Annotated in this window: 103 protein-coding genes and 1 pseudogene (2 of these 104 running past the window's edge); 50 read left to right on the top strand and 54 right to left on the bottom strand. The window is 71.2% G+C overall.

The window, feature by feature from the left end:
* From ABTU82_RS09645 to ABTU82_RS09620, 6 genes are all read right to left on the bottom strand, one after another.
* Window positions 1–2,289, bottom strand: the 5' portion of a protein-coding gene (locus ABTU82_RS09645; protein WP_407173125.1) for an efflux RND transporter permease subunit. The gene continues 948 nt to the left of window position 1, outside the view; only the first 2,289 of its 3,237 coding nucleotides appear in the window; the start codon lies at window positions 2,287–2,289; its stop codon lies off the left edge, out of view.
* Window positions 2,290–2,380: 91 nt separating this feature from the next.
* Window positions 2,381–2,749: a fluoride efflux transporter FluC gene (locus ABTU82_RS09640; RefSeq protein WP_407173123.1), complete on the bottom strand. Its 369-nt coding sequence runs from the start codon at window positions 2,747–2,749 to the stop codon at window positions 2,381–2,383.
* Entirely contained in the window at window positions 2,746–3,111 is a 366-nt protein-coding gene (locus ABTU82_RS09635; RefSeq protein ID WP_116647128.1) for a fluoride efflux transporter FluC, read from the bottom strand. The genes ABTU82_RS09640 and ABTU82_RS09635 overlap by 4 nt, the downstream gene beginning before the upstream one ends.
* Window positions 3,112–3,136: 25 nt before the next feature.
* On the bottom strand, window positions 3,137–4,099 hold the full coding sequence (locus ABTU82_RS09630) for a DNA topoisomerase IB (RefSeq protein ID WP_407173122.1): 963 nt from the start codon (window positions 4,097–4,099) through the stop codon (window positions 3,137–3,139).
* 4 nt (window positions 4,100–4,103) lie between these two features.
* Window positions 4,104–4,370, bottom strand: coding sequence for a DUF7218 family protein (locus ABTU82_RS09625; protein WP_116647126.1), 267 nt, complete (start codon window positions 4,368–4,370; stop codon window positions 4,104–4,106).
* Window positions 4,371–4,460: 90 nt separating this feature from the next.
* Window positions 4,461–5,129: an FMN-dependent NADH-azoreductase gene (locus tag ABTU82_RS09620; RefSeq protein WP_346427028.1), complete on the bottom strand. Its 669-nt coding sequence runs from the start codon at window positions 5,127–5,129 to the stop codon at window positions 4,461–4,463.
* A 67-nt stretch (window positions 5,130–5,196) separates the two neighbouring features.
* On the opposite strand from ABTU82_RS09620, the gene ABTU82_RS09615 reads away from it, so the two are divergent.
* The 3 genes from ABTU82_RS09615 (at window position 5,197) to ABTU82_RS09605 (ending at window position 7,139) form a co-directional block, all read left to right on the top strand.
* Complete coding sequence (locus ABTU82_RS09615) at window positions 5,197–5,535, top strand: winged helix-turn-helix transcriptional regulator (RefSeq protein ID WP_116647124.1); 339 nt, start codon at window positions 5,197–5,199, stop codon at window positions 5,533–5,535.
* A gap of 123 nt (window positions 5,536–5,658) precedes the next feature.
* Window positions 5,659–6,534 (top strand): DUF4097 family beta strand repeat-containing protein, encoded by an 876-nt coding sequence (locus ABTU82_RS09610; RefSeq protein WP_116647123.1) that lies wholly within the window; start codon window positions 5,659–5,661, stop codon window positions 6,532–6,534.
* Window positions 6,531–7,139, top strand: a complete 609-nt coding sequence (locus ABTU82_RS09605; protein ID WP_116647122.1) for a PadR family transcriptional regulator — start codon at window positions 6,531–6,533, stop codon at window positions 7,137–7,139. Before ABTU82_RS09610 ends, ABTU82_RS09605 begins: the two co-directional genes overlap by 4 nt.
* 3 nt (window positions 7,140–7,142) lie before the next feature.
* Here ABTU82_RS09605 and ABTU82_RS09600 read toward each other — a convergent pair whose 3' ends face one another.
* Window positions 7,143–7,691, bottom strand: coding sequence for a universal stress protein (locus ABTU82_RS09600; RefSeq protein WP_116647121.1), 549 nt, complete (start codon window positions 7,689–7,691; stop codon window positions 7,143–7,145).
* Window positions 7,692–7,832: 141 nt separating this feature from the next.
* On the opposite strand from ABTU82_RS09600, the gene ABTU82_RS09595 reads away from it, so the two are divergent.
* Window positions 7,833–8,051 (top strand): DUF3073 domain-containing protein, encoded by a 219-nt coding sequence (locus ABTU82_RS09595; protein WP_116647120.1) that lies wholly within the window; start codon window positions 7,833–7,835, stop codon window positions 8,049–8,051.
* Between the two features lie 25 nt (window positions 8,052–8,076).
* Here ABTU82_RS09595 and ABTU82_RS09590 read toward each other — a convergent pair whose 3' ends face one another.
* From ABTU82_RS09590 to ABTU82_RS09575, 4 genes are all read right to left on the bottom strand, one after another.
* Window positions 8,077–9,294: an MFS transporter gene (locus ABTU82_RS09590; RefSeq protein WP_407173120.1), complete on the bottom strand. Its 1,218-nt coding sequence runs from the start codon at window positions 9,292–9,294 to the stop codon at window positions 8,077–8,079.
* Window positions 9,295–9,307: 13 nt separating this feature from the next.
* Window positions 9,308–10,816, bottom strand: coding sequence for an amidophosphoribosyltransferase (purF, locus tag ABTU82_RS09585; RefSeq protein ID WP_116647119.1), 1,509 nt, complete (start codon window positions 10,814–10,816; stop codon window positions 9,308–9,310).
* Window positions 10,817–10,822: 6 nt separating this feature from the next.
* Complete coding sequence (gene purM / locus ABTU82_RS09580) at window positions 10,823–11,953, bottom strand: phosphoribosylformylglycinamidine cyclo-ligase (RefSeq protein ID WP_407173118.1); 1,131 nt, start codon at window positions 11,951–11,953, stop codon at window positions 10,823–10,825.
* A gap of 136 nt (window positions 11,954–12,089) precedes the next feature.
* The gene (locus ABTU82_RS09575) at window positions 12,090–12,935 is read right to left on the bottom strand and encodes an endonuclease domain-containing protein (protein WP_407173117.1); all 846 of its coding nucleotides are present in this window, start codon (window positions 12,933–12,935) and stop codon (window positions 12,090–12,092) included.
* A gap of 204 nt (window positions 12,936–13,139) precedes the next feature.
* Between ABTU82_RS09575 and ABTU82_RS09570 the strand changes: the two genes are divergently transcribed.
* Window positions 13,140–13,754 carry a zinc-binding alcohol dehydrogenase gene (locus ABTU82_RS09570; protein ID WP_407173115.1) on the top strand — a complete coding sequence of 205 codons (615 nt, stop codon included), beginning with the start codon at window positions 13,140–13,142 and terminating at the stop codon, window positions 13,752–13,754.
* Here ABTU82_RS09570 and ABTU82_RS09565 read toward each other — a convergent pair whose 3' ends face one another.
* From ABTU82_RS09565 to ABTU82_RS09540, 6 genes are all read right to left on the bottom strand, one after another.
* On the bottom strand, window positions 13,755–14,099 hold the full coding sequence (locus tag ABTU82_RS09565; protein WP_116647115.1) for a potassium transporter Trk: 345 nt from the start codon (window positions 14,097–14,099) through the stop codon (window positions 13,755–13,757).
* Window positions 14,100–14,151: 52 nt separating this feature from the next.
* A complete protein-coding gene (locus tag ABTU82_RS09560; RefSeq protein WP_407173113.1) occupies window positions 14,152–15,390 on the bottom strand; it encodes a hypothetical protein in 1,239 nt (412 codons plus the stop codon).
* Complete coding sequence (locus tag ABTU82_RS09555; protein ID WP_407173112.1) at window positions 15,387–16,550, bottom strand: hypothetical protein; 1,164 nt, start codon at window positions 16,548–16,550, stop codon at window positions 15,387–15,389. Before ABTU82_RS09555 ends, ABTU82_RS09560 begins: the two co-directional genes overlap by 4 nt.
* Entirely contained in the window at window positions 16,547–17,353 is an 807-nt protein-coding gene (locus ABTU82_RS09550; protein ID WP_407173111.1) for a heme ABC transporter ATP-binding protein, read from the bottom strand. Before ABTU82_RS09550 ends, ABTU82_RS09555 begins: the two co-directional genes overlap by 4 nt.
* Entirely contained in the window at window positions 17,353–18,390 is a 1,038-nt protein-coding gene (locus ABTU82_RS09545) for a FecCD family ABC transporter permease (RefSeq protein ID WP_407173318.1), read from the bottom strand. Before ABTU82_RS09545 ends, ABTU82_RS09550 begins: the two co-directional genes overlap by 1 nt.
* Before the next feature lie 92 nt (window positions 18,391–18,482).
* Window positions 18,483–19,583, bottom strand: coding sequence for a heme/hemin ABC transporter substrate-binding protein (locus tag ABTU82_RS09540; RefSeq protein ID WP_407173109.1), 1,101 nt, complete (start codon window positions 19,581–19,583; stop codon window positions 18,483–18,485).
* 181 nt (window positions 19,584–19,764) lie between these two features.
* On the opposite strand from ABTU82_RS09540, the gene ABTU82_RS09535 reads away from it, so the two are divergent.
* Complete coding sequence (locus ABTU82_RS09535) at window positions 19,765–21,582, top strand: hypothetical protein (protein WP_407173107.1); 1,818 nt, start codon at window positions 19,765–19,767, stop codon at window positions 21,580–21,582.
* A gap of 73 nt (window positions 21,583–21,655) precedes the next feature.
* Window positions 21,656–22,669: a WxL protein peptidoglycan domain-containing protein gene (locus ABTU82_RS09530; protein WP_407173105.1), complete on the top strand. Its 1,014-nt coding sequence runs from the start codon at window positions 21,656–21,658 to the stop codon at window positions 22,667–22,669.
* Here the strand turns inward: ABTU82_RS09530 and ABTU82_RS09525 are convergent.
* A complete protein-coding gene (locus ABTU82_RS09525) occupies window positions 22,643–23,011 on the bottom strand; it encodes a sterol carrier family protein (protein ID WP_116647109.1) in 369 nt (122 codons plus the stop codon). The genes ABTU82_RS09530 and ABTU82_RS09525 overlap by 27 nt on opposite strands.
* A gap of 125 nt (window positions 23,012–23,136) precedes the next feature.
* On the opposite strand from ABTU82_RS09525, the gene purD reads away from it, so the two are divergent.
* Window positions 23,137–24,408, top strand: coding sequence for a phosphoribosylamine--glycine ligase (gene purD / locus ABTU82_RS09520; RefSeq protein WP_407173104.1), 1,272 nt, complete (start codon window positions 23,137–23,139; stop codon window positions 24,406–24,408).
* Window positions 24,409–24,428: 20 nt separating this feature from the next.
* Here purD and ABTU82_RS09515 read toward each other — a convergent pair whose 3' ends face one another.
* Complete coding sequence (locus ABTU82_RS09515; protein WP_407173102.1) at window positions 24,429–25,934, bottom strand: SulP family inorganic anion transporter; 1,506 nt, start codon at window positions 25,932–25,934, stop codon at window positions 24,429–24,431.
* Window positions 25,935–26,067: 133 nt separating this feature from the next.
* Here ABTU82_RS09515 and ABTU82_RS09510 point away from each other — a divergent pair, with 133 nt between their 5' ends.
* Window positions 26,068–26,436, top strand: a complete 369-nt coding sequence (locus ABTU82_RS09510) for a MerR family transcriptional regulator (protein ID WP_116647106.1) — start codon at window positions 26,068–26,070, stop codon at window positions 26,434–26,436.
* 66 nt (window positions 26,437–26,502) lie between these two features.
* On the opposite strand, the gene ABTU82_RS09505 is transcribed toward ABTU82_RS09510, so the two are convergent.
* Together ABTU82_RS09505 and ABTU82_RS09500 are read right to left on the bottom strand one after the other, a co-directional pair.
* Window positions 26,503–28,017, bottom strand: coding sequence for a DHA2 family efflux MFS transporter permease subunit (locus ABTU82_RS09505; RefSeq protein WP_407173100.1), 1,515 nt, complete (start codon window positions 28,015–28,017; stop codon window positions 26,503–26,505).
* Window positions 28,014–28,637, bottom strand: a complete 624-nt coding sequence (locus ABTU82_RS09500) for a PadR family transcriptional regulator (RefSeq protein WP_407173098.1) — start codon at window positions 28,635–28,637, stop codon at window positions 28,014–28,016. The genes ABTU82_RS09505 and ABTU82_RS09500 overlap by 4 nt, the downstream gene beginning before the upstream one ends.
* 116 nt (window positions 28,638–28,753) lie before the next feature.
* On the opposite strand from ABTU82_RS09500, the gene ABTU82_RS09495 reads away from it, so the two are divergent.
* Window positions 28,754–29,677, top strand: a complete 924-nt coding sequence (locus ABTU82_RS09495; RefSeq protein ID WP_407173097.1) for a phosphoribosylaminoimidazolesuccinocarboxamide synthase — start codon at window positions 28,754–28,756, stop codon at window positions 29,675–29,677.
* Here ABTU82_RS09495 and ABTU82_RS09490 read toward each other — a convergent pair.
* Window positions 29,664–30,128 carry a hypothetical protein gene (locus ABTU82_RS09490; RefSeq protein ID WP_407173095.1) on the bottom strand — a complete coding sequence of 155 codons (465 nt, stop codon included), beginning with the start codon at window positions 30,126–30,128 and terminating at the stop codon, window positions 29,664–29,666. The genes ABTU82_RS09495 and ABTU82_RS09490 overlap by 14 nt on opposite strands.
* A gap of 169 nt (window positions 30,129–30,297) precedes the next feature.
* On the opposite strand from ABTU82_RS09490, the gene ABTU82_RS09485 reads away from it, so the two are divergent.
* The gene (locus ABTU82_RS09485; protein ID WP_407173094.1) at window positions 30,298–31,617 is read left to right on the top strand and encodes a uracil-xanthine permease family protein; all 1,320 of its coding nucleotides are present in this window, start codon (window positions 30,298–30,300) and stop codon (window positions 31,615–31,617) included.
* Here the strand turns inward: ABTU82_RS09485 and ABTU82_RS09480 are convergent.
* Window positions 31,614–31,994 (bottom strand): winged helix-turn-helix transcriptional regulator, encoded by a 381-nt coding sequence (locus ABTU82_RS09480; protein ID WP_116647100.1) that lies wholly within the window; start codon window positions 31,992–31,994, stop codon window positions 31,614–31,616. The genes ABTU82_RS09485 and ABTU82_RS09480 overlap by 4 nt on opposite strands.
* Window positions 31,995–32,087: 93 nt before the next feature.
* On the opposite strand from ABTU82_RS09480, the gene ABTU82_RS09475 reads away from it, so the two are divergent.
* Both ABTU82_RS09475 and ABTU82_RS09470 read left to right on the top strand, forming a co-directional pair.
* Complete coding sequence (locus ABTU82_RS09475; protein WP_407173092.1) at window positions 32,088–32,942, top strand: SDR family oxidoreductase; 855 nt, start codon at window positions 32,088–32,090, stop codon at window positions 32,940–32,942.
* 70 nt (window positions 32,943–33,012) lie between these two features.
* Complete coding sequence (locus ABTU82_RS09470; RefSeq protein WP_407173090.1) at window positions 33,013–34,323, top strand: GNAT family N-acetyltransferase; 1,311 nt, start codon at window positions 33,013–33,015, stop codon at window positions 34,321–34,323.
* A gap of 10 nt (window positions 34,324–34,333) precedes the next feature.
* Here ABTU82_RS09470 and ABTU82_RS09465 read toward each other — a convergent pair whose 3' ends face one another.
* From ABTU82_RS09465 to ABTU82_RS09445, 5 genes are all read right to left on the bottom strand, one after another.
* A complete protein-coding gene (locus tag ABTU82_RS09465; protein WP_407173089.1) occupies window positions 34,334–35,335 on the bottom strand; it encodes a LacI family DNA-binding transcriptional regulator in 1,002 nt (333 codons plus the stop codon).
* Window positions 35,336–35,363: 28 nt separating this feature from the next.
* Window positions 35,364–36,845 carry a GH1 family beta-glucosidase gene (locus tag ABTU82_RS09460; RefSeq protein WP_407173087.1) on the bottom strand — a complete coding sequence of 494 codons (1,482 nt, stop codon included), beginning with the start codon at window positions 36,843–36,845 and terminating at the stop codon, window positions 35,364–35,366.
* A gap of 41 nt (window positions 36,846–36,886) precedes the next feature.
* On the bottom strand, window positions 36,887–37,816 hold the full coding sequence (locus ABTU82_RS09455; RefSeq protein WP_165817942.1) for a carbohydrate ABC transporter permease: 930 nt from the start codon (window positions 37,814–37,816) through the stop codon (window positions 36,887–36,889).
* Window positions 37,813–38,862, bottom strand: coding sequence for a carbohydrate ABC transporter permease (locus ABTU82_RS09450; RefSeq protein ID WP_407173085.1), 1,050 nt, complete (start codon window positions 38,860–38,862; stop codon window positions 37,813–37,815). The genes ABTU82_RS09455 and ABTU82_RS09450 overlap by 4 nt, the downstream gene beginning before the upstream one ends.
* Before the next feature lie 73 nt (window positions 38,863–38,935).
* Window positions 38,936–40,240, bottom strand: a complete 1,305-nt coding sequence (locus ABTU82_RS09445) for an ABC transporter substrate-binding protein (RefSeq protein WP_116647095.1) — start codon at window positions 40,238–40,240, stop codon at window positions 38,936–38,938.
* A 200-nt stretch (window positions 40,241–40,440) separates the two neighbouring features.
* Between ABTU82_RS09445 and ABTU82_RS09440 the strand changes: the two genes are divergently transcribed.
* Genes ABTU82_RS09440 through ABTU82_RS09425 form a run of 4 tightly spaced genes read left to right on the top strand, consistent with a single transcriptional unit; the run spans window position 40,441 to window position 42,841 of the window.
* Window positions 40,441–40,689, top strand: a complete 249-nt coding sequence (locus ABTU82_RS09440) for a phosphoribosylformylglycinamidine synthase subunit PurS (RefSeq protein ID WP_121151288.1) — start codon at window positions 40,441–40,443, stop codon at window positions 40,687–40,689.
* Entirely contained in the window at window positions 40,686–41,393 is a 708-nt protein-coding gene (purQ, locus tag ABTU82_RS09435; protein ID WP_121151286.1) for a phosphoribosylformylglycinamidine synthase subunit PurQ, read from the top strand. The genes ABTU82_RS09440 and purQ overlap by 4 nt, the downstream gene beginning before the upstream one ends.
* A gap of 14 nt (window positions 41,394–41,407) precedes the next feature.
* Window positions 41,408–41,902: a cupin domain-containing protein gene (locus ABTU82_RS09430; protein WP_240606843.1), complete on the top strand. Its 495-nt coding sequence runs from the start codon at window positions 41,408–41,410 to the stop codon at window positions 41,900–41,902.
* A gap of 9 nt (window positions 41,903–41,911) precedes the next feature.
* Window positions 41,912–42,841 carry a 2-hydroxyacid dehydrogenase gene (locus tag ABTU82_RS09425; protein WP_407173084.1) on the top strand — a complete coding sequence of 310 codons (930 nt, stop codon included), beginning with the start codon at window positions 41,912–41,914 and terminating at the stop codon, window positions 42,839–42,841.
* Window positions 42,842–42,957: 116 nt separating this feature from the next.
* On the opposite strand, the gene ABTU82_RS09420 is transcribed toward ABTU82_RS09425, so the two are convergent.
* On the bottom strand, window positions 42,958–43,515 hold the full coding sequence (locus ABTU82_RS09420; protein ID WP_407173083.1) for a nucleotidyltransferase family protein: 558 nt from the start codon (window positions 43,513–43,515) through the stop codon (window positions 42,958–42,960).
* Window positions 43,516–43,581: 66 nt separating this feature from the next.
* Here ABTU82_RS09420 and ABTU82_RS09415 point away from each other — a divergent pair, with 66 nt between their 5' ends.
* The 5 genes from ABTU82_RS09415 to ABTU82_RS09395 all read left to right on the top strand — a co-directional run bounded on the left by ABTU82_RS09415 (window position 43,582) and on the right by ABTU82_RS09395 (window position 48,351).
* Entirely contained in the window at window positions 43,582–44,646 is a 1,065-nt protein-coding gene (locus tag ABTU82_RS09415) for an XdhC family protein (protein ID WP_407173081.1), read from the top strand.
* The gene (locus tag ABTU82_RS09410) at window positions 44,643–45,107 is read left to right on the top strand and encodes a nucleoside deaminase (RefSeq protein WP_116647090.1); all 465 of its coding nucleotides are present in this window, start codon (window positions 44,643–44,645) and stop codon (window positions 45,105–45,107) included. Before ABTU82_RS09415 ends, ABTU82_RS09410 begins: the two co-directional genes overlap by 4 nt.
* A 153-nt stretch (window positions 45,108–45,260) precedes the next feature.
* Window positions 45,261–46,025 carry a nucleoside phosphorylase gene (locus ABTU82_RS09405; protein ID WP_116647089.1) on the top strand — a complete coding sequence of 255 codons (765 nt, stop codon included), beginning with the start codon at window positions 45,261–45,263 and terminating at the stop codon, window positions 46,023–46,025.
* A complete protein-coding gene (locus ABTU82_RS09400; protein ID WP_407173079.1) occupies window positions 46,025–47,407 on the top strand; it encodes an 8-oxoguanine deaminase in 1,383 nt (460 codons plus the stop codon). The genes ABTU82_RS09405 and ABTU82_RS09400 overlap by 1 nt, the downstream gene beginning before the upstream one ends.
* A 2-nt stretch (window positions 47,408–47,409) precedes the next feature.
* Complete coding sequence (locus ABTU82_RS09395) at window positions 47,410–48,351, top strand: nucleoside hydrolase (RefSeq protein WP_407173077.1); 942 nt, start codon at window positions 47,410–47,412, stop codon at window positions 48,349–48,351.
* A gap of 6 nt (window positions 48,352–48,357) precedes the next feature.
* Here the strand turns inward: ABTU82_RS09395 and ABTU82_RS09390 are convergent, their stop codons facing one another.
* The gene (locus ABTU82_RS09390) at window positions 48,358–49,776 is read right to left on the bottom strand and encodes an HNH endonuclease signature motif containing protein (RefSeq protein WP_407173076.1); all 1,419 of its coding nucleotides are present in this window, start codon (window positions 49,774–49,776) and stop codon (window positions 48,358–48,360) included.
* A gap of 390 nt (window positions 49,777–50,166) precedes the next feature.
* Between ABTU82_RS09390 and ABTU82_RS09385 the strand changes: the two genes are divergently transcribed.
* From ABTU82_RS09385 to ABTU82_RS09340, 10 genes are all read left to right on the top strand, one after another.
* Window positions 50,167–50,988 (top strand): FAD binding domain-containing protein, encoded by an 822-nt coding sequence (locus ABTU82_RS09385; protein ID WP_116647085.1) that lies wholly within the window; start codon window positions 50,167–50,169, stop codon window positions 50,986–50,988.
* Window positions 50,985–53,831: a molybdopterin-dependent oxidoreductase gene (locus tag ABTU82_RS09380; RefSeq protein WP_407173073.1), complete on the top strand. Its 2,847-nt coding sequence runs from the start codon at window positions 50,985–50,987 to the stop codon at window positions 53,829–53,831. The genes ABTU82_RS09385 and ABTU82_RS09380 overlap by 4 nt, the downstream gene beginning before the upstream one ends.
* Window positions 53,828–54,439 carry a helix-turn-helix domain-containing protein gene (locus ABTU82_RS09375; RefSeq protein ID WP_133241707.1) on the top strand — a complete coding sequence of 204 codons (612 nt, stop codon included), beginning with the start codon at window positions 53,828–53,830 and terminating at the stop codon, window positions 54,437–54,439. Before ABTU82_RS09380 ends, ABTU82_RS09375 begins: the two co-directional genes overlap by 4 nt.
* Before the next feature lie 171 nt (window positions 54,440–54,610).
* Complete coding sequence (locus ABTU82_RS09370) at window positions 54,611–55,681, top strand: ABC transporter substrate-binding protein (protein WP_407173071.1); 1,071 nt, start codon at window positions 54,611–54,613, stop codon at window positions 55,679–55,681.
* Between the two features lie 70 nt (window positions 55,682–55,751).
* The gene (locus ABTU82_RS09365; RefSeq protein ID WP_407173070.1) at window positions 55,752–57,131 is read left to right on the top strand and encodes an amidohydrolase family protein; all 1,380 of its coding nucleotides are present in this window, start codon (window positions 55,752–55,754) and stop codon (window positions 57,129–57,131) included.
* A gap of 54 nt (window positions 57,132–57,185) precedes the next feature.
* Window positions 57,186–58,730 carry an aldehyde dehydrogenase family protein gene (locus ABTU82_RS09360; protein WP_407173068.1) on the top strand — a complete coding sequence of 515 codons (1,545 nt, stop codon included), beginning with the start codon at window positions 57,186–57,188 and terminating at the stop codon, window positions 58,728–58,730.
* Window positions 58,727–60,247 carry an NtaA/DmoA family FMN-dependent monooxygenase gene (locus ABTU82_RS09355; protein WP_407173067.1) on the top strand — a complete coding sequence of 507 codons (1,521 nt, stop codon included), beginning with the start codon at window positions 58,727–58,729 and terminating at the stop codon, window positions 60,245–60,247. The genes ABTU82_RS09360 and ABTU82_RS09355 overlap by 4 nt, the downstream gene beginning before the upstream one ends.
* On the top strand, window positions 60,244–60,744 hold the full coding sequence (locus ABTU82_RS09350; protein ID WP_116647080.1) for a thiamine pyrophosphate-binding protein: 501 nt from the start codon (window positions 60,244–60,246) through the stop codon (window positions 60,742–60,744). Before ABTU82_RS09355 ends, ABTU82_RS09350 begins: the two co-directional genes overlap by 4 nt.
* Window positions 60,741–61,355: a thiamine pyrophosphate-dependent enzyme gene (locus tag ABTU82_RS09345; RefSeq protein ID WP_407173066.1), complete on the top strand. Its 615-nt coding sequence runs from the start codon at window positions 60,741–60,743 to the stop codon at window positions 61,353–61,355. Before ABTU82_RS09350 ends, ABTU82_RS09345 begins: the two co-directional genes overlap by 4 nt.
* Window positions 61,355–62,914 (top strand): GMC family oxidoreductase, encoded by a 1,560-nt coding sequence (locus tag ABTU82_RS09340; RefSeq protein ID WP_407173065.1) that lies wholly within the window; start codon window positions 61,355–61,357, stop codon window positions 62,912–62,914. Before ABTU82_RS09345 ends, ABTU82_RS09340 begins: the two co-directional genes overlap by 1 nt.
* Before the next feature lie 122 nt (window positions 62,915–63,036).
* Here ABTU82_RS09340 and add (ABTU82_RS09335) read toward each other — a convergent pair whose 3' ends face one another.
* The 12 genes from add (ABTU82_RS09335) to allB all read right to left on the bottom strand — a co-directional run bounded on the left by add (ABTU82_RS09335) (window position 63,037) and on the right by allB (window position 76,262).
* Window positions 63,037–64,089, bottom strand: coding sequence for an adenosine deaminase (gene add / locus ABTU82_RS09335; protein ID WP_116647077.1), 1,053 nt, complete (start codon window positions 64,087–64,089; stop codon window positions 63,037–63,039).
* The gene (locus ABTU82_RS09330; protein ID WP_407173063.1) at window positions 64,074–64,679 is read right to left on the bottom strand and encodes a helix-turn-helix domain-containing protein; all 606 of its coding nucleotides are present in this window, start codon (window positions 64,677–64,679) and stop codon (window positions 64,074–64,076) included. Before ABTU82_RS09330 ends, add (ABTU82_RS09335) begins: the two co-directional genes overlap by 16 nt.
* Before the next feature lie 7 nt (window positions 64,680–64,686).
* On the bottom strand, window positions 64,687–65,718 hold the full coding sequence (add, locus tag ABTU82_RS09325) for an adenosine deaminase (RefSeq protein ID WP_116647075.1): 1,032 nt from the start codon (window positions 65,716–65,718) through the stop codon (window positions 64,687–64,689).
* Window positions 65,719–65,768: 50 nt separating this feature from the next.
* The gene (locus ABTU82_RS09320) at window positions 65,769–66,650 is read right to left on the bottom strand and encodes an ABC transporter permease (protein ID WP_407173062.1); all 882 of its coding nucleotides are present in this window, start codon (window positions 66,648–66,650) and stop codon (window positions 65,769–65,771) included.
* On the bottom strand, window positions 66,647–67,522 hold the full coding sequence (locus tag ABTU82_RS09315) for an ABC transporter permease (protein ID WP_116647073.1): 876 nt from the start codon (window positions 67,520–67,522) through the stop codon (window positions 66,647–66,649). The genes ABTU82_RS09320 and ABTU82_RS09315 overlap by 4 nt, the downstream gene beginning before the upstream one ends.
* The gene (locus tag ABTU82_RS09310; RefSeq protein ID WP_183042495.1) at window positions 67,512–68,336 is read right to left on the bottom strand and encodes an ABC transporter ATP-binding protein; all 825 of its coding nucleotides are present in this window, start codon (window positions 68,334–68,336) and stop codon (window positions 67,512–67,514) included. The genes ABTU82_RS09315 and ABTU82_RS09310 overlap by 11 nt, the downstream gene beginning before the upstream one ends.
* A 21-nt stretch (window positions 68,337–68,357) precedes the next feature.
* Window positions 68,358–69,437: an ABC transporter substrate-binding protein gene (locus ABTU82_RS09305; RefSeq protein WP_116647072.1), complete on the bottom strand. Its 1,080-nt coding sequence runs from the start codon at window positions 69,435–69,437 to the stop codon at window positions 68,358–68,360.
* Window positions 69,438–69,600: 163 nt separating this feature from the next.
* Complete coding sequence (locus tag ABTU82_RS09300; RefSeq protein ID WP_407173060.1) at window positions 69,601–70,905, bottom strand: allantoate amidohydrolase; 1,305 nt, start codon at window positions 70,903–70,905, stop codon at window positions 69,601–69,603.
* 3 nt (window positions 70,906–70,908) lie between these two features.
* A complete protein-coding gene (locus ABTU82_RS09295; RefSeq protein ID WP_116647071.1) occupies window positions 70,909–72,135 on the bottom strand; it encodes a pyridoxal-phosphate-dependent aminotransferase family protein in 1,227 nt (408 codons plus the stop codon).
* Complete coding sequence (locus ABTU82_RS09290; RefSeq protein WP_407173058.1) at window positions 72,132–73,802, bottom strand: AtzH-like domain-containing protein; 1,671 nt, start codon at window positions 73,800–73,802, stop codon at window positions 72,132–72,134. Before ABTU82_RS09290 ends, ABTU82_RS09295 begins: the two co-directional genes overlap by 4 nt.
* Complete coding sequence (locus tag ABTU82_RS09285; RefSeq protein ID WP_407173057.1) at window positions 73,799–74,902, bottom strand: acetamidase/formamidase family protein; 1,104 nt, start codon at window positions 74,900–74,902, stop codon at window positions 73,799–73,801. Before ABTU82_RS09285 ends, ABTU82_RS09290 begins: the two co-directional genes overlap by 4 nt.
* A 10-nt stretch (window positions 74,903–74,912) precedes the next feature.
* Window positions 74,913–76,262, bottom strand: a complete 1,350-nt coding sequence (allB, locus tag ABTU82_RS09280) for an allantoinase AllB (protein ID WP_407173056.1) — start codon at window positions 76,260–76,262, stop codon at window positions 74,913–74,915.
* 93 nt (window positions 76,263–76,355) lie between these two features.
* Here allB and uraD point away from each other — a divergent pair, with 93 nt between their 5' ends.
* From uraD to pucL, 3 genes are read left to right on the top strand one after another with little or no spacing between them, the layout of a single operon-like run.
* Complete coding sequence (gene uraD / locus ABTU82_RS09275) at window positions 76,356–76,877, top strand: 2-oxo-4-hydroxy-4-carboxy-5-ureidoimidazoline decarboxylase (protein WP_116647068.1); 522 nt, start codon at window positions 76,356–76,358, stop codon at window positions 76,875–76,877.
* Window positions 76,874–77,224 (top strand): hydroxyisourate hydrolase, encoded by a 351-nt coding sequence (gene uraH / locus ABTU82_RS09270; RefSeq protein ID WP_407173054.1) that lies wholly within the window; start codon window positions 76,874–76,876, stop codon window positions 77,222–77,224. The genes uraD and uraH overlap by 4 nt, the downstream gene beginning before the upstream one ends.
* A gap of 2 nt (window positions 77,225–77,226) precedes the next feature.
* Window positions 77,227–78,144 carry a factor-independent urate hydroxylase gene (pucL, locus tag ABTU82_RS09265; protein ID WP_116647066.1) on the top strand — a complete coding sequence of 306 codons (918 nt, stop codon included), beginning with the start codon at window positions 77,227–77,229 and terminating at the stop codon, window positions 78,142–78,144.
* 91 nt (window positions 78,145–78,235) lie between these two features.
* Here the strand turns inward: pucL and ABTU82_RS09260 are convergent, their stop codons facing one another.
* The gene (locus ABTU82_RS09260; RefSeq protein WP_407173052.1) at window positions 78,236–78,763 is read right to left on the bottom strand and encodes an adenine phosphoribosyltransferase; all 528 of its coding nucleotides are present in this window, start codon (window positions 78,761–78,763) and stop codon (window positions 78,236–78,238) included.
* A gap of 150 nt (window positions 78,764–78,913) precedes the next feature.
* Here ABTU82_RS09260 and ABTU82_RS09255 point away from each other — a divergent pair, with 150 nt between their 5' ends.
* Both ABTU82_RS09255 and ABTU82_RS09250 read left to right on the top strand, forming a co-directional pair.
* On the top strand, window positions 78,914–80,590 hold the full coding sequence (locus tag ABTU82_RS09255; protein WP_407173051.1) for a glycoside hydrolase family 13 protein: 1,677 nt from the start codon (window positions 78,914–78,916) through the stop codon (window positions 80,588–80,590).
* 151 nt (window positions 80,591–80,741) lie between these two features.
* Window positions 80,742–81,956 carry an amidohydrolase gene (locus ABTU82_RS09250; protein WP_407173049.1) on the top strand — a complete coding sequence of 405 codons (1,215 nt, stop codon included), beginning with the start codon at window positions 80,742–80,744 and terminating at the stop codon, window positions 81,954–81,956.
* Between the two features lie 99 nt (window positions 81,957–82,055).
* Here ABTU82_RS09250 and map read toward each other — a convergent pair whose 3' ends face one another.
* Window positions 82,056–82,829 carry a type I methionyl aminopeptidase gene (gene map / locus ABTU82_RS09245; protein WP_116647062.1) on the bottom strand — a complete coding sequence of 258 codons (774 nt, stop codon included), beginning with the start codon at window positions 82,827–82,829 and terminating at the stop codon, window positions 82,056–82,058.
* A gap of 44 nt (window positions 82,830–82,873) precedes the next feature.
* Here map and ABTU82_RS09240 point away from each other — a divergent pair, with 44 nt between their 5' ends.
* The gene (locus ABTU82_RS09240; protein WP_407173046.1) at window positions 82,874–83,164 is read left to right on the top strand and encodes a helix-turn-helix domain-containing protein; all 291 of its coding nucleotides are present in this window, start codon (window positions 82,874–82,876) and stop codon (window positions 83,162–83,164) included.
* A gap of 81 nt (window positions 83,165–83,245) precedes the next feature.
* On the opposite strand, the gene ABTU82_RS09235 is transcribed toward ABTU82_RS09240, so the two are convergent.
* Window positions 83,246–84,310 carry a VanZ family protein gene (locus tag ABTU82_RS09235; protein WP_407173045.1) on the bottom strand — a complete coding sequence of 355 codons (1,065 nt, stop codon included), beginning with the start codon at window positions 84,308–84,310 and terminating at the stop codon, window positions 83,246–83,248.
* A 125-nt stretch (window positions 84,311–84,435) separates the two neighbouring features.
* The gene (locus tag ABTU82_RS09230) at window positions 84,436–85,698 is read right to left on the bottom strand and encodes a wax ester/triacylglycerol synthase domain-containing protein (RefSeq protein WP_407173043.1); all 1,263 of its coding nucleotides are present in this window, start codon (window positions 85,696–85,698) and stop codon (window positions 84,436–84,438) included.
* Between the two features lie 147 nt (window positions 85,699–85,845).
* Here ABTU82_RS09230 and ABTU82_RS09225 point away from each other — a divergent pair, with 147 nt between their 5' ends.
* Complete coding sequence (locus tag ABTU82_RS09225; RefSeq protein WP_407173316.1) at window positions 85,846–87,900, top strand: APC family permease; 2,055 nt, start codon at window positions 85,846–85,848, stop codon at window positions 87,898–87,900.
* Between the two features lie 40 nt (window positions 87,901–87,940).
* On the opposite strand, the pseudogene ABTU82_RS09220 reads toward ABTU82_RS09225, so the two are convergent.
* A pseudogene (locus ABTU82_RS09220) lies at window positions 87,941–88,699 on the bottom strand (Pr6Pr family membrane protein); the annotation flags it as partial.
* A 250-nt stretch (window positions 88,700–88,949) separates the two neighbouring features.
* Here ABTU82_RS09220 and kdpF point away from each other — a divergent pair.
* The 11 genes from kdpF to sufU all read left to right on the top strand — a co-directional run bounded on the left by kdpF (window position 88,950) and on the right by sufU (window position 103,426).
* Window positions 88,950–89,039: a K(+)-transporting ATPase subunit F gene (gene kdpF, locus ABTU82_RS09215; RefSeq protein WP_116647057.1), complete on the top strand. Its 90-nt coding sequence runs from the start codon at window positions 88,950–88,952 to the stop codon at window positions 89,037–89,039.
* A gap of 1 nt (window position 89,040) precedes the next feature.
* On the top strand, window positions 89,041–90,723 hold the full coding sequence (gene kdpA / locus ABTU82_RS09210) for a potassium-transporting ATPase subunit KdpA (RefSeq protein ID WP_407173041.1): 1,683 nt from the start codon (window positions 89,041–89,043) through the stop codon (window positions 90,721–90,723).
* Between the two features lies 1 nt (window position 90,724).
* Window positions 90,725–92,941: a potassium-transporting ATPase subunit KdpB gene (gene kdpB / locus ABTU82_RS09205; RefSeq protein ID WP_407173039.1), complete on the top strand. Its 2,217-nt coding sequence runs from the start codon at window positions 90,725–90,727 to the stop codon at window positions 92,939–92,941.
* An 11-nt stretch (window positions 92,942–92,952) separates the two neighbouring features.
* Window positions 92,953–93,549, top strand: a complete 597-nt coding sequence (gene kdpC / locus ABTU82_RS09200; protein WP_407173037.1) for a potassium-transporting ATPase subunit KdpC — start codon at window positions 92,953–92,955, stop codon at window positions 93,547–93,549.
* A gap of 125 nt (window positions 93,550–93,674) precedes the next feature.
* On the top strand, window positions 93,675–96,176 hold the full coding sequence (locus ABTU82_RS09195; protein ID WP_407173036.1) for a DUF4118 domain-containing protein: 2,502 nt from the start codon (window positions 93,675–93,677) through the stop codon (window positions 96,174–96,176).
* Window positions 96,173–96,865, top strand: a complete 693-nt coding sequence (locus ABTU82_RS09190) for a response regulator (RefSeq protein WP_116647052.1) — start codon at window positions 96,173–96,175, stop codon at window positions 96,863–96,865. The genes ABTU82_RS09195 and ABTU82_RS09190 overlap by 4 nt, the downstream gene beginning before the upstream one ends.
* A gap of 66 nt (window positions 96,866–96,931) precedes the next feature.
* Window positions 96,932–97,864 (top strand): ABC transporter ATP-binding protein, encoded by a 933-nt coding sequence (locus ABTU82_RS09185; protein ID WP_407173035.1) that lies wholly within the window; start codon window positions 96,932–96,934, stop codon window positions 97,862–97,864.
* Entirely contained in the window at window positions 97,861–98,994 is a 1,134-nt protein-coding gene (locus tag ABTU82_RS09180; RefSeq protein WP_116647050.1) for an ABC transporter permease, read from the top strand. Before ABTU82_RS09185 ends, ABTU82_RS09180 begins: the two co-directional genes overlap by 4 nt.
* A 189-nt stretch (window positions 98,995–99,183) precedes the next feature.
* On the top strand, window positions 99,184–101,553 hold the full coding sequence (locus ABTU82_RS09175) for a M1 family aminopeptidase (protein ID WP_407173033.1): 2,370 nt from the start codon (window positions 99,184–99,186) through the stop codon (window positions 101,551–101,553).
* Window positions 101,554–101,693: 140 nt separating this feature from the next.
* A complete protein-coding gene (locus ABTU82_RS09170) occupies window positions 101,694–102,992 on the top strand; it encodes a SufS family cysteine desulfurase (RefSeq protein WP_407173032.1) in 1,299 nt (432 codons plus the stop codon).
* Window positions 102,989–103,426 (top strand): Fe-S cluster assembly sulfur transfer protein SufU, encoded by a 438-nt coding sequence (gene sufU, locus ABTU82_RS09165; protein WP_116647048.1) that lies wholly within the window; start codon window positions 102,989–102,991, stop codon window positions 103,424–103,426. The genes ABTU82_RS09170 and sufU overlap by 4 nt, the downstream gene beginning before the upstream one ends.
* A 75-nt stretch (window positions 103,427–103,501) precedes the next feature.
* Here sufU and ABTU82_RS09160 read toward each other — a convergent pair whose 3' ends face one another.
* From ABTU82_RS09160 to ABTU82_RS09130, 7 genes are all read right to left on the bottom strand, one after another.
* A complete protein-coding gene (locus ABTU82_RS09160) occupies window positions 103,502–103,972 on the bottom strand; it encodes a TIR domain-containing protein (RefSeq protein WP_407173030.1) in 471 nt (156 codons plus the stop codon).
* Window position 103,973: 1 nt separating this feature from the next.
* Window positions 103,974–104,522, bottom strand: a complete 549-nt coding sequence (locus ABTU82_RS09155) for a hypothetical protein (protein WP_407173028.1) — start codon at window positions 104,520–104,522, stop codon at window positions 103,974–103,976.
* Between the two features lie 90 nt (window positions 104,523–104,612).
* Complete coding sequence (locus tag ABTU82_RS09150) at window positions 104,613–110,774, bottom strand: ThuA domain-containing protein (RefSeq protein WP_407173027.1); 6,162 nt, start codon at window positions 110,772–110,774, stop codon at window positions 104,613–104,615.
* Window positions 110,775–111,078: 304 nt separating this feature from the next.
* The gene (locus ABTU82_RS09145) at window positions 111,079–112,308 is read right to left on the bottom strand and encodes an ROK family transcriptional regulator (RefSeq protein WP_165817939.1); all 1,230 of its coding nucleotides are present in this window, start codon (window positions 112,306–112,308) and stop codon (window positions 111,079–111,081) included.
* Window positions 112,309–112,375: 67 nt separating this feature from the next.
* Window positions 112,376–113,356, bottom strand: coding sequence for an SRPBCC family protein (locus ABTU82_RS09140; RefSeq protein ID WP_407173026.1), 981 nt, complete (start codon window positions 113,354–113,356; stop codon window positions 112,376–112,378).
* A 10-nt stretch (window positions 113,357–113,366) separates the two neighbouring features.
* Window positions 113,367–113,738 carry an ArsR/SmtB family transcription factor gene (locus ABTU82_RS09135; protein WP_116647043.1) on the bottom strand — a complete coding sequence of 124 codons (372 nt, stop codon included), beginning with the start codon at window positions 113,736–113,738 and terminating at the stop codon, window positions 113,367–113,369.
* Window positions 113,739–113,796: 58 nt separating this feature from the next.
* A protein-coding gene (locus ABTU82_RS09130) for a LysR family transcriptional regulator (protein WP_407173025.1) crosses the window boundary here: on the bottom strand, window positions 113,797–113,817 show its 3' portion. It continues 873 nt past the right edge of the window; the window shows 21 of its 894 coding nt (coding positions 874–894); its start codon lies beyond the right edge, outside the window; it ends in the stop codon at window positions 113,797–113,799.

Below are 113,817 nucleotides of genomic sequence, written 5' to 3'. Positions count from 1 at the left end.
CTGGGCGGCCGCGATGTAGACCGTCAACGAGGTCTCGTCGATCTCGACCGTGCCCGCCGAGCGGGGCTGCATCGTGTTCGAGACGAGGCCGCCGACCGCGACTTCCGACAACCCCCGCTGCGCGGCGGCATCGCGATCCACCGACACTGCGATGTAGGGCAGCGAATCCGACAGGTTGCTCGTGACCTGACCGATGTCGTCGCGCGCGTCGAGCGCGGTCACCACGGCGTCGGTGGCCTCCTGCAGCGTCGACCCGTCGGGCGCGGTCACGTCGATCTCGATGTCACTGGAGCCGAACCCGCCACCGGATGCGGCGACGGACACCGTGCCGACGTCGTCGAGATCGGCGATCGCGTTCTGCACGTCGCGGCGCACGGCCTCCTGGTCGGCATCGGTGTCCGTCGTCACCGAGTAGGTGATGCCTGCTCCCCCGCCGCTGAACGCATCGCGCAGAGCCGAACCCGTCGAGCCGATCGAGACCTGCACGGTGCGGATGCCGGCGACGCCCTCGAGGGCCGTCTCCACGCGCTGCGCGGCCGCGTCCTCTGCCTCCAGGCTCGCCGCCGGGGCGACCTCCTGGGTGATGGTGAGGGTGTTCTGGCCCGAGTCGCCGAGGAAGTTGATCTTCATCAGCGGAGCGAGGAATCCGGTGCCGACCAAGACGACCGCGGCGAGCACGAGCGTGACCGCCTTGTGGGCGAGCGTCCAGCGCAGCACCGGGAGGTAGCGCTTCTGGAGCCCGCTGGGCGGCGCGGCGGGGTCTTCGGGATCGATCGAGCGGCCGTCGGCGTCGGTCACCGGTTTGCCGGGCCGGAGGAACCAGTAGGCCAGCACCGGCACGATCGTCAGCGCCACGAAGAGCGAGGCGGCCATCGCGATGGAGACGGTGAGGGCGAACGGTCGGAACAGCTCACCCGTGAGGTCGCCGACGAAGGCGATCGGGAGGAAGACGGCGACGGTCGTGAGCGTCGACGCGGTGATCGCGCCGGCGACCTCGCGGACGCCCAGGAGGACGGCCTGGGTCTTGTCGGCACCCCGCACGTAGTGGCGTTTGATGTTCTCGATCACGACGATGGAGTCGTCGACCACGCGCCCGATGGCGATGGTGAGCGCGCCCAGCGTGAGGATGTTGAGGGAGTAGCCGAAGGCCTGGATGCCGATGAAGGTGATGAGCACGCTCGTCGGGATCGAGATCGCCGTGACGAGGGTCGAGCGCACCGACAGCAGGAACACGAGGATCACCAGGACGGCGAACACGAGCCCCAGCAATCCCTCGAGGGCGAGCGACTCGATCGACTGCTCGATGAACGGAGCCTGATCGAAGACGACCGTGAAGGTCGCGCCCTCGAACGACGACTCGAGCCCGGGGAGCGCCGCGAGCACGCCCCGGGAGACGTCGACCGTGTTCGCCGAGGGGAGCTTCGTCACCGCGATCGTCAGCGCCGGCTCACCGTCGACGCGAGAGATGGAGGTCACCGGGTCGGCCTGCAGCTCGACGGTGGCGACGTCGGCGATGGTCGTCGTCCCGGCGGCGACCTGAGCTGCGTCGGTGGGGACGAGCGGGAGGGCGGAGAGGTCGTCGACCGAGGTGATCTTCGCGCCGGTCTGCACCGTCAGGGTCTGCTCGCCCTCGGTGATCTCGCCACCGGGGAAGAGCACGCCGTTCTGATCGAGAGCGTCGGTGATGGCCTGCTGCGAGAACCCGCGTTCGGCGAGCGCTGTCTGGTCGGGGGTGATCGTGATGCGCTGACCGACGCCGCCGACGACCTGCGCGGCGTTGACCCCGTCGACGTCTTGGAGGTCGGGCACGATCGTCGACTGGAGCGTCGCCTGTGCGGTGTCGGCGTCGGCGTAGCCGGTCACGGCGATCTGGATGACCGGGAAGTCGTCGATGCTCACCGACACGACGTTCGGCTCGACATCGGCGGGGAGCTGCGCCGTGATGCGGTTGATCGCCTGGGTGATCTTCTGCTCGGCGGTGGCGAGGTCGGTGCCGTACGTGAACGACGCCTGCACGATCGAGGCGTTGGTCGTGCTGGTGGCGGTCGTCGACTCGAGGCCGGGGACCCCCTGGATGGCCGTCTCGATGGGCGTCGAGACGTCGTTGCTGACGACCTCGGGCGAGGCGCCGGGATAGGTCGTCACGACCGAGAGGACGGGCAGCTCGATCGAGGGGATGAGCTCCTGCTTCAGGCTCGTCAGCGCCAGGCCTCCGAACACCGCGACGACGATGGTGACCAGGGCGATGAGCGCCCGGTTCTTCAGGCTGAGGACGGCGAGGTTCGACACGGGGGTCCTTCGCGGATCGCGGGTGCTTCGGGACGATACAGAGATGTATCGGATTCAGTATTCCACGCGGGCATCGGGTCCGGCCGGGGGATCAGCCGAGAATCGCACCGACCGCCGACCCCGCGAAGGCGGCGGCGGTGGACCCGACGAACGTGCCGACCGCGTAGAGGGTCGCTGCGGTCGGACGGCGTTCGTCCGCGAGCACGACGGTGGTCACGGCGACCGAGCTGAAGGTCGTGTACCCCCCGAGCAGTCCGGCGCCGAGGACCCACACGCCCGTCGCGCCGACGACACCGGCCGACACGAGGCCCAGCGCGAACGACCCGGTGAGGTTGATGAGCAGGATCCCCCACGGGACCCGGGTGCCCAGCATCCGTGTCACCGCCAGGTCGAGCAGGTAGCGCGCAGCTGCGCCGATCCCCCCGGCGACGGCCGCGGCGACGAACACCAGCGGACTCACGATCGGCCCCGGTATCCCACGCGCAGGCCCGCCCACGCGGCGACCGCGCCGAAGACGACCGATCCGATCCCCCAGGCGAGGAGCGAGGGATCGGATGCTTCCAGAGCCAGCGCGCTGTAGGTGGTGAACCCGCCCAGCACGCCCGTGCCGAGGAACATCTGCGCGGCTCGCGCGCGGGGGCCGGCGGGGAGGCGGGCGAGCGACCCGATGACGAATCCGAGGGCGAAGGCCCCGACCACGTTGATCACGGGGACGAGGGCCACCCCCAGCGCATCGCCGAGAGCGAGGGTGAGCGCGAGCCGAACGGACGTGCCGAGCGCACCGCCGAGGGCGACCAGCCCCAGGTGCGACCACGAGAACACGGCCCCACCCTACGGGTACTCCGGTTCAGCCGAGGATGAGCGCGCGGATCGCGTTGTCGCGCGAGCCCTCGAGGTTCAACAGTGTGCCCGTGCGGTAGCGCTCGAAGACGCGAGGGTCGATGTAGCTGCTCTTCGCGACGGCCGGGGTGTTGCCGAGCCCCTCAGCGGTCGCCCGGATCGCGAGGAGCTCCGCCCGCTTGCGCTCGCCCGCGGTATCGACGGTGCCGATGCGGGCCAGGGCCTCCGCGGCGAGCACCGTGCCGCGGAGCGTGCGGAAGTCCTTGGCCGAGAACGACCCGCCGGTCAGCACCCGCACGTAGGCGTTCACGTCGCCGGGGCGCAGAGCCACACGCCGTCTCCCCCTCCGGAAGCTCAGGAGGGGTGCACGCGGCCGCCCGGCGGCCAGCTCGCCCAGGGCCGCGGCGAGGTCGTCGTCGTCGAGCTCGAGATAGGCCCGCTTGCCGCTCTTGGCTGGGAACGACAGCTCGACGTGCGATCCCTCGACGGTGGCATCGCGGCGTTGCAGGGTCGTGAGGCCCCGGCTGCCGTTGGTGGTGAAGTAGCGCGCCGAGCCCACGCGCGGCGCCACCTGGTCGAGGAGCCGGAACGACACCGCCAGCACGCGCTCACGATCGAGCTCGGGGCGCCGCAGCGACTGCGTGACGCGCCCTCGCGCGCGCGGCAGCGTGTCGGCGAGCGCGAGGGCACGGGCGAACTTGCCCTTGTCTCGGCGCTTCGACCAGTCGGCGTGGTACAGGTACTGGCGCCGACCCGCCTCGTCGGTGCCGACGGCTTGGATGTGCGCGAGCGGCTCGTGCGAGATCCACACCTCGCGCCACGCCGGCGGGATCACCAGCGTGCGCGCACGTTCGGCGTCGTGCGCGGCGACGGTGCCGCCGGCGTGATCGACGTAGCGGAATCCGCTGCCCGACCGCACCCGGCGGAAACCGGGATCCTCGTACGGGCGCACCCGCAGGAGTCGCGCCACGGGGTCAGTGCTCGCGGAGCATCGCGATCAGCTCCGCCTTCTTCTTGCCCGAGTATCCGCTCAGACCGAGCTCCTTGGCCCGGGCCTTCAGCTCGGGAACCGTGCGGTCTTCGTAGTCCTCGGCCTGGCCGCCGCGCGATCCCACGCGCGAGCGCCCCTGCGCCGCGGCGGCGTTGGAGATGCGAGCGGCCTTCTCCTTCGACGCGCCGTCCTTGCGCAGCTCCTCGTACATGTCTGGATCTTTGAGACTCGATCCGCGCTCACCGGGCATGGCGGCTCCTTCCGTCACCGAACTGAGCCCGAGAGTAGAGCGAGCAGCGTGCTCGGCGCCGCGGGGTTGACACCGCGGCGCCGAGCACGTTCACGCGGCGGCGCGGGAGAGCGCGTCGGCGAGGAACCGGCCGTGCTCGAGTGCCTGAGCGTGCGATTCCCGCGCGATCTCGGCGGCGGCATCGGCGAACTGGTCGAGCGCGGGGTTCACGCCGACGAGGGTGAACTCCCGCTGCACGACGCGGACGTCCATTCCCCAGACGTCGGCGAGGATGCGCCGCATCCATCCTGTCGCGTGGTCCCATCCCTCGCGCGGGGTGCCGTCGCGGTAGTTGCCGCCCTGAACGGTGGCGAGGACGGCCGGGCGGTCGCGCAGGGTCGTTGCACCGGGCTGCATCCGCTCGTCGGTGACGACGAGATCGACCCACGACTTGAAGTGCTGCGAGACCCCGAAGTTGTACAGGGGTACGGCGAAGAGGAACGCGTCGGCCTCGACCAGCTCGTCGACGAACGTCGCGGCGAGCGCGACCGCGTCGCGCTGCGCCGTTGTGCGCTGCTCGGGCGCCGTGACGCCGGCCGAGACGGCCGCAGCCCAGGCGTGCGCGGGAACGGGATCGACACCCACGTGACGACGAACGATCGTGGCATCGGGGTGCGACGCCGACCACTCGGCCTCGACCACGTCTCCCAGCTCACGGCTGAGCGACCCCTCCTGACGGATGCTCGCATCCAACCGGAACAGAACCATGGCACTCTCCACTTCTCGAATCCTTGTCACTCGTTAATTACTAGTGACCACGCAAAAGATAGCACAGTAGACTGACTCCATGGATGCGGCGAGCCCTCACGACGCGCGGAGTTGCGACGCCGCGCTCACCCACGCGTTCGTCGTGCTGGGGAAGCGCTGGAACGGCATGATCCTCGCCGTCCTGGGCGGCGGCGAAGCATCCTTCTCCGATCTGCGGAGAGCCCTCGACGGCATCAGCGACTCGATGCTCTCGGAGCGCCTGAGCGAACTCGCCGCGAACAGCCTGGTCACGCGGACGGTCGCGGCCGGCCCGCCGGTGAGCGTCCGGTACGACCTCACCGACAGCGGGCGCGCCCTCGTTCCCGCGCTCGACCAGATCCGCGACTGGGCGAGCATCCACCTCACCCGCCCGGCCTGACGCGCCGCCCGTCGCACGCGAGCCACCGCGCGCGACTCATCGACAATGACTCTGGTAAGACGCGATATATCGTGTTACCTTCTTCGCAACGCGATATATCGCGACTATGTGAAGGAGTCGACCATGACTGTGGAGAAGTGGATCATCCACCCGGGCGAGACGCGCGTCATCGACATCGAGACGGTGCGCTCGCTGAAGGCCGGCCTCGTCGGTGGCCAGATCGACGTCGTCGCCCATGACGAACCGGGCGTGCGCATCGAGGTGCACGGCGTGACGGTGAAAGACCTGCGCATCGAGATGTCGGGCGACGCGCTCGAGATCGACCACCCGCAGCTGCGCTGGGACAACTTCCTCGAAGTGTTCCGCAACTTCGGGGCCGGCGGCCCCAAGGCGGAGATCAGCGTGGCCGTACCCCGCGACATCGCCTTCACCCTCGGCGTCGTGAGCGCGAGCGCCCTCGTGGCGGGCCTCACGACCTCGGCGCGGCTCAACACCGTCTCGGGCGACATCATCGTCGACGGACTCGACGGCGACCTCACCCTCAACGCCGTCTCCGGCGACGTGCAGGTGCGGGAGCTCCGCGGTGCACTCACCGCCAACAGCGTCTCGGGCGATGTCGCCGCCACCGGCGAGATCACCCGGACCTCCGTCGACACGGTCTCGGGATCGGTGCTCGTGGACCCGAGCGGCCCCGTCCACGCCATCAACGTCAACACCGTCAGCGGCAACGCCACCGTGCGCCTCGACGAGGGGCTCGCCGCGAACTACGTCGTGCGCACCGTGAGCGGACGCGTGCAGATCGACGGCGTCGTGCGTTCGGGCTCCGGGCCCACCAACTACACCGGCTCGTCCGGTGAGCTCGCGGGCAACTTCGTCGACATCCGCACCAACGCCGTCTCGGGCGATCTGACGGTGCTGCGCCGCCCGGCGCTCGCCTCGACCGAGTCGCCCGCCGTGACGCCCGCGGCACACGAGCACGACTCGGAGGAAGAGCGATGAGCCCGGTGTTCTCGCACGGCGATCTGCGCCTCTATCTGCTGAGTCTGCTCGACGAGTCGCCGCGACACGGCTACGACCTCATGCAGGCGCTGTCCGACCGCACCGGCGGCACCTACACACCCTCGGCCGGCACGATCTACCCCCGCCTGGCCAAGCTCGAGGAGGAGGGACTCGTGACGAAGACCGTCGACGGGCGCAAGACCGTCTACGAGATCACCGACGCCGGTCGCACCGAGGTGGCCGCTCGCGCCGGCGACCTCCGCGGCATCCAGGATGACCTCGCAGACAGCGTGAGGCTCATCGCCCAGGAGGTGCGCGGCAGCGTCCGTGACGCGATGCGAAGCCTCCGCGCCGATCTCGCCGCCGCCTCCCGCGAGGAGCGCGCCGAGCCCGCGCCGCCCTCGGCCGACGACGATCCCCGCATCCGCAGCCGTGAGCAGCTGCACCGGGCCGACGCCCTCGTCAGCGAGTTCCGAGCGCGGGTCCGCAGCGACCTGCGCACCCGCGTCGCTCGGGGCGGAACGCTCACCGCCTCGACGGTGGACGCCCTGGAAGCGGCACTCGACGACGCATCCCGCGCCCTCACCCGGGCCATGCAGGGCTGAGTATCACAGTCCCCAGTCGATCTCCTGGTCGTCGGGCACCGGTTCACCCAGCGGGACCACCAGCACCGGCCGGTGCTGCCGGTGGGTGAGCCGGGCGGCGACCGATCCCGTGAAGAACTCGCGGATCGACTCGCCGAGGCCCCGACGGCGGGTGCCGACCACCAGCAGAGGAGAGTCGATCCGATCGCCGAGTCGCGCCAGCGCCGTCGCCGGATCTCCGACGAGCTGGTGCACCGACCACGCGACGTCGGTGTCGACCAGAGCGCGGCGGGCGGCTCCCTCGACCTCTTCGAGTTGGGCCCGGGCGGCGTCGGCGGCCAGCTCGACCTGCGAGGAGTGGACGTAGCCGTCGGGATCTTCGAACGTGACGAACCGGCTGACATCGACGTGCACGACCGCGAGGGGCGCCGACGACAGCCTCGCGAATCGCGCGGCCTCGACCACGACCCGGGGACTCACGCCCGGCGCGACACCGGCGATCACCGCGCCGCGCGGCACGTCGGGCGAGCCGGAGACCGGCCCGTCGGGCAGCAGGGATGCTTCGTCGCTCATCGCTCGCGTCCTCTCGCCCCCCCGGCGCGGGAAGCGCAGGAGGCCACCGTGATATCCTGAATGCTACTCTTACCGGCTTCAATCCGGATCCGCGAATACCGGGCTGGACAAGCCCGCGTCAGTCAAATGAGGGGGTCTCGCATGGGGCGTGGCCGTCAAAAGGCGAAGCACACCAAGATCGCCCGGGAACTCAAGTCGTTCAGCCCGTCGGTGAACTACTCGGCACTCGAGCGCGAGCTCGGGCACCCCGACGCCGACGAGAACGCTTACGAAGACAAGTGGGCGGACGAGTTCGACGACGACGAAGAAGGCGAAGAGGAAGACACTCCTCAGTCGTCCACCCCGCACGTGAGCCGCTGAGGCTTCTCGACACGGCGTCGACTCCTCACCAGGGACCGTGTCGTCGTTCCCACTCGTCTTCCACCGTGCCGGAGCGCACGACGAAGAACGCGGCGGGCGCGGCCATCGCGATCACGACGCCGAGGATCACCAGCGCGGCCGTCCAGCCGCCGGTGACCTCATGCGTGACCCCGATCGCCAAAGGTACGAGGGCCGCGAAAGCATAGCCGACGCTCTGGACGAACCCGCTCGTCGCCACGGCGGTGTCGTGCGCGCGCGTGCGGAGCCCCAGCAGCACCAGCATCATCGGGAACAACAGCGGCGGTAGTCCCAGGAGCACGACCCACAGCGCCGTCGCTGCGGCCGGCGCGAAGAGCAGTCCGGCGATCGCGACGAGACCACCGCCGACCGCCACCGCGTAGAGGCTGCGGATCACGCGGTAGCGGGCGACGAGCAGGGGCACGAGAAGCGTGCAGGGCAGCCCGACCAGGGCGAACAGCGCGAGCAACGCTCCCGCTGCCTCGGACGATGAGCCCGCGACGTCGACGAGGATCGCCGGCAGCCACGCGAAGGCCGCGTAGACGATCGAGGCGTTCACCGCGAAGGTGCCGGCGAGGGCCCAGGCGAGCGGCAGACGCACGAGCCGACGCACCACGTCGACGCGCGGCCCCGCCATCGCGTCACGGGACGAGCGCCGGGCGCGCAGCGCGATCACGAACCAGGGGATGAGGGAAGCGGCCCCGACCGCCGCCCACACCGCGAACGACAGCCGCCAGCCGAGCGAGTCGGCCAGGGGTACGGCGAACAACGGCGGCACGAAAGTGGCCACGGTCATCGCGGTCGTGTACACCGCGGTCATCGCACCGACGCTGCGGGGGAAGTACTTCTTCACGATGCCGGGGAGCAGCACGTTGCCGACGCCGACGGCGGCGAACAGCACGGCGGTGACGGCGAACAGCGACCAGGCGTCGAAGGCGAGGGCGCGGGCGGCGAGCCCCGCGGCCCCGACGGCGACGGCCGCCAGTGCGAGTCGCTCGAGGCCGACCCGCCGCTCGATGGCGGGTGTCAGCATCCCCATCACGGCGAAAGCCGCCGGAGGCGCCATGCCGATGAGCCCGACGAGCGCGGCCGGCAGGGCGAAATCGCGATCGATGCGATCGATGACGGGCGACAGCGACGCCACGGCGATGCGGAGGGTCGCGGCCATCAGCACGACGCCGACGACGACGAGCACACGGCCGACCGGCCGGGAGGGACCGCTCACGACCGCGACCGGGTCACGAGGATTGCGAACCCTCGACCCAGGTGAGGTACTCGGCCGAGACCGTGCCGGTGATGTAGCGACCGTCGAAGCAGCTCATATCGAGGTCGGTGACGTCGGAGCCCTCGAGGATCGCGGCCTTGAGGTCGTCGACCTCCTGGTAGACGAGGTAATCGCAGCCGAGCTCTTCGGCGATCTCGGGGATCGTGCGGTTGTGGGCGACGAGCTCCTCGCGTGAGGGCATGTTGATGCCGTACACGTGGGGGTAGCGCACGGGCGGCGCCGCCGACGCGAACGTGACCGTCTTCGCACCGGCGTCGCGGGCCATCTGGATGATCTCGCGGCTCGTGGTGCCGCGCACGATCGAGTCGTCGATGAGCAGCACGTTCTTGCCCTTGAACTCGCTCGACATGGCGTTGAGCTTCTGTCGCACGCTCTTCTTGCGCACCGCCTGCCCGGGCATGATGAAGGTGCGCCCGACGTAGCGGTTCTTGTAGAAGCCCTCGCGGTACTCGATGCCGAGCTTGCGCGCCACCTGCATGGCCGCCGGACGCGACGAGTCGGGAATGGGCATGACCACGTCGATGGCCTCGATCGGTGTGTACTTCGCGATCGTGTCGGCCAGGCGGTCGCCCATGCGCAACCGCGACTCGTACACGGCGATGCCGTTCATCACCGAGTCGGGCCGGGCGAGGTAGACGTACTCGAACGAGCACGGCACGAGCTGGGGGTCGGGTGCGCACTGCCGCGTGTGCAGCGTGCCGTCGAGGGTGATGAAGACCGCCTCACCGGGCAGCAGGTCGCGGACGACCTCGAAGCCCGCGTTCTCGAGCACGAGCGACTCGGATGCGACGACCCACTCGTACGCGCCGGAGTGCCCGACCGGCTCCACGCCGATCGATTCGCCGACGGGCGCCGACGGGTCGGCCGCGCGGGTGCCGAGGATCAGCGGGCGGATGCCGAACGGGTCGCGGAAGGCGAGCAGGCCGTATCCGGCGATCAACGCGATCGCGGCGTACGAGCCCTCGACGCGCTGGTGCACGCGGGTCACCGCGGCGAAGACCTGCGCGGGGTCGAGGTCGGGGCCGCCGATCTCGGACTGCAGCTCGGAGCCGAGGATGTTCACGAGCAGCTCGGTGTCGGAGCTCGTGTTGAGGTGGCGGCGGTCGCGGTGGAACAGCTCGTCAGTGAGCTCGCGGGTGTTCGTGAGGTTGCCGTTGTGCACGAGGACGATGCCGTAGGGCGCGTTCACGTAGAACGGCTGCGCCTCTTCTTCGTTCGACGCGGTGCCCTTCGTGGCGTAGCGCACGTGCCCGAGGCCGATGCCGCCGAGCAGCGTGCGCATGTCACGGGTGCGGAAGCCCTCGCGCACCATGCCGCGCGCCTTGGAGATGTGGAAGATGCCGTTCGACTCGGCCGTGGCGATACCCGTCGAATCCTGCCCGCGGTGCTGCAGGAGGAGGAGGGCGTCGTAGATTTCCTGGTTGACCGGGCCTTGGCCCACCATTCCGACGATTCCGCACATGTGGTGTTAGTTCGCTCCGGTTTCGGATGAGCCGTCGGCGTAGGCGCCCACGAGCCGCACTGCTCCCCCGTCGACGCCCTTGGCGCCCTGTTCGAAGTCGCCGTCGGGGAGGGCGCTGTCGTGGATCGTGCCGACCGGCCACGTCTGGATGCCGAGGGCCGTCAGATGGGCGGCGGCAGCATCCGCCTTCTCGGCCGAGACGACCGCGAGGAAGCCGATGCCGAGGTTCCACGTGCCCTCGGTCTCGGTGAGGGAGAGAGCCCCCAGGTCAGCCAGCACGCGGAAGACCGGCGGCGGCGACCACGACGAGCGATCGACGTCGACCCAGGTGCCGCGCGGCAGCACGCGCGCGAGATTCGCGGCGATGCCCCCACCGGTGACGTGGGTCAGCGCGTGCACGCCGTCGCCGAGGGCGTCGACGAGTCCGAGGAGAGGGGTCGTGTAGAGGCGGGTCGGCTCGAGGAGCGCCTCACCCCACGTCACGCCGAAGTCGGCGGCGACGTCGCCGTACTGGATGCCGCGGCCCGAGACGATGTGACGCACGAGCGAATAGCCGTTCGAGTGCAGGCCGCTGGAGGCGAGGGCCAGCACCACGTCGCCCGGGCGCACGCGCTCGGCGCCGAGGATCCGATCGGCCTCGACCACGCCCGTGGCCGCGCCGGCGACGTCGTAGTCGTGGGGACCGAGCAGGCCCGGGTGCTCCGCCGTCTCGCCGCCGACGAGCGCGGTGCCGGTCTCGGCGCAGCCGCGTGCGATACCCGCGACGATGTCGGCGATGCGCTCGGGGAAGATCTTGCCGCACGCGATGTAGTCGGTCATGAAGAGCGGCTTGGCTCCCACCACGACGATGTCGTCGACGACCATGCCGACCAGGTCGAGGCCGATCGTGTCGTGCTTGTCGATGGCCTGCGCGATCGCGACCTTCGTGCCGACGCCGTCGGTGCTGGACGCCAGCAGCGGCCGACTGTAGCCGAGCAGTGCCGAGGCGTCGAACAGGCCGGCGAAACCGCCGACGCCGCCGAGCACCTCGGGGCCGTGCGTGCGGCGGACGGCGGCCTTCATGAGCTCGACCGCGCGGTCACCCGCAGCCGTGTCCACGCCGGCGTCGGAGTAGGGATTGCGGGGAGCTTCAGCCACGGTGACAGCCTACCGGCGCGCTGCGGCGCGGTCTGCGCCGTGACCGCCGCCGTCGAACGGAGGAGTTCTCACGAGGGGAGGATGCTGCAGGCCCCAGGGGTCCTCCCCTCGTGAGATCTCCTCCCGTGGTTGCACGTCAGGCGGCGAGGTGGAGTCCTTGAGCGACGGCGCGAGAGAGGAGATCCTGCACCGACAGCCAGTCGTCGACGACCTGCCGGTACCCGACGCGGATCACGTGATACCCGCGCAGTGCCAACTCGGCGTCGTGCCGCACGTCGCGTTCGCGCTGGGCACCAACGTGATGGCCGCCGTCGATCTGCAGCACCAGGCGGTCACCGATGAGGAAGTCGACGGGGCGCCCGGCGATCCACGCCTGCGCGATGATGCGCAACCGCATCCACCTCAGCCTCGGCAGCACGAACGACTCGAGCCCCGAATCGGAGAACGGCTGGGCCACAGCCAGGATCTCGCGCGCCCGCGCCCCGAAGGGAAGACGCTGCAGCTCGAGAGCGTCGACCCGCTGCGTGCGGAGCGCCGATTCCCATACCGCGAGCGCCGTCTCGAACGGCTGGCAGGCCGCGACGAGGGCGAGCACGTTCTGGATCGGATCGCCGAGCACGTCGGCGGCTCGCGGGAGAAGGGGCCGGGCCCGGTGCACGTGCACCCCGGCGGGCACATCGACGCGGCCCGCATTCGGCGGGGCGGCGACGTGCCACTCGGATGCATCGAGCACCCAGAGCCCGAGCCGCTGGGCCTGGGTGATGCACGAGAGCACCACCCCGGCCCGAGCCGCTTCGAGGAGGGCGGGGTCGGCGTCGGGCAGGGCGATCCACGACCGCCGGACCCGGATGGCGAGCCCGCGTTCGATCGCCGCAGTGATGGTGCGGTGCGGATGACCCTCCCGGACCAGACGGATGCTGCGGACGAGACCGCCTCCCGCCCGCAGAGCCGTCACGAGTCGTGCCAGATCGCGTTCACGCATCCCCCGACCCTGACCGACGAGAGGATCCCTCCGCTCGACGCGCCGGAGGGATGGGGACGAACCGCAGCGCGCAGCGGCTGGGGAGGAGCGGGCGGTGTCACGAACGGAGGAGTTCTCACCGGGGGCTGACCCGGAGCGTCCGCAGCATCCTCCGCTCGTGAGATCTCCTCCGCCGGGGGCGGGGCGCGCACCTACAATGGCGGCATGGCGGGCACCGGCGGTCCGGAGTGGACGATCCGCGAGGACGCGGGGGTCGCGGTGCTGCTCGCGCTCTACCTCCGGCAGGCCATCGGGGTGCGCTCCCCCGACGAGCTGCCCCACCTGCGCGGCGTGCCCGCCCGCACCGGCCCCGAGCGCGACGACGAGACCCAGTCCCGGTTGGAGCGCCAGTGGCGAGAGTACTGGGCGATGACGGTGGAGCCGCAGGCCCACCCCTCGCCCGTTCCGCTCGAGCTCGTCGACGACTTCGAGACCATGATCGCGCTGCCCGCCCAGGGAACGGCCGATCTGCGGGCCGCGATCGTGCCGCACGCGAGGGCCTCTCTCGCCTACGCGCGGGCCGAGAACGCACGGTATTCGTCCGACTCGGGCGGCAGGCCCGGGGTGTCGTATCGCGCCTACGCCAGCGCGATCGCCGAGCACGAGCGTCGCGTCGGCCGGCGCGCGCACTCGTTCGAGCTCAACGTGCAAGTACTTCCGCTGACCCAGCGCGGGGTGTGGTGGATCGGTTCGCTCACGGTCGCCGTGACCGACGGACTGCGCGGCGACGTGGTCGCGTTCGACGCGGCCATCCACCCGATCATCGCCGAGCTCGCCTGATCAGTCGGGCAGCTGCACCCGCTCGTGGTCGACGACCACCTCGCGCGTTCGTCGCCCGACCGTGCGGTCGAAGATCAGCGCGACGACACCGCCGATCGCGATCCCTGCGGGCACGCAGATGAGGGCGATGAAGCCGAACACCTGCATGGGCGCGTACTCGATTCCCGTGTACTGACTGGTCTCGGCGGGGCGGGAGAACGCCAGCGTCAGGATCATCGCCATGACGATGCCGAGCGCGGCGCCCGCAACGAGGAAGACGCTGTACTTCGGGGCCCGGCGCACGGTGACCGTCTCGACCTCGTCGGTGACGGAGGGAGGCGGTGCGTACTCGGGCTGGGCGGCCATACCCCTATTGTCGCACCGCGCGCCCCGCGTGGCGCCGCCGGTGTCTCGACGCCTAGGAGATCGTCCTGCGCTGCCAGGGCAGCAGCTGCATGAGACCGAGCACGGCGATGATCGACAGCCCCAATGCCGCGGCCGTGCCGAGCAGCGGCACCACGACCGGCGACATCGCGGTCGCCGTGTCGGGCACGAGCCCGCGGGGCGACGGCACGGTCGTCAGCGCGGCCGTCGCGACGATCGGCAGTGACGGGACGGACGGCACCTCGGGGGGCGACGCGATCGCCGGGGCCCTGCGCACCGGGTTGGAAGGCGTGGCGCCGGCAGCCTGCGCGCCGCCACCGACGCCCGCCGCGGGGGCGGTGACCGGGGCGGATGCGTCGTAGCTGACGGTGAGCGCGGTCGCGGGCTTGGCGGGGTCGCGCACCCCGCCGGAGGTCAGCCAGTATGCGCGCTGGCCCGTGCGGCTCTGGTAGTCGACGAAGCTCTGCGGGAACGATCCCCAGTACACCTGGTTCTGCGCGGTGCGGGGCGCCTGGCCCTCCGTGACGGTGACGCCCAGGTACTCCGGAACCACCGAGAACCCGGCGCCTGCCGAGGAGTCGACGCCGCGCACCTCGGCGAGCACGATCGACTGGTCGGGGAGCTTCTCCCACTTCGTCGTGTCGTCCATCGACGTGCCCCACCCGCTGGCCGTGCCCACGAGGCGACCCGCGCCGGAGGCGTCGATCGTGAGCACCGGGTCGGTGACCGACCAGTAGGTCATGCCCCCGTAGAAGACGACCGTGAACGAGCCGCTCCAGCGCAGATCCATGCCGCCGTCGGCGCGGACGGAGCCGGTTCCGCCGTCGATCACCACGGCGTTCCCCGAGGCGCGGGTCACGCTCGACGTGGTCACCGCACGACCCTCCGGGTCGAGGCACCGGGTGTCGAACGACGCCGGCACCCACTCGCCGGCGGCGGTGGGCTTCTCGATGCGCACCGAACCGGCACGGGCCGCATACAGCCCGTCGCCCGCGCCCCAGACGCGAGCGCTGCCGGCGTCGCCGGCGCGCCCCGCGCTGAGGAAGTTGCACCCGCCGGCGAAGGCACCGGCCCCCGCCTCGGTGTTGAGGCCCCAGCGCAGCTGCGCGTTCGTGATCGTCGTGCCGCCGCCCGGGCTCACCGGCACCTCGACGAACTCGGGAACGGTGACGGTGATCTCATCCGGCGCCGCGACCGCGGGGGCGACGCCCCCGAGCGAGAGGGCGCCCGCGGCGAGGAGGGTGGCGACGGCTGCCAGAAGACGGCGGGTCATCGCACGACCTCCATCGCCGTCGTGGACGGGGCCACGGGTTCGGATGCTGCGGCCGTCGCAGCTGCGACCGCGACCGCGGCATCCGCCTTCCGCGCCTTCTTGCGCCGGTGACGACGACGCAACCCCGCGATCACACTCGTGACGATGAGGACGACGGCGAGCACGATGCTCGACAGCAGCACGACCACCACCCACTGCGGCGTATCGGGCGTCGCCGCGGAGACGAGGCCCGCGGTCGCGCTGCTGCCGGTGACGGTGACCTCGGCCTCGGCCACGACCCCGGATGCCGCGCCGCGCAGGCTCACGAGGTGGGTGCCGTCGCGCGCGTCGGACGGCACGGGGAGCGCCCCCGCGACCTCGCCGAGCGAACCGGCGGTGAGCGGCCCGACCGCGGTGAGTCCGGAGTCGAGCGAGGCCACCACCTGCTCCCCGGGCGTGAACCCCTGACCCGTGAAGACGATGGAGGTGCCCGCCTCGACGAAGCCCGACGCGAGTCCGACCCGCACGGAGCCTGCGGGAGCCGCCGCGGGAGCCGCCGCGGGAGCTACCGCCCCGCCCGCGGCGGGCGCCGGTGCCGCACCGAAACGCACCGGCGTGAACGTCTCGTTGTTGGCGTTCTTCACGCCGTGCGCACCGATCGTGATGATTCCGCAGGTGACCTCGCGGCAGTCGACCTCCGACACCCGGCCGTCGCGGTCCTGGCTCTCGAAGATGGCGCCAGGCACGACCATCGACAGGGTCCACGACCCGTCGGCGGCGAGCACTCCGTTGGCCGAGGACTCGGTCTGGCTGCCCGGGAACGCGAGGAATCGCTGGTAGCCGGCGTTGTCGGCCGACTCCGCATCGGGGACGTAGCGGTAGTCGCTGCCGACCCCGCCTCCCTGCGACGGGCGCCACGACCCGCCGGCGGCGTCATCGACCCAGCCGAACAGCACGTAGACGCCGCCGAAGCCCTTCGGAATCGACTGGAAGCCGGTGCCGCTCACCGTCACCTCCGTCGCGTACTCGGCAGACAGAAGGCCGCTGCCGTCGGGACCGGTGACCGTCACGCCCGCGGCCGCCCAGGCAGGCGTCGCAGCCGCGATCGCCGAGGTCGCGATCGCCGAGGCGATCGCGAGGGCGGCGAGCGGTCGGACTCGGCGGTGGGTGCTGGCGGTCATGCGATGCGCTCCTCGGAAGAGTCGGAGGGGGTGGCGGACGGGTCGGCGATCACCAGGAGCGAACCCCCGGGCCCGTCGACGACGTGGATGGGATGCCGGTACACCCGCGTGAGCAGGTCGGGATCGAGCACCTCCCGGGGGGCGCCCACGGCGATGAGCCGCCCGGCCTCGAGCAGCGCGATGCGATCGGCGTAGGCCGCCGCGAGTGCGAGGTCGTGCAGCACCACGACCGCCGCGCCACCGGCTGCGACACGGGCGCGGGTGTGGGAGAGCACGCGGTGCTGGTGCCGGATGTCGAGGCTCGCGGTGGGCTCGTCGAGCAGCGCGATCGCGCATTCCTGTGCGAACGAGCGTGCGAAGGCGACGCGCGCCCGCTCGCCGCCCGAGAGGGAGGTCACCGGACGCGCCGCGAACGCCTCGACCTCGCTCGCGGCGAGCGCGAGGCGGACGGCATCATCGTCGCGGTCGGCCTCGGGCCGCCGACGCCACGGTGCCCTCCCCATGGCGACCACCTCGGCCGAGAGGAAGGGGAACGACACCTCGTTGCTCTGGGTGAGCACAGACCGCCGACGGGCACGATCTTCCACGCGGTGGCGCTCGAGGCGCCGACCGTCGAGTTCGACCTCGCCGTCGTCGGGCACGCGGTCGCCGGCGAGCACCGACAGGAGCGTGGACTTCCCGGCCCCGTTGGGTCCGACGAGCACGAGCATCTCGCCGGGGTGCAGGTCGAGGTCGACGCCGTCCAGCAGCCGGCGGCCGCCGATCGACACGCCGACGTTGCGTGCACGCAGCACGGCGGCCATCACCCCCACCCCCCGGAGCGGCGCCGCGTGCGCCGGAGCAGCCAGAAGAAGAAGGGGCCGCCGATGAGGGCGGTGATCATGCCGATAGGAAGCTCCGAGTTCGGCACGACGGTGCGCGCGACGAGGTCGGCGGCGACGAGCAGCACCGCTCCGCCCAGTGCGCTGGCGGGAAGGAGAAGCCGATGGCCCGGGCCGAGCAGCATCCTCATCAGGTGAGGCACCACCAGTCCGACGAAGCCGATGATGCCGCAGAAAGCCACCGCGGCCCCGGTGAGGAGCGCGATGACGACGATCGCGACGACGCGCAACCGCTCCACCCGCACACCGAGGTGCTCTGCCTGCCGCTCGCCGAGTGCGAGCAGGTCGAGGTCTGCCGACAGCAGCAGGCAGACGACGACACCCACGGCCACCAGCGGTGCGACGATCGTGACGTCCTGCCACCGCGTGCCGTTGAGCGACCCGAGCTGCCAGAACACGATCTGCTCGCGCTCCTGGGTCGACCCGAGGTAGGTGAACAGGGCGATCGCCGCGCCCCCGATCGCGTTGACCGCGATGCCGGTGAGGACGAGCGTGACCACCTCGGTGCGCCCATCGGCGCGCGCCGAGGTGTAGACGACGATGGTCGCGGCGAGTCCGCCGAGGAAGGCGAACAGCGGCAGGGTCAGAGGCCCGGCGAACGACAGCCCGAAGACGATCACCGCAGACGCGCCGACGGCCGCGCCCGACGAGATGCCGATCACCCCGGGCTCGGCGAGCGGATTGCGGAACACGCCCTGCATGACGGCACCGGCGGTCGCGAGCGAGGCACCGACGAGCACCGCCATGAGCAGGCGCGGAAGGCGGACGAGCCAGAGGGTCGCCTCGCCGTTCACGTGCGTCATGGCCGCACCGCTCGGCAGCGACATCCAGCCCGCGCCGACCGAGGAGACGAATCCGTTCCACCCTCGGGCGAACGACCCGAGCACCTCAGCGGCAGGGATCGAGAGCTGCCCGGTGCCGGCCGAGACGACCGTCAGCACGATGAGCGCCACGCCCATCGCGACGAAGGTCGTGATCGTGACCGCACGGCGATCCCGACGACTCGGGACGGCGACGGGGGCGGCGACGGCGACCGCCTGGGTCGCGGCGCTCACCCCGCCGACTCCGGCGCGTAGATCGCCACGGCGAGCGCGTCGAGGGTCTGCGCGGTGTTCGGACCGAAGCTCAGGATCGTCGCGTCGGCCATGTCGACGATGCGGCGGTTGCGGCCGGCGTCGGTCTGGGCGACGGCCGGGAGGTGCTCGGCGAGCCCGTCGACGCCTCCGACCGAGGCGAGCCCGTCGGTCATCATCAGGATGAGATCGGGGTTGGCGTCGATGAGCGCCTCGTCGGTGACCGGGCGCATCCCCTGCCAGCCGATCTCGCCGGCGATGTCGACGCCGCCCAGGGCCGTGATGAGGGTGTCGGCGCCGGACTCCTCGCCGAACAGGTAGTAGACGCCCGACTGCCCCCGCACGTAGAGGAACATCATGCGCAGCCGCTGCGACGGGTCTGCCGGGGCGACGGCGGCGATCTCGGCGACCTTGGCGTCGACGGCCGCCGTGGTGCGTGCGGCGAGCGTCTTCCCCCGCTCGGCCACGCCGAGGGCGTCGGCGACCTGCTGGGTCAATGCGCCGACGGTGTCGATCGAACGGTGCGAGTCGACGACGACGACCGCGATGCCCGCGTCGCGCATCTGCAGGACCGTGTCCCACGGACCGAGGCTGGTGTCGGTGAGGATGACGGTCGGGGCGGCGTCGAGGATGGCCTCGGCGCTCAGCTCATGACCGTTCGCGGTGACGAGGGGCAGATCGGATGCCTCGGGGAACGCACTCGACACGTCGCGCCCCACGACCGACTCGCCCAGTCCGAGCTCGAAGACGATGCGGGAGAGCGACCCGTAGATGTCGAGGGCGAGGATGCGCGACGTGTCGGTGACGGTGACCGTCGTCCCCTGCGCGTCGACGACGGTCGCGGGCAGTGCTGCCGCGCCGTCGGTGACGGGGTCTATCGCACCGTGGGCGGCGACCGCGGTCGACGGGCCCTGCCACGACAGCGGGTCGGCGATCGGCGAGGCCTCCGCGAGCGGCGGGGTCGCGGGGGCCGCGTCGCCGGGGCCGGCTGCGGCACCGGTGCACCCGGCGAGCGCCAGCGCCGCGACGAGCAGCACGGCGGACAGGGAGAACGAGCGACGTCTCTCGGTGATGGTCATGACGGCCCCCGGGCGGGTCGGAAGGTGGTCGAAGTTAGGTAAGGCTTACTTCCATGTTGCCCGAGTGAGCTCGGTCGTGGTTAGGTAAGCCTCACCTACTATCCCACATCCTTTTCTCAGGATGACGCCCGGCACCCGACATCGCCGCGCGGCACGGGATGGCATCACGAAAGGAACGAACGTGGATTCTTCGACCATGCGTCGGCGGTTCAACCGCGCGGCCGCCGTCGTCGCGGCCGCGGCGCTGGCCCTCGGCGGCGCGGTGGCTTTCGCTGCGCCCGCGCAGGCGGCGACCGCGGGGGCGGTGACCAACGCCACCCTCAGCTGGGGGCTGAGCGGCGAAGCGGGAGGCGGCGCATTCTTCGGCGGCTGCAACTTCCTCAGCGCCGGCAAGGCGGGTAACACCGGCAGCTCCCGCGTCTGGACCGAGGCCGACGGCTTCTTCCAGACCACCGCGGGCAACGTCACCGTCACCAAGCCCGACGCCACGGGCACGCAGGTGCCCGTGGCCTGGGCCGACAAGTGCAAGAACCCCTCCGGCACCGCCGTGAGCGCGGCGTCGACGACGTCGCTGACGAAGATCCAGGTCACCATCTCCGACGGCCAGGGCCAGGTCGCCTCCGACGGCTCGGTACAGCTCGCGTGGGACGGCGATTTCACGGTCGCCTTCTACGGGGGCCTGACGTACTGGACCGCGTCCGACCCGACGCTCTCGCTCGACGCGGACGGCAACGGTCAGCTGACGGCAACGGCCAGCGGCTACGGCACGTCGATGGAGGACCAGACGCAGTGGGTGCCGATCGCCGACCAGCAGATCGTGCTCGCCGACATCGCGGCCGGCCAGGTCTCAGACACCGGCTTCACGGCGACGCCCGCCTACCTGGGCGTCGAGGTCACCACGACGGGCACCGCTCAGGCGCGCACCGGCGCGAACTGGGGGTCGTTCCCGCAGTCGTACGTCGACTTCCAGAACCTCACCGGTCAGTCGAGCTACTGGTACTCCTCGGGCGGATCGCGAGACGCCGCCAAGCCGGCCAGCCCGATCAGCGTGAGCTACTCCGTCGCGGCCGCTCCGGCCGCACCGTCGGTGTCGGTCTCGAAGACGGAAGGCATCTCTCGCGCCGGTGAGACCCTGACGGTCACCGGGTCCGGCTTCGTGCCGAGCGGCACCGCCACCGACGGCACCCGCCCGCCGCTGGCCGGGCAGTTCAGCGGCGCCTACGTCGTGTTCGGCAAGTTCCTCGACGCGTGGAAGCCCTCCGCGGGGGCGGCGAGCTCGGCGCGCAAGGTGCTGACGCAGAAGTGGGCCGTCCCCGAGGCGAGCGCGGCGACGATCGGCGGCGCGAACGCCGGTGCGATCACGCTGCAGGCCGACGGATCATTCTCCGCCCAGATCACCGTCTCGGCCTCGGAGGCGAACGACCTGCTCGCCGGCAACTACGGCATCTACACCTACGGCGGCAGCGGCACCGTGTACGCCCCGTTCGAGACGTTCACGCCGCTCACCTTCACGAGTGCCGACGACGTGGTGGTCGAGATCCCCGAGTGGGTCGACGAGGCGACCGGCTCGTTCGGCTGGGCGTTCGCGGGCTCGAGCCCCGCGAACCTCGGCGTCGCCGCGCAGGAGGGCACGAACTTCGTCGCCTCCGGATCGCTCACCGACATCGTCGTGACCGACACCCGCGCCGGCGGAACGTCGCCGTACACCTGGTCGATCGCCGGGCAGGCGTCGGACTTCACCTCGGGTGCGCAGACCTTCACGGCCGGCTTCCTCGGCTGGACCCCGAAGATCGTCGCCGGCGGCAGCCTCGTCTCGGCGGGCGCACCGGTCACCTCGAGCCAGCTCGGCGGCACCGGGCTCGCGGCCTCGCGCGCCCTCGCATCGTCGACCGCGGCCGTCACCGCCACGGTCGGCGCCGACCTGTCGCTCGTGCTTCCCGGCACGACCCCGGCGGGTCAGTACACCAGCACCATCACCATCACCGCCCTGTCGGAGTGAGCGTGCGCGGGGTCCCGGCCACCGCCGGGGCCCCGCGTCCGCCCCCGCAGACCCCTGACCCGAAAGACCCGCCGTGCCCGCTCAGCGCTCCACGACGATGCTCGCCGCCGCGATCGCATCCGCCCTCCTCGTCCTCGGACTCGCCACCCCCGCGATCGCGGCGGACAGCGGCGGCGTCGCGTGGACGGTGAAGACCGTCGACAGCGAAAACGGGACGGGGCGGGGCAGCTTCAGCTACGACCTCGAACCGGGCGCCACCGTCAGTGACGCCATGGTCGTCGTTAACACGGGTACCGTCGCCCTGCCCCTCGACGTCTACGCCGCCGACGCCTTCACCACGGCCGGGGGCGACATCGACCTCGTCGCCGAGGCGTCCGACTCCGATGACGCCGGCCTCTGGGTGAGCGTGGCGACCTCCGAGATCGTGCTCGAACCGGGCGCCCAGGCCGAGATCCCCTTCACCCTCACCGTGCCCGACGGCGCGCAGCCGGGCGACCACGCCGCGGGCCTCGTGACGTCGCTCGCGGGCGCCGACGCCTCGGCCATCCTGTCGGTGGAACGCCGCCTGGGCACCCGCATCAACGTCCGCGTGGCCGGCACCCTGCTGCCCGCCGCCCAGGTCGAGAACGTGCGCGCCGCGTACACACCGTCGTGGAACCCCTTCGAGGCCGGAACGCTGACGGTCGACTACGCCCTCCGCAACACCGGCAACACCCGCCTGACGGGCGTCGGCGCGATCGAGGCCGCGGGCCCCGTGGGACTGTTCGCGAGCCGCACGCCCGCGGAGCAGCTCGACGAGGTCATCCCGGGCTCGACGATCGAGGTGCGCCGCACCCTCCCCGTCTCGGCCCTCGGGTGGGTATCGGGGGCGGTCGTCATCGACCCCGAGGGCGTCGGGCTCGGGGCGGGGCAGCTCGCATCCGTCGTTACGGATTTCTCCGCGCCCGCCGTGCCGTGGAGCCTCGTCGCGCTCCTCGTGGTCGTCGCCGGGCTCGTCGTAGCCGCCGTGATGCTCGTCCGCCGTCGGCGCGCGGCCGGGCCGACGACCGAGGGCGCGCCGTCAGGGGCGCAGGGGAAGCAGGGCTGAGAGGTCGGCTCGCACGCCCGACGCGACGATGCGGCCCGCGGCCGCAGCATCCACCCATTCCTCGCCGCCCGTGGCCAGGGCGATCCACGTCGCGGCGTCGGTCTCGACGACGTTCGGCGGCGTGCCGCGGGTGTGCCGCGGCCCCTCGATCACCTGGACCGCACCGAACGGAGGAACCCGCACCTCGACGGAGTTGCCCGGAGCCTTCTCGACCAGCAGCTGCAGCAGGTAGCGCACGGCGGTTGCGAGGTCGGTGCGCGCCGGCGGGTGGCCGGCGGCATCGGCGGCCGAGACCGCCCCCAGTGCCGCGCGTCCGTCGCCGGTCTCGATGCGTCGCGCCATGGCCCCCACGCTACGCGCAGAATGCAGGAGAGACGGCGCTGCCGCGGCCCCTGCACCGCCTGCGCGTCGATTCGTCCTGCGTTCTGAACAAGCGCGCGCGAAAACGCGGTCGATAGGGTGGGCGGGTGAGAATCCTCGTCCTCGGCTCCGGTGCGCGCGAGCACGCCATCATCCTCGCCCTGCGTTCGGAGGATGAGGCACACGCGATCTTCGCCGCGCCCGGCAACGCCGGCATCGCCTCCGACGCGCACCTCGTCGACCTCGATCCGAACGACCCCGATGCCGTCACGGCCTTCGCCGACGACGAGTCGATCGACCTGGTCGTCGTCGGCCCCGAGGCGCCTCTCATCGCCGGCGTCGCCGATGCGCTGCGCACGCGTGGCATCCCCGTGTTCGGCCCCGGCAAGGCGGCGGCGCAGCTCGAGGGCTCCAAGGCGTTCGCGAAGCGGGTGATGGATGCGGCGGGGGTGCCCACCGGCCGTGCCCTGCGCGCCCAGGACTCCGCCGCCGTCGCCGCAGCTCTCGACGAGTTCGGCGCGCCCTACGTGGTCAAGGCCGACGGCCTCGCCTCGGGCAAGGGCGTCATCGTCACGAGCGACCGCGCCGAGGCCATCGGCCACGCGGAGGCGTTCCTCCCCCGCGGCCCCGTGCTGATCGAGGAGTTCCTCGAGGGCCCGGAGGTGTCGCTGTTCTTCCTCTCCGACGGCGACACCGTTCGACCCCTCAGCCCCGCGCAGGACTACAAGCGCCTGCGCGACGCAGACGCCGGCCCGAACACCGGCGGCATGGGCGCGTACTCGCCGCTGCCGTGGCTGTCGGAGCGCTTCGGCGGCGAGGAGGAGTTCGTCGACCTGGTCACCCGCGAGGTGGCCGAGCCCGTCGTCCGCCAGCTCGACGCCGAGGGCACGCCGTTCATCGGGCTGCTCTACGCCGGCCTCATCCTCACCGACGCCGGGGTCCGCGTGATCGAGTTCAACGCGCGCTTCGGCGACCCCGAGACCCAGGTCGTGCTGCCGCGCCTCGTCGACCCGCTGTCGCAGCTGCTGCTGGCGACGGCCTCCGGCACCCTCGAGAGCCACCCGCGGCCCGCCTTCGCCGACGCCACCGCGGTGACCGTCGTGCTCGCCAGCGCCGGCTACCCGGAGGCGCCCCTCACCGGGCGCACCCTGCGCGGGCTGGATGCGGCGGCCGACGTCGACGGCGTGCACCTCGCGCATGCCGCGACCGCCCGCGTCGACGACGGCCTGGTCGCCACCGGTGGCCGCGTGCTGAGCGTCGTGGCGCTGGGTACGACGTTCGCCGAGGCGCGTGCCAGCGTGTACCGCGCGATCGAGGCGATCGAGCTCGAGGGCGGTCAGTACCGCACCGACATCGCCGCGCGGGTCGCCGCGTACTGATCGCGCGGCAACGCCCGGCCTCAGTGGCCGGCGCCGAGACCCCCGCTGAGCCGACGGTGGAACGCTGTCGTCGCCTCGTTCATCCCCTCGAAGACGACGCTCTTGCCGTGCGCGGCGTACTTCGTCTCGATCGCGTCGAGGGCCGCCACCGTCGAGGCGTCCCAGACGTGCGAGCGTGAGAGGTCGACGACCACGCGGTCGGGGTCGGACGCGTAGTCGAACTGGGTCGTGAGGTCGTTGCTCGACGCGAAGAACAGCTCGCCGTCGACGGTGTAGCGCACCGCGTCGTCGCCGGCGTCGCTGCGGGTCACGGTGGCGAAGTGCGCCACGCGACGGGCGAAGAGCACCATGGCGGCGACCACGCCCACGATCACCCCGATCGCGAGGTTGTGCGACCAGACGGTCACGGCGACGGTGAGCACCATGACGGCGGTCTCGCTCTTGGGCAGGCGCCGCAGGGTCGACAGGCGCACGCTGTGCCAATCGAAGGTCGCGACCGAGACGACCACCATGACGGCCACGAGCGCGGCCATCGGGACGATCGCGACCACGTCGCCGAAGACGAGCACCAGCACCAGGAGGAACACGCCGGCCAGGAACGTCGAGATGCGCGTTCGGGCACCGGAGGCCTTCACGTTGATCATCGTCTGGCCGATCATCGCGCAGCCGCCCATGCCCCCGAAGGCTCCCGAGAGGATGTTGGCCGCACCCTGTGCCCACGCCTCGCGGGTCTTGGGCGAGTGGGTGTCGGTGATCTCGTCGACGAGCTTCGCCGTCATCAGCGATTCGAGGAGTCCCACCACCGCCATCGCCAGGGCGTACGGCGCGATGATCGCGAGCGTGTCGAGGGTGAGGGGCACCTGCGGCAGGAAGAGCTCGGGCAGGCTCCGCGGCAGCTCGCCCTGATCTCCGACCGTCGGCACCGCGATCGAGAAGACGACGACGGCCGCCGTGAGCAGCACGATGGCGACCAGCGGCGCCGGCACGACACGCGTGAGACGCGGCATGAGGAACATCACCAGAAGGCCCGCGGCCGTCAGGGGATAGACCGCCCAGGGGACGCCGATGAGGTGCGGCACCTGCGAGATGAAGATGAGGATCGCGAGCGCGTTGACGAAGCCCACCATGACGCTGCGCGGAATGAAGCGCATGAGCTTGGCCACCCCGACCACGGCGAGCACGATCTGGATGGCCCCGCCCAGCAGCACGGTCGCGATGAAGTAGTCCATGCCGTGGTCGCGGACGACGGGGGCGATCACCAGCGCAACCGCGCCGGTGGCCGCCGTGATCATCGCGGGACGACCACCGAGGAACGCGATGGCGACGGCCATCACGAACGAAGAGAAGAGTCCGACGCGCGGATCGACGCCCGCGATGATCGAGAACGCGATGGCCTCGGGGATCAACGCGATCGCCACCACGAGCCCCGCCAGCACCTCGCGGGTGAGCAGGCGCGGGCTCCGCAGCGCCTGCAGGACGGTGGGTTCGATGCGGGGCCGCGCGGGGCCGGCGGGGGCGATGGACATGGAGACTCCCGGGGATCTGAAGGGATGGGGTCGCGCGCCGGGGCGGCGCGAGCACGCCGGGCGAAGAGAATGGAGGAGGCGGAGAGACCGCCGGGAGAAACTCTACCCTTACGTAAGGGTTGGTTGGAGCGACATGGGCGACCGCACGATGCACATCGGCGAGCTCGCCGACCGCCTCGGTCTCTCGCAGCGCTCATTGCGGCACTGGGACGAGATCGGATTGCTCACGCCCTCGGGGCGCAGCGACGGCAACTTCCGCGTGTACTCGGAGGCCGACGAGGAGAAGGGCCGCTTCGTCATGCTCATGAAGCCGCTCGGCTTCAGCCTCGACGAGATCGCCGAGCTCGCCGCCTCGCGCGACGCCTCGCCGCAGCATCCGCTCGCCGCCCTGAGCCCCGAGCGCCGCACCCACTTCGCCGAAGCGGCGAGATCACGCGGCGAGAAGCTCCGCCGCGACCTCGCCGCCGTCGACGACTTCCTCGCCCTGACCGACCAGGAGTGAGACGAGCCGATCCCGGATGCTGAGGACCGACGCCCCGGCGCCGGGCCCCCCGCATCCGGCATCGCGTCAGTTCTCGACGACCGCGCGATCGGCCCGCGCGGCCCCGCGGGCCGGGATCACCGTGGGGCGCCGGAGGAAGAGCACGGCGACGATGCCGACCACCATCACGGCGGCCGGAAGCAGGATCGTCTGCGACATCGCCTCGGCGAAGGGCCCGGCCACCGCGGCAGGCAGCGTTCCGCCGGCGAACCCGCTGGTCGCATCCGACGCGCCGGGGAGGTTGGCCTCGAGCCGCGACTGCATGAACGCGGCGATCGCGGCCGAGCCGAGCACCGAACCGATCGTGCGGGTGGCGTTGTAGATGCCCGCGCCGGCGCCCGCCTGATCGCGCGGCAGCATCCGCGTCGCGGTGGTCGCCAGGGGGCCCCACATGCCCGCGTTGCCGATGCCCATCATCGCGGAGGGCAGGAGGAACATCCAGATCGGGGTGTCGAGGTTCATCAGCGTCGAATACCAGACGAGCGATCCGGCCACGAGTGCGAGTCCGGGCACCAGCAGGAAACGCGGGTCGGTGCGGTCGAGCAGCCGGCCGGCGAAGGGCGCGAGCACGCCCGACAGAACCGCCATCGGGATCAGCAGGAGCGCCGACTGGGTCGGAGTGAGCCCGCGGGCGAGCTGGATGAAGAAGAACAGCGGCAGCGTCATGCTCGTCACGGTGAATCCGACCGTGGTGATCGCGAGGTTCGACACCGAGAAGTTGCGCTCCCGGAAGAGCGCCAGAGGCACGAGCGGCTCGGCCTTCGTGCGGGCCTGCGTCCAGATGAAGACCGCGAGCACGACGACGCCGGCGGCGATCATCGCCCACACCCAGCCCGCCCAGTCGTAGTGCTCGCCCTCCTGCAGGCCGAACACGATCAGGAACAGGGCGATCGCGCTGAGGATCACGCCGAGGATGTCGAACCGGTGCGGGCTCGTCGTGAGCTTCGGGACGAGACGCCAGGCCGCGACGAACGCGATCACGCCGACGGGGATGTTGACGAAGAAGATCCATTCCCAGCCGAATCCGTCGACGAGAAGCCCGCCGGCGAGAGGCCCGACGAGCGTCGCGACGCCCGCGGTGGCTCCCCACAGGCCCATGGCGGCGCCTCGGCGGTTCGCCGGGAAGGTGCGGGTGATGACGGCCATCGTCTGCGGGGTCATCATCGCGGCGCCGAGCCCCTGCACGGCGCGCGCGATCACGAGCACCTCGAGCGAGCCCGACAGGCCGCACGCCAGCGAGGCGAGGGTGAAGACGGCGAGACCGATGAGGTAGATGTTCTTCGGGCCGAAGCGGTCGCCGAGGCGTCCGGTGATCAGCAGCGGAACCGCGTAGGCGAGGAGGTACGCGCTGGTGACCCACACGACGTTGTCGAGGTTGGTCGTGGCGGGGTCGAGGGCCGCCTTGATCGCGGGGTTCGCGACCGAGACGATCGTGGTGTCGACGAGGATCATGAAGAATCCGATGACGAGCGCGAAGAGCGCGGGCCAGGGGCTTCTCTCGGGGGTGGCTGTGGCGACGGGCGCGGTGCGCGGTGAAGTCATGACAGGGACTTTCGGATAGCGGCGTTGGAGTGACGTACGTGGTCGGGGATCTCATCGACCCCCCACGGGAGCGAGCCGTCGACGAGGCGCGCGTGAAGGGCGTCCTGCCAGGCGAGCTCGGCGTCGAGGACGGCGGCCTGGCGGCTCACCTCGACGAGGAACTGATCGGGGACGCCCCGGGTGGTGGAGTCGGAGAGCCCCGCCCGATGTCCGTCGAGTTCGGCGACGAGGGCGATGCGACGCTCCGCGAGGAGAGCGACGACCTCGCCCCGGTCGAGGTTGTGGGCCTCGGCGAGCGCGATGCGGAACTCCGCCGGGCGATCCATGCGAGGAAGCTCTCGGCGCACCCATTCGACGACGGCCGTCTCACCCGCATCGGTGAGCCGGTAGGTGGTGCGCTCGGGGCGGTTGCCGTCGCGATCGACCCCCACCTCGATGACGAGCCCCGCCCGCTCGAGCCGCGAGACGGTGTGGTAGAACGTGCCGTTCTGGATGCGCACGAGCCGGTCGTCGCGGCGCTGACGCAGGATCCGCATCATCTCGTACGGATGCATCTCGCCCTCGCGCAGGAGCGCGAGCACGACGACCCCGAGGGGCGTCAGGCGGGCGGCGTCGCTCATTCGGTCACTCCATCTCGACTAGTCCACGTGGACTATATGCCTTCGGGTGGCGCGACACCACCGCACCGGCGGGCTCGCCGAATCGCGCACCGCGCCGCCCCCGCGATAATGGGCGCATGAGCTCGACGACCGAACTGCCCGGCTGGCGTCACGTCTACTCCGGGAAGGTGCGCGATCTCTACGTGCCGGACGGCTCCGACGGGGCCACCGACCGCATGCTCGTCGTCGCGAGCGACCGCGTGAGCGCCTTCGATCACGTGCTCTCCCCCGGCATCCCCCAGAAAGGCGAGCTGCTCACCGCGCTGAGCCTGTGGTGGTTCGACCGTCTCGGCGGCGGCGACGGGGGCCCTCGCATCCCGAACCACCTGATCGCCGACCACGTGCTCGTCGGTGAGGAGCCTCGCGAGATCATCCCGCGAGAGGTCGTCGCCCGATCGATGCTGGTGCGCTCGCTCGAGATGGAGCCGATCGAGTGCGTCGTGCGCGGCTACCTCACGGGATCCGGGTGGGCCGAGTACCGGGCGTCGGGAACCGTGTGCGGCATCGCCCTGCCCGCGGGCCTGTCCAACGGCGACCGACTGCCCGAGCCGATCTTCACCCCCGCGTTCAAGGCACCCCTCGGCGAGCACGACGAGAACATCTCGTTCGAGCGCACCGTGGAGATCGTCGGCGCCGAGAGCGCGGCGCAGCTGCGCGACACGTCGCTGGAGATCTACCGGCGCGCGGCGGCGACCGCCGAGGAGCACGGGCTCATCCTGGCCGACACGAAGTTCGAGTTCGGTCGCGACTCCGCCGGCACCCTGGCGCTGGCCGACGAGGTGCTCACGAGCGACTCGTCGCGATACTGGGATGCGGCGGCCTGGGCCTCGGGAACCACGCCCGAGGAGCGCATGGCCAGCTTCGACAAGCAGATCGTGCGCGACTGGCTCGCCGCGAACTGGTCCGACCGCGAGGGCGAGCCGCCCGCGCTCCCCGCCGACGTCGTCGAGCGCACCCGCGACCGCTACGCCGAGCTGCTCGAGCGCCTCACCGCGGCGTGATCACGCGAGGCGTCGGGTCGTCGAACCCGTCGTAGAGCCGTACCTCCGACCACGGGACCGGGGCGTCGGCGAAGACCGGTTCGAGCAGCATCCACATCTCCTCCGTGTCGTCCCCGACGAAGTAGAGCTCGTAGGTGCCGTTGCCGACGTCGTTCCCGTCGATCCATCCCGCGTCCGCGTCGGCGAGCGCCTGGTCGGCTGCGAGCTCGGTCTCGAGCAGCTCGTCCATCGGATCGAGATCGGACTCGGCCTCCCGATCGTCGAAGGAGACGACCACCCAGTCGTCGCCCTCACCGTCCGCGGGCGCGACACTCTCGGCCGGGGTCGCCCCGGCCGCCGGCGCGGCGGGCGGGGCGGTCCACGTCATCAGCGGCGCGCATCCGGACAAGAGACCGGCCGACGCGAGCATCCCCACCGCGAGCACGAACGATCCCCGACGACGCATCTCCATCCGCATACCGTAGAGCACCGATCGGGCACGCCGAGCGCACGGGGTACCCCCGGGCGCACGGGATCGGGGCGGCCGCATGCCGTGCGCTCGCGGGGCGGTCCGTGCTCTCGCACGGCGGCGGCCGCCCGCGTCGGTAAGGTGACGTGAGCGAATCTCCGGGAGGAACACCATGGCGCTATGGAAGCTGCACGGAAACGGCCGCACCGTCGCCCCCGGGGCCGTCGTCGCCCCCGATGAGCGCATGAACTGGGGAGCGACCGTCGCGATCGGCATCCAGCACGTCATCGCCATGTTCGGCGCGACGTTCCTCGTGCCGGTGCTCACCGGCTTCCCCGTCTCGACGACCCTCTTCTTCTCGGGCGTCGGAACGCTGCTCTTCCTCGTGGTCACCCGCAACAAGCTGCCCAGCTACCTCGGGTCGTCGTTCGCGTTCATCGCTCCGATCACCGCGGCGACCGCTACCGCCGGCACGGGGTCGGCCCTCGCGGGCATCGTCGCGGTCGGACTGCTGCTGGCCGCCGTCGGTGTGATCGTGCAGTTCGCGGGCCTCGGCTGGGTCGATCGCCTCATGCCGCCGGTGGTCGCCGGTGCGATCGTCGCCCTCATCGGGTTCAACCTCGCCCCCGTCGCCTGGACGTCGTTCCGCGAGGCGCCGCTGACCGGAACCATCACGCTCGCCGCGGTGATCCTCTTCAGCGTGCTGTTCCGCGGTTTCCTCGGGCGCATCTCGATCTTCCTCGGCGTGATCGTCGGGTACATCGCCGCCCTCATCCAGAACGAGATCGACTTCACCCCGGTGGCGGATGCGGCGTGGATCGGCTTCCCCGAGTTCCAGCTCGCGGATGTCACCTCGCCGCAGACCTGGTCGGTCATCGCGATGTTCCTCCCCGTCGTGCTCGTTCTCGTCGCCGAGAACGTCGGCCACGTGCGCGGTGTGGCGACGATGACGGATGCGTCGGTCAACCGTTCGACCGGCCGCGCGCTGATCGCCGACGGCGCGGCGACCACCCTCGCCGGCCTCTTCGGCGGCTCGGGCACGACGACCTACGGCGAGAACATCGGCGTCATGGCGGCGACCCGCGTCTACTCGACCGCGGTGTACTGGGTCGCGGGAGCCGCGGCGATCGCGCTGAGCCTCTCGCCGAAGATCGGCGCGGTCTTCAACACCATTCCGCCCGGGGTTCTCGGCGGCGTCACGACCGCCCTGTACGGGCTCATCGGCATCATCGGCATCAAGATCTGGGTCGACAACCGCGTGGACTTCTCGCGCCCGGTCAACCAGTACACCGGCGCCGTCGCTCTCGTGCTCGCGATCGCCGGCTTCACGATGCAATGGGGTGACTTCCAGCTCGGCGCCATCGTGCTCGGCTCGGTGGCCGCGCTCGTCATCTACCACCTCGGCAACGCCATCGCGCGCCTGCGCAAGACCGGCGCCGACGACGGCGGACCGATCCCCGCGGTCGGCCCCCTCGGCGGCGATCCGCTCTAAGCCGCGGGGCGGGTCTCGGGACCGATCATCGTCTCGGCGTTCTGCGCGACCCACTCCACCAGCGGCAGCATGCGCTCCATGAGGTCACGTCCCAGGGGCGTGAGGCTGTACTCGACGTGCGGCGGCACCGACGGGAACGACTCCCGGTGTACGAGACCGTCATCACAGAGGGTCTTGAGGGTGCTCGCGAGCATCTTCTCGCTGATGCCGTCGATGGCTCGGCGCAGCGCCCCCCAGCGCAGCGTCCCGTCCGACAGCGAGGAGAGCACGAGGACACCCCACTTGCTCATGATGTGATCGAGCACCGTCCGGGTGCTGCACCCCTCGGAGAAGACCCCTTCGGTCGCGCCTCGGATTTCCGCAAAACTCACCGACATGCCAGTACCTTACGCAAAAGTGGGTACCTCCGTGAGGGATGGTTTCGCCGCATCCGTCGGTTCTTGCTCGTGTCCACACACGAAAGGCACCCCATGACCATCCTCGTCACCGGCGCGACCGGGCACCTCGGCCGCCTCGTCATCGACAGCCTCCTCGCCCGCGGAGCCGAACCGCACAGCATCGTCGCCGGCGCGCGCGACACGGCCAAGGCCGCCGACCTCGCCGCCCGCGGCGTGACCGTCAGGGCGCTCGACTACTCGGCGCCCGCGACCGTCACGTCGTCGCTCGAGGGCGTCGACACGGTGCTGCTCATCTCCGGGTCGGAGATCGGCCAGCGCACGGCGCAGCACCAGGCGGTCATCGACGCCGCCGTCGCCGCAAACGTGTCGAAGTTCGTCTACACGAGCCTCGCCCACGCCGACACGTCGGTGCTGCCGCTCGCTCCCGAGCACCAGGACACCGAACGGGCGATCGCCGCGTCGGGGCTCCCCGCCGTGATCCTCCGCAACAACTGGTACACCGAGAACTACGCCGCCGACCTCGCACGGGCCGCCGAGACCGGCGTCGTGGCGTCGAGCGTGGGCGACGGCCGCATCGCGTCCGCCACCCGGGCCGACTTCGCCGACGCGGCAGCGGTCGTGGTCCTCGAAGACGGACACGTCGGCGAGGTCTACGAACTCAGCGGCGACACGAGCTGGACGTTCGACGACTTCGCCGCGGCCGCCGCCGAGATCACCGGCCGCCCCGTCGCCTACCAGCCGCTGACGACGCAGGAGCAGAGCGCGGCCCTCGAGGCGGCGGGCCTCGACGCCGGCACGATCGGCTTCGTGACCGCGCTCGAGGCGGGCATCCGCGACGGAGCCCTCGCCGATGCCGACGGCACGCTGACGCGCCTCATCGGGCGTCCGACGACGCCGCTCGTCGCGGGTCTGCGCCCGCTCGTCTGACCCGCGGGGCGGCCGGCGGGCTCCGCCGGTCGCCCTGGAGCGGCACAGGCCCCGCGGCTAGGCTCGGGGGATGCCCGCCGAGATCACCACCCTTCCCGCCGACCCGACGTCGACCGCCGCGCTGGCCGGTCGCGGTCTGCGGATGTCCGCGATCGACGCCTCCGACGACGCCGCCGTCCGCGCCTGGGTCGAAGCCGACGCGCGCGGCTTCCACGACGGCGCTCCGACCGACGAGTTCCTCGCCGAGCTGCGCGACGACTTCGTGCTGCAGCGCACCGTCGGCGTCTTCGACGACACCCTCGCCGATCCCGCGATCCCGATCGCGACGGTCGCCGGCTGGCCCGCCCCCGTCACCCTCCCCGGCGGAGAGGTCGACGCGTGGGCGATCAGCGCGGTCACCGTCGCACCGACCCACCGACGCCGGGGCATCGCGCGGGCCATGCTCGAGGGTGAGCTGCGCACCGCCGTCGAAGCGGGGCTGCCGATGGCCGTGCTCACGGTGTCGGAGGCGACGATCTACGGTCGGTACGGCTTCGGCCCCGTCACCTGGGCGAGCCGGTTCGAGGTCGACGTGCGCCGCGCGGGCTGGGTCGGCGCCGACGCCCCGGGGCGCGTGCAGCTGGTCAGCCGCGACATCGCCATGACGACCGCTCGCACGCTCTTCGACGAGGCTCGTCGGGCGACGCCCGGCGACGTCGGCATCGTCGGGCACCGGTTCGACCGCCTCTTCGGCGCCCCCTCCGACGCCACCGAGCGCCGCAAGCGCCGCTTCGTGCGCTACGACGACGAGTCGGGCACGCCTCGAGGGCTCGGCGTCTACCACGTGAGCGAAGACCCGCACGACTGGTCGGCGCAGATCCTCGAGGTCGACTACCTTGCGACGACCACCGACGACGCCTACCGCGCGCTCTGGCGCTACCTGTTCGAACTCGACCTCATCGGCACGCTCAAGGCGTCGCTGCGTTCGACCGACGAACCGCTGACCTGGCTCGTGGCGAACCCGCGCATGATCCGCACCCTCGAGCTGCGCGAGCACCTGTGGGCGCGCGTGCTCGACGCGCCCGCCGTGCTGGGCTCGCGCACATACGGCGGGGCGGGCTCCCTCACCCTGCGCGTGAACGACCCGCTCGGGTTCGCCGACGGCGTCTTCTCGATCGAGACGGATGCGGCGGGCACGGCGCAGGTGTCGCAGGGCGAAGCATCCACCGGCCCGCTCATCGACCTTCCGGTCGACCTGCTCGCACCGCTCCTGTTCGGCGGCGTCTCGGCGACGACCCTCGCCGCGGCCGGACGCATCACCGAGCGCGCCCCCGGCGACGGGGCGGCCGCCGACGGCCTGCTGCGTTCTGCGCGCCAGCCGGTGCTCACGACCTGGTTCTGACCGACGCGGGTCAGGTCGACGCGCGCACCACGAGCTCGATCGGAAGGACGGTGGCGTGCTCGGGCGCACCGCCTCGGAGGATCTCGAGGAGGATCTCGACGAGGCGTTCGCCCTGACCGCGCGAGGGCTGACGGATGGTCGTCAGGGCCGGGGAGGTCGTCGCCGCGATCATCGAATCGTCAAAGCCCACGACGGCCACGTCGTCGGGCACCGCGAGCCCGGCGTCGCGCAGCACCCGCAGTGCGCCGCGCGCCATGAGGTCGCTCGCAGCGAAGACCGCATCGACCCCGTGCCCGCTCGCGAGGATGCGGCGCATCGCGGCGGCTCCGCCGTCCTCCGAGAAGTCGCCGTCCTCGACGGCCACGGGCGAGAGCCCTGCCTCGTCGAGCACGGCGCGGAACCCGTCGAGCCGGTCGAGCGAGGAGCGCATCGACGGCGGCCCCGTGATGGTCGCGATGCGCCGCCGGCCCCGCTCGAGGAGGTGCTCGGTGGCCGTGCGGCCACCGCCGACGTTGTCGCTGTCGACGACGTGGTCCTCTTCGCGCACGCGAACGCGTCGCCCGCCGTAGACGACGGGGATCGCCCCGGCGATGCGGTCGATGAAGGTGTCGTTGTCGTGGTGGGAGACGATGATCGCGCCGTCGACGCTGCCGCTGCGGAGGTAGCCGGTGGTCTTGTCACCCGGATCGCCCGTGGCGAGGATCACGTTGAGGATGTAGTCGGTGCTCGCCAATCGCGCCTGGATACCCGAGACGACCGCCGCGAAGAACGGGTCGCCGAAGAACCTCGCCGTATCCTCCGGGACGACGAGCGCGATCGCCTGGCTGTGCCGGCTCGCGAGCGCGCGCGCCGCCCGATTCGGCACGTAGTTGAGATCGTCGATCGCACGACGGACCGACTCCCGGGCGACCTCCGAGACCGCGGGCGAGCCGTTGACGACGCGCGAGACGGTCGAGCGCGACACCCCGGCGCGCGCCGCGACCTCTTCGATGGTCGACGCACTGATGACCATGACATTCCTCCCCGACCGGCGGAGAGTGCTACGAGGACGCGGGAAAGCCCTCGAGCGCGCGCGCGGCGATGATGCGACTGTACTGGAGCGCCGAATCCTTCAGCGTCCGTTCCTGGGTGTCATAGTCGACGCGCACGATGCCGAACCGCTTCTCGTAGCCCCACGCCCACTCGAAGTTGTCCAACAGCGACCAGTAGAAATAGCCGCGCACGTCGACCCCGTGCTCGATCGCGTCGAGCACGGCGCCCAGGTGGGCGCTGACGAAATCGGCCCGGCCGCCATCGTGCACGCGGCGCTCGCCGTCCTCCACGACCGGTTCGTCGTCGTAGGCGGCGCCGTTCTCGGTGACGAACAGCGCCGTGCCCGCGGCGGCCGAGTACTCCTCGCCGACGCGACGCAGGAGACGGGTGAGCCCTTCGGGCTGCACCTCCCAGTTCATCGGGGTGCGGGGAAGACCCCGGTCGTGCCAGTAGATCCCGTCGATCGACGGGAACGGCGACCGGGTGACGCGGTCGGTCGGCGCGTCTCCGCCGCCCGGCGCGGCGACGGGCGGAGTGCCACCGACGAACTCGCCGTGGTAGTAGTTCACACCGAGGGTCTCGATCGGGGTCGAGATGATCTCGAGGTCGCCCGGCCGCACCGCCGCCTCCCATGTCGTGACGGCCTCGGCGTCGACGCGGCGGAAGTCCTCGACGATGTCGGCCGGATACGCGCCCCGGAACACGGGGTCGAGGAACCACCGGTTGAACTGCCCGTCGATGCGGCGGGCAGCGTCGACGTCGGCCGAGACCGTGGGATCCACGGGATCGGCGACCGTGAGGTTGAGCGTGAGACCGAGGTTGAGCGACGCGTCGCGCGCACGCAGTTCGCGCACGGCCTGACCGTGGCCCAGCAGCAGGTGGTGGGCCGCCAGCATCCCCTCACCCGTCGAGAAGTGACCCGGCGCGTGGATGCCCGCGGTGTAGCTGAGGAACGACGAGCACCAGGGCTCGTTGAGCGTCGTCCAGACCCCGACCCGGTCGCCGAGGGCGTCGTGCATGTCGAGGGCGTACTCGGTGAACTTCTCGGCGGTGTCGCGGTTCGCCCACCCGCCCTCCTCCTGGAGGGCCTGCGGGAGGTCCCAGTGGTACAGCGTCAGCCAGGGCAGGATGTCGGCCGCGAGCAGTTCATCGACGAGACGCTCGTAGAAGTCGACGCCCTTCGGGTTCAGCGCTCCCCCGTCGGGACGCACGCGCGACCACGACGTCGAGAAGCGATACGTCTGGAGACCGAGACGCTTCATCATCGCCACGTCGTCGCGGTACCGGTGGTAGTGGTCGCAGGCCACGTCTCCGTTGTCGCCGTTGATGACGGCACCGGGCACTCGCGCGAACGCATCCCAGATCGAGTCGCGTCGGCCGTCCTCGGCCGCGGCGCCCTCGATCTGGTAGGCGGCGGTCGCCGCGCCGAACAGGAAGTCGGCGGGAAAAGGCCGCAGCGGCGTTGCGGTGGTGGCGTCGGTGAGGGTCATGGAGCGGGATCCCATCGGTCGGGGCGTCGAAACGGTCACGGTCATCCTTTTACCGCCCCGGCCATGATCCCACTGATCAATTGCTTCCCCGCGAGGACGAAGAGCACCAGCAACGGGAGGGTCGCCATGACCGCTCCCGCCAGCACGATCGAGTAGTCGATGTAGTAGCCGGACTGCAGCTGGCTGAGCGCCGTCTGCAGGGTCGGGTTCTGGGGGCTGAGCACGATGAGGGGCCAGAGGTAGTCGGTCCATGCCGTCATGAAGGTGAACAGTCCGAGGATCGCCATGGCCGGCCGGGCCGCGGGCAGCCCCACCGTCAGGAACGTGCGGAACTGGTTCGCGCCGTCCATTCGCGCCGCCTCGATCAGCTCGTCGGGGATGACGTCGACGAGGTACTGCCGCATGAAGAAGACACCGAAGGCGGTGACGAGCGTCGGCACGATGACCGCGCCGATCGTGCCGGTCCACCCGAGCTCGCGCATCACCATGAACAGCGGGATGATGCCGAGCTGCGTGGGGATCGCCATGGTCGCGATCACGAAGAGCATCAGACCGTTTCGACCGCGAAAGCGCAGCTTCGCGAACGCGTAGCCCGCGATCGTGGAGAACGTCACCACCGAGAGCGTGATGATCGCCGAGATGAGCACGGAGTTGCCCAGCGCCAGCCAGAACGGGATCGCATCGAGCACGGTGGCCGCGTTGGCGAGGAAGTTGCCACCCGGGACGAGCGGCAGGGTCTCACCGCGGGTGGCGTTGGTTCCGGAGGCGACGACCACCGACCACCAGAGCGGGTAGACGCTGCCGATGATGAACGCGGCCAGGAGGCCGTAGGTGAGGAATCCGGGGCGGCTGCCGATGCCGGCCGTGCCCGTCTCGCGCGGGCGGCGCCCCCGACCGGGTCGGCGGGGCGGGTCGGTGTCGAGCGCGTCGACCTGCACGGCGGGGAGGGGTTCGGGCACGACGACGCTCATGACGACGCTCCTGTCTTCTCGCGGCGGGCGGCGGCCCGTCGCGCACGGCGTGAGACGCGCGCATCGCCGGTGGAGATGCGTCGCGCGATGAGGAAGTTGACGAGGCCGAAGCCGACGATGAGGAGGAACAGCAGCCACGCCACCGCCGAGGCCTCGCCGAGGTTGCGACGGAAGAACGCCAGCTCCCACAGGAACAGCACGGTGGTCTGGAATTGCCGGTCGCTGCCGCCGATGCCGCCGGCCGTGGAGACGTCGAACAGGCGGGGCTCGGCGAAGATCTGCAGCCCCCCGATCGTGGCGGTGATGATCACGAAGATGAGGGTCGGGCGGATGGTCGGGATGGTGATGGAGAAGAACCGTCGCACCGGACCCGCACCGTCGATCGCCGCCGACTCGTACAGGTCGCGCGGTACCGCCTGCATCGCGGCCAGGAGGATGAGGGCGTTGTATCCGGTCCAGCGGAAGTTGACCATGATCGCGATCGCGAGGTGGCTGAGGTAGCGGTCCTGCTTCCAGGCCTGATCGGCGATGCCGAAGAGGTTCAGCAGGTTGTTGGCGAGGCCGTCGGCGTCGTTGAAGATGCTCGAGAAGATCAACGCGGTGGCCACGGGGGTGACGACGAACGGCACGAGCACGCTCATCCGCCAGAAGGTGGGGGCGCGCAGACCCCGGTCGAGGAGGTACGCGACGACGAGGGCGACTGCCAGCTGCGGGATGGCCGACAGCAGGAAGATGCTGACGGTGTTGAACACCGAGTTCCAGAACATGCCGTCGGTGAGGATCTCGACGAAGTTTCCGAGCCCGACGAAGTCGCCCTGTCCCTTCAAGAGGTCCCAGTCGTACAGCGAGACGACGAGCGTGTAGACGAGCGGGAAGAGCCCGACGAGTCCGAACAGGAGGAAGAACGGGGCGATGTAGAGGTAGGGAGCGCCCTTCTGATCGGCCTTCGACAGGCGCATCCGCCACGCGGGGCGATGGTGCGCGGCCGGGCGGCGTGGCGCGGGGGCGGTGGGGGAAGCATCCACCGATGGCAGTGTGGCGGTCATGAGGGGTCCTCTCGCTGGCGGGGGTCGGGGCCTGCCGCGCGCGATGCGAGCAGGCCCCGACCTCCGAGACGGATCAGCCGACCAGTTCCTTCAGGAGGTCCTGTGCCTGCTGCCACGCGCCCTGCGTGTCGGTGTTGCCGAGGTCGAGGGCCTTCAGCGCCGGGCCGAAGACGTTCTCCTGGATCACCGAGTCGTCCGGGCCCTTGAACTGCGCCACAACGCCCTTCGCCCGCTCGGCGAGGATCGCGCCGGTCGGCGCGTCGCCGAAGAACTCGTTCGGGGTCGCCTCGGCGGCCAGGGTCTCTTGGGCGGCCACGGTGCTCGGGAAGTTGTTCGCCGCGGCGGACTGCTTCACCTGCTGGTCGGGCTGGGTCAGCCAGTCGGCGAGCTTGGCCGCCTCCTCCTTGTGCTGCGAGGTCTCGGACACCGCGAGGAACGCGCCGCCCCAGTTCGCGGGGCCCCCGGGGAAGGCGTCGGCGAAGTCCCAGCCGTTGTCGGCCGTGCCGCCGGCGCCCTCGATCGAGCCCTGCATCGTGCCGAGCATCCAGCCAGGGCAGACGAAGGTGGCGAAGGTGCCGTCGAGGAACGACTTGCCGCCGTTCCAATCCCACGCCGTCTGCGCGGCTGAGAGGCCCCCCTCGGTGGCCGCCCCGAGCAGCTCGAAGCGCTCCTGCAGTTCGGCGTTGCCCTCGACGTTGAGTTCGCCGTCGCTCGTGTAGTAGCCCTCGTCGAGCTGGTTCACCATCGCGTTCCAGACGAACCCGGAGTGGTCGTAGAAGGCCTTGCCGGTGGCCTCGTGGTACTGCCGGCCGATGTCGAAGTAGTTCTCCCAGTCGCCGTCGAATAGGGCGGCGACTTCCTCGCGGTCGGTCGGGAGACCGGCGGCCTCGAAGGCGGGCTTGTTGTAGCAGAGCCCCTCGGGGCCGATGTCGGTGCCGTAGCCGATGACGCGGCCCGACGGGTCGGTGCCCTGGGCGTACTTCCAGTCGACCCAGTCGGCCTTGCGGTCTTCGATGCCGTAGTCGCGCAGGTCGGCGAACTGGTCGGAGACCTCCATGATCGCGCCGAGCCAGCCCTCCTCGAGCGCGACGACATCCGACAGGCCCGAGCCCGCGGCGATCTTGGTGAAAGCGTCGGTGCGGGCGTTGCCGCCGGTGTCGATGTTCGTCGCCTCGATCTTCACGTTCGGATTGAGCTCCTCGTACTCGGCGTAGAGGTCTTCGTATCCGAAGGTGCCGAAGGTGGTGACCGTCAGCGTGATGTCGCCGTCGGCCCCCTCCCCGGTCGAGCCGCCGCCGGAGCAGCCGGCGAGGACGAGGGCGGATGACGTCAGAGCCACCGCGACGATGGCGGTGCGGTGCAGTGCAGGTGATCTCACGGTTCACTCCTGGTGTGTTCGGGTCTTCGATGATCGGAACAGGTGCGAGCAAGCGGTCATGGGAGCGCTCTCATTGCTCGAGGCCACCGTATGGGATCGCTCCCATCGCGTCAAGGGAGCGCTCCCATGACATTCGATGCGGGCGACCCCGCGCCCGTAGGATGGGCGGTGCCCCTCTTCCCGCGACACTCGGAGCCGAAATGCCCACCATCGTCGTCGACGTCATGCCCAAGGCCGAGCTGCTCGACCCGCAGGGGAAGGCCGTCGCCGGCGCCCTCGCCCGCCAGGGAGAGACGCGGTTCTCGTCCGTCCGGATCGGCAAGCGCTTCGAACTCACCGTCGACGGACCCGTCGACGACGCGACGCTCGCGGCCGCTCGCGAGATCGCCGACAGCATCCTGTCCAACTCCGTCATCGAAGACGTCGTGGGCATCGAGGTCGTCGAATGACGGTGCGGATCGGCGTCATCACGTTCCCCGGCTCGCTCGACGACCGCGACGCGCAGCGCGCGGTGCGCATCGCCGGGGCCGAACCCGTCGCGCTCTGGCACGGCGACCACGACCTGCAGGGGGTCGACGCCCTCGTGCTCCCCGGCGGCTTCAGCTACGGCGACTACCTGCGCGCCGGGGCCATCGCCGCCCTCGCACCCATCATGAGCGAGGTGAAGGATGCGGCGGCCAAGGGCATGCCCGTGCTCGGCATCTGCAACGGCTTCCAGATGCTCGTCGAGGCGCACCTGCTGCCGGGCGGGCTGATCCGCAACGCGCACCAGCAGTTCATTCGTCGCGACCAGCGCCTGCGGGTCGAGAACGCATCGACGGCGTGGACGAGCGAGTTCGCCGAGGGCGATGAGATCGTGATCCCGCTGAAGAACGCCGACGGCGGATACATCGCCGACGCCGAGACGCTCGCCCGCGTCAACGGAGAGGGTCTCGTCGCGTTCCGCTACCTCGGCGTCAACCCGAACGGCTCGCTCGACGACATCGCCGGGCTCACGAACGAGCGCGGCAACGTGGTCGGCCTCATGCCGCACCCCGAGCACGCCGTCGAGCCCGGCTTCGGCCCGTCCACGTCGCTCGCGATGCGCTCGGGCGTCGACGGGATCGGCTTCTTCGCCTCAGCGATCGCCGCCGTCGTGGCGACCGCGGCCTGACCCCGCCGCATCCGGTGTCCGACGACGAGCTCGCCGAACGCCGCACGCTCGACGGGCGGCTCATCGAGCGCCTGGCGCGGCCCTCCCTGGCCGTCGAACTCGCGCTCGAGCCGCACCCCGAGGGCGGCTGGTATCGGCGCACCTGGACGTCTCCGGCCACCGTCACCGTCGGCGGTGAGACGCGTCCCGCCGCCACGCTCATCCTCTTCCTGCTGCCGGCCGGCGAGGCCTCGGGATGGCACCGCGTCTCGTCGAGCGAGATCTGGATCGCGAGCGGCGTGGGCCCGGTGGCGCTGCAGCTCGGCGGCGACGGCGATGAACCCGCACCGGGCGAGACGTTCGTCGTCGGCGACGCGGGCGCCGGCCTCGCCCCGCAGGCCGTGGTGCCGCCCGACGTGTGGCAACGCACCATCCCGGCCGATCATGACGCCCTCGTGAGCTGCCTCGTCTCTCCGGGTTTCGACTTCGCCGACTTCGAGATGCCCGACGTCGACGGGCGCACGCCGTAGCGTGAGAGGGTGACCCCCCGAGAGAGCATCGTCGTATCCGTGCCCACCGATCGGCTCGCCGCCGACCTCCAGCCACTGCCGGAGGGCGTCGATCTCGTCGTCTGGCCGATGGACGGCCCGGCGCCCCGCGACCGTTTCGACATGGTCGTGCCGCCGTACATGACGATGACGGACGTCATCGAGCGGGTGCGGGGAGTGCAGATCGGCCTGCTGCAGAGCCAGTCGATCGGGTACGAGGGCATGGAGGAGCTGCTCCCGCCCGGGCTCCCCTTCGCCAACGCCTCCACCGTGCACGAGGCGTCGACCGCGGAGCTCGCGGTCGCCCTCACCCTCGCCGCCCAACGCCGCATCCCCGAGTTCGTGCGCGCACAAGACCAGCACTCCTGGCGCGGGCGTTTCTCGGAGAGCCTGGCCGATCGTCGGGTGACGCTTCTCGGCTTCGGCGGGGTGGGCAAGGCGATCGCCGCCCGTCTGGCGGGGTTCGAGGTCGAGCTGACCGCGGTCGCGAGCCGGGCGCGGGAGGAAGACGGCATCGCCGTCCGCGCGATCGACGACCTGCACGAGGTGCTCGCCGAGACCGAGATCGTCATCGCCTCGCTCCCCGGCGGCGACGCGACCCGCCACGTGCTCGATGCCGCGGCGCTGGCCGCTCTCCCCGACGGCGCGCTCGTGGTCAACGTGGGCCGCGGCCCGCTGATCGACACCGACGCGCTCGTGGCCGAGGTGGGCTCCGGGCGCCTGCGGGCGGCGCTCGACGTGACCGACCCCGAGCCGCTGCCCGAGGACCACCCCCTCTGGTCGTTGCCCGGGGCCCTCGTCGTGCCGCACGTCGGCGGGGCATCGAGCGCGATGGGCCCGCGGATCGCGCGACTCGTGCGGCGCCAGATCGACCGACTGGTGGCGGGAGAGCCACCGCTGAACGTCGTCATCGGAGGCTGAGCCGCCCGATGCGGCGCCGGGGGATGACGCCGCGGTAGGAGGTGACGCCGGCGTAGGACGATTTCGCGCCGATCCTCCTGCGCCGGCGCGATCGTCCTACCTTCGCGACGGCGGGGTCAGCGTCGGTCGCGATCCTCGCCCGACCACAGGTCGGAGCAGTCGACGCGCAGCGCACCGTGTCGCGCGAGGTACGAGCCGGCGCCGGCGTCGCCCGAGACCGCGTCGGCGAGGGCGGCGAAGTGGTCGGCGCGCACGAGCACGGGGTGGCCCGGCCGGCCGTCGTACTCCGCGCGGACCAACGCGGCCCGGCCTGCCTCGGCGATGACCCGCGCCACGGCGGCGGCCGGGAGGTCGGGGGTGTCGACCGGCACGATGACCGCCGCGTCCGCCCCCGCCGCGGCTCGCAGCCCAGCCCGCAGCGAGCGGGAGAGCCCGCCCGCCCAGTCGGCGGCGACGACGACGCGGGTGCCGTCGGGTACGAGATCGGCCGCCGCATCCGCTCCCGCCCCGAGCACCACCACGACCTCGTCGCACCCGCCTTCACGGAGCGCGTCGACCGCGCGCACCGTCCACGACTCGCCGCCGGCAGTGCGCGCGAGCGACTTGGGCCCACCGAAGCGCGTTCCGGCGCCCGCCGCGAGCACGATGCCGCAGATCCACCCCGCCTCGCCCATGGCGCCTCACCCTACCCGCGCAGCCGCGCGTCGCCTGGCCGAAACATCACGGGGTTACCGTGGAGCATGCTCGAAATCGCGTCTGCCCTGCTCGCGGTGCTCCGCGGCGGTGAGCCCGTGGCCGTCGTGACCGTGGTGCGGGTCACCCGCAGCGCGCCGCGCGGCGTCGGAACGGCGATGGCGCTCACCCGCGGCGGCGACGTGATCGGGTCGATCTCGGGCGGCTGCGTCGAGGGCGACGCGATCCTGCTGGCGACCGACGTGCTGGCCACGGGGCGCGCGCGCACCGCCGACCTCGGCTTCAGCGACGACGCCGCCCACGCCGCCGGGCTCGCCTGCGGCGGCAGCGTCGCGGTGGTCGTGCACCGGATCGAGCCGACGGATGCGGCGGCGATCGCCGCGCTCGTGTCCGCGGCCGCGGACGAACCCACCGCCGTCGGGCTCGTCTCGTCGGGGCCTCACGCGGGGAGGATCGTCGAACTCGCCGGCGCTGACGCGCTCGACGACACACGCATGCTCGAGAACGCATATGACGGCTGCGACGTGCTCGCGGTCGTGCACCGGCCCCGCCCGGCGCTGGTGATCGTGGGCGCCGGCGACCACGCCATGGCTCTGTCGAGGGTCGGCAGCGCCGCGGGCTTCGCGGTGACCGTCTGCGACGTCTGGGAGCGGCTCGTCACCGCCGAGCGCTTCCCCACCGCCGACCGCCGCGTCGTCGGACTGCCGTCCGACGAACTGCGCGAGCTCGTCACCGACCCCGCGCGCGCCGCCGTGTGCGTGCTCACCCACGACGAGCGGGTCGACGTGCCGGCGATCGCCGCGGCGCTGCGTCTCGGCGTCGGTTTCGTCGGCGCGATGGGCGCACGCTCCACGGTCGCGCACCGCGCGCGCCTGCTCCGCGAGAGCGGGGTCGCCGACAGCGAGATCGCCCGTCTGCACAGCCCGCTCGGTCTCGATCTCGGCGGCGCATCGCCCGCAGAGACGGCCGTCGCGGTGCTCGCCGAGATCGTCGCCGCCCGGCACGGCGCGCCCGGCTCCTCCCTCCGCGACGGTGACGGCCCCCTCCACCGGCGCAGCCCGATGACGGCCGACGCCGTCTGCATCCCCTCTCTCCAGGACGTGACCCGATGAACGACCTCGACCACCTCGCCCACGCTCTGCGGCTCGCCCAGGCCGCCCGCGACCGCGGCGACCATCCCTTCGGCGCGATCGTGGTGACCCCGGCCGGCACGATCGTCGAGGGCATGAACTCGGTGCTCACGCAGAGGGATCCCACCGGTCACGCCGAGACGAACCTCGTGCGCGCGGCGGGTCAGGCGCTCGAAAGCGTCGAGCTCGCCGCATCCACTCTGTTCACCAGCACCGAGCCCTGCGCGATGTGCGCGGGGGCGATCTACTGGTCGGGGATCGGGCGCGTCGTGTACGCGATCGGCGAGGACGAGCTCATCGAGATGGTGCGCGAGCAGGAGGGCGTGCCGACGATGGCGATGCCCTGCCGCGAGGTCTTCGCCCGTGGCGGCCGCGCGATCGAGGTCGTCGGCCCCGTCGAGGTCGAGGGCGCCCGAGAGGTGCACGCCGGCTTCTGGGACTGACGGCGGCACCGAAACAACACCGCAACAGGCGGTCGGTAGGCTCGGCGGCACTGCGTGTCCTATCACCATGACCGGACCGGTTCCTCGCGAGCGGGGCCGGCTCAGGGCGGGGACTGCGGCGACATCACGTCACTGCATCCTCGAAGGAGAACCATGTCCACCGTCGACAAATCCCAGGCCGGACTCACCGAACGGCAGTACCACATCGGCATCGCGCCGGGTGAGGTCTCGTCGGTCGCGCTGCTGCCGGGCGATCCGTTCCGCGTGCCGTTCGTGGCCGAGTTCCTCACCGACGTGAAGGAGGTCGCCCACAATCGCGAGCACCGCACGATGACCGGTTGGTACAAGGGCCGCCACATCACGGCAACCTCGACGGGCATGGGCTGCCCGTCCACGGCGATCGCCGTGGAGGAGCTCGCCCGCGTCGGCGTGACCTCGTTCATCCGCGTCGGAAGTTCTGCCGGTCTCCAGCCGGGCATCGCCCCCGGCGACCTGCTCGTGAGCGAGGGAAGCCTCCGCGCCGACGGCACGACCGACGCCTACGTGCCGCGCGGGTTCCCGGCCGTTCCCGACCTCGGGCTCACCGTCGCGCTGACCCGGCACGCCGAGCGCATCGCCGCCGCATCCGGCACCCGGTCGTTCACCGGCATCAGCACGTCGAGTGACGCGTTCTACGCCGAGACGCCCGCCCTGATCACCGAGCTCAGCGCCATGGGCGTGCTCAACATCGAGATGGAGGCCTCGGCGATGTACGTCGTCGCGCGCCTGCGGGGCCTGCGCGCCGGCATGATCTGCGCCTGCTCGAGCAACCTGGTCGACGGCGATTCGCTCTACTCCGACAAGAACGCCGCACTCAAGGGCGGGTGGATGCGCTCGATCGAAGCGGCGCTCGAGACCGCGGTCGAACTGGAGCTGTGATGGCGCGCACGATCATCGAGGGCGGCTACGTCGCGGTGGTGGACGCGTCGACGGAGCTCAGCGCAGGTGCGGTGGGCACCGAGTACGACGGCGGACACGTCGTCGTGGAGGGCACCCGCATCGTCGCGGTCGGCCCGGGCCGTGCGCCCGACGCGTGGCGCGAGGGCGCGAGTGTCGTCGACGCCCGCGGGTGCCTCGTGACGCCCGGGCTCATCAACACCCACCACCACCTCTACCAGTGGCTCACGCGTGGCTACGCGCAGGACTCGATCCTGTTCGACTGGCTCACCTCGCTCTATCCGCTCTGGGCGCGGATCGACGCCGACCTCGTGGGGGCGGGCGCGGCCGGCGCGATGTCGGTGCTCGCGCGCTCGGGCTGCACGACGGTGGGCGACCACCACTACGTCTTCCCCCGCGGGGGCGGTGACATCGTGGGGTCGATCGTCGACGCCTCCGCTCGTATCGGCGTGCGGCTGCACGCGACGCGCGGCTCGATGGATCGCGGTCAGTCGCAGGGCGGGCTGCCGCCCGACTTCGCCGTCGAGTCGACGGATGCTGCGCTGGCGGCATCGCAGGAGGCGGTGGAGCGGTACCACGATGCCTCGTTCGAGTCGATGGTGCGCGTCGCGGTCGCGCCGTGCTCGCCGTTCTCGGTGACGGAGGATCTGCTGCGCGAGGCTGCCGTGCTCGCCCGCTCTCTCGACGTGCGTCTGCACACCCACGCGTCGGAGACCGCCGAGGAGGACGAGTACTGCCTGGCCACGTTCGGCAAATCGCCGACGGATCATCTCGGTGACCTCGGGTGGCTGGGTTCTGACGTGTGGATGGCGCACGCCGTGCGGCTCGACGACGCGGGCATCCGCCGATACGCCGAGACCGGCACGGGCGTTGCGCACTGCCCGTCGTCGAATGCGCGACTGGCCGCCGGGATCGCCCCGGTGCACGACATGCTGCGCGCGGGGGTTCCGGTCGGTCTCGGCGTCGACGGGTCGGCGTCGAACGAATCGGGGCAGCTGGGCATCGAGATCCGCGAGGCGGTGCTCATGAACCGCCTGCGCACCGGCGCCGACTCGTTCTCGGTGCGCGACGGGCTGCGCATCGCCACGATCGGCGGGGCGCGCGTGCTCGGGCGCGAGGCCGAGATCGGATCGCTCGAGGTCGGAAAGCTCGCCGACATCGCGGTGTGGCGGATCGATGGGGTGGAGCACGCGGGCATCCTCGATCCGGTGGCCGCTCTCGGGCTCGGTGCGATGCCGCCCGTCGAGCGCCTGTTCGTGAACGGGCGCGTCGTGGTCGACGGCGGGATGCTGACGGCCGCCGACGAGCACACGATCGCGGCCGAGGTCGCCGCAGCATCCAGAGAATTGGCGGGAAGGCTATGACGATGACCGACCGCATTCCGCTCGTGATCGACACCGACACGGCCGCCGACGACTGCTTCGCGCTGATGATCGGGCTCACCGATCCGCGCGCCGACCTGCGGGCCATCACGATGGTCGCCGGCAACGTCGGGTTCGAACAGCAGGTCGAGAACGCGTTCCTCACGCTCGAGGTCGTCGGGCGTCGCGGCGAGGTGCCCGTGCACCTCGGCGCACGGCAGCCGCTCGAGCGCGAATGGGCGAGCGCGTCGGACGTGCACGGCGACGGCGTCGGCGGCCAGCAGCGCGAGGGGTCGGAGCCGGCCGCGGATGAACCCGCGCCCGACGCGCTGGTGCGGCTCGCGCGCGAGCACGCGGGGGCGCTGAAGGTGGTCGCGATCGGTCCGCTGACGAACATCGCCCTGGCGGTGCAGCGCGATGCGGGGTTCGCCGCGAACGTCGCGGAGCTCGTGATCATGGGCGGCTCGATCAACGCGCGCGGCAACATCACGGCGGCCGCGGAGTACAACATCTACGTCGATCCCGAGGCCGCGCAGATCGTGCTCGACGCCGGTTTCGCGTCGGTGCGGTTCGTGACGTGGGACCCTCTGTCGCTGCGCGACGTGGTCTTCGATCAGGCGAGGATCGACAGCATCCGTGCCCTCGGCACCCGCCGCAGCGACTTCTTCGTCACGGCGAACCAACAGACCTTCGACTTCGACGTGGCTGTCGGGGTGGGTGGCTCGATCCACTGCGACTCGCTGTCGGTGCTGGTCGCGCTGGAGCCCGCTCTCGTGCTCGAGGAACGCGCGTACTTCGTCGCCGTCGAGACGCAGGGCGAACTCACCCGCGGCGCGACCGTGTTCGACTGGCGCGCGGTGGCGCCGCCGGTGAACGCCACAGCGATCGAGGCGATCGACCGCGGGAGGTTCGTCGAATACATGATGCGGATGCTGGCGGAGGACTGACCTGCGTCACCCCGAACGCGCGGCCTCGACGAGGTCTCGGCGCCTCACCGGCGATTTCGTGGTCGGCCGCCATCGCTGGCCGGGATCCCACCAGACCGGTCCGAGAACCTCGGGGACCCCGTTTCTCATCCTGACTTTCCAGCCGCCCGCATCGATCGTTCGATGGTGGAACCAGCACAACAGCACGCCGTTGTCGGTGTGCGTGGGTCCGCCGCGAGCCGCCTCGATGACGTGGTGGATCTCGCACCAGGCGGCCGGAACGTGGCAGCCGGGAATCACGCACTCCCCGTCGCGGAGCACGATCGCTTTGCGCTGGAAATGCGTGAAGACCCGGTCGTTGACCGTGATCGCGATGATCCGGCCGTTCGCGTCGAACCGCACCCGCTGCACGCCGCCGGTGCACGCGATCTGACGGGCGACCGCGATGGACACCGGTTCGTCGATCCCCTGCACGTGCGCAGTGCCGACGCCGTCGGCGACATCGGCCTCGCGCGCCGAGACCACCAGGGTGGGCGCCGCGCCGCCGATGGTCGGTAGCTGACCGGATGCGGCGGCCACCGTCAGGGCGGTCGCCAGCGCGTCGTGCTGCTTCTGAGCGCGGGTACGGGTGTGGCAGTGCGCGTCGGGATCTTCTGCGCCGTCATGCTCCACGAAGCGCGGGCCCGCGGGACCCTCGAGCTTCGGGTTGTTGACGCTGTCGAAGATGCGCTGCAGCTGACCCGCGGTCTCGGGAAGCAGGGCGCCTCTCACCGGCACGAGCCCGTCGCGGCAGACCCCGAGGGTGAGACCGCGTTTGCGCATCGCGCGTGCATCGCGCGGTTCGGGGCCGTCTTGGTCGAGATATGCCGCCCACACCAGGGCCTGCGCCCGCAGTTCGTCGGCTGCAAGCGGCGGCATGCCGTCGGCGCCGTCGCCCCGGGCTGCCGCCGCGAGCTCTTCGTCGGCGGCGAGGACCGCTTCGCGCCCGACCGGCAACGAGGCGAGCGGGCCCGCGACGGCGACGACGCCGTCCACGCCGATGAACCCGTCGGTCAGCGCATCGCGGATCGCCGGGAAGACTGCGGGCAACACCTCGCCCGTCGCGAGCGCGGTCGACCGGCGCACACTCCGACCCGCCGTCACGAACTCGCCCGCACGGCGCGACGAGAACCTCGTCGTGCGCTGTACGAGCTCCTTCACGGAACGGCACCCGTACGCCGTCGTCATGCGCACCGAGAGGTCACGTTGATCCGAGCGCGCGTCGACCTCACCGATCGTGTCGACCACGAGCGCCTCGGCACGCCGCACGATCGACGCCGCCGCATCCATCACCGACAGCAGATCGCGCGCACCCAGGCCCTGCACATCGCCGTCACGCAGCTGAGCGTCGACGACGGCGGCGAGCGCCGCATCGAGGTCGCGAAGCGCCGCAGCGGTGTGTGTCATGCCTCCATTCTGGCGAGGGGTTCCGACATTGCTTCCCCTGATCAGGGGCCAAAACGCGCGCTGTGGATAACTCGTCGAATCCTGCCCCGTGGAGGAGAGGATTCGACCCCGAAGCACCCCGCGGACCCTTCGACGAGCTCAGGGACCGCCCCCGCCCGGACGGCGAAGCCGTGCGATGGATCGAGTCGCCGGCACCGGGACGGGCGGGGAGCCGACGGCCGCAGGCCGACGACTCGGGGCATGCGGCACGAACCATCGCACCGCGCAGCCCGCCCCGACGCGCAGCATCCGCGTCCGAACCTCCGAAGCACCCGCCGATGTTGACCCAGGAAACATTGGAGTAATCCGCGAGTGGTTGACTGACCGCACCGCACAGGAGAAGGGCGCGGCATGGACATCAACACCGTGACGAGCTTCCGCCGCGCTCGCACGCGCGACGAGCTCGTCCTCGCGCCCGGCGAGGTGTTCCTCGGCGGGGGCACCTGGCTCATGAGCGAGCCGCAGCCCGGGACCACGGGCTTCGTCGACCTCACCACGATGCCCTGGCCCGATCTCGAGATCACCCCAGAGGGCCTCCGGATCGCCGCCACCTGCACGATCGCCCGCTTCGTCGCGTGGTCGCGCAGCGCAGAGGCGCCGGCCGACTGGACCGCCATCGCCCGGGTGCCGGATGCGGCGAACGCCCTGCTGGCGAGCTTCAAGATCTGGAACACCGCGACCGTCGGCGGCAACGTCTGCCAGTCGTTCGCGGCCGGCTCGATGACCTCCTTCGCCGCCGGTCTCGACGCGACCGCCGTGGTGTGGACGCCCGACGGCGGCGAGCGCCGCCTGCCCGTGGCCGAACTGGTGACCGGGAACGCCGAGAACGCCCTCGCGCGCGGCGAGGTGCTGCGGGCGATCGAGATCCCCGCGCATTCCCTCCGCTCGCGCATGCTGCTGCAGAAGATCGCGCTCGCCGAGCTCGGCCGCTCGGGCGCGGTCGTCACCGGCCGCATCGATCCCGACGGCGCGTGCGTCTTCGGGATCACCGCGGCGACCGAGGCGCCGACCGTGCTGCGGTTCGAGGGGCTCCCGGATGCTGCGACCCTCGCCGCCGCGGTGGGTGCGGCATCGCGCTACTACGCCGACCCGCTCGGTTCGGCCGACTGGCGCCGGGGCGTCAGCATCGTGCTGGCCGAGCGCATCCGCGCGGCGCTGGAGGAGGACGCATGAGGTTCGAGGTCAACGGCGCAGGCGTCGACGCGGAGCCCCGTCCGGGCCAGTCGCTGCGCACCCTGCTGCGCGAGCACGGCCACACCGAGGTCAAGAAGGGGTGCGACGCGGGCGACTGCGGCGCGTGCGCGGTGATCCTCGACGGCGCGCCCGTGCACTCGTGCATCATCCCCGCCATGCGGGTCGAGGGTGCCGCCGTCACCACGGCCACGGGCCTCGCTCCCGGCGACGACCTGCACCCCGTGCAGGAGGCGATCGCGACCGGCTTCGGGTTCCAGTGCGGGTTCTGCACGGCCGGCATGTCGGTCACGGCGTCGACCCTCTCCCCCGACGACCTGCCCGACCTGCACCGTCACATGAAGGGCAGCCTCTGCCGCTGCACGGGCTATCGTCCGATCCGCGAGGCGATCGAAGCATCCGTTCTGGGTCCGGTGCGCGAGACCGGCGCGGGCCTGACGTCGAAAGTCCACAACACCCGGACGCTCGAGGGCGCGGCTCCGGGTGTCGTGGACTCTCAGGCGAGAGACGACGCGAGCGAGCCCCAGGGCGTCGGCGCGTCGCCCGTGCCGCCCGCGGCGCGCGGCATCGTGCAGGGGCTCGAGCCGTACACCTTCGACGAACCGGTGCCGGGCGCCCTGTTCCTGCGCGTGCTGGGCTCGCCGCACGCGCACGCGCGGATCGTCGCGATCGACACGACGGCCGCCCGCAGCATTCCGGGCGTCGTCGCCGTCTTCACGCACGAAGACGTCCCGTCGATGCGCTACTCCACGGGGCGTCACGAGCACCGCACCGACGATCCCGACGACACACGGATGCTGGACGACACGGTGCGCTTCATCGGACAGCGCGTCGCGGCCGTCGTCGCCGAGACCTCCGCCGCCGCGGAGGCCGCGTGCCGCGCGATCGCCGTGACCTACGACGCGCTGCCCGCCGTCTTCGAGCCGGAGGAGGCGCGGAGCCCCGGCGCGCCGCTGCTGCATCCCGACCGCACCCCCGACGACCGCGTCGCCGAGGCACGTCGCAACGTGGTCGCGGCGTTCCACGAGGAGCACGGCGACACGCGGGCCGCGCTCGCGGCGAGCGCCGTCACCGTCAGCGGAACCTGGCGCAACGCCCGCGTCTCGCACGCGCAGCTCGAGACGCACGGCGCGGTCGGCTGGCTCGACGACGAGGGACGGCTGGTGATCCGCGCGAGCACGCAGGTGCCGTTCCTCACGCGCGACGAACTCGCCCGCATCTTCGACCTCGACCCGTCGCGCGTGCGGGTGCTGACCGCCCGGGTCGGGGGCGGGTTCGGGGGGAAGCAGGAGATCTTCGCCGAAGACCTCGTCGCCCTCGCGGTGCTGCGCACCGGCCGCCCCGTCGCCTACGAGCTCTCGCGCACGGACGAGTTCCAGCGCACCTCGGTGCGGCACCCGATGCGCGTCTCGGTGACCCTCGGAGCAACGGACGAGGGCGTGCTCACCGCGATGCGGGTCGACGTGCTGAGTGACACCGGTGCGTACGGCAACCACGCCATCGGCGTCATGTTCCACGGCGTCGCCGAGTCGACCACGGTGTACCGCTGCCCCGTGCGGCGCATCGACGCGGAGGCGGTCTACACGAACAACGTGCCGTCGGGGGCCTTCCGCGGGTACGGACTCGGCCAGGTCATGCTCGGCGTGGAGTCGGCGATGGACATGCTCGCCGAGCGCCTGGGCATCGACCCGTTCGAGCTGCGCCGCATCAACGCGGTGCGCGAGGGCGACCGGCTCCACCCCGACCACGTGCCCCACGAGGAAGACCTCGTCTGGGGCAGCTACGGCCTCGACCAGTGCCTCGACCTCGCGCAGGCGGCGATGGAGCGCGGCAACGGGGTGGCAGCCCCCGCGGGCGAGAACTGGCGGGTCGGCGAGGGCATGGCGATCGCGATGATCGCGACCATGGCCCCCCGCGGACACATCTCCCACACCTCGGTCACGCTCCGCCGCGACGGCACGTTCGCGCTGCGGGCAGGCACGGCCGAATTCGGCAACGGCACCACGACCGTGCTGCGGCAGATCGCCGCATCCGATCTGTCGGCATCGTTCGACCGCCTCGACCTGCGCACCGCCGACACCGACCTCGTCTCGCACGACACCGGCGCGTTCGCCTCGGCCGGCATCACGGTCGCCGGCAAGGCCCTCCACGCCGCGTGCCTGTCGCTACGCGACCGCCTGCTGCAGGTCGCGCGGGAGATCGCCTCCCCCCCGCTGCGAGAGCGTGCGGTTTCGACGCAAGAGGAGGAGGCGCGGCTCGAAGCCGGCGGGGTGCGGGTCGGAGAGCGACTCGTTCCGTTCGACGAGATCGTGGATGCTGCGGGCGAGAGCACCGACGAAGGATTGCGCGCCGAGGGGAGCGAGCACGGCGACGTGCGCTCGCTCGCGTTCAACGTGCACGCTGTGCGGGTGGCGGTCGACGTGGAGACCGGCACGGTGAAGGTGCTGCAGTCGGTGCACGCCGCCGACGCGGGGTTCGTCATGAACCCGGCGCAGTGCCGCGGCCAGATCGAGGGCGGCGTCGCGCAGGGCTACGGCAGCGCGCTCTACGAAGAGGTCTACATCCAGCCCGACGGACGTGTCGAGAACCCGGTGTTCCGCACCTACCGGGTGCCGCAGTTCGCCGACATCCCCGACACCGAGGTGTATTTCGCCGACACCGACGACTCGGTCGGACCGTTCGGGGCGAAGTCGATGAGCGAGTCGCCCTACAACCCCGTCGCCCCCGCCGTCGGCAACGCGATCGCCCGCGCGCTCGGCACGCGCGGCTACGAGCAGCCCTTCTCGCGCGACCGCGTGTGGCGGCTGGCGCAGGGCACCGCGTGACGACAGCGCCTATCGTGGAGCCCGTGCCCGTCGCCCCCGACCACGACGCCCTCATCGGGCAGTCGCTGGGGCGTGCGATCCGCGAGGCCCGCACGGCTCGCAAGCTCTCGATGCGCGCCCTCGCCGCCGAAGCCGAAATCAGCCAGCCGTTCCTCAGCACGATCGAGAACGGGCAGACCATGCCGTCGCTCGCGTCGCTCTACCGGATCGCGAAGGTGCTCGGCATCTCTCCGTCGGCGCTCCTGCCCGCGATGCCCGAGCCTGAGGTCGTGCACCTCTCGAGGGCGGATGCGGGCACCTGGGCGCCGATCGCCGACGTCGCCCACACGGGGGTCCATCGCGTCATCTCCTCGGCCGGCGCGCGCGCCGCGACCGTGCAGGAGTACCGGATCGAACCGGGCCAGTACATGGGCGACTGGTTCGAGTCGGACGGAGACCTCACCGTCTACGTCGTCGCCGGACGCATCACCGTCTCGATCGAGGGGCGCGGCGAATGGGAGCTCGGTGCGGGCGACGCGATCGCCCACCCGGGGGCCCTGCGCAACCGCTGGTCGGTCGTCGGCGACGACCCCGTGCGCATCCTGCTGGTCTACGCCGGCGGTCACTGAGATCCCCGCATCGCGAAACGAACACGTAACGTGATCGCTATTTGCAATCAACGATAGGTATTTACTATCGGAGCAGGGCCGCCTTCCCCGGGTCCTCGTCGCTTCACCCGCAGCGATGACACCGTTCCGCCGCGCCCGCCTGCCGAGCGCCGCGAGGAGAGCGAGAGAGCCATGACCTCGACCCGTCCCCTGCTTCGCCGATTCGCCGCGGGAGCAGCCGTGGCCGTCGGCGCCCTGCTGCTGTCCGCCTGCGCCGGCGGCGCAGCATCCGCCCCGTCGGAGAGCGCCGCCGACAGCGCGGGCCTCGGCGACCTGACCGTGCAGCTCAGCTGGATCCTGAACGAGGAGTGGTCGGGCGAGCTCATCGCCGACGCTGAGGGCTACTACGCCGACGCGGGGCTCGCCTCGGTGCAGCTCGTACCCGGTCCTTCGAGCGGTGTGCCCGAGCTGCTCTCGGGCACCGCCGATCTGTCGCTGACCGACGCCCTCTCGGTGGGCGCCGCCGTCGCGAACGAAGCGGCACCGCTGAAGATCATCGGCGCGACGTTCCAGAAGAACCCCTTCACGATCGCCTCCCTCGCCGACGGCGCCGACATCACGACGCCGCAAGACATGATCGGCAAGAAGATCGGCGTGCAGGACTCCAACCGGGCCGTCTTCGACGCGTTCCTCGCCGCGAACGGCATCGACACCTCCGAGGTCGACATCGTGCCCGTGCAGTACGACCCCGCACCGCTGACCACCGGCGAAGTCGACGGGCTCATCGCGTTCGTCACGAGCCAGTCCGTCGCGATCGAGCTGCAGGGGATCGAGGTCACCGACCTGCTCTTCGCCGACAACGGCCTGCCGTTCGTCGGCCACGTCATCACCGTCACCGACGACACCATCGCCTCCGACCGCGATGCCCTCAAAGCCTTCCTCACGGCCGAGATCCGCGGCTGGAACGACGCCGTGGCCGACCCCGGCGTCGGAGCCCAGCTCGCCGTCGACGAGTACGGCACCGACCTCGGGCTCGATCTCGAGAGCTCGACGGCCAGCGCGACCGCCCAGGCGGAGCTGCTCGTCGTCTCGGACGAGACGGTCGAGAACGGCCTGTTCACCATCTCGGCCGACCTGCAGGAGCAGACGCTGGCGAGCCTGGCCACGTCGGGCTACGCGCTCACCGCGGCCGACCTGTTCGACCTCACCCTGCTCGACGAGGTCTACGCCGAGAACCCCGACCTCGTCGCCTCCCCGCGCTGAGCCGCCGGGCCGGGAGCGCATCCCGGCCCGGCCTCCGCCGCATCCCGCACCCCACCCAGGAAGCACCCCCATGAGCATCACCCCCACGATCCTGCTGACCCCCGACGTCGTGCTGACGATGGACGACGAGCGCTCGGTGCTCGAGGGCGCCGCCGTCGCCGTGCAGGGCGACGCGATCGTCGCCGTCGGTCCGCGGGCAGACCTCGAGGCCGCCTACCCCGGCGCCGCCCGGATCGACCTGCCCGACCGGGTGCTCATGCCGGGCCTGGTGAACGCCCACCACCACTCGGGCATGCTGCGCGGCACCGCCGAGCATCTGCCGGTGTGGGAGTGGCTGCGCCTGCACATCGACCCGATGCACCGGGTGCTCCGCCCCGACGAGGCGGAGGCCGCCGCCTGGCTCTGCTACGCGGAGGGGCTTCTGTCGGGCACCACCACGGTGGTCGACATGTGGCGCTACATGGACGGCGCGGCGCGCGCGGCATCCGCCCTCGGCAACCGCCTGGTCACGGTCAACTACGTCGGCGAGCACCCCGACTTCGACTACTTCGACACCCTCGACGACAACGAGCGGATGCTGACGCAGTGGGCCGGCGCGGCGAACGGCCGCATCATGCCGTGGGTCGGCCTCGAGCACCCGTTCTACGCCGACGAAGCCGGGCAGCGCCGGGCCGTGGACCTCGCGAAGGCGTACGACACGGGCATCTACACGCACTGCAGCGAGGCGGAGATCGAGGTCGCCGATTTCGTCTCGCGCTACGGCGTGCGGCCGATGTTCGCGCTCGAGAAGCTCGGCTTCTTCGACACCCCGCGCGCGATGATCGCCCACGCGGTGTGGCTCGACCAGGCCGAGGTCGAACTCATCGCCGAGCGCGGGGTCGGCGTCTCGCACAACCCCGTGTCGAACATGAAGCTCGCCAGCGGCATGGCGCCGATCGCCGAGATGCTCGCGGCGGGCGTGAACGTGGGCCTGGGCACCGACGGCGAGAAGGAGAACAACAACCTCGACATGTTCGAGGAGATGAAGGTCGCCTCCCTCCTCGGCAAGCTCCGCACGATGGATGCGGCGGCCATGGACTCCTGGCAGGTGCTGCAGATGGCGACCCGCGGCGGCGCGGCGGCCATCGGCCGCGGCAGCGACATCGGAGCGATCGCGCCCGGCTTCCAGGCCGATCTCGTCGCCGTCCGCACCGACACCCCGCGGATGACGCCGCTGCTGCCGTCGGGCGGATACGCGAACGTGCACCACAACCTCGTGCACGCCGTACGCGGATCGGACGTCGACCTGACCATGGTCGCGGGCGACGTCGTCGTCCGCGACGGCCGACTCGTGCACGCCGACCTGGGCGAGATCATCGACCGCGTGCGCTCGCTCGTGCCCGACCTCTTCGCCCGCCGCTCGGCCTGGCTCGACGCCCAGGACGACCCGACCGGCCTCTTCCACGGCTGACACACGAGAAGCGAACGGCCGTAACACGGCCTTCGTAGCCTCTCGAACAACCGCGTGCACGACCACGACCCCCACCTCGCGACGGAGAAGCCCATGACGATCGAGATCACCCGCGGCGCGCTCCGCGAGCGCGTCGCCGCGTTCCTGGCCGACGACCCGGGGCGCCTCCTCGTGGGCGGCCGCTGGACCCCCGCCCACGACGGCGCGACCTTCGCCACGCTCGATCCCGCCACCGGCGAGACGCTCGCCATGGTCGCGCGCGGATCGGGTGCGGACGCGGATGCTGCGGTGGCCGCCGCATCCGCCGCCCGTGCGTCGTGGGCCGACATGCGGCCCGCCGACCGGGGTGCGCTGCTGTGGCGCATCGCCGACCTGATGCAGGAGCACCTCGACGACCTCGCCGAGCTCGAGACGCTCGACCAGGGCAAGAGCGTGCGCACCTCACGCTTCGGCGAGGTGCCCGCCGCGATCAACCAGTTCCGCTACTACGCGGGATGGCCGACGAAGATCGTCGGCGAGACGATTCCGACGTCGCTGAGCCGCACACCGCCGGGCAAGGAGGTCTTCGCCTACACGCGGCGCGAGCCCGTCGGCGTCGTCGCGGCAATCGTGCCGTGGAACTCGCCGCTCATCATGACGGCGATGAAGCTCGCCCCCGCGCTCGCTGCCGGCTGCACGATCGTGCTGAAGCCGGCCGAGAACACCCCGCTGACGGCGCTGTACCTCGGGCGCCTGCTGCAGGAGGCGGGCGTGCCCGACGGCGTCGTCAACATCGTCACCGGCTTCGGCGGCGAGGCGGGGCAGGCCCTGGCCGAGCACCCCGGGGTCGCGAAGGTGGCCTTCACCGGTTCGACCGCGGTCGGAAAGCGCCTCGTCGCCACCGCCGCCGGGAGCCTGAAGCGGCTCACCCTGGAGCTCGGGGGCAAGTCGCCCGCTCTCGTGCTCCCCGACGCCGACCTCACCCAGGCCGTGGACGGCATCTCGCGCGGCATCTTCGACAACGGCGGCCAGGTGTGCGTCGCGAGCGCCCGCGTCTACGCCCACCGCTCGGTCTACCGCGATGTCGTCGACGGGATCGCGGCGGCGGGCGAGAAGCTCCGGCTCGGACACGGTCTCGACCCCGACGCCGACCTCGGACCCCTCGTCAGCCTCGCCCAGGCCGAGCGGGTGGCCGGCTTCATCGACGAGGGCCGGGCGCAGGGCGCGACCGTCGTCACGGGCGGCGAGCGCTCGGGCGACGCCGGCACGTTCTTCGCGCCGACGGTGCTCACCGACGTGCGGGCCGACATGCGCCTGATGCGCGAGGAGATCTTCGGCCCCGTCGCGGTCGTCACCCCCTACGACGACCTCGACGAGGTGGTGGGGTGGGCGAACGACTCGCCGTACGGCCTCGCGGCGAGCGTGTGGACGGAGGGTCTCAGCGACGCCCACCGCGTGGCGGCGCGCCTGCAGGCGGGCACCGTGTGGGTGAACTGCCACTCGTTCCTCGGACCGGAACTCCCCAAGGGCGGCCACAAGGAATCGGGATGGGGCTACGAGAACGGCGCCCAGGGCTTGGAGAACTACTTGGAGACGAAGACGGTGGTGATGGTGCTGTGACGAAACGGATCAGGCTCGGGGTCTTCGAGATGATGAACCCCAGCAACGGGATGCCGACGTGGACCGACCCGCGCGGCCGCGGCGACGACTGGGACGACCTCGATCACTGGGTGACGCTCGCTCGCGAGCTCGACGCCGCGGGGTTCGACTTCCTCTTCTTCGCCGACACGTACGGCTATGCGACCCTCGACGGGCGGATGCCCGAAGAGGTGGCGGCGCACGGCATCCAGTTTCCCGCCCTCGACCCGATGCTCGCGATCGCGGCCCTCGCCCGCGAGACCGAGAGCCTCGGCTTCGTCGTGACGTCGCCCACCACCGTGGAGCGCCCGTACGCCACGGCCCGCCGCTTCGCCACCCTCGACCGGCTCACCGGCGGACGCATCGGGTGGAACATCGTCACCGGCAGTTCGCAGGCGACGACCGACGAGCTGTTCGGCGTCACCGAGCAGCTCACTCACGACGAGCGGTACGACGCCGCCGACGCCTTCCTCGACACGTGCCTGCGGTACTGGGAGCACAGCTGGGACGACGACGCCGAGGTGCGCGACCGGGCGAGCGGCGTCTACGCCGACCCCGCGAAGCTGCGGCCCGTCGAGGTCGAGGGGCGCTTCCAGCGCTCGCGCGGCATCTTCGCCGTGCCGCCGACACCCCAGCGCACGCCCGTGCTCTTCCAGGCCGGCACCTCCGACCGAGGCCGCGCGTACGCCGCCCGCAACGCCGAGGCCGTCTTCATCCAGGGGCAGACGATCGCCTCGGCCGCCGCCCACGTCCAGGACATCCGCGAGCAGGCGGTGAAGAACGGGCGTGCGGCCGACGACGTCGCCGTGGTCACCGGCATGACCGTGACGGTGGCGCCCACCTCGGAGGAGGCCCGGATGCTGCGCGCCGAGTACGAGGCGCTCCTCGGCCTCGACGACGCGGCCGTGATGTTCGCGGGCATCACCGGGCTCGACCTCACGGGCCTCGACCCCGAGATGCGGGTCGTGGACCTGAAGACCGATCTCGGGCAGACGCTCGTGCAGCGCTACGCGCGGCAGGACCCCGACATGCGCGTCGGGCAGATCCTCGACCAGTTCCGCACGAAGGCGATCCGCGGCTTCCAGGTCACCGGGTCGCCGGTCGAAGTCGCCGACGAGATCGAGCGCATCGTCGACGGCTCCGGCATCGACGGGATCATGCTCGAACCGACCTTCGGCGGCCTCGACGCCTACCGCGCATTCATCGAGCTCGTGCTGCCGATCCTCGTCGAGCGCGGCCGCGCGGGCGGTCCCGATCCACGCGTCCGGTCCCTCAGCTTGTCGAAGGGTCTGGACGCTTCGACAGGCTCAGCGACCGGACCACGGAACGGTCTGGATGCTTCGACAGGCTCAGCGACCGGACCACGGTCCACCGCCGCCGCGCCCCTCACGCTGCGCGAGAGATTCACCGGCGCTCCGCGCCTCGCACCGACCCACCGCGCGCACGGGCTCTCGGCCCGCGCCGCCGACGACCACGAGATGGGAGCCACCGAGAAATGAGAGCCGACGCCGTCGACGCGGTCATCCGCGGCCTGAAGAGGGCCGGGGTGAGCGTCGCGACCTATCTTCCCGACTCGCTTCTGAAGGAGCTCTACCCGGCGCTCGACGCCGACCCCGACATCCGCACGATCCCCGTGACGAACGAGGGCGAGGGCGCGGCGATCGCCGGCGGCGTCTTCCTGTCGGGAAAGCGCGCCGTGCTCGTGATGGAGAACTCCGGGCTCCGCGCCGCCACCGAGCACCTCGCCCGCATGGGACTCGGCGCCGGCATCCCGGTCGTGATGATCATGAGCTACCGGGGAGAGATGGGCGAGAACAACTGGTGGGCGATCCCCCACGGGATCACGATGGAACCGCTGCTGCAGGCACTGCGCACCCCCTACACGATCGTGCGCGACGTCGATGAGCTCGAGACCGCGATCGTGCGCGCCTACGACACCGCCTACGCCTCGTACTACCACGCGGCGATCGTCCTCGGAGGAGACCTGGTCCGATGAGCTACTCCCGATTCGAAGCCATGAAGCTCCTCGGCGCGCGTCTCGCCGACGAGCTCGTCATCCTCTCCCTCGGCGGCGCGGTCGACGAGTGGTACAACGCCGCCCCGCACATGCGCGACGCGAGCCTGTTCCAGCAGCAGCTCGGCTGCGTCACCCCCGAGGCCTTCGGCCTCGCGGTGGGCCTCCCGCACCGCCGCATCGTCTCGCTCGACACCGACGGCGGACTGCTGTTCAACCTCGGCATCCTCGCCACCCTCGGCAACGAACGCCCCGAGAACCTCTTCATCGTGGTCTGGGACAACGAGCAATACCAATCCATCGGTGGGCCGGCCACCCACACCGCGAAGGGGCGCGTCGACCTCGCCGCGATCGCCCGCGGCGCCGGCGTCGACCAGGCGCACACGGCCGAGACCCTCGAGGAGTTCGACGCGCACTGCGCCGCCGGGCTCGCCGCATCCGAGCCGTACATCGTCGTCGCCAAGACCGACGGAATCCTCGAACCCGGCATCAAACGCAAGCACTCCGACGGCCGAGAAGACAAGTACATCTTCGTCCGACACGTCGAGGCCACCGAGGGCATCAGCATCATGGGCCCGAGCGAGCACAACTGATGCCCGTGGTGACCGCGCCGGCGCCCGACTACGACCTCATCGTGGTCGGCGGCGGCGCGGCCGGGAGCGTGCTGGCCGCCCGCCTCTCGGAAGACCCCGACCGGCGGGTGCTGCTGATCGAGGCGGGGCCCGACCACCGCGGGGTGCGCGAGATCCTCGACGCCGCGCACTGGGACGCCATGATCGGCGGGCCGTACGACTGGGGCTACCGCTCCACCCCGACAGACCACGTGCTCGGGCGCTCGCTCGCGATGCCCCGCGGCAAGGTGCTGGGCGGCAGCTCGAGCACGAACGCCATGCTCTGGTACCGCGGCAACCGCGCCGACTACGACGCGTGGGCGGCCGCCGGGGCGACGGGGTGGGGGTACGACGACCTCCTGCCGTCCTTCCGGCGCTCGGAGTCGCGGGCGGGCGGCGACCCGGCCTTCCGCGGCACCGACGGACCCATGCGGGTCGGCCCGCTCGCCGACGTGCACCCGATCGCCGACGCCCTCATCGCCGCCTCGGCCGAGCGCGGCCTGCCGGTGCTCGACGACGCCAACGGCGCGACGAACGAGGGAGCCGTCTACGCCGACTACAACGCGGTCGCCGGAGCGGACGGGGCCTTCGAACGGTGGAGTACCGCCCGGGCCTACCTCGAGCCCGCTCTCGCGCGCGAGAACCTTCACGCGCTCGTCGGGAGCGCCGTGCACGGAGTCGTCGTCAGAGGCGGTGTCGTCACCGGCGTGCGGCACGTCGTCAACGGCTCGCTCGTGACCACGACGGCCGCGCGCACGGTGCTCGCCGCCGGCGCCCTCGACACCCCGCGTCTGCTGCAGCTCTCGGGCATCGGCGACCCGGTGCGCCTCGCCGCCGCCGGGATCGACGCCGTGCACGACCTGCCCGGGGTGGGCGAGAACTTCCAGGACCACCCGTTGATCCTCGGCATGAACTTCCGTGCCCGCGCCGACCTCGGCCCCGTGATCGGCAACGGCGGGGGCGCGATGCTGAACTGGCGCAGCTCCCACGCCGAAGCCGGGCCCGACCTGCACACCGTCATCGCGCACGGCTCGCGCGGCGACGAGGCGCTCCACGCCGCGCACGACCTCTCCGGCAACCGCGTGTTCGCGCTCGTGCCGGGGCTGTACCGCTCGCGGAGCACCGGGTGGGTGCGCGTGCGCTCGGCCGACCCCGCAGCATGCGCCGATATCCACCCGAACTACCTCGCCGACCCGACCGACCTCGCCGCCATGGTCGAGGCCGTCGACGCGGTGCACGACCTCGTCGCCACGGCGGCCTACGCCGATCTCGCCGAGGGCCCGATCACCCCGCCGCACGGCCTCGACCACGCGGCGAAGGTGCGCTTCGTGCGCGAGAACATCGGCACGTTCTTCCACTGCTCGGGCACGGCCCGCATCGGCACCGACGACCTCGCCGTCGTCGACCCGGCTCTGCGGGTGCGCGGCCTGGAGGGCCTGTGGATCGCCGACGCCTCGGTCATGCCCACCATCCCGACCTGCAACACCCAGGCTCCCACCGTCGCGATCGCCGAGCGGGCCGCCGAGCTGCTGCGCGCCTGAGCGCCCGCGCACACCGGAGGGGATGTGCAGTCCGGAGGGCGGATGCGGCGGAACGCACCTCCCGTGCGCACATCTCCTCCCGTGTGAACCACGGACGGATGCGGCGCACCGCCCGACCGGCGTCAGCGCTCGAGGAGGGCGTCGAGCGCGAGGAACTGCGCGGTGAAGTCGGCGCGCAGCATCCGCTTCTGCTCGTCGTCGCAGAACGCGGCGTCGATGCCGTCGAGCGCGATGCGCTTCGCCGTCTCGGCGTCGACGCCCATGGCGAGAAGTCCCTCGCGGTACTCGCGGCCGAGGTCGGTGCGGAAGAACATCGCGTCGTCGGTCGAGACCGCTACGGCGAGCCCCGCGTCGATCATGCGGCGGATGCGGTGGGCGGGGTCGAGGGTCCATCCCGAGCAGATCGTCGTCGACACCGGGGTGACGGTGAAACGGATGCCGCGACCCCGTGCCAGCGCGACCACCTCCGGATCGTCGACGATGCGGTAGCCGTGGTCGAGCCGGTGGCAGCCGAGCACCTCGATCGCCTCGCGGACGGCCGCGGGGGACGCCGCATCCGTCTCGCCCACGTGGGCGGTCAGAAGCAGGCCGTGCGCGGCGGCGAGGCGGTAGGCGTCGGCGAACCGCGTGGGGTCTTCGGTGTTCTCGGGGGTGAGGTCGTCCTGTCCGAGTCCGACCACCGCCCGACGCGGGTGCGCGAGGATCTGCCGCACGAGCTCGACCGCCGCGTCGCCCGACTCGCGACGGTTGATGGCGACGACGATGCGGAAGCCGACGCCGAAATCGCGTTCGGCCCGCTCGAGTCCCGTGATGATCGGATCGATCACCTGCGTGTACGACAGGCCCCGCTCGGCGAAGTACTGCGGATTGACGTAGTACTCGCGGTAGCGGAGGTTGCCGTCGGCGACCGCGGAGCGCACGCCGTCATAGGCCACCCGCTCGAAATCGTCGGGGTCGCGGATGACGTCGTGCGCATAACGGAAGGCCACGAGGAAGTCGACGAGATCGTCGAAGTCGAAGAGTGTGGCCGGGTCACTCGACGGCAGGTCGACGCCGTGCTTCGCGGCGAGCTCGACGAACAGCGCGGCCGACATCGTGGAGACGAAGTGACAGTGCAGCTCGGTCTTCGGCAGCAGTTGCAGGTAATCGGCGTACGAGATCATACGCTGCGCCATCCGCTCGGCCCCTGCTTGACCACGAGCAGCCGGTAGGCCTCCCCCGTCGCCGACCACCAGCGGTGCGCCACCCCGCCCCGGTAGTAGACCGAGTCGCCTCGACCGAGGGTCTGGATCTCGCCGGCGAGGTCGACGCGAACGGCTCCCGCCAGCACGTAGACGAACTCGTCCTCGGCGTGCACGTACGCCTCGCCCGCCGAGACGTTCTCGCCCACGACCTCGAGCGGATGCATCGGCCTCGTCCCGTGCGCGAGGGTGCGGGCCGGGGCCGCGGCGAACCCGTCGTCGACCAGCCGCTCGTCCGATCGATGCACCTCGACCTCGGCCGCCTTCTCGTCGGGGGCGTCGGCGGCGGCGATCAGCTCGATCGGGCTGGTCTCCAGTGCCACCGCCACACGTCGAAGGGTCGACAGGCTGGGCTGCGCGAGACCGCGCTCGAGCTGGCTGAGGAACGGATGCGACAGATCGGTCGCGTCGGCGAGCTGCACCAGCGTCATCGCGCGGGCGTGACGCAGGAGGCGGATGTGCGCGCCCAGGCGCAGACTCGCGGCCCTCTCGTCGTGCACCGCTCCCTCGACCGTCGTCGTCATGTCGGCCTCAGGCGGGGAGCGCCACTCCGTGGTCGGTCGCGTACGCCTCCACCGCGGCCACGAAAGCGGCCCGGCGCGAGGGAGTGAGCCACGACGCCTCGAAGGAGTTGATCGCGAGCTGCACGAGGTCGGTCTGCGAGAGCCCCGCCTGCTCGGCGAGGGCGACGTAGTTCTCGCCGACGTAGGCGCCGAAGTAGGCCGGGTCGTCGGAGTTGACCGTCACGCGCAGTCCTTCGCGCAGGAGCCCGACGATCTCGTCGGCCTTCATCTGCTCGGTCACGAACGAGTTCGACACGGGGCAGGTGGTGAACCCGAGGCCGCGCTCCTTCGCGAGGGCGACGAGCGCGGGGTCTTCGACGATGTTCGTCCCGTGGTCGATGCGGTCGACCCCGATCTGCTCGATGACCGCGCGGATGTTGTCGACCGAACCGACCTGGTCGATGTCGCAGTGCATCGTGAGGAAGAACCCCTCGGCCTTCGCGCGGGCGAAGACGTCGGCGAACTTTCCGGGCGGGTTGTCGCGCTCGTCGGAGTCGAGGCCGACACCGATGATCCACGCCTTGTAGGGCAGCGCCTCCATGAGCGTCGTCATCGCGTGCTCGGCCGAGAAATCGCGGAGGAAGCAGAGGATCAGCTCGGCCGAGATGCCCAGCTCGCTCTCGGCGCGGACCGCTGCCCGACGGTAGCCGCCGATGACGTTGCCGAAGGGCACCCCGCGACTCGTGTGCGCCTGCGGGTCGAAGAACATCTCCGCGTGCACGACGCCCTGCTCCTTCGCGCGCAACAGGTACGCCCAGGCGAGGTCGTGGAAGTCGTCTGCCGTCTGCAGCACGTTCATCGCCGGGTAGTACACCGCGAGGAAGCTCGTCAGGTCGGTGAAGTCGTATGTCGCCTTCACCGCGTCGACGGTCTTCTCGGCGAGCTCGATGCCGTTGCGCGCGGCGAGGTCGAACTTGAGCTCGGGCTCGAGCGTTCCCTCGAGGTGCAGGTGCAGCTCGGCCTTGGGCAGGCCGAGGGCGAAGTCGGTCAGGGAGGTCATGCGGGAGTGTCCTTTCGGGCGGACGGATGCGGCGGAGACGGCGGGATGCGTCAGGACCGGTCTGCCATGCCCATGCGGGCGAGCACCACCGACTCGACGATCTGTACGAGGTTGTAGAGGATGAGCGCGGTGCCGGTGACCAGCACGACGGCCGTCCACACGGCCGAGAACTGCGCCCCGGCGATGTAGCCGCCGACGGCACCGCCGATGCCGCCGCCGACCGCGAGCCACTCCGCCAGGAGCGCGCCGGTGATCGCGCCGGGCACCGAGATGCGCACCGCCGCGAAGAACTCCGGCAGCGAACTCGGCAGGGCGACCTTGCGCAGTCGCGTCCAGGAGTTGCCGCCGTACACGGCGACGAGGTCGTTCATCTGCGGGGAGGCCGACTTGAGGCCGAACACGATGTTCACGAGGGCCGGGAACAGCACGACGATTCCGCCGATCACGGCGACCGAGGCGAACTCGCGACCGAAGATGAGGATGATCACGGGCGCCATCGCCACCAGCGGCACGGAGCGCAGCAGCATCGCCATCGGCATGAGCGCGTGCTCGATGCCCTTGCTCAGCTGGAACACGATCGCCACCAGCAGCGCGACCACGAGGCCCGCGGCGAACCCGACGAACGAGTGGCCGAGGGTCACCCCGAGCTGGCCGAACAGCTGCGCCCGGTTCGCCTCGGCGTTGGGCACCGTGAAGAGGAAGTTCCAGACGTCGATCGGTCCCTTGCCGACGTAGGCCGACACCTGGAAGACCCCGAGGGCTCCGACCCAGATGACGAGCACGGCGACGATCGTGAGCACGAAGGTCAGGAGCGCACGGGTGAGCGCGCGCACGGTGGACTTCGTCGCCTCACGACGGATCTCGGCGTTCAGCTTCGCGATCGATTCGGCGCCGCCGGGCACGGTGACCGCGGGCAGGGTGTCCATGCTCATCGGGATGCTCCCTTCGACCAGGGCGCCACGGCCCGCGAGATGAGACCGAGCAGCGCGTAGCCGAGCAGGGCCACCGCTCCGGAGGCGAGGGCGATGTCCCACACCCGGGCAGAGTTGAGGGCCTGCTGGGCGGCGATCATCGCCGGACCGACGCCGACGGTGATCTTGCCGAAGAACTCTCCCAGCACCGCACCGAGGAAGGCGGCGGGCACCGCGATCTGGAGGGCGTTGAGGATCGCGGGGAGGGAGGCGATGAGGCGCACCTTCCGCAGCTGGGTGAGCCGCGAGCCTCCGTAGACGGTGATGAGGTCGAGGCTCGCCTTGTCGGCGGCCTTCAGCCCGAGGAGCGCACCGACGACGGTCGTGAAGAAGCAGCTCAGCGCAGCGAGGAACACGGCCGTCGTCGAGGGCTGCCCGGCCGTCGGGATCGGCACGATGACGGTCAGGAGCAGACCCAGCGCGACGATCGGGATGCAGTACGTGATGATCGCGATCTGCATCACCACGCCCTCCAGGCGCGGCACGATCAGCACCAGCGCGGCCAGCACGAGGGCGAGGCCGTTGCCCCAGAGGTAGCCGATGCCCGCTTCGGTGAGCGTGATGCCGAAGTTCTTGGCGTAGAACTCCCACCCGGTGTCGAAGAACTCCACGACGACCTGCAGCGGGGTCGGGATGGCCTGCACCCCGCCGGGGCCGACGTTCGAGAACACCGTCGCTGCCAGGATCCACCAGACCGCGATGATGCCGACGACGCCGATCGCTCCGGTCAGCCACGCGGGGAGCGCGATGTCCTCCCACTGGATCGCGCGCGGCTTCGAGCCCTGGGGGGCGGGAGCACCCGGGCTCTTCGTCGCGGGCGCGTCAATGGTCATCGGCGGCGGCGCCTCCGACGCCGAACAGCAGTTCCTGCGCGTGATCGACGTAGGCGTGGAACTCGGGCGTGCGCATCATCTCGGGGGTCCGCGGACGCGGGAGGTCGATGGTCATGACCTCCTTGATGCGTCCCGGACGCGGGCTCATGACGGCCACCTGGTCGGAGAGGAAGATCGCCTCCGAGATGCCGTGCGTGACCAGGAGGGTCGTCGCGGGCTTCTCGGTCCAGATGCGCAGCAGCTCGAGGTTGAGCTTCTGCCGCGTCATGTCGTCGAGGGCGCCGAACGGTTCGTCGAACAGCAGCACCGAGGGCTTCATGATCAGGGAGCGCGCGATCGACACGCGCTGGCGCATGCCGCCCGACAGCTGCGCGGGCTTGGCCTTCTCGAAGCCCTTGAGCCCGACCAGGTCGATCATCTCGGCGACGTAGGCCTTGTCGACGGGCTTGCCCGCGACCTCGAACGGCAGCTGGATGTTCGACTGCACGCTGCGCCACGGCAGGAGCGCCGAGTCCTGGAACGCGATGCCCAGCTCGTTGCCCCGGCGCAGCTCTTTCGGGCTCTTGCCGTCGACACGGGTGGTGCCGCTGGTCGGGTCCTCCAGACCGGCGAGGATCCGAAGAATCGTCGACTTGCCGCACCCCGATGGACCGAGGAGGGCCAGGAACGTTCCCTGGTCGGTGTGGAGGTTGGCGTCCTGCAGCGCCACGACGCTCTTGCGTCCGACGCTGAAGACCTTGTTCAGTCCGGTGATCTGCAGGCCGGTGCCCAGGGTCGTCCCCTGGGCACCGGTCTCGGTGGCCGTATCGGTCACAATTGCACTCCCAAAGGGATCTCAGCCCGCGTAGGCGACGAGATCCGGGTTCTCCTCGTAGACCTCGGCCAGCAGGCTGAGGTCGAAGAGGTCGGATGCTTCGAGGATGATCCCCGCTCCCTCGAGGCTCTTGATGGTCTCCGCCTGCAGCGCATCGGAGATGGTGAAGATGCCGTTCTCCTCGGTCTCGTCCGAGACGACCAGGAGGTTCTGGGCCTCGGAGCCGGCGAGGGTCTTGGCCGGGTCGAGGTCGAGGTCGGTGCCGTAGGTCTCGATGGCGAGGTCGGCGCCTGCCTGCGGGTCGGCGAGCGCGTCGGTCCAGCCCTTGATCTCGGCGACGAGGAACGCCTTGAGCATCTCGCGGTTGTTCGCGATGGTGTCGTCGGTCACGGTGACCGTCTCGGCGACGAACGGCAGGCCGTTGTCGGCGAAGGGCAGGTTGGTCGTGGCGGTGCCCGCCATCTCGACCGAGATCGCCTCGTTGGTGAGGTAGGCGACGAAGCCGTCGACCTCGCCGTTGATCAGCGGTGCCGGGTCGTACTGCACGGGAACGATCGTGAGCTCGGAGGCGTCGATGTCGTTCGCGGCCAGCAGTGCGTTGAACAGCGTCAGGTTGGAGTCCTGGACGCCGATCTTCTTGCCCTTGAGGTCTTCGGGGGTGGCGATGTCGCCGCCGTCCTTCAGCGAGAGCACCGTGAAGGGGTTCGCCTGGAACGTCGCGCCGATGATCTTCAGCGGTGCCGACTCGTTGGCGACGGCCGCGCCGACCTGCACCGAGTCGCTCAGTGCGATGTCGGCGGTGCCGCTGAGGAGCTCGGGAACGCCGCCCGAGGGGCCGGGGACCAGCTGAACCGACGAGAAGCCGGCGTCGGTGTAGTAGCCCTTGGAGTCGGCGATGTACTCACCGGCGAACTCTTCGTTGAAGATCCAGCTGAGCTGCAGCGTGATGTCGCCGAAGCCGTCGGCGCTGGCCGATGCTTCGCCGCCGCCGGCGGTCTCGGTCGTGCTGCCCGCGCAGGCGGAGAGGGCGACGGCCGCGACGGCGATACCGGCGAGGGCTGCGGCGAGGCGCTTGGCGCGCCGGGGAAGAAGGAAGGACATGAACACTCCTGACGGATGTGGTGCTTCGGGTGGGAACGCGCGCGCCCTGGGCCTCGACACTGCGCGTGACCCCGACGCTAGGCGATGTAGATTTCACGAACACTGGCGCGATGTTTCGCCGCCGTTACAGGTGTGCGGGTCGATACGCGTCGATCTCTCGGATTCAGCGGGGCTCGGCGGCGAGGTGAAGCACCGATTCGGCGAGCGCGGCGATCCCCCGCTCGACGTCGGCGGTCGACACCGACTCGTCGGGGTGGTGGCTGATCCCGTCGGGGTTTCGGAGGAACAGCATCCCGACGTCGGTGATGGCGCCGATCGACATCGCGTCGTGCCCGGCGCGGCTGAAGATCTGGGGCGGCTCCTCCGCCCCGGGGCCCCGAATGCCCGCGCGCACGACGTCCTGCAGCAGCGGCGCGCAGAACACCGCCGGGGCGTTGTGCACCTCACGAGCGTGCCAGCGGAGTCCGCGGCGACCCATCGCCTCGTCGACCTCGCGCGAGATGGCGTCCCACACCCGGTCGCGCGCACCGTCGAACTCCCCGCGCAGGTCGACCGAGAGGTGGGCCTCGCCGGGCACGATGTTGACCGCCCCGGGGAAGGCCTCCAGCTGCCCGACCGTGCCGATGATGTGGTGCTCGCCGCGGCAGATCCGCTCGACGGCGAGGGCGATCTCACTCGCCCCGAGCAGGGCATCGCGTCGCATGTCGTAGGGGGTTCCGCCGGCGTGCCGCGCCTCGCCCTCCACGACGAGCTGGAACCGTCGCGCGCTGGCGATCGACGACACCACGGCGAGCGCCTCGCCGCGGCGGTGCAGCTCCGGCCCCTGTTCGATGTGCGCCTCGAGGTAGCCGACGAGCTCGTCGGGGCGGCGCGCGGCCTCCCCGACCCTCGCCGGATCGAGGCCGAACTCGAGGAACGCCTGTCTCAGGGTCACACCGTCGGCGTCGGCGAGCGACCACCAGGCGTCGTCCCACGTGCCGGCGACCGCCGACGATCCGAGAAGCGCCTTGCCGAACCGCGTGCCCTCCTCGTCGGAGAACGCCACGACCTCCAGGGCGAACGGGAGCGGCGAGACGGCGAGTCCGTCGTCTCGGATGCGGCGCAGCATCCGCACCACTTCCAGGCCCATCAGCACGCCGACGATCCCGTCGAAGCGCCCCGCGTCGGGCACGGTGTCGAGGTGCGAGCCGATCATGAGGGCGGGCGCGTCATCGCGCGGGGTCGCCGAGCCGGTCGATGGGGCGAGGCGGCCGACCTGGTTGCCCGCGGCGTCTTGGCGGGTGGTCATGCCGATCTCGCGCATCCATTCGGCGGCGAGCCTGTTGACGCGGGCGTGCTCGGTGGAGAGGTACACCCGCTCGATGCGCCCGGGCGTCGAGGTGACGCGCGCGAGTTCGTCGCAGCGCTGCATCACCCGGCGGGCGGCAGCGGCGAGGCGGTCGGGCTCGACCCGGAGTCGGCTCTGCACCCGTCAGCTCGCCGCCCGGTAGACGTCGTTCGCGGCCTCGACCCCGCCGCCGGCGGGCACCGGTGCGCCGAAGCGGCGCAGCACCGTCTCGAGCGAGGCGAGGGTCTGCAGCACGGCGTCGGTGCGGGCGTTGTAGCCCATCGTGCCGATGCGCCACACGCGCCCGTGCAGCGGGCCGAAAGACGTGCCGATCTCGATGCCGAAGTCGTCGAGCATCGCGGTGCGCGCCGCATCGCCCGGCACCCCCTCGGGGATCTCGACGGCGACGACGTTGCTCATCTTGTGGGCGACGTCGCCGAAGACGGTCAGGCCGAGTCCGCGCACCCCCGCGAGCATCGCCTCGCCGTGCAGACGGTGCCGGTCGATGACGGCGTCGCGGCCCTCGAGCAGCAGCACGCGGGCGCACTCGCGGGCGCCGTAGAGCATGGTCGTCGCCTCGGTGTGGTGGTTGAGGCGACGCGGGCCCCAGTAGTCGAGGATCATGCCGAGATCGAAGTAGTTCGAGCGCACGAAGTCGGCCGCCGTCGGGTCTCCGGCCTCGCGGATGCCGGCCTCGATGCGGGTGCGCGAGCGGATGACCTCCACCGCCGCCTCGGACAGGCTGATCGGGGCCGACCCCGACGGCCCGCCGAGGCACTTCTGGAGGCCGGCGGTCGCCGCATCCAGTCCCCAGGCGTCCATCTCGAACGCGTTGCCGCCGAGCGAGGCGGTCGCGTCGGTGTAGAACAGCACCCCGTTCGCCCGGCACAGCTCACCGATCTCTTCGAGGGGCTGCAGCATCGTCGTCGACGTGTCACCCTGCACGAGCGCGAGGAGGTGGGGCTTCACGCGCTCGATCGCCTCGCGCACCGCCGAGACGGGGAACACCTCCCCCCACGGCACCTCGATCGTGTGCACCTCGGCCATCGCGCGCTCGGCGATCTCGGCGAGCAGGTGCCCGAAGCGACCGAAGATCGGCACGAGCACGCGGTCACCCGGCCGCACGAGCGAGATCATCGCGGCCTCGATCCCCGCGCGAGAGGTGCCGTCGACGAGCACAGTCGCGTCGTTGTCGGTCGCCCAGACCTGGCGGTAGAGCTCCTGGGTCTCGGTCATCGTCGCCGTCATGAACGGGTCGTATTGACCGACGAGAGGCGCCGACATCGCCCGCAGCACGCTCGGATACGCCGAGATCGGCCCCGGGCCCATCAGCAGACGCGCGGGCGGATCGATCGGTGCGGGGAAGGTCATGGGGTCTCCGTTCGACGGGCGAGGGATGCGAGGCGGCGGGCCAGGCGCACGAGGGCGATGTCGGTGCCGGCGCGCGAGACGAGGCACACCCCGACCGGGGCGGGGCCCAGGGGGGAGGCGACGGTGAGCAGCGGCACCGAGACGGCGGGAAGGCCCGCGACGGCGGCGGGCACGGTCATGCGCAGCGTCGCCGCGCGGGTCGCGTCGATGTCGGCAGGGTCGGCGGTGCGCGCGGGTGCCGGGCCGGGCACCGTGGGAAAGATCAGCACCGCGTCGCGCACGAGGGCCTCGAGGCGGTCGCGCAGGGGTGCCAGGGAGGAGCGGGCGGATGCTTCGCCCTCGGCCGTCACGGCGGAACCCGCCCGGAAGCGTTCGGCCGCAGCGCGGCCGACCGCACCGGGATGCGCCTCCAGCCACTCGCCGTTGTTGCGCCACGCCTCGGCGCCCTGCACCGCGCGGAACGCCGCCGCGGGCGCGGCGAGGTCGCCGATCGGCACCTCGTCGACGATGGGACCGTCGGGCACGGCGGCCAGAGCCGCGACCAGCGCGTCGAAGGCGGTGCCCGTCGCGGGGTCGGCGTCGGCGCGGATCTCGGCCGGCACGCGCAGACGCCACGGCAGGTCGGGCCCGGACTCCCCCCACACGCTCTCCGTCGACTCCGACCCGTCGTAGCTCAGGCACCAGTCGGCGACGCGCTGCAGGGTCTCGCCGTCGCGGGTGATCCACCCGACGGTGTCGAACGACTGCGCGAGCGGCAGCAGACCCTGGCGCGGCACGAGCCCGTGGGTCGTGCGCAGCCCCCACAGCCCCTGGTACGACGCGGGCACGCGGACCGATCCGGCGGTGTCGGTGGCGAGACCGATCTCGGCCTGGCCGGTCGCGACCGCCGACGCCGGCCCGTTCGACGAGCCGCCGGGGAGAGCCCCCGGGACGGCGCCGTTGGGCGGGGTGCCGTAGTGCGGGTTGTCGCCCGCGATCGAGTACGCGAACTCATCGGTGCGGGCGATCCCGCGCAACGACGCACCCCCGCGCAGCAGGTCGGAGACGGCGGCGGCGGTCGTCGCCTCGGCCCGCGCGCTCTCGAGGTACGCCGGGTTTCCCGCACCGATGCGGAAGCCCTTGATGGCGAAGAGGTCTTTCACCGCGACGGTGAGCCCGGCCAGCGGCCCCTCCCAGGCGCCCTGGAGGAACGGGTCGCCGACCTGACGCCACACGGCGCGGTCGAGCGCCTGGGCTCGGCCGGTGACGTGCGCGGCCGTGATGACCCAGCGTCCTTCGAGCCGCTGCCAGACCTGCGTCTGCAGCCCGGTTCCGCCGCCCCCGAAGCGCGACACCGACACCAGGAGCGCCACCCCCTCGACGAGGGGACGGTACTCGACGCGCTCGATCGTGCGGGGGGCGACCCCGCCGCGCAGCTTCCGGAAGGCCAGGAGGGCGTCGTCGCCGACGAGCAGCCCCGCAGCATCCCCCCGCATCACCTCGGACCCCGAGGCGAACGCGGCGTCGAGCACCTCGACGTCGTCGCTCATAAGCGCCCGTTCGTAGGCCTCGAACGCCGCGAGCAGGTCGGCGGGGATCTCGCTCCCCGCGTGAGAGTCCACAACACCCGGGGCGGGGTCGGGCGTCGTCCGGGTGTCTTGGCCTTTGGGAAGATCGGGGGCGCTCATCGCGCGTCTCCCGCCGTCGCGACCGCCGCGAAGTCGGACTCGCGGATGCGGGCGTGCACGCCGCACACGATGTCGACCACCTGCGAGATGTCGAAGTCGGTCGCCGCGCTCAGGTAGGCGTACGCGAGGTGTTCGTCGAGACCCCACCGCGCCCGGATCAGCGAGAGGGCGGCGCGCACGCACGCCCGCATCGCCGCATCCAGATCGGGATCGAGCCCGGTGGGAACGAGGAACTCGGCCGTTCGCACGAGCGGCCCGGTGATCTCGCCGAACTCGGCGAGGGCGTCGTCCTTCGCGACGACGTCGAACCGCAGGGTCGCGCGCAACGACGCCTCCAGCGCGGTCAACGCGACCTCGCCGTCGCCCTGCGCGAAGTGCGGGTCGCCGACGTACGCGAGAGCGCCGGCCACCTGCACCGGCAGGTAGAGCACGGTGCCCTCGACGAGCAGGTTGATGTCGATGTTGCCGCCGTGCGCCCCGGGCGGCACCGAGTGCGGGCGGTCAGATCCGGCGACGGCGACGCCCATCGTGCCCAGGAACGGTGCGAGCGGGAACGTCACGACCCGTTCGCCGCCCTCGACCACGGGGAGGCTCCCGAACAGCTCGCCGTCGCGTTCGACCACCGGGCTGAAGACGCTGACGTTGCCCGCCCCGCGCGGCAGCTCCCCCACGAGGGCACCCTTGCCGTGACGGTTCGAGATCACGCCGTACGGCACGCGCGGCACGAGCTTCACGACCGTGATCTTCAGCAGGTCCCCGGGCTCGGCGCCCTCGACCCTGATCGGCCCGGTGACGACATGCGGGCCGTCGGCGGCCGGGTCTCGGGTGACGGATGCGGCGATCTCGACCGCATCGTCGAGCACCGCGGAGGCCGCGACCCCGTGGGCCGCGAAGAACGCGAGCGGATCCTTCCCCTGGTCATCGAGGATGCCCTCGTGCGAGACGGTGTCGATCGTCACGGTCTCGCCCGGTGCGACGGTGAGCACCGCAGCATCCGTCTCGCACGGGAGGCGCCCCCACCGCACGGTTTCGGGCGAGGCGGGAAGGTAATGGTCGCCCGGGGTTTCACCCGTGCCGGGCTGGAGGATCTCGATCGTCACCGCTCGCTCCTCACTCCGCGAGTGACGCGGATCCGGCCAGGATCTCACGCCCCCGCCGCTCGACGACACCGTCGGCGCTGTACGCGAGCCCGCCGTGCACGTAGGTCGCCTCGACGACGCCCCGCAGCTCCTGCCCGTGCCACGGCGACATCTTGTTGCGGTACTCGAGGGCGGAGGCGTCGACCGTCCGCACGGCATCGGGGTCGAACACCACGAGGTGCGCGGGTTCGCCGGCCGCGATCCGCCCGCGCCCGGCGAGGCCGCCGATGCGGGCGGGGCCGGTGGTGAACAGCGGAAGCAGCCGCTCGATCGGCACGCCCCGGCGGCGCGCCTCGGTGTGGACGGCGGCGAATCCGGTCTGCAGACCCGAGATGCCTCCCCACGAGAGGCCGAAGTCGGGAGACGACTTGAGGTCGACGGTCGAGGGGGAATGATCGCTGACGATCGCGTCGATCGTGCCGTCGAGGAGGCCCTCCCAGAGGAGATCCTGGTTCGCGGCATCGCGGATCGGTGGGCAGCACTTGAACTCCGCCGCCCCCGCGGGCACGTCCTCCGCGCGGAGCGTGAGGTAGTGCGGGCACGTCTCGACCGTGAGGGGCACGCCCTCGGCCTTGGCCGCGCGCACCGCATCGAGCGCCCCGCCGTCGGAGACGTGCACGATGTGCGCCCGGCCGCGGGTGCGCCGCGACGCGTCGATCACCGCGAGGATCGCCTCCCGCTCGCTCTGCGGCGGACGCGAGGCGACGAAGTCGGCGTACACCTCGCCGAGCGGGCCGTCGGCGTGCAGGTGCGAGGGGTCTTCGGCGTGGACGATGAGGATGCTGCCGAGCCCGGCGATCTCGGCGAGCGCGGCCTCGAGCTGGTCGAGGGCGAGATGCCCGAACTCGTCGATGCCCGACGGCGACAGGAAGCACTTGAAGCCGACCACTCCCGCCGCATCCAGCTCGGACAGGGCCCCGAGGTTCTCGGGGACCGCCCCGCCCCAGTACCCCACGTCGACGGCGAGCTTGCCCCGCGCGGCGTCGCGCTTGTCGGCGAGAGCGTCGACCGTGGTGGTCACCGGCACGCTGTTCAGCGGCATGTCGAGCAGGGTCGTCACCCCGCCGGCGGCCGCGGCGGCCGTGCCGGTCGCGAAGCCCTCCCACTCGGTACGCCCGGGCTCGTCGAGGTGCACGTGGGAGTCGACGAGGCCGGGAAGCAGCATCGTCTCGTCGGCGAGCACGAGCTCGGCGCGCGGGTCGAAGGCGTCGACGGCGGCGATCACCCCGCCGACGGTGTGGACGGTGGCCGGCACGAAGGCGGCGCCCGTCCAGACACGGCGCGCGGCGACCGTGGTGGGCAGGGCGGGGAACGCGGTCATGACGACCACGCTAGGTGCGTCGCGTTTCCCGGATGTTACCCAGGGCAACATTTCCGCCGTTCGCCCGAAATGTGCGCTCGATACGGTGACGGGATGGAACTGAGCGAATTCGACGCGGCCGACGAGGCCTCAGCGACCGCGACCGCCCGCGTCTGGGCCGAGGTCGACGGGTGGGTGAACGCCATCGTGACGGGTCGCCCGTTCGGCTCGGTCGACGCCCTCGCGGCCTATGCGGGTGCGCTCGCGCAGCAGTGGACGCCCGCCGATCTGGAGGCAGCCCTCGCACACCACCCCCGCATCGGGGCTCGCGTGACGGGCGCGGACGCCGCGGCCTCGGCCTCGCGCCGCGAGCAGGCCTCGATGTCGGCCGCGGGCGATGACGTCGTCGGCGCGATCGCCGAGGGCAACGCCCGGTACGAGGAGCGGTTCGGCCGGGTCTTCCTCATTCGCGCCGCCGGCCGGACGCCGTCGGAGATGCTCGCCGAGCTCGAACGCCGCCTGTCGAACGACCCCGAGACCGAGACCCGCGAAGCGACCGCGCAGCTGGCCGAGATCGCCTTGCTGCGACTGCGCGAGACGTTCGCGGCGCCCACCCTTCCGGAGGAGCAGGAATGACCCACCTCACCACGCACGTGCTCGACGCGGCGACGGGCAACCCCGCCGCCGAGGTGTCGGTCGTGCTCGCCCACGCATCGGGCGGGGCCGTCACCGCGGAGGCCGCCGGGGCGATCGTGGCCCACGGGGCCACCGACGCCGACGGGAGGCTCGCACTCGGTCCCGAGGCCCTCGAGCCCGGCGACTACACGCTGACCTTCCTCACGGGCGAGTACTTCGCCGCCCGTGACACACCGACGTTCCACCCCTACGTCGCCGTGACCTTCACGGTCGACGGCTCGGGCCGGCACCTGCATGTGCCGCTGCTGCTGAGCCCCTTCGCCTACTCGACCTACCGCGGGAGCTGACTATGACGGAAGTGAGCGTCAGTCTCGGCGCCAACAAGTACGGCAAGGCCGAGAACCGGGTCGTGCGCGTCGTGCGCGACTCCGCCCGGCACGAGATCGTCGATCTGAATGTGACGTCGCAGCTGCGGGGGGCCGCCCTCGCGTCGGCGTACCTCACGGGCGACAACTCGATGGTCGTGGCGACCGACACGCAGAAGAACACCGTCTTCGCCTTCGCGAAGGAACACGGCATCCGCTCGCCCGAGGAATTCCTGCTGCTGCTCGCCGAGCACTTCACCTCGTCGTTCGAGTGGATCGAGGGCGGACTCTTCCAGGCCGAGCAGTACGCGTGGGAGCGCATCCTCGTCGACGGCGTGCCGCACGACCACTCGTTCGTGCGGCAGGGGCAGGGCACCCGCCTCGCCACCGTGCAGTCGATCGACGGCGCGGTGCACGTGACCGGCGGGGTGAAAGACCTCACGGTGCTGAAGTCCACCGGGAGCGAATTCGCCGGTTTCCCGCGCGATCGCTACACGACCCTCGTCGAGACCGACGACCGGATCATGGCGACCTCGGTGACGGGACGCTGGCGCTTCCTTCCCGAAGCGGTCGAGGCCGGCATCGATTACGACGGCCTGTACGCCGAGGTCACCGAGGTGCTGCTGGCCACGTTCGCGTCGGTGCATTCGCTCGCGCTGCAGCAGACGCTGTTCGAGATGGGCAGGGCCGCGATCGAGGCGCGCCCCGAGATCGCCGAGGTGCGCTTCGCGATGCCGAACAAGCACCACTTCGTCGTCGACCTGTCGTCGTTCGGCCTCGAGAATCCGAACGAGGTCTTCTTCGCCGCCGACCGCCCCTACGGCCTCATCGAGGGCACGGTCACGCGCGATGGCGCCGCCCCCGCCCCCGACGCCTGGCTCGACCTGCCCGCGTTCGTCTGACCGCGGCGCCGGGGAGCGTTGAAAGGCCAAGACACCCGGACGACCCTGTGGGGGCTTCCGGGTGTCTTGGCCTCTCAGCGGACGTTCGTCGTCAGACGTGGAAGAGGGAGTGCAGCGGGGCGTCGCCCAGAGCTGCACGACCGCCGAGCGCGTCGATCTCAAGCAGGGCCGCCGTGCCGATGACCTCGCTGCCGAGGGCGTGCACGAGCTCGCGTCCAGCGGCGAGCGTGCCGCCCGTGGCCAGCACGTCGTCGAGCAGCAGCACGCGTGTTCCGCGGGGCAGATCGTCGTGCATCTCGATCGCGGCGACGCCGTACTCGAGGGCGTACGAGACGGATGCTGCGGGGCGCGGCAGCTTCCCGGCCTTGCGGATCGGCACCAACCCGACCCCGGCGGCGGTGGCCGCCGCGCCGGCGAGGAGGAACCCTCGGGCTTCGATGCCGGCGACCACGTCGAACTGCCCGGCGAAAGGCTCCATGAGGGCATCGATCGTCGCGCGGAGGGCCGCAGCATCCGCCAGCAAGGGCGTGATGTCGCGGAACACGACCCCCTGCTGCGGGTAATCGGGGATCGAGCCGATGAGCGATTCGGCGCGGGCGAGGGCGGAGGCGTCGGGCACCGTACGACCTTACGCGAGCCGCCGCAGACGGCGAGACCGGTCTGCGCGGCGAGACCCCGACGGAAAACCCGTGTCTCGACGCGCAGCTGCGGTCTCGCGGTCGGAAACCGCTGTCAGCAACGGATCGAACCGATTCGGTAGCCTGGGTGCATGACGACCGTTGAGACCGTGCCGACGCCCGACGACCGACCGGCCGAGACCGGATCCGAGTGGTGGCGCACCGCCGTCATCTACCAGATCTACCCCCGCTCGTTCTCCGACAGCTCCGGCGACGGCATCGGCGACCTCCCCGGGGTCACCAGGCACCTCGACGACCTCGAGAAGCTCGGCGTCGACGCGATCTGGCTGAGCCCCTTCCAGCGGTCTCCGCAGAAGGACGCCGGCTACGACGTCGCCGACTACTGCGACGTCGACCCGCTCTTCGGCACGCTCGACGACTTCGACCGGATGCTGGCCGAGGCGCACGCCCGCAGCATCCGCATCATCGTCGACCTCGTTCCCAACCACTCCAGCGACCAGCACGCCTGGTTCCAGGAGGCACTGGCCGCCGCCCCCGGCAGCCCCGAGCGCGCTCGCTACATGTTCCGCGACGGCCGCGGCGAGCACGGCGAGCTTCCTCCGAACAACTGGGACTCCGTCTTCGGAGGCCCCGCGTGGACCCGCGTCACCGAAGCGGGCGGCGCCCCCGGCCAGTGGTACCTGCACCTGTTCGACACCTCGCAGCCCGACTTCGACTGGTCGAACGACGAGGTGCGCGAGGAGTTCCGCGGCGTGCTGCGCTTCTGGCTCGACCGGGGCGTCGACGGGTTCCGCGTCGACGTCGCGCACGGCCTCGTCAAGGAGGCGGGCCTGCCCGACTACACGCCCTCCCCCGAGGGCGGCTCGATGGGCGGCGACGAAGCGAACGTGCCGTACTGGGGTCAGCCCGGCGTGCACGAGATCTACCGCGACTGGCACGAGGTGTTGGCGCAGTACGACGGCGACCGAGCCCTGTGCGCCGAGGCGTGGCTCCCGACCATCGAGAAGACCGCGCTGTGGGTGCGACCCGACGAGATGCACCAGGCGTTCAACTTCGTCTTCCTCGAGACCCACTGGGATGCGGCCGACCTCCGCTCCGTCATCGATGAGTCGCTGCGCGCGTACGGCGCCGTGGGCGCGCCGAGCACGTGGGTGCTGTCGAACCACGACGTCGTGCGTCACGCGTCGCGCCTGGGCCTGCCCGCCGACATCCCGCAGGGCGCGGGCATCGGCCCCGACACCGTCGGCAAGCCCGATCCCGTGCTGGGGCTGCGCCGCGCCCGCGCCGCGTCGGCGCTGATGCTGGCACTCCCGGGTTCGGCCTACATCTACCAGGGCGAGGAGCTCGGACTGCCCGAAGCGATCGACCTGCCCGACGAAGCCCGCCAGGACCCCACCTGGTTCCGCACCGACGGCGAGAAGTACGGGCGCGACGGATGCCGCGTCCCTCTCCCCTGGACCAGCGAGGGCCCCGCCTTCGGCTTCAACGACACCGGCGCCTCGTGGCTCCCGCAGCCCGCCGAGTGGGCGGCCCTCGCCCGCGACGCGCAGCAGGGCGAGCCCACCTCGACCCTCTCCCTCTACGAGACGATGCTGTCCGAGCGTCGCGCCCGCGGCCTCGGTGCGGGCACCCTCAGCTGGGTCGACGGCGCAGGAGCCGGCGTCCTGTCGTTCCGCAACGGCGACCTGCACGTGCTGACGAACATCGGCGCCACGCCGATCGAGCTGCCCGAGGGCACCGTCGTCGTCGCGAGCGAGCCGCTCGAGGGCCGCCAGCTCCCGCCCGACACGACGGTCTGGCTGGCCTGAGCGGATCACGCGCTACCGCGCAGCATCCGCCCGGCTCGTCGAGTCGCCATCGTCTCGCCGAGGCGACGCGCCCTTCGCGGAGGAGGGGTGTCGTCTCGGCGAGGCGACATGCTCTCGACGGCCGCGCCGCACGCCCCCGTAGGCTCGGGTCATGACGATCGACCTCGAAGCCCTGTACGTCGACCTGCACAAGCACCCGGAGCTGTCGTTCCAGGAGACCCGCACCGCCGGGGTGATCGTGCGCCACCTCACCGAGCTCGGACTCGAGGTCGAGGAGGGGGTCGGCCGCACCGGACTCGTCACGTCGATCGTGAACGGCGACGGGCCGGTCGTGTGGCTGCGCGCCGACATGGACGGCCTCCCCGTGCAGGAGCAGACCGGCCTCGACTACGCCAGCACCGCGAAGGGCACCGATCCCGCCGGACTCGAGGTTCCCGTGATGCACGCGTGCGGCCACGACATGCACGTCTCCTCGCTCGTGGGAGCTCTCGAGCGCCTCCTGAGCACGAAGGGCGAGTGGTCGGGCACCGTCGTCGCGGTCTTCCAGCCCGCCGAGGAATACGGCGCGGGCTCGAAGGCGATGATCGCCGACGGCGTGCTCGATCGATACCCGCGCCCCGACATCGTGCTCGGCCAGCACGTGACCCCGTTGCCGGCGGGCGTCATCGGGGTGCGCCCCGGCACGCAGATGGCCGCCTCCGACGGACTCACCGTCGTGCTGCACGGCCGTGGCGGGCACGGCTCGCGCCCGCACTCCACGATCGACCCGATCGTCATGGCCGCCGCCACCGTCATGCGCCTGCAGACCATCGTCTCGCGCGAGATCGACCCGCGCGACATCGCCGTCGTGACGGTCGGTTCGATCCACGCGGGCTTGAAGAACAACATCATCCCCGCCGAGGCGAAGCTCGAACTGAGCCTGCGCTACCCGAACGACGAAGCGCGCGCCAAGGTGCTCGAGAAGGTCGAGCGCGTCATCCGGGCCGAGGCCGCAGCATCCGGCGCCGAGCAGACCCCCACGATCACGACCGACCACACGCTGCCGCCCACGATCAACGACGAGGCGGCGACCGCACGGCTGACGGGCGCCTTCCAGCGCGCGTTCGGCGACGACAGCGTCGTCGACCCCGGCATGTTCACCGGCAGCGAGGACGTGTCGTGGTTCGCCCGCGAGGCCGGCGTGCCGCTGGTGTTCTGGTTCTGGGGCGGCGTCGACCCCCAGAAGTTCGCGGATGCTGTCGCCGGCGGCACGATCGACCGTGACATTCCGACGAACCACTCGCCGTATTTCGCCCCCGTGCTGCAGCCGACCCTCGACCGCGGTGTCGAGAACCTCGTGGTCGCGGCTCGGGAGTTCCTCGCCTGAGGCGCTGTCGTCGAACCCGCGTGAGGCTCGGCGACACCGCACGCGATCGCGCGTGGGAGCGTGCGGGTTCGGTGAGGCCGTACGGTCTCGACGAAGGGACTAGCGCGAAGGCAGGGTCAAGATCTCGGCGCCCGCATCGGTGATCGCGACGGTGTGCTCGGTGTGCGCGGTGCGCGCGCCCGTCGCGCTGCGGAGGGTCCAGCCGTCGGGGTCGGTCACCAGCTCGGCGGTGTCGGCCATGACCCAGGGCTCGAGCGCGAGGAGGAGGCCCGGGCGCAACGTGTAGCCGCGGCCGGGACGACCGGTGTTGGCGACGTGGGGCTCTTGGTGCATCGTCGAACCGATGCCGTGCCCTCCGAACTCGACGTTCACGGGGTACCCCGCGTCTTTGAGCACCGTGCCGATCGCGCGCGAGATGTCGCCGACCTTGGCACCCGGACGGGCGGCGGCGATGCCGGCGGCCAGCGCGCGCTCGGTCGCGTCGATCAGCGCGAGGTCGTCGGCCGACCGCGCCTCGCCGACGATGAAGCTGATGGCGGAGTCGGCGGCGATGCCGCCCTTCACCACGGCGAGGTCGAGCGTGAGCAGATCGCCGTCGGCGAGCGCGTAGTCGTGGGGCAGACCGTGCAGCACGGCGTCGTTGACGGCGGTGCAGATGTAGTGGCCGAACGGCCCGCGCCCGAACGACGGCGCGTAGTCGACGTAGCACGACGTCGCGCCGGCCTCGACGATCATCTCCTGCGCCCACCGGTCGATCTCGAGCAGATTCGTGCCCACGGTCGCGCGGCCCTTGATGGTGTGGAGGATGTCGGCGACGAGGGCGCCGGTCACCCGCGCGCGGCTGATCTGGTCGGGGTTCAGGATCTCAATCACCCAATAACTATACCGGCCATATCATCCCGTCTACACTCGAGGCCATGGTCAGACTTCCCCTCAGCCCCGAGGAGATCGAACGCGGGCGGCGCCTCGGCACGCTGCTGCGGCACGCCCGCGCCGGACGCCCGATGCTCGACGTCGCCCTCGACGCCGGCGTCTCGCCCGAGACCCTTCGCAAGATCGAGTCGGGCCGCATCGCGACCCCCGCCTTCCCCACGATCGCCGCGATCGCCGGGGTGCTGAACCTCTCGCTCGACGAGGTCTGGGCCGAAGTCAACGTCCGCGCGCCCGCCGCGCAGCATCCCGTCGCCTCCTCAGCATCCGTCGCCTGAGCGCACGGGTTGCGACCCAGCGCACGAGTTGTTCGCGTACCCGGGCCGTGTGGTCGGGGGGAAGCCGTGCACTCGCGGGGCCTACTCCACGAGCACCGCCGCCTCGCGGTCGTCGACGACGCGGGCGCCGAAGACGCCGGGGAGCCCCCGACCGTCGCGGAAAGCGAACAGCATCACCGCGGTCGCGATGACGAACAACAGCGCCAGAAGACTCCAGGGGTCGGGCAGGGCGTCGAGCAGCGTGTATCCGCTGACCCCGGTGAGCCACCGCACCGGCCTGGCGAGCCACATCGGCAGCACCCCTCCCGCGAACCGCAGACGCACGGCGAGATCACCGACCGAGCGTCCCGTTCCCAGGATCACCGCGAGCCAGAGCCCGGTGCCGACGACCACACCGGCCACCGACGAGACGGTGCCGTCGGCAACGGCCTCCTGATCGCCCACGACGAACTGCAGCCACAGCTGCCCGGCCACGCCCACGATCGACATCACCAGCGCCAGGCCGACCGCGTCGCACAGCATGCCGAGCGCCCGACGCCGACGGGTCACGGGGCGCGGAACGTCGGCGTCGGGGGCGCGCTCGGCCCCGCGCAAGCGCGACGGGACAGCGAGCGCGAAGAGCGAACCGGCCACGGCGCCGAGGGTATTGGTGAGCATGTCGTCGACGTCGAACACCCGGTACGCGCACGGGTAGATGCCCCAGACGCCGGTCACCTGGGTGGTCTCCACGAACGCCGACGTGGCGAGGCCGACGAGCAGGGCGACGAGGATGCCGCGGCCGCCGAGCACGCGCAGGAAGAACCCGAGCGGCACGAACAGCAGCACGTTCAGCACGAGTTGGAGGATGGCCGGGTCGGTCACGAACGGGCCGGGTCGGCGCGCAGCTCCTCGGATGTCGTCGACGAAGGCCCAGATGTCGAGGTTCACACCGGCGCAGCGCATCGTGTCGGGGTCGGGGAGCGGGAGGAGCGTGTAGGTCCAGATCGCCCAGAAGTACACCAGCGCCAGCGCCCAGAGGACGGCCCTGCCGGCGGTGAGCCGGCCGCGCCGCCGATAGCTGAGGGCGACGAAGGGAACGAACAGAAGGACCCCGACGAGACCCCCTGCGACGATCGCGAGGATGCCGTTGCGCACCTGATCATCCACCCTGCGAGTGTATTCACCGTCCTGACTGTTCAGAATCCAGGACGGATCGACGTCGGTACGGCCCCGGGGTGTCGGCGGCGGCCGTTCTTCCTGGATTCTGAACCGGGCGCCGGGGAAAGACCCCGTCAGGAGGCGGCGAGCGCGTCGAAGGCGTCGTGCGTCGCGTCGGCGAGGCCCGTGACGTCGGCGACGGCGGTCGGGTCGACGCAGAAGCCGATACCCATCCGGTCGACGCTCGAGATGGCCGAGATGCGCAGGGCGTGGTGGGCCGCGGGCTCCGACGACGTGTAGAGCCGCTCCACCCGCCGTCCCGCCACCACGACGGGGGTACGGGGCCCCGGCACGTTCGAGATCGCGACACCGAACTCCCGCGGGTTGTCGGCGACGGCCCGTGCGAGACTCCCCGCCCGACCGAGCGCGCGGAAGAGATCGTCCATCAATGCCGCGTCGTGGTCGAGCTTGCGCACGCGAGTCTGGGCGCTGATGCCGTCGAGGCGTCGCAGATCATCGCCTTCGTGAAGAAGCAGGTCGACGTTCAGGAACGAATCGCGATTGCCCGCCGCTTCGTCTTCCCCCTCGACGCGCAGACTCACCGGGATCTGCGCGCGCAGGCGCGGAAGGGCGTGCCCGCGGGCCTGCGGAAGCCCGCCGATCCACCGGCGCAGCCCCCCGGCGACGACGGCGAGCAGCACGTCGTTGACGGTCGCGTGCTCCGGACGAGCTGCGCCGACGCCCCGGAGCACGTCGAGCGGCAGGTCGGCGAAGGCGAGCGCCCTCTCGCGGGTGATCGGCCGGTCGAACGGCGAGCGTGCCCCCGGGCGGCCGAGCTCGCGCGCGAGCGCTCCGGGCATGCGCTCCCATTCGAGCCAGCGGGGGATCGGAGGTGCCGCCGCTCGCACCCCGACCGGATGCAGCGGCGCGTCGTGGGGATCGAAGAGCACCGCATCGAGGAACCGCACACCGCCCATCCCGTCGACCATCGCGTGGTGCAGCCGCACCGCGAGGGCGTGTCTGCCGTCGTCGAGCGGGCCGATCAGGTCGACCGTCCACAGGGGTCGCGAACGATCGAGGTGCTGCGACATGAGCTCCCCCACCACGCGCCGGAGGTCGTGGGGCGTCCCCGCCGTGCGGCGCCGCACGTGGTGGTCGAGGTCGATGCGTTCGACCCTCTGCCACACCGGACCCGCCGGCCCGGCCACGACGCGATCGAGCGCTCGGGGAAAGCTGTCGAGGCCGGCGAGGATGCGCCGACCCACCGCGTCGACGTCGAGCTGAGCACCCGGTTCGAGCACCAGCAGTTTCAGGGTGTGGCCGAGCACCGCGTCGGATTCGAGCGCCAGGATGCGGGCGTCGTCCGGCTCCAATGGCCGCGTCGGATCCCCGTTCACGACCACAGCTTGCCAGTCGCCCTCCGCCGCCGCACACCGCGCCGTGCGCGCCGCGTTGCGCAGGGGTGAGGGACGGGCGTAGTGTCGCGCGTCGTGACGGATGAAGGTCGCGACTCCGGCGAGCACGTGCCGGTCGCGCAAACCCCCATGGCGAAACGCCTGCTGATCGGTGATCCGCTGACGTCGGAGAAGCTCGACGACCAGCTGCTGCCGAAGAAGATGGCGCTGCCGATCTTCGCCTCCGACGCCCTGTCGTCGGTCGCGTACGCGCCGCAGGAACTGCTCATGATCCTGCTCATCGGCGGCACGGCACTGTTGACCTTCAGCCCCTGGGTCGCGGGTGCCGTCGTGCTCGTGCTCGTGGTCGTGGTCACGAGCTACCGGCAGCTGATCAAGGCCTACCCCTCGGGCGGCGGCGACTACGAGGTCGCGCGCACCAACCTGGGCGAGATACCCGGCGTCATCGTCGGGGCGGCCCTGCTGGTCGATTACATCCTGACCGTCGCGGTGTCCGTCGCCTCCGGCGTCGACAACATCATCTCGGCGATTCCCGAGCTGAACCCGTTCCGCATCGAGTTCGCCGTCGGGTTCGTGGTGCTGATCGTCGTCGTGAACCTGCGCGGGGTGCGCGAAGCATCCGCGGTCTTCGCGATCCCCACCTACCTCTTCATCGGGTCTGTGGCGCTGATGATCGTGGTGGGCCTGGCCCGCACGGTCGCCGGCGATCCGCCGGTCGCGTCGAGCCACGACTACGCGGTGCAGGCGGAGTCGTTGACGCAAGCAGCGATGATCCTGCTCGTGCTGCGCGCCTTCTCGAGCGGATGCTCCGCCCTCACCGGCGTCGAGGCCGTCTCCAACGGCGTGCCGGCGTTCCGAAAGCCGAAGATCCGCAACGCCCAGACGACGCTGAGCCTCATGGGCATCATCGCGATCGTGCTGTTCGTGGGACTCACGATCGTCGCGCTCGTCTCGGGCGTGCGCTACGCCGAGAACCCCTGCAACCTCGTCGGATTCGACTGCACGCAGCCGCAGCCGAGCCTCATGGCGCAGGTGGCCGCGGCGACCTTCGGCATGGGCAGCATCCCGTTCTTCGTCATCCAGGCGGCGACCGCCTGTGTGCTGCTGTTGGCGGCCAACACCGCCTTCAACGGCTTCCCGCTTCTGGGGTCGACCCTGGCGCGCGACGGCTACGCGCCGAAGTCGCTCAACACCCGCGGCGACCGGTTGGTCTACTCCAACGGCATGATCGTGCTCGGCGTCGTCGCGATCATCGTGCTGATCGTCTATCAGGCCGACCAGACCGACCTCATCCAGCTCTACATCATCGGCGTCTTCGTGTCGTTCTCCCTGGGCCAGATCGGCATGGTGCGTCACTGGCGTCGGGCGCTGCGGGGCCTGAAGGATCTCACCCCCGACGCGGCGCAGCAGGGCTCGGCGCAGTACGAACGGCGCTCGGCGATCAGCGGCCTCGTCATCAACGCCATCGGCGCCGGCATGACGGTGGCCGTGCTCATCATCGTCACGATCACGAAGTTCACCCACGGTGCGTGGCTGGTCTTCCTCGCCATCCCGATCATCGCCGTGCTGATGGTGGGCGTGAACCGCTATTACCGCGACGTCGAGCACGAGATCGAGATGGACGACACGGTGCACTTCGGCTCCGAGGGCGATGTCGCGATCGTGCTCGTGAACCGCCTGCAGAAGCCCATCGTGAAGGCGATCGACTACGCCCTCGCCGCCAATCACGACAAGACGCTCGCGGTGCACGTCGCCGTGAACGAGGCCGATGCCACCCGGCTGCAGAAGGACTGGGCCGAGCACGAGGTGCCGGTGCCGCTCGTCATCATCGACTCGCCTTACCGGGCCTACACGTCGCCGGTCGCCGGCTTCATCCAGAAGTACCGCGAGAAGCACGGCTCGTCGGTGGTGACGGTCTACCTGCCGCAGTACATCGTGGGGCACTGGTGGGAGACGTTCCTGCACAACCGGAGGGCTCGTCGCCTGGCCAACCAGCTCATGCTGCTGCACGGTGTCTCCATCACCCTTGTGCCGTGGCTGCTCGACTCGTCGGAGATCATCTACGGTCGGCGATCCCGCCCGCTCCCGGGTCAGCAGCGCGGGGGCCAGCCGGTGCCGGAGGTGGGGCAGCGCCCCCACCACCTGTCGCGCGGCTCCGACGAGACGCCGCCGCCCGCCGAGTAGCGTCGCGATCGCGCCAGCGTCCGACGGCGACGACGACGACGGCCGCGAGCAGCACGACGAGCCCGATGAGCGCCACGAAGCCCGCGACGGTGACGTAGCCGCCGGGCTGATACGGGTTGAGGAACGGGTAGGGATACCAGTACGGCACGCCGGTCAGGGTGTTGGTCACCAGATTCGCGCGCGCCAGCGTGTAGACGACCCACGCGGCGGGGAAGGCCAGAATCCACGCGACGCGCGACCACGGCAGCGCCCGGCGGTTCGGGCCGAAGAACAGGTCGAACACGAAGAACGCCGGCACGATCCCGTGCAGGATGACGCTCGCCCACGGCAGGATCGCGTTGCGCGCCATGGGCATACCGGGCACGTTCACGTTGTAGACGACCCCGGTGACGAAGATGCACGCCGTCGCCACGGCGAGAGCCATCGCGAGCGGTGCCGACTCACGGCGCCCGCCCCGGGTGGTCCAGAACCAGACCGCCGCCCACAGCAGCACGACGGCCGCCGCCGAGTTCGACACCATCGTGAAGAAGCCGAAGTAGTTCGCCGCCACCGTCGGCACGTGGCGGTCGCCCTCGATGGCGCCGCGGATCACCACCTCCGCGGGAGCGGCGACGCCGACGAGGGCCGTGATGGCCACCGCCACACGCAGCACCGTCCAGGCCTGCGCCCCCTCGTTCGAGCGCAGCGCGGTGGCGATCCTGCGCCGCGCCGCGCGCACACGGGAGCCGCGGATCGGCGTCGACCGCTCATCGTCCACCAGGGCCTCCCCCAGTCTTCGACTCGGCCTGTCGGTTGCCATTATCGCCCCGTCTCGTAGGCGGTTCGTGAGGGGTTGCGCCGGGGGCGTATGGGTTCCGTGAGGACGGACGGATGCTGCGCCGTGGCGCGGTTGCATCGAAACCGTGACCCGGGCATCCTGCCGGGTCGCCCGCGCGGACAAGCGCGGCCGCACCCTCTGGAGGAGCTCCCGTGCTCGATGCCGTCTACATCGCCGCGACGATCGTGCTGTTCGCACTCGTCGCCCTGATCGCTCGGGGGGTCGAGCGGCTATGACGTTCTTCACTCTGCTCGCCGGCGTCCTGGCCATCGGTGCCGTGGTCTACCTCGTCGTCGCCCTCGTGCGACCGGAGAGGTTCTGAGGTGACCGCGGAACAGTTCTGGTTCGCCGTCCTCCAGGCCGGCGCGCTCGCCCTCCTCCTGGCGCTCGCGTATCGTCCGGTCGGCGACTACATCGCCCACGTCTACACCCCGGCGAAAGACCTCGCCCTCGAGCGGGGCACCTACCGCCTCATCGGCGTCGACCCGCGCTCCGCGCAGACCTGGCAGGCCTACCTCCGTGGCGTGCTGCTGTTCTCGTTCGTCGGGGTGATGGTCGTCTACGGCCTCCAGCGACTGCAGTCGTTCCTTCCCGCGTCGCTGGGGCTGCCCGCGCCGATCGAGCCGCTCGCCTTCAACACGGCCGTGTCGTTCGTGACGAACACGAACTGGCAGTCGTACTCGCCCGAGCTCACCCTCGGCTACACCGTGCAGTTCGCCGGCCTCGCCGTGCAGAACTTCGTCTCGGCCGCCGTCAGCATCTCAGTGGCCATCGCTCTGGTGCGCGGCTTCGCCTCCCGCCGGTCGGGCACGATCGGCAACTTCTGGGTCGACCTCGTGCGCGGCACCTACCGGGTGCTGCTGCCCTTCTCGATCGTCGCGGCGATCGTGCTGCTCGCCGGCGGAGTGATCCAGAACCTCGCGGGCTTCACCGACGTGACGACCGTGGCCGGGGCCACGCAGTCGATCCCGGGCGGACCGGTGGCGAGCCAGGAGGCGATCAAGCTCCTCGGCACGAACGGCGGCGGATTCTTCAACACCAACTCCGCCCACCCGTTCGAGAACCCGGCGCCCTGGACGAGCCTGCTCGAGGTCTTCCTCATGCTCGTGATCCCGTTCGCGATGCCTCGCGCGTTCGGCCGCATCGTCGGAGACGACCGTCAGGGTTACGCGATCGTCGCCGTGATGGCGGGCATCTTCGTCGCCTCGCTCGTGCTCGTCACGTGGGCCGAAGCATCCGCCGGGGGCACCGCTCCCCAGCTCGCCGGTGCCGCGATGGAGGGTAAGGAGGTGCGGTTCGGACTCTTCGGCTCGACGCTGTTCGACTCGACGTCGACGCTCACCTCCACCGGCGCGGTCAACTCGATGCTCGACAGCTACACGGCGCTGGGCGGCATGCTGCCGATGATCAACATGATGCTGGGCGAGATCGCCCCCGGCGGCGTCGGCTCGGGTCTGTACGGGATGCTGGTGATCGCCGTCATCGCGGTGTTCGTCGGCGGTCTCCTCATCGGGCGCACTCCCGAGTACCTCGGCAAGAAGATCGGCCCGCGCGAGATCAAGCTCGCGAGCCTCTCCATCCTCGTGACCCCGATCCTCGTGCTCGTCGGCACCGCGCTGAGCTTCGCGATCCCCGCGGTGCGCGCCGACGTCGAGTCGACATCCATCTGGAACCCGGGCATCCACGGTCTGAGCGAGGTGCTCTACGCGTTCACCTCGGCGGCCAACAACAACGGGTCGGCCTTCGCCGGGCTCACCGCGAACACCCCGTGGCTCAACACCGCGCTCGGTGTCGCGATGCTGCTGGGCCGCTTCGTGCCCATCGTGCTCGTCCTCGCGCTGGCGGGCTCGTTCGCCGCGCAGGACACGGTGCCGTCCACCGTCGGAACGCTCCCGACGCACCGACCCCAGTTCGCGGGGCTCCTCGCGGGCGTCGCGGTGATCATCACCGCACTCACCTACTTCCCGGTCCTCACCCTCGGACCCCTCGCTGAAGGACTCTCCTGACATGTCCACCACCGCCATCCCGGCCCCCGACCCCGTCGAACGACGCACGCCGGCCCCCGCTCCCGCCGAAGGGTCGGCGACCCGCACACCCCCGCGCGCCTTCGGCGTGGCGCAGCTCGCGGAGGCGCTCCCCGGGGCGCTGACCAAGCTCAACCCGGCCGCCCTCTGGCGAAACCCCGTGATGTTCCTCGTGTGGGTGGGCGCGGCCCTGACCACCGCCATCGCGATCGCCGAACCGTTGCTCGGCGGCCCGGAGGCCTCCGGCGGCACCCCCGTGCCCGCCGGTTTCACGTGGGGCATCGCCGTCTGGCTCTGGCTGACCGTCCTGTTCGCGAACCTCGCCGAGTCGGTGGCCGAGGGTCGCGGCAAAGCGCAGGCCTCGGCGCTGCGACAGACCCGCACCACGACGAGCGCCCGCCGCGTGGTCGCATACGACGGGTCGTCGGATGCGGCGGCCACCGCAGCATCCGTCACGGATGTGCCGTCGGCCGACCTCACCCTCGGTGACGTCGTCGTGGTGACCGCGGGCGAGGTCATCCCGGGCGACGGCGACATCGTCTGGGGGATCGCCACGGTCGACGAGTCGGCGATCACGGGCGAGTCGGCCCCGGTCGTGCGGGAGTCGGGCGGCGACCGCAGCGCGGTGACCGGCGGCACCCGCGTGCTGTCGGACCGGATCGTCGTGCGCATCGCCTCGAAACCCGGCGAGACCTTCGTCGACCGCATGATCGCCCTGGTCGAGGGCGCCTCGCGCCAGCGCACCCCGAACGAGATCGCGCTGAACATCCTGCTGGCGAGCCTGTCGATCGTGTTCGTCATCGTCGTGCTGGCGATGAACCCCATCGCCTCGTACGCCGCGTCTCCCGTCAGCATCCCGGTGCTCATCGCGCTGCTCGTCTGCCTCATCCCCACCACGATCGGGGCGCTGCTGAGCGCCATCGGCATCGCCGGCATGGACCGCCTCGTGCAGCGCAACGTGCTCGCCATGTCGGGCCGCGCCGTCGAGGCCGCCGGCGACGTGACGACCCTGCTCCTCGACAAGACGGGCACGATCACCTACGGCAACCGCCGGGCGACCGACTTCGTGCGCATGCCCGGAGTACCCGCCGACGAGCTCGCCCGCGCCGCCTCGCTCTCGTCGCTCGCCGATCCGACGCCCGAGGGCACCTCGGTCGTCGAGCTGGCCGCGGCGCAGGGCGTCGTCGCGATCCTCCCCGACGGGGCCGCGCCCGTGCCCTTCACCGCGCAGACACGCATGAGCGGTCTCGACCTCCTCGACGGCACCCAGGTGCGCAAGGGCGCGGGTTCGGCGGTGCTCGCGTGGCTCGAAGCATCCGCCGCCGCCCCCTCGACCTCGCTGCGGGCGCAGCTGATGAGCGAGACCGACGCCATCGCCGCCTCGGGGGGCACCCCGCTCGTCGTCGCGACCCTCTCCCCGGTCCCTGAGCTCGTCGAAGGGTCGACAGGCTCGGCGACCGGCTCGATCCTCGGCGTGATCCACCTGAAGGACGTCGTCAAGGACGGGCTGCGCGAACGTTTCGACGAGCTGCGCGCCATGGGCATCCGCACGGTGATGATCACCGGCGACAACCCGCTCACCGCGAAGGCGATCGCCGCCGAGGCGGGCGTCGACGACGTCCTCGCCGAGGCCACGCCCGAAGACAAGCTCGCCCTCATCCAGCGCGAGCAGGAGGGCGGCAACCTCGTCGCGATGACCGGAGACGGCACGAACGATGCCCCCGCCCTCGCCCAGGCCGACGTCGGGGTCGCGATGAACACCGGCACGTCGGCGGCGAAGGAGGCCGGCAACATGGTCGACCTCGACTCCGACCCGACCAAGCTGATCGACATCGTGCGGATCGGCAAGCAGCTGCTCATCACGCGCGGCGCGCTCACCACGTTCTCGCTCGCGAACGACATCGCGAAGTACTTCGCGATCATCCCCGCGATGTTCATGGGGGTCTTCCCCGGCCTGGCCGCGCTCAACGTGATGCAGCTGAGCTCGCCGGCCTCGGCGGTGACGAGCGCGATCATCTTCAACGCGCTGGTCATCATCGTGCTGATCCCGCTGGCGCTGCGCGGAGTCCGGTACCGCGCGGCGAGCGCCTCGGCGACACTCAGCCGCAACCTCGTGATCTACGGCCTCGGCGGCGTGATCGCGCCCTTCATCGGCATCAAGCTCATCGACCTCGTCGTGAGCCTCATCCCGGGCTTCTGAAAGGTCCAGCCATGCGCACCACACTCCGCACCACCGGCGTCGCCATCCGCGCGATGCTCGTCTTCACCGTCGTCCTCGGCGTCGGCTACATGCTGCTGATCACCGCGATCGGGCAGCTCGCCTTCCCCGCCCAAGCCAACGGCTCGCTCATCCGGAGCGCCGACGGCGACGTCGTCGGCTCGTCGCTGATCGGTCAGTCGTTCACCGACGCCGACGGGGCCCCGCTCGCGCGATACTTCCAGTCGCGGCCGTCCGCCGCGGGCGACGGCTACGACGCCGGGGCCTCGAGCGGGTCGAACTACGGCCCCGAGAACGACGACCTCATCGCGGCGATCGGCGAGCGCCAGGCGACGATCGCCGACCTCGACGGGGTCGCGGCGGGCGAGATCCCGGCCGACGCGGTCACCGCCTCCGGCTCCGGTCTCGACCCCGACATCAGCGTCGCGTACGCCCTCGTGCAGGTCGACCGCGTGGCCGGGGCCCGCGGCCTCGACGCGGCAGAGGTGCGCGATCTCATGGAGCGCAGCATCCGCCCCCGTGACCTCGGGTTCGTCGGCGAGCCGCGCGTGAACGTGCTCGAGCTCAACCTCGCGCTCGACGCGCGCTGAGGTGCGTCTTGCGCCGCCCCTCTCCGCTCCCCCGTCACGAGCAGCGGGTCTCCTGCGCCATCTGCGACAGGGGAACGGATGCTGCGCGCACGCGCCCCGCGAACGGCAGAGATTAGGGTGACGACATGAGACGCGGGCGGTTGCGGGTGCTGCTCGGGGCCGCACCCGGCGTCGGCAAGACGTACGAGATGCTCGAGGAGGGCAGGCGCCTGCGGAACGACGGGCGCGACGTCGTCATCGCCGTCGTCGAGACCCACGGCCGCGCGGCGACCGCGGCGCAGACCGTCGGTCTTCCCGAGGTGCCCCGGCGCACGGTGGTGCACCGGGGGGTCGAGCTGACCGAGATGGACCTCGACGCCGTCCTCGAGCGACGCCCCTCGCTCGCCCTCGTCGATGAGCTCGCGCACACGAACGCCCCCGGATCCCGGCACGACAAGCGCTGGCAGGACGTCGACGACCTGCTCGCCGCCGGGATCGACGTCATCACGACCGTGAACGTGCAGCACATCGAATCGCTGAACGACGTCGTCCAGAAGATCACGGGCGTCGAGCAGCGCGAGACGGTGCCGGATGCGGTGGTCCGCGGCGCCGATCAGATCGAGGTCGTCGACCTCTCCCCCGCATCCCTGCGCGACCGCCTGGCCGCGGGCCAGGTCTACCCGGCGGAGCGGATCGACGCGGCCCTGTCGAACTACTTCCGCCTCGGCAACCTCACGGCGCTGCGCGAGCTCGCACTGCTGTGGCTCGCCGACGAGGTCGACAGCGCGTTGAAGTCGTACCGGGCCGAGCACGGCATCGAGGGGGCGTGGCAGGCGAGAGAGCGGGTCGTCGTGACCCTGACCGGCGGCCCCGAGGGCGAGACGCTGCTGCGGCGGGGCGCCCGGATCGCAGCGCGCTCGGCGGGCGGCGAACTGCTCGCCGTGCACGTCACCAGCCAGGACGGCCTCCGGCAGGCCGCGCCCGGGGCCCTCGCGGCGCAGCGTGCGCTCGTCGAATCGCTCGGGGGCACGTACCACCAGGTCGTCGGCGACGACGTGGCGCGCACGCTGGTCGAGTTCGCGCGATCGGTCAACGCCTCGCAGCTGGTCGTCGGGGTCAGCAGGCGCGGCCGGCTCGCCGCCGCCCTCACCGGGCCGGGGATCGGTGCGACCGTGATCCGCGAGTCGGGCGACATCGACGTGCACATCGTCACGCACGCCGCCGCCGGTGACCGCTTCGCGCTCCCGCGGCTCGCCGGCGGCGCCCTCAGCCTCAAGCGCCGCGTGCTCGGCTTCGTCGTCGCCGTCACCGGAGGGCCGCTTCTGTCGTGGCTGCTCCTGGCCACCAGCTCCGACGAGTCGATCACGGCCGACGTGCTCGCCTATCAGCTGCTCGTGGTGATCGTCGCGCTCGTGGGCGGCATCTGGCCGGCGCTGTTCGCGGCTGTGCTGTCGGGACTCACGCTCGACTTCCTGTTCGTCGATCCGCTGTTCACCGTGACGATCGACGACCCGGCGCACGCGCTGTCGCTCTTCCTGTACGCCGTGATCGCGATCCTCGTCAGCTACATCGTCGACCAGGCGGCCCGTCGTGCGCGGGCGGCGCGGCGGGCGCTGGCGGAGTCCGAACTGCTCGCGACCGTGGCCGGCAGCATCCTGCGCGGCGAGAGCGCGGTGCCCGCCCTCGTCAGCCGCACGCGCGAGGCGTTCGGCATGGCCGGGGTGCGTCTCGTCGATGCGTCGGGCGAGGTGCTCGCGACCGACGGTGAGCCGTTGCGCGGAAACGCGGTCGTGGCCATCCGGGTCGGTGCGGGCCGGGCGACGCTCGAGCTGCACGGCGGAGACCTCGATGCCGCCGAACGCCGCCTCCTCGACGTCATCGTCGCGCAGCTCGGGGCGGCGATCGAACACACCGACCTCACCGAGACCGCTCGCGAGGCGGGGATGCTCGCCGAGACCGACCACGTGCGCACCGCGCTGCTCTCGGCCGTCAGCCACGATCTCCGGCGCCCTCTCGCCGCCGCGGTCGCCGCGGTCGGGGGCCTGCGGGCGACCGACGTGCGGCTGTCGGAATCCGACCGCACCGAGCTCCTCGCCACCGCCGACGAGAGCCTGCACACGCTCACGGCGCTGGTCACCGATCTCCTCGACGTGAGCCGCGTGCAGGCGGGGGTGCTGGCCGTATCGCTCGCGCCCGTCGATGCCGCCGACGTCGTGCTCGCCGCGGTCGACGAGCTCGGCCTCGGCCCCGACAGCGTCGAGCTGGCGCTCGATCCCGACCTGCCCGCGGTCTCGGCCGATCCCGTGCTGCTGCAGCGGGTGCTCGTCAACGTGCTGGCGAACGCCGCGCGGCACTCGCCCGCCGACGGGCGCGTGCGAGTGGCGACGAGCCGCCTCGCCGGAACCGCGGAGATCCGCGTCGTCGACCACGGGCCCGGGGTCGAGCCCGATCGCCGCAGCGACATGTTCGCGCCCTTCCAGCGCTTCGGCGACACCGACAACAGCACCGGTCTCGGGCTGGGCCTCGCCCTGTCTAAGGGCTTCGCCGAGGGCATGGGCGGTACGCTCGCGCCCGAGGACACACCCGGAGGAGGGCTCACGATGGTGATCGCGCTCCCCGTGGCATCACCCGAGGCGGTCGCGCCGTGAAGGTGCTGATCGCCGACGACGACCCGCAGCTGGTGCGTGCGCTGCGCATCACCCTCGCCGCGCACGGGTACGACGTCGTGGCCGCGGCCGACGGCGCGGCGGCGATCGCCGCGGCCGCGCAGACGCATCCCGATCTGGTGCTGCTCGACCTCGGAATGCCCCGGCTCGACGGGGTTCAGGTGATCGAGGCGATCCGCGGATGGTCGAGCGTGCCGATCCTCGTCGTCTCGGGTCGCACGGGGTCGGCCGACAAGGTCGACGCGCTCGACGCCGGCGCCGACGATTACGTCACGAAGCCGTTCCAGATCGACGAGCTGCTGGCGCGGCTGCGTGCGCTCTCGCGGCGCCAGGTCGCGACGACCGACGAGCCGACCGTGCGTTTCGGTGACGTGGTCGTCGACCTGGCCGCGACCTCGGTCACCCGCGCCGGAGCCACCGTGCACCTGACGCCGACGGAGTGGCGGATGCTGGAGTTCCTCGCCCGCAACCCCGGCGTGCTCGTCACCCGCCAGACCCTGCTGAAGGAGATCTGGGCGAGCGAGCAGGTGAGCGACTCGGGCTACCTGCGCCTGTACGTCTCCCAGCTGCGCAAGAAGCTCGAGCGCGACCCCGCCCACCCCGCGCATCTGCTGACCGAGTCGGGCATGGGCTACCGCCTCGTCACCGACGCACCCCCGCCCGCACTCTGACCGCCGCGCTCTGCCCCGGCACCACCGAGCCCGGGGCCTGCAGAAACGCCCCGATAGGGTGAAACGATGAGCGCCACCATCGTCGCGACCGGAGTCCGTCGCTCGTTCGGCGACGTGCCCGCCGTGCGGGACGTCAGCCTGCGGGCCGAGGCGGGGCGGGTCACCGGCCTCGTCGGCCCCAACGGGTCGGGCAAGACGACGCTCATGCTGATGCTCTCGTCACTGCTGGCGCCGGATGCGGGAGAGATCAGCATCGGCGGATTCGACCCGGTCACCGAACCCCACGAGGTGCGGCGGCTGCTCGGCTGGATGCCCGACGCGCTCGGCGCGTGGGGCTCGCTCTCCGCCCGCGAGACGCTCGTCGTGACGGGCCGTCTCTACGATGCCACGCGCGAGGCCGCGCACGAGCGGGCAGAGCAACTGCTGCAGCTCGTCGACCTCGCCTCCCTCGCCGAGTCGCCCGCGAGAGTGCTCTCCCGCGGACAGAAGCAACGCCTCGGGCTCGCCCGCGCCCTGGTGCACGACCCGCAGGCTCTTCTCCTCGACGAGCCCGCCTCCGGACTCGACCCCGAGGCCCGGGTCGCGCTGCGCGTGCTGCTGCGCCGGTTCGCCGATGAGGGGCGCGCTGTCCTCGTCTCCAGCCACGTGCTCTCCGAGCTCGAAGAGGTCGTCGACGACGCGGTCTTCCTCGTCGACGGCGCGACGGTCGCCCCCGACCGCGTCGCCGCCGCCACCCACCGCCGTCGTGCGTGGCGCGTGCGTCTCGCGAACACGGCGGCCGCCGCATCCATCGAGCCCATCGCCTCGGCCCTGCGCCTGGAGGCGTGGACCCTCACGGCTGAGCGTCTCGGCGTGATGGTGCCGGTCGGATCCGACGACGACGCAGCGGCGGCGCTGCGCGCGCTCGTCGAAGCGGGTCTTCCCGTCGTGGAGTTCGCGCCGGCGACCGGCACCCTCGAACACACCCTGCTCGACCTCCGCGACGGGAGCCCGACGTGAACGCCGCCCGCATCGGGGTCATCGCCCGACTCGAACTGACGCAGCGCGTGCGCAGCGTCGCCTGGTACGTGCTGCTCGGCGTCTTCGCCGTGCTCCTCGTCGCGGTCACGGCCCTGTCGTTCAGCGCGACGGGGATGGCGCCCGACGACACAGCCGGCGCGACCGTGTTCTCGATCGTCGTGTACTTCGTGCTGCTGCTGGTCGTGCTGGTCTCGCCGACGCTCAGCGGCAACGCGATCAACGGCGACCGGGATGCGGCGACCCTCGCCCCCGTGCAGGTCACCCTCGCCACCACGGGCGACATCCTCGTCGGCAAGCTGCTCGCGGCCTGGGTGACGGGTCTGGCGTTCCTCGCGGTCGCGGTTCCGTTCCTCGTGCTCGCCACCGTCTCGGGCGGGGTGTCGATCGCCGTGCTGCTCGTCTCCCTCCTGGTGCTCGTCGTCGAGGTCGGCGTCGTCGCCGCGATCGGCGTCGGGCTGAGCGGCATCCTCGCCCGCCCCCTGTTCTCGGTGGCCGTGACCTACCTGACGGTCGCCGCCCTCGTGCTGGGCACGCCGATCGCCTTCGGGCTCGCCACCGCCGCCAGCCACACCACCGTCGAGTCGCGATCGCGAAACCTCGAGCCCGTCTACCCGACGGACGTGCCGACGGTCGCGCCGGAGTGCATGACGGCCGCCCCCGGGCAGACCGAACCGCTGCCCCAGTGCACCGGCGGCTCGGGATTCATCGAGCCGCAGTACGTGTGCGGCGAGTGGACGACGAGTGAGTACCGCACCACGCGCAGCGACCACGTGTGGTGGCTGCTGGCGGCGAACCCGTTCATCGTGCTGGCCGATGCCACGCCGTCGCAGTTCGTCGACGGCTACCCCCGCGATCTCTTCGGATCGATCAAGGTCTTCATCCGCTCGGCCCAGCTGTCGCCCGAGGTGAGGTCGGAGTACGACGGATGCGCGGTGCAGAACTCCAGCGACGGCGTCATCACGTCCGAGGACCGCATCGAGGGCACCACGCCGAGCTGGTTCGTCGGACTCGCGGTGCAGATCGCCCTCGCCGCGCTGCTGCTGTGGCGCGCCGCAGTGCGCACCCGCACCCCCGCGAAGCGCATGCCCCCGGGAACCCGCATCGCGTGACCCCGTCGCGCCGCATCCGTTGACCGCCCCTCCGCACGCGACCGGGGCGGATGCTGCGCGGTGCCCGCGGGCGTGACGCGCGGAGACGACGGGGGAAACGTCGCGGAAACCCGCGTCTCCTACAGTCGTCACGATCGCGCGCATCGCCGTGCGGTCAGCATCCTTCTCACCGTCGCACGAAGGGGCGCCATGTCGCCGATCAGCACCGCCGCTCATCCCACCCGCCACCGCGCCGCCCGCATCGCCGCCGGCGCCGTCGCCCTCAGCCTCGTCGGAGCCGGCGTGCTGGCCACCGCGCCCGCCCAGGCCGCCGAGGCCGGCGGGCAGGGCACGGCCGACTCGCTCTTCCCGAACGTCGGAAACACGGGCTACGACGTGCAGCACTACGACATCGATCTCGCGTACGACCACGCGACGAAGGCGATCGCTGCGACGACCGAGATCACAGCAACGGCGAGCGTCGAGCTGTCGTCGTTCAGCCTCGACCTCGAGGGGCTCACCGTCGCATCCGTGACCGTCGAGGGCGTCGCGGCAACCTTCAGCCGCATCGCCGACCTGCCGTCCACCACCCACAAGCTGATCGTCACCCCGGCGACGCCGGTGACGGGCACGTTCACCACCGTCGTGGAGTACTCCGGCGTGCCGACCCGTCACACCGACCCCGACGGAAGCTACGAGGGTTGGGTCGCGACAGCCGACGGCGCCACCGCGGTGAGCGAGCCGGTGGGCGCCATGACCTGGTTCCCGAGCAACAACACCCCGCTCGACAAAGCGACGTTCGACTTCTCCTTCACGATCCCCACCACCATCACGACGTCGACCGGCACGGGCCCGGCGGCCGCCGTGAGCAACGGCGAGCTGGTCTCGCGCACGGCCAACGGGGACGACACGACGACGTGGGTCTGGCAGCAGCACGAACAGATGACGACGTACCTCTCCCTCGCATCGATCGGCAAGTACGACGTGCACGAGTCGACGATCACGCTGCCGAGCGGTCGGACGATCCCCGAGTGGAGCTTCATCGACTCCGACCTCTCCGACGCACGCAAGACGACGTCGCTCGCGTCACGGGCCGAGATCGGAGCGGTGCTCGGGTGGCTTGAGACCGCCTACGGCCCCTACCCCGGCAACAGCACCGGCATCGTCGTGGACAACGTGGGGGTCGGTTACGCGCTCGAGACCCAGGACCGCTCCTTCTTCGACCGCTCCGCGAGCCGCGGCACGCTCATCCACGAGCTCGTGCACCAGTGGTTCGGCGACGCCGTGACGCTCTCCGACTGGAGCGACATCTGGTTGAACGAGGGACCGGCCGAGCACATCGGCTCGCAGGTCGAGGCCGCTCTCTACGGCAGCGACGCGACCGAGCCGGTCTGGTACTCGGCCTGGAATGACACGGCCGCCGACGACGCGGCATGGACGACCCCTGTCGCCGGCTTCGACAACCCCGCCGAGCTCTTCGGCTTCCAGGCGTACTCGCGCTCCGCGATGGCGCTCGAGGCCCTACGCCTCACGATCGGCGACGACCAGTTCGACGAGATCTTCGCGCAGTGGTACCTGCGCCTGAACGGCGCAGACGGATCGACGGCCGATTTCATCGCCCTGTCGGAGGAGATCTCCGGCCTCGACCTCGAGGCGTTCTTCCGGGACTGGCTCTTCGACCTGGACAAGCCGGCCTGGCCGCTCACCCGCACGCTCGAGATCTCGTCGAGCACGCTCTCCGGGGAGCAGCTCGAGCGCGGCGACAAGGTCGAATACACCGTCGAGGTGGGCAACGTCGGTGCCACCGACCTGGAGGGCGGCACGGTTGAGATCGACCTCACCGGCCTCGTCGGCTCGGCGACCGTGTCCGAGTCGCTCGCGGCGGGCCTCACCCGGAGCGACGACACTCTCACCTGGGCCGTGCCCTCCGTCGAACAGGGCACGCCGACAGCATCCGTCACCTTCTCGGCGACCGTCGACGACGACGCCACGACGGGGCAGCTGAATGTCTCGGTCACAGCCGTCGACTTCGGCGCCGACTGCCTGCTCTGCGAGTCCAGCGTCGGCGTCTCGGTGGCCGTCGACCCGTTCGGCATGCCGACGATCTCGGGAACCGCGATCGTCGGTCAGACCCTCACCGCCGACCCCGGCGTCTGGGCCGAGGGCACCTCGCTGACGTACGAGTGGCTCCGCTTCACGGCTGACGACGCTCGCGAGTACGAAGAGATGACGGGCCAGCCGGTCGACCCCGGATTCGTCGGCCAGCCCGTCGCGGGGGCCACCGGTGCGACCTACACCCTTCAGCCCGGCGACGCAGGCTACGCGTTTCTCGTGGTCGTCACCGGCACGCTCGAGGGCTTCGATCCCGTCTCCTCCCTCAGCGCGCCGACCGCGTTCGTCACCGCCCCGACGGTGCCGCTGCCCACGGCGACCCCGTCGACAGCCCCGGTCTCAGCGGGCCTCGCCGCGACGGGGGGCGATGTCGCCCCGCTCGGTGTCGCGGCCTTCGCGGCCGCGCTGCTCGTCGCGGCGGGCGCCGCGACCGTGGTGCTGCGCCGCCGGCGGGCCGAGCGCGTCTGAGCACGACCCCCGACGCGAGACCGCTTCCCGCCGGCGAGGCCCCGACATAGAGCCCGGGTTTCGTCGGCCGGGAGCGGTCTCGCGGTCAACGGGGCGGGCCCCACGACCCGGGGATGGATGCTTCGGCATAGCCTGGAGCGATGAGCTCTCCTGACGGTGCGATCCTGGCCGCCGGTTTCGACCCGGTCGCCGTCCGCGGCGACTTCCCGATCCTCTCGCGCGACATCGACGGCGCGCCCCTGGCGTATCTCGACTCGGCCGCGACGAGCCAGAAGCCCCGCGCGGTCATCGACGCGGAGGCCGCCTTCCTCACCGGCGCGAACGCGGCCGTGCACCGCGGCGCGCACACCCTCGCCGCCGAAGCCACCGAGCTTTTCGAAGACGCCCGCGAGACGGTCGCGGCCTTCGTGGGCGCGCGTCCCGAGCAGCTCGTCTGGACGAGCGGGGCCACGGCGGGCATCAACCTCGTCGCCTACGCGATCGGAAACGCCTCGATCGGACGCGGCGGGCCCGAGGGCCGGAGATTCGCCCTCGTCCCCGGCGACGAGATCGTCGTCACCGAGTCGGAGCACCACGCGAACCTCATCCCCTGGCAGGAGCTCGCCGCCCGCACCGGTGCGATCCTGCGCCACGTCCCCGTTCTCGACGACGGCCGGCTCGACCTCGAGGTCGCCGCATCGGTCATCGGCGAGCGCACCCGCGTCGTCGCCTTCCCGCACGTCTCCAACGTGCTCGGCATCGTGAACCCCGTCGCCGAACTGGTGGGCCTCGCCCGCGCGGCGGGGGCGCTGACCGTACTCGATGCGTGCCAGTCAGCACCGCATCTGCAACTCGACCTGCCGACGCTCGGGGTCGACCTCGCCGTGTTCTCGGGCCACAAGATGCTCGGCCCCTACGGCATCGGCGCGCTCTACGGACGCACCGACGTGCTCGAGGCCCTGCCGCCGTTCCTCACCGGAGGGTCGATGATCACGACCGTGACGCTCGACCGCGCCGAGTACCTGCCGCCGCCGCAGCGGTTCGAGGCCGGCACGCAGCCCGTGTCGCAAGCCGTCGCCCTCGCCGCTGCCGTGCGCTACCTCGGCGGTCTCGACATGGCCGCCGTCCATGCGCACGAGACGGCGCTGGAGAAGCGGATGCTGCGCGGACTCCGCGAGATTCCCGGCATCCGTCTGCTCGGCGATGCCGACGGGGTCGACCGCGTCGCGCTGTGGGCGTTCGACGTCGCCGGCGTGCACGCGCACGACGTCGGCCAGTTCCTCGACGCACGCGGGGTGGCCGTGCGCGTCGGCCACCACTGCGCGCAGCCACTGCACCGCCGATTCGGGATCACCGCATCGGTGCGCGCGAGCGCCGCTCTCTACAACACGGAGGACGAGATCGACGTGTTCCTCGATGCGCTCTCGGGCGTACGCCCGTTCTTCGGAGCCGACCGATGAGCGGGCTCGAGTCGCTCTACCAGGAGCTCATCCTCGACCACGCCAAGAACCGGCGCGGCTTCGGTCTGGCCGGGTCCGACGCGGATGCGACGAGCCACCAGCGCAATCCGATCTGCGGAGACGAGATCACCGTGCGCGTGCGCATGGAGGGCGATCGCGTCGCCTCTCTCACGTGGGAGGGCGCGGGTTGCTCGATCTCGCAGGCGTCGGCCTCGATGCTCGCCGAGCTCGCAGCCGAAGGCCTCGATCGCACGGGAGCCGAACGCTTGATCGAGGGCTTCCGCGAGGCGATGCGCTCGAAGGGCACCCTCGAGCTCGACGAGGAAGAGTTCGGCGACGCCACCGCCCTGTCGGGGGTGTCGAAGTACACCGCCCGGGTCAAGTGCGCGATGCTCTCGTGGGTCGCGTTCGAAGACGCCCTGCGACGCTCCTGAGCGGGACCGCCTCGCCGCATCGTCCGCCAGCGGCGGAGCGCGGTCCCCGCTACCCGTCGCCCGTGTGCCGGGGGATCACGGCAGCCGTGCGCCCCACGCGGGCTTGCAGCACTCGATCGCGTCGATGAACGCAGCGATCTCGGGCGAACCCCACTCGGCCATCGCCAGGCCGGCGAAGGGCGACTGGTCTTCGGGGTCTGCCCACACGCAGAGAATCGGCTTTCCCGCCTCGCGCGCACGATGCAATTCCCACGTCTGCCCCTCGGACGACGGGGTGTGCCGGCTCACCAGCGCGATCACCGCGTCGCACCCTTCGATGCGGTGACGCGCGCGACGCACCCAGGTGCGGTCATCGGGTCGCTTGACCGCCAGGTCGACGAAGACGAAGGGGTCGCGGGTGCGGAAGGTCTGCGCGCGGAAGGATGCTTCGCGATGCTCGTCCTCGACGGCGAACGACACGAAGATCACCTTCGACTCGACGGCTACGGCTCCGGCACTCCGACGCGCGGCCGACCGGACGGGGGACTCGATGCTCGTCGCGCTCATCTCAGACCGTTCGGTCTTTCGTGCGGCGGCGGAGCACGATCGCCCCCACCACGCCTCCGACGAGGAGCACCCCCGCGCCGAGTCCGATGATTCCGACTCCGAGGGCGGAAGATGCGTCGTCGTCTGCCACCGCGGATGTGGTCTGAGCGCTGATCGGCTCGTCCAGCTCGGCCACGGTGAAGACCGCGGTCGTCTCCGCGACGTCGGGAGTGGTCGTGCGGACCGTGACCGTCCACCGGCCCTCGCCGAGGAAGGGCTGCTCACTCACCCAGCGCCCCTGTCCTTCCGACGACGAGACGAGCGAGATGGGCCCGGCGGTGCGCCCGTCGTCGGACTTCGCCGTCACGAGCGGATCGATGATCTCGTCGACCATGTGCCCGTCCCGCGCGTACTGGGCATAAAGCGACACGCCTCCGATGCCGTCCGGACCGATGGTCAGCTGGATCGGCCCGCCGTGCGCGCGTGCGGCGCCGGGTGCCAAGAGGACGAAAGCGGCGGCCAGCAGGAAGGCGAGGGCCGCACCGAATGGGCGAAGGACAGTCTTCGTCATGGTGTCATCTTCTCTCGTGATCGAGGGGAAGCCGAGACCCGAGGGAAGCCCCGGACGCATCGCGCCCGGGGCTTCCCTCGGTGGGGGGGGTCAGTCCTGTGCTCCGCGGCGACGGCGCGTGACCAGGTAGACCAGGGCTCCCAGGAGCAGCAGGCCCGCTCCGAAGGGGAGCTGCAGCTGCCAGGCGTCCGAACCGGTCGCCGGGAGACTTCCGCCACCCGTGCCGCCACCGCTGCCCGAACCTGCGCCGGTGCCGGTGCCCGGTCCGGTGCCCGGGCCGGTACCGGGGTCGGTGCCGCCGCCACCGGGTGCCGCCGTGACCGTCAGCTCACCGCTGCGGGCCACCTCGGCGCCGTCGATACGGAGGGCGATGTGGTGCACGCCGGGGTCGACGCCTGCCGGGATGGTGACATTCACCGAGAACGTGCCGCTGGCGTTCGTCTGCACGGTCGCCAACCGCAGCGGCTCGGAGAGGATCCAGATCTCCACCGCGGTGTCGGCCGGCAGATGCGCACCGGTGACCGAGACCTGTCCGCCCACGGCGACCCCGGTGGGGTTCACCACGACCGACGGGTCGGGCTGCGGCTCGGGATCGACGATCACCTCGGCGACCTCGGCGGCCTGGTCGGCACCGACGTTGCCCGCCACGTCGACCGCGCGGAACGCGACCGTGGCGGCAGCGGCACCGGGGACGACGATCGGCTCGGCGTACGAGACCCACGCGCCGTCGGCGCTCAGGCGATACTCGATCCGGTCGATGCCGCTCGTCGCGTCCGTCGCCGCGAGGGTGACGGTGCGCGTCGCGACCTCGGCCGACGCGGTCGGGACGACCGTGTCGAGGCGGATGATCCGCTGCTCGGTCACCGACACGTTCTCGCCGTCGGTGGCACGAATCCACAGGGTGGTCGTGCCCTCGTCGTCGATCACGAGCGACTCGCCCAGGGCGACGAACGTCTCGCCATCGGTGGAGTACTCCACCGAGACCGGCTCCTCACCCGTGGTCGTGGCCGTTGCGCTGACCTCGACCTCGTCGACGTACCACCCGTTCTCGCCGTTCGGCAGCGACGGGTCGAGCCCGACCTCGAGGCTGATCACCGGAGTCTCCTCCGAGACTGCCGGCACCTCGACGCTGACGGCCTCCGACGTGTTGCCGGCCTCGTCGGTGGCGCGGTGCCAGACCGTCTGAGCCTCGTCGGTCAGGGACACGACCGACTCGTACGCGGTCCACTCCCCCTCGCCGATGCGGTACTCGATCGACTCCACACCGCTCGTGGCGTCCGTCGCCGCGAGGGTCAGCGTCCGCGGGCTGGCGACGACGTCGACGACCGCCGTGCTCACCGGTGCGAGCGCATCGATCTTGAACGACACCTCGTCGGTGATCGGCTCCTGGTTCGGGGCCGACGCTCGGAACTGCACCGTGTGCTCACCGTCTCCGGTCACCCGCACGGCCGAGGTGTACTCGACCCAGCCGGCCCCGTCGACGTTGATCTCACGGTAAACCGTGCTCTCGCCGCCACCGGTCGTGGTGACCGTGACGTCTACGCCATCCGTGTACCACCCGTTCTCGCCCGTCGGCTCCGCCGGGTCGAGCGCAGCGCTCACCGAGATCGGCTCGGCGGCGGTGTCGATCACCCGGAAGTAGTCGAAGTGCGCGGTCTTCGAGACCTGGCCCTGCGCGGAGTTGCCCAGTGCGTAGAGGCCGACCCGACCGGCTGCCGCCGGCTGGTTCTCGAACGTCTCGGCGAAGGCGCTCCACGTGGTGCCGTCGGCGCTGTACGACCCGGAGATGGTCGTGCCGGTCTTAGCCAGTCGCAGCCAGACGATGCCGTTCGACGGCGCCGCCGCGTTCGGCTGCGGGTTCTGGACTACGCCACCGACCTCGCTGCGGAACTCGAGGTTGCGCGGCGGGTTGTCACCCCCCGAACCGGTCGCCAGGATGTCGATCTTCACGTAGTTGTCGTCGTCGGCGCGAAGGATCAGGCCACCCTGCTGGTAGGCCCGGTCCAGGCGCGAGGCGTCGACCTTCGTCTCGACGACCCAGTCACCGTCGGGCTGCGCCTGCGTCACGAAGTTCGGCACACCGGTGTCGGCACCGTAGATGTCGTTCGGCGTGGTGTCGATCTGCAGCTCGCCCCCGGCGACCCGGTAGCCCTCGGGCTGCGGGTTCTCGACGGTCCAGCGGCAGGCGTCGAGTGACGTGCCGTCGAACTCGTCGTCGGGCGTGGCGGCCGAGGCCGTGTCGTCCGGCGTGATGTGGAACCAGTCGAACTGGGCGTTGATCACGCTGGGCGCCGACCCGCTGTTCGCGAAGGCCGCGAGGCCGATGCGCGGGTTCGTGATGCCGGCGAGCTGCTTCGTCTCGGTCATCGACGTGAAGGTCGAACCGTCGGCGGAGTACGACGCCTGCAGGTTGCTTCCGTCGCTCGTGAACCGCACGAAGTAGGTGTCGGGGAACGCCTCGCCCAGGGGCGACGTGTTCGAGGCCGCGACCTCGTTCGGGGTTCCGTTCTCCTCGCGGATGAACTGGAACACGCGTCCGGCGGCGCTGGCGTCACGCGCCTGGAGCACCATCTTGGCGTAGTTGTCGTCATCGCCGTAGACGAGCAGACCGGCCTGCTGGTAGGTCGCCCGCGCCGGCAGCGTCACCTTGGCGGTGGCCTGCCAGGCCCCCTCCGGGAGGTCCTGCAGCACGATGTTCGGCGTGTCACCACCGGCACCGTAGATGTCGGTCTTGCTCGCGGGGATCACGAGGCTGCCGTTCTCGACACGGAGGTCCTGGTTGACCCGCACGTTGCGGTTCCAGCGGTCGGTGTCGAGCGCGTCGCCGTCGAACCCGTCGGAGCGACCCGACAGGCAGGTCTCGCCGCCCGGCGTCGACACGGTGATCTGCACGACCTCGTCGCGGTAGGCGCCCTGCTCGTCGGTGGCGCGCACCGTCAGCAGGTAGGTGCCCGGCGTCTCGTAGATGAACTGCTTCTCACCCTCGCCCGCCACGAAACCGTCACCCGTGCCCTGGTCCCACTGCAGGGTCACCGGGCCTCCCTCGGGGTCGGTCGCCGCTGCCGTCGCGTTCACGACGAGCGGCGCTGCGCCCGATCGCGCGTCGACGTTCAGCGTGACGACCGGGAGTCCGTTGCTCTCCACCCCGTCGCCGACCCAGTCGAAGTAGTTCACGTTGACGCCGCCCGAGTTGAGGACGAAGTACAGCGTGCCGGTCTCCTGGGGGAGATCGCCGAGCTCGGCGTCGAAGTACTGGTAGGTCTGCCAGGCTCCGGTCGCGGTGAAGTCGATCGTGCCGATCTCCGGCCCGGTCGGCGAATTCCACCGCATCGAGATCGAGCCGCCCGCGTCCGGCGAGGCGAGGCGGGCGCGCAGCCCGTCGATCCCGGTGAAGTTGATCGGCTCGTACGACCACCAGTCGCCCGGCTCGACGTACGACAGGTTCAGTCCGCCGCCCTCGTCGCCCGTGGTCTCGGTCTGCACACCACCGGGTCCGTCGACGTTGCCGGTGGCGGCGAAGAACTCGGCCTCGAAGTGCTTCGGGTTCAGGATGTTCGTGCCGTACCCGGTGAGGGGCACGCCCGCGGCTCCGCCGTCGTCGGTGTAGCGCACGTCGACCACCCAGAAGATGTTCGAGGTGATGCCGTGCCCGCCGTCGCGGCCGGTGGGGATGCTGCCCGAGCAGCCGCTCAGCTCACCCCAGGGGTGCTGGTGCGAGTCGTGGCCGAGGGCCGGGAGCACCTGCACCTTGGCGCAGTCGATCGGCTCCGACGCATCCGGGTCGGTGATGACGACCTCGTACGCGACCTCGTCACCCCAGTTGAAGAATCCGCCCGACTGCGGGAAGACGATCTCCACCTTCGGCTCGGCGTTGCCGACGACCAGGTTGATGGTGGCGATCGAGGTGCGTCCGTCCTCGTCGGTCACCGTGAGGGTGGCCGTGTACTGGCCGACTCCCTCATAGGTGTGCGCGGGGTCGGCCTCGCTCGACGTCGGCGATCCGTCACCGAAGTCCCACTCGAGGGTGAACGACTTGCCCGCCGGGTGGCGTGTGCCCTCGGAGGAGAAGTTCACCGCGAGGGTGTCGCCCGCGCCGTTGGTGACGTCGGAGCTCGCTCGGGCCAGTGGCGAGGGGTTCGCCTGCACGTAGTCGATCCGGTAGATGCCCGAGCTGGCGTTGTCGCCGCCGAAGCCCTGGCCCCAGTCGATGACGTAGAGGGCGCCTTCCGGACCCCACGTCATGTCCATGGCCCGGTAGAAGCCCTGAGCCGGGTCGAGGATGCCGGGGAGAACACGGTTCACGTCGACGATCTCGGTGTTGCGCGCCGCATCCGTCGTGTCGGTGTTCAGCTGCATGCTGAAGACCTGACCGGCGTTCCAGTCTCCGAAGATGGCCTTGTTGTCCCAGTAGGCGGGCCACTTCACGTCGGAGTCGAGCTCGGGGTCGAACTGGTAGACGGGTCCGCCCATCGGGGCGCCGCTGTAGCCCGAGCCGTTGCCGATCTCCTTGAAGGGGTTGTCGGCGCCGCTGGAGCCCCAGTACTCGGGCTGGATGACGGGCGGCAGGTTCGTCAGCCCGGTGTTGTTCGGGCTGTTGTTGACGAGGTTCTGCGGGTCGAACACCGCGCCCGAGACGCGGGTGCCGAAGTTGTAGTCGTTGTAGCAGGTGACACCGGCGCAGTACGGCCAGCCGTAGTTGCCGGGCTCGTCGACGATGTTCCATTCGGTCGTCGCGGCCGGGCCGCGCGACGGGTTCGCCGCGCCCGCGTCGGGGCCGTAGTCGCCCACGAGCACGTTGCCGGTGTACGGGTCGAGACCGATCCGGAACGGGTTGCGGAAGCCCATGGCGTAGACCTCGGCGCGCGTCTGGGCGGTGCCCTCGGCGAAGAGGTTGCCCTCGGGGACGGTGTAGGTGCCGTCGTCCTGCGGCGTGATGCGGATGATCTTGCCGCGGAGGTCGTTCGTGTTGCCCGCGCTGCCCTGCGCGTCGTAGTCGCTGCGACCGGAGCGCTCGTCGATCGGCGTGTAGCCGTCGGACTCGAACGGGTTGGTGTTGTCGCCGGTGGCGAGGATGAGGTTGCCGTCGAGGTCGAAGACCATGTCGCCGCCCGCGTGGCAGCAGGTGTTGCGCTGGGTCTTCACCTTCAGCAGCGCCTTCTCGGACGCCGCGTCGAAGGTCTGGGTCTCCCGGTTGTACGTGAAGCGCGAGATGCGGTTGTGGGGGCCGTCCTCCGGGGTGACCGTCGTCGGCGACCAGTAGACGTAGAGCCAGTTGTTGGTGGCGAAGTCGGGGTCGAGCACGAGGCCGAGCAGACCGTCTTCGTTTCCGAGGGTGACCGGCAGGCTCAGCGCCGTGGTGGTCTGCTGGGTCTCGGGGTCGATGCGCTGCACGCGACCGTTGCGCTCGGCGTAGAACACCGTGGTGTCGTCGGCCACTTCTAGGGCCATCGGGTTGCCGGTGTTCGTGTCGAGGGCGACGAGCTCGAAGCTCTCGCTCTGCGTCGCGTTGCAGTCGGCGTCTTCGACGCCCGCCGCGGTGCGGATGCCGCCGAGCAGGTGCTCGACGAACGCGGCGTCTTCGAACGACTCGTTCGTGTGCCCGCCGCCGGTGTACCAGGCGCGGCCGCCGTCGTAGGTCTGGCACCAGGCCAGCGGGTGGTCCACGCCCATGCCGCCGCCGGTGTAGGTCGACTCGTCGAGCGACATGAGCACGTGCACGTCGTCACGCGGGTTCGTGCGGAAGTCGTACCACTCGTCGTAGCGCGGCCAGACCTCCGGGAGGTGCGCGGTGGAGGGGTGCGCGTGGTCTTCGACCTTGACCTCCGCGTTCTGGGGTGCGGGGTGGCCCTGGAAGTAGGCGCCGACCAGCTCGTTGTACCAGGGCCACTCGTACTCGGTGTCGGAGGCCGCGTGCACGCCCGCGTAGCCGCCGCCGGCCTGGATGTACCGCTCGAACGCCGCCTGCTGGTCGGCGTTGAGCACGTCGCCGGTCGTCGACAGCCAGATGACGACGTCGTAGGCGGCGAGGTTCTCATCGGTGAACGCCGCGGCGTCCTCCGTCGTGTCGACGTCGAAGCCGTTGTCGGCACCGAGCTTCTCGATCGACGCGATCCCGGCGGGGATGGAGTCGTGCCGGAAGCCGGCCGTCTTCGAGAAGACGAGGGCGCGGAACTCGCCCGCCTCCTCGGCTGCGGCCTGCACGGGAGCGGCGGCGGGTGCCGACGGCGAGGCCGTCGCAGCAGGTGCGCTCATCAGTGCGAGGGGTATCGCGAGGGCGGCAGCGGTGAGGCTCGCCATGACGCGAGATCGGCGGTTTCGTACAGCTGTGTACAAGGGGTCATCCTCTCGAGCCGAGCCACCGTCGGTGTGGTCGGATCACCCGCGTGGGGCGGGGCGCCAAGGGAGCGACGGTGCATCCGGTGGTTGCGGCAACCCTATGAGTTCCATTTGTTGTCTGTCAAGACATACCTGTCGAGCGGTCGCCGGTGACGACATCGCGCAGCCCGCGCTGCCCGCATCGGCGGCAGCAGAGGGTGGAGCGCGCGCGGCCGCGCTTCTAGAGGGCGCCGCCGACGTACTCGCGGCCGGCGACCACGGGCGCTGCCGCCGGGTCGCTCAGCAGCGGGCGGAACGCGAGCTCCGCCGCCCCGATGAGGAGGTTCATGCGTCCGAGCCGCGCACCCTCGAGACGTACCTGCTGGCCGGGCCCGGGAAGGGCCACCTCGCGCAGCATCCGTTCGAGCCTCTCGCCCCCGATCCGCCCCAGGATCTCAAGGAATCCGCCCAGCACGACGACCTCGGGATTGAGCATGTTCACGGTCGTCCGCAACGCCACCGCGAGGCACGAGAGCTGCGCGTCGACGAGCGCGCGGACGTCATCGCTCTGCGCATAGGCCTCGGACAGCAACGCCTCCAGCTCGTGCGCGCGGGCGGGCTCGAGGGAGACCGCCGCGAGCAAGGCGTTGCGGGTCACCTCGGCCTCCAGACACCCCCGCGACCCGCACCGGCACGCGGCCCCGTCGGAGCGCACCAGGGTATGTCCGATCTCCCCACCAAAACCCCCGCGGCCCTGGATGAGACGCGATTCGGCGACGACTCCACCGCCCACGCCGCTCGCGCCACCGTTCAGGTACACGACATTGCCGCTGCCGATCCCCGCCCCGAACAGCACCTCGGCCACGACCCCGCAGCTCGCGTCGTTGACCGCCCACGCCGGAACCCCGAGTGCCTCGGCGAGCATCGCCGCGATCGGCTCGTCCACCCACTCGAGGTGAGGAGCGAGACGCACCGAGCCGTCGACGGCCGAGACGAGCCCCGGCACCGCGAGCGCGACGCCGAGCACCTCGTGTCGCTGCCCGAGCTCGGGCTGCATGCCCGCGACGAGGGCCCGCACCGAGTTGACGACCTCGCGGGCCGACGGAGGGCGCTCGTGATCCATGCGCACCTCGCGGAGCACACGCCCGCCCATCGCCACGATCCCGAGGGTCGTCGCATCGAGCTCGGGGTTGACCGCGATCACCACATGACGATCCGACGTCGAGATCTCGAGGCTGGGGCGACCGATGCGCTTGGTGTCGCGCGCTCCGCCGATGACGATCAGATCGCGCGCCTCGAGGTCGGCCACGATCGTCGCGATGGTCGAGCGGTTCAGCCCCATCGAGCGCGTCAGGTCGGCGCGCGATATCGAGCGGGCGGCGTGGATCAGACCGAGGGCCGTGGCGAGGTTCGTGCGGCGGAGATCATCGAGGTTCTTGCCCTTCACGGGCGCGTCGAAGAATGCTGTCATGGCCCGCGCAGCATCCATCGGCCCTACCCCTTACCGCCCCCGATCAGCGTAACCCCGGGGAGCGGCTTCAGGCGTCGGCGAGCACGCCTTCGAGGCGCACGTAGCTGCTCTCCATGCCGTCGGTCATGCCCGTGGCGAGCACCATGTCGCGCGTCTGCTTGTTCGGGTACTCGATGAGGATCGTCAGGAGGGTCACGCCGTCCTCCTCGTAGAGCGACATGTCGTTCGTCGTCGACGGGTAGTCGGTGCCGGTCATGTGCTCGGTCGTGACCGATCGCGAGGGGGCCTCCGACAGGAGCACCTCGCCGTCGAAGCCGAAAGGCTCCCCCTCGGTACCCTCTTCCGGCGCCCACGCGTAGCGGTAGCGGCCGCCCGCCTCCGCGCTGGGCTCGCAGACGGTCATACGCCAGCCGTCGGGGCCGAGCAGCCACTTCTTCATCAGGTCGGGGTCGTGGTGCGCCCGCCACACCAGGTCGCGGGGCCCGTCGATCGCTCGGGTGATGCGCACGTGGGTGTCGTCGAGCAGCTCGGTCTGCGTGCCGTTTCCCCGCGCGTAGTCGCGGAGGTCGGCGACGACCCGGTCGAGTTGGCCGATCGCGAGCGTCGAACCGTCGACCATGCCCATCGCGGTGAGCTGCTCCAGCGCCTCGGCTGACGGGAAGTACGTGACGGTGGTGACGCGTGCGCCGGTGTCGGTCCTGTCGAACGCGAAGGTCATGCGCATCGACGGCAGTCCCTCTGCGGCGCGCCCGTCCTCGTCGACGAACGAGTCGATGACCTCGTACCCGCTGGTCGGATCGATGCGCAGGAACTCCCACGCGCCGCGCGACTTCTCGCCCCGGGGGCTGGTCATGGCGTACTCGGCGCGCCCGCCGACGGTGAAGTCGAACGTCTCGAAGGTCGCGGGCCAGCCGGGAGGGCCCCAGAAGCGCCCGAGCTGCTCGGGCTCGGTGAAGGCGCGCCAGACACGCGACGGCGAGGCCTCGACCTCGGCGACGAGCGTCATCGTGAGCGACTCGGGATCAGTGGTGACGGCGGTGACGGGCATGGAGTTCTCCTCAGTTCTCGGGGTCCTGCTGCTTCTCGGTCAGTCGCTCGGGCTCGGCCAGGAACGCGTCGAGCCTGTCGATGCGGGCGCGCCACAGGGCTTCGTAGCGCGTCATCAGTTCGCGGACGCGGGCGATCGTGGCGGGATTGGCGCGCACGAGGCGCTCCCGCCCGTCGGCGCGCTTGACGATGAGCTCGGCGGCCTCGAGCACCGCCACGTGCTTCTGCACGGCGGCGAAGCTCATGTCGTAGTCGGCGGCGAGCGCCGACACCGACTGCTCACCGCGGATGGTGCGCTGCACGATGTCGCGTCGCGTCGCGTCTGCCAGCGCCCGGAAGATGCGATCGAGCTGCGCGTTCTGGGTTTCCGTTTCTACAACCATTTGGTTGTACGTTAGCTCCGCCCCGCCCCGCCGTCAAGACTCGTTTCGGCGCTGCGGATCATGCGCTTCCTCCGTGCAG

This window comes from Microbacterium deferens (assembly GCF_045517775.1).
In the GTDB taxonomy this organism is placed as follows: domain Bacteria; phylum Actinomycetota; class Actinomycetes; order Actinomycetales; family Microbacteriaceae; genus Microbacterium.
This window is presented reverse-complemented; position numbering and strand designations above follow the sequence as displayed.

Coding starts and splice junctions, on each gene's coding strand:
- ABTU82_RS09145 (WP_165817939.1), bottom strand. CDS start 112,308: ATGACAGCATTCTTCGACGCGCCCGTGAAGGGCAAGAACCTCGATGAT.
- ABTU82_RS09540 (WP_407173109.1), bottom strand. CDS start 19,583: ATGACCATCACCGAGAGACGTCGCTCGTTCTCCCTGTCCGCCGTGCTG.
- ABTU82_RS09515 (WP_407173102.1), bottom strand. CDS start 25,934: ATGTCCATCGCCCCCGCCGGCCCCGCGCGGCCCCGCATCGAACCCACC.
- ABTU82_RS09155 (WP_407173028.1), bottom strand. CDS start 104,522: ATGACGAAGACTGTCCTTCGCCCATTCGGTGCGGCCCTCGCCTTCCTG.
- allB (WP_407173056.1), bottom strand. CDS start 76,262: ATGACCGCGTTCCCCGCCCTGCCCACCACGGTCGCCGCGCGCCGTGTC.
- uraH (WP_407173054.1), top strand. CDS start 76,874: ATGACCCACCTCACCACGCACGTGCTCGACGCGGCGACGGGCAACCCC.
- ABTU82_RS09185 (WP_407173035.1), top strand. CDS start 96,932: ATGAGCGCCACCATCGTCGCGACCGGAGTCCGTCGCTCGTTCGGCGAC.
- ABTU82_RS09470 (WP_407173090.1), top strand. CDS start 33,013: ATGCCCGCCGAGATCACCACCCTTCCCGCCGACCCGACGTCGACCGCC.
- ABTU82_RS09545 (WP_407173318.1), bottom strand. CDS start 18,390: ATGGGCGTGGCGCTCATCGTGCTGACGGTCGTCTCGGCCGGCACCGGG.
- ABTU82_RS09510 (WP_116647106.1), top strand. CDS start 26,068: ATGGGCGACCGCACGATGCACATCGGCGAGCTCGCCGACCGCCTCGGT.
- ABTU82_RS09495 (WP_407173097.1), top strand. CDS start 28,754: ATGAGCTCGACGACCGAACTGCCCGGCTGGCGTCACGTCTACTCCGGG.
- ABTU82_RS09135 (WP_116647043.1), bottom strand. CDS start 113,738: ATGGTTGTAGAAACGGAAACCCAGAACGCGCAGCTCGATCGCATCTTC.
- ABTU82_RS09550 (WP_407173111.1), bottom strand. CDS start 17,353: ATGGCCGCCGTGCTGCGTGCACGCAACGTCGGCGTGTCGATCGGCGGC.
- ABTU82_RS09330 (WP_407173063.1), bottom strand. CDS start 64,679: ATGACGACGACGGTCGAGGGAGCGGTGCACGACGAGAGGGCCGCGAGT.
- ABTU82_RS09565 (WP_116647115.1), bottom strand. CDS start 14,099: ATGGCCGCCCAGCCCGAGTACGCACCGCCTCCCTCCGTCACCGACGAG.
- ABTU82_RS09465 (WP_407173089.1), bottom strand. CDS start 35,335: ATGGTCATCAGTGCGTCGACCATCGAAGAGGTCGCGGCGCGCGCCGGG.
- ABTU82_RS09440 (WP_121151288.1), top strand. CDS start 40,441: ATGCCCACCATCGTCGTCGACGTCATGCCCAAGGCCGAGCTGCTCGAC.
- ABTU82_RS09415 (WP_407173081.1), top strand. CDS start 43,582: ATGCTCGAAATCGCGTCTGCCCTGCTCGCGGTGCTCCGCGGCGGTGAG.
- ABTU82_RS09525 (WP_116647109.1), bottom strand. CDS start 23,011: ATGGCGCGACGCATCGAGACCGGCGACGGACGCGCGGCACTGGGGGCG.
- ABTU82_RS09225 (WP_407173316.1), top strand. CDS start 85,846: ATGGCGAAACGCCTGCTGATCGGTGATCCGCTGACGTCGGAGAAGCTC.
- ABTU82_RS09175 (WP_407173033.1), top strand. CDS start 99,184: ATGTCGCCGATCAGCACCGCCGCTCATCCCACCCGCCACCGCGCCGCC.
- ABTU82_RS09610 (WP_116647123.1), top strand. CDS start 5,659: ATGACTGTGGAGAAGTGGATCATCCACCCGGGCGAGACGCGCGTCATC.
- ABTU82_RS09600 (WP_116647121.1), bottom strand. CDS start 7,691: ATGAGCGACGAAGCATCCCTGCTGCCCGACGGGCCGGTCTCCGGCTCG.
- add (WP_116647075.1), bottom strand. CDS start 65,718: ATGACCTCCCTGACCGACTTCGCCCTCGGCCTGCCCAAGGCCGAGCTG.
- ABTU82_RS09400 (WP_407173079.1), top strand. CDS start 46,025: ATGGCGCGCACGATCATCGAGGGCGGCTACGTCGCGGTGGTGGACGCG.
- ABTU82_RS09370 (WP_407173071.1), top strand. CDS start 54,611: ATGACCTCGACCCGTCCCCTGCTTCGCCGATTCGCCGCGGGAGCAGCC.
- kdpB (WP_407173039.1), top strand. CDS start 90,725: ATGTCCACCACCGCCATCCCGGCCCCCGACCCCGTCGAACGACGCACG.
- ABTU82_RS09475 (WP_407173092.1), top strand. CDS start 32,088: ATGACCATCCTCGTCACCGGCGCGACCGGGCACCTCGGCCGCCTCGTC.
- ABTU82_RS09460 (WP_407173087.1), bottom strand. CDS start 36,845: ATGACCCTCACCGACGCCACCACCGCAACGCCGCTGCGGCCTTTTCCC.
- ABTU82_RS09350 (WP_116647080.1), top strand. CDS start 60,244: ATGAGAGCCGACGCCGTCGACGCGGTCATCCGCGGCCTGAAGAGGGCC.
- ABTU82_RS09605 (WP_116647122.1), top strand. CDS start 6,531: ATGAGCCCGGTGTTCTCGCACGGCGATCTGCGCCTCTATCTGCTGAGT.
- purQ (WP_121151286.1), top strand. CDS start 40,686: ATGACGGTGCGGATCGGCGTCATCACGTTCCCCGGCTCGCTCGACGAC.
- ABTU82_RS09250 (WP_407173049.1), top strand. CDS start 80,742: ATGACGATCGACCTCGAAGCCCTGTACGTCGACCTGCACAAGCACCCG.
- ABTU82_RS09340 (WP_407173065.1), top strand. CDS start 61,355: ATGCCCGTGGTGACCGCGCCGGCGCCCGACTACGACCTCATCGTGGTC.
- ABTU82_RS09365 (WP_407173070.1), top strand. CDS start 55,752: ATGAGCATCACCCCCACGATCCTGCTGACCCCCGACGTCGTGCTGACG.
- ABTU82_RS09315 (WP_116647073.1), bottom strand. CDS start 67,522: ATGACCATTGACGCGCCCGCGACGAAGAGCCCGGGTGCTCCCGCCCCC.
- ABTU82_RS09450 (WP_407173085.1), bottom strand. CDS start 38,862: ATGACCGCCACACTGCCATCGGTGGATGCTTCCCCCACCGCCCCCGCG.
- add (WP_116647077.1), bottom strand. CDS start 64,089: ATGGCGCAGCGTATGATCTCGTACGCCGATTACCTGCAACTGCTGCCG.
- ABTU82_RS09505 (WP_407173100.1), bottom strand. CDS start 28,017: ATGACTTCACCGCGCACCGCGCCCGTCGCCACAGCCACCCCCGAGAGA.
- ABTU82_RS09420 (WP_407173083.1), bottom strand. CDS start 43,515: ATGGGCGAGGCGGGGTGGATCTGCGGCATCGTGCTCGCGGCGGGCGCC.
- ABTU82_RS09480 (WP_116647100.1), bottom strand. CDS start 31,994: ATGTCGGTGAGTTTTGCGGAAATCCGAGGCGCGACCGAAGGGGTCTTC.
- pucL (WP_116647066.1), top strand. CDS start 77,227: ATGACGGAAGTGAGCGTCAGTCTCGGCGCCAACAAGTACGGCAAGGCC.
- ABTU82_RS09170 (WP_407173032.1), top strand. CDS start 101,694: ATGAGCTCTCCTGACGGTGCGATCCTGGCCGCCGGTTTCGACCCGGTC.
- ABTU82_RS09625 (WP_116647126.1), bottom strand. CDS start 4,370: ATGCCCGGTGAGCGCGGATCGAGTCTCAAAGATCCAGACATGTACGAG.
- ABTU82_RS09615 (WP_116647124.1), top strand. CDS start 5,197: ATGGATGCGGCGAGCCCTCACGACGCGCGGAGTTGCGACGCCGCGCTC.
- ABTU82_RS09160 (WP_407173030.1), bottom strand. CDS start 103,972: ATGAGCGCGACGAGCATCGAGTCCCCCGTCCGGTCGGCCGCGCGTCGG.
- ABTU82_RS09485 (WP_407173094.1), top strand. CDS start 30,298: ATGGCGCTATGGAAGCTGCACGGAAACGGCCGCACCGTCGCCCCCGGG.
- ABTU82_RS09455 (WP_165817942.1), bottom strand. CDS start 37,816: ATGAGCGTCGTCGTGCCCGAACCCCTCCCCGCCGTGCAGGTCGACGCG.
- ABTU82_RS09345 (WP_407173066.1), top strand. CDS start 60,741: ATGAGCTACTCCCGATTCGAAGCCATGAAGCTCCTCGGCGCGCGTCTC.
- ABTU82_RS09560 (WP_407173113.1), bottom strand. CDS start 15,390: ATGACCCGCCGTCTTCTGGCAGCCGTCGCCACCCTCCTCGCCGCGGGC.
- ABTU82_RS09240 (WP_407173046.1), top strand. CDS start 82,874: ATGGTCAGACTTCCCCTCAGCCCCGAGGAGATCGAACGCGGGCGGCGC.
- ABTU82_RS09405 (WP_116647089.1), top strand. CDS start 45,261: ATGTCCACCGTCGACAAATCCCAGGCCGGACTCACCGAACGGCAGTAC.
- ABTU82_RS09320 (WP_407173062.1), bottom strand. CDS start 66,650: ATGAGCATGGACACCCTGCCCGCGGTCACCGTGCCCGGCGGCGCCGAA.
- ABTU82_RS09595 (WP_116647120.1), top strand. CDS start 7,833: ATGGGGCGTGGCCGTCAAAAGGCGAAGCACACCAAGATCGCCCGGGAA.
- ABTU82_RS09385 (WP_116647085.1), top strand. CDS start 50,167: ATGGACATCAACACCGTGACGAGCTTCCGCCGCGCTCGCACGCGCGAC.
- ABTU82_RS09290 (WP_407173058.1), bottom strand. CDS start 73,802: ATGAGCGCCCCCGATCTTCCCAAAGGCCAAGACACCCGGACGACGCCC.
- ABTU82_RS09395 (WP_407173077.1), top strand. CDS start 47,410: ATGACCGACCGCATTCCGCTCGTGATCGACACCGACACGGCCGCCGAC.
- uraD (WP_116647068.1), top strand. CDS start 76,356: ATGGAACTGAGCGAATTCGACGCGGCCGACGAGGCCTCAGCGACCGCG.
- ABTU82_RS09500 (WP_407173098.1), bottom strand. CDS start 28,637: ATGAGCGACGCCGCCCGCCTGACGCCCCTCGGGGTCGTCGTGCTCGCG.
- kdpC (WP_407173037.1), top strand. CDS start 92,953: ATGCGCACCACACTCCGCACCACCGGCGTCGCCATCCGCGCGATGCTC.
- ABTU82_RS09305 (WP_116647072.1), bottom strand. CDS start 69,437: ATGTCCTTCCTTCTTCCCCGGCGCGCCAAGCGCCTCGCCGCAGCCCTC.
- ABTU82_RS09255 (WP_407173051.1), top strand. CDS start 78,914: ATGACGACCGTTGAGACCGTGCCGACGCCCGACGACCGACCGGCCGAG.
- ABTU82_RS09140 (WP_407173026.1), bottom strand. CDS start 113,356: ATGCCCGTCACCGCCGTCACCACTGATCCCGAGTCGCTCACGATGACG.
- ABTU82_RS09195 (WP_407173036.1), top strand. CDS start 93,675: ATGAGACGCGGGCGGTTGCGGGTGCTGCTCGGGGCCGCACCCGGCGTC.
- sufU (WP_116647048.1), top strand. CDS start 102,989: ATGAGCGGGCTCGAGTCGCTCTACCAGGAGCTCATCCTCGACCACGCC.
- ABTU82_RS09575 (WP_407173117.1), bottom strand. CDS start 12,935: ATGCGTGAACGCGATCTGGCACGACTCGTGACGGCTCTGCGGGCGGGA.
- ABTU82_RS09390 (WP_407173076.1), bottom strand. CDS start 49,776: ATGACACACACCGCTGCGGCGCTTCGCGACCTCGATGCGGCGCTCGCC.
- ABTU82_RS09410 (WP_116647090.1), top strand. CDS start 44,643: ATGAACGACCTCGACCACCTCGCCCACGCTCTGCGGCTCGCCCAGGCC.
- kdpF (WP_116647057.1), top strand. CDS start 88,950: ATGACGTTCTTCACTCTGCTCGCCGGCGTCCTGGCCATCGGTGCCGTG.
- ABTU82_RS09490 (WP_407173095.1), bottom strand. CDS start 30,128: ATGGAGATGCGTCGTCGGGGATCGTTCGTGCTCGCGGTGGGGATGCTC.
- ABTU82_RS09295 (WP_116647071.1), bottom strand. CDS start 72,135: ATGACCTTCCCCGCACCGATCGATCCGCCCGCGCGTCTGCTGATGGGC.
- ABTU82_RS09570 (WP_407173115.1), top strand. CDS start 13,140: ATGGCGGGCACCGGCGGTCCGGAGTGGACGATCCGCGAGGACGCGGGG.
- ABTU82_RS09150 (WP_407173027.1), bottom strand. CDS start 110,774: ATGAGCGCACCTGCTGCGACGGCCTCGCCGTCGGCACCCGCCGCCGCT.
- ABTU82_RS09380 (WP_407173073.1), top strand. CDS start 50,985: ATGAGGTTCGAGGTCAACGGCGCAGGCGTCGACGCGGAGCCCCGTCCG.
- purF (WP_116647119.1), bottom strand. CDS start 10,816: ATGTGCGGAATCGTCGGAATGGTGGGCCAAGGCCCGGTCAACCAGGAA.
- ABTU82_RS09555 (WP_407173112.1), bottom strand. CDS start 16,550: ATGACCGCCAGCACCCACCGCCGAGTCCGACCGCTCGCCGCCCTCGCG.